This is a genomic window from Pseudofrankia coriaricola (genome assembly GCF_001854805.1).
GTDB lineage: Bacteria > Actinomycetota > Actinomycetes > Frankiales > Frankiaceae > Pseudofrankia.
Map to the genome: position 1 here is coordinate 229,638 of NZ_MBLO01000036.1, position 108,756 is coordinate 338,393.

Genomic DNA, 108,756 nt, shown 5'->3' on the forward strand with positions numbered 1-108,756 from the left:
GCTGCTGCACCTCCTCGCTGGCGTGCCGGCCGAGGCCGTGCGCCAGGTAGCCAAGGCTCGGCCGCGGCGGGGCGCCGGCGATGGCCAGCTCCTCGTCGAGGATGACGTCGTAGACCGGCGCCAGGTCGTGCCCGCCGAACCGCTTCGGCCAGGACAGGCCGAAGAAGCCGCCCTCGTAGAGGGCGGTGTGCCACCGCCCGGCCTGGTGCCAGTAGTCGTCGCCGGACGCCTTGAACTCACCGGCGTGCTCGGCCAGCCATGCCCGCAGCCGCGCGCGGAACGCGGCCTCTTCCGGGGAGTCACGAAAGTCCAAGGTCGATCTCCTCAAGACTGGCCGGGAACAGCTCCGCGGACGTCAGCACGCGCCGCAGGAAGACGTGCGCGAGGCACTCCCAGGTGTTGCCGATGCCGCCGTGCACCTGGATCGAGGTCTCGCAGATGGTGCGGGCGGCGCGCTCGGTGTAGACCTTCGCGACCAGCGCGGCCTGGACCGCCTCGACAGCCGACAGCTCGTCGACCGCCCACGCGGCGTGCCGCAGCACACTCACCGACCCCTCGACGAGGGCGAGCGCCTCGGCGAGCAGGTGGGCGATCGCCTGGTACGAGCCGATGGCGTGGCCGTACTGCTGGCGCACCTTGGCGTACTCGACGGCGAGGGCCTGCCCGCCGCGGGCGGCGCCCAGCATGTCGGCCGCGGTCGCGACGAGCGCGAGCGCGTGCCACCGCAGCGCTGCCTCGGCGTCGAGCTCGCCGACCGCCGTGAGCGGGCCGGCGACCTCGCCGGTGAGCCTGGTCAGGTCGACGCCCTCGACGGTCACCCCGACGCCGCCGGCGAGCACCTGGGTGCCCTCGAGCGCGAGCAGGCCGCGCAGGCCCTTGGCGTCGACGGCGATGCCGTCGACCGCGACCGTGGCCGCGCCGGCCGCCGCCGTCTCGAGGCCCTCGGGCGCGGGCTCACCCGCCGCGGTGAGCCGCGCGTACAGGTCGTCGGCCAGCACCGGGCCGACGAACGGCACGTCGATCAGGCCGCGGGCGAACTCCTCGGCGACCAGGGCGACCTCGACACCGGAGGCGCCGTCGGACCGCAGGGTCCGCCAGCCGGTCGCGGCGATCGCCTTCTCCAGCCGCGCCGCCCGGTCGTCGTCGGCCAGGTCGAGCACGGACCCGGGGCCGAGATCATCCGCGAGCCGGGCGGCCGCGTCCCGCAGCTCGCGCTGCTCAGTCGTCAGACGAACGTCCATACTGCTCCTTGTTTCTGGTTCGCTCCGTCCGGGCGCCGCGCTCCGGCCCCCTCCTCGCTTCGCTCGGAGGGGACCTCCGCGCGGCGTCCTCCTCCGCTCACGTGCCCTCCGGCGACCTCCGCTGCGGCCCAACCACGTCGCTTCGCTCGTGGCTGGGCCTCCGCGGAGGCACGCCTCCGGGCCAGGACGGTCGCCTGCCGCTGCACCTCACCAATCCGAGCTGGCCCACATGTCGAGACACGTCGCTTCGCTCGTGGACGGGCCTCCGCGGAGGCACGCCTCCAGGCCAGCCCGGTTGCGGAGCGCTTCAACGTTGCGAGCGGTGTAAGCGTTTGCGGGGGGCCACTTCGCTTCGCTCGTGGCCGGCGCCTCCGGGCCAGGACAGTTGCGCAGCGCTTGAACGTCATGGACGGAGCCGGGCCTGCGGTCATCCGGCACCCCGAAGCGACTCCGGCGCGAGCGCCGTGTCGCGCAGGACGCGGCGCAGCACCTTGCCGGAGGGCAGCCGCGGGATCTCGGCGACGAACACCACCTGGCGCGGCCACTTGTAGGACGCGAGCCGCGTACCGACCAGAGTGAGCAGCTCCGCGGCCAACGCGTCGTCGGACGTGACGGCCCACACGTCCGCCGCCTGCCCGGGCGGGGCGGTAACGGGGGCCGAGGCGGGGGCCGTACGGGTGACGGCGGCGACGATCACCTCGCCGGACGCCGCGTCCGGCACGCCGAACACGGCGCAGTCGGCGACCGCCGGGTGGCCGTGCAGCACCGCCTCGACCTCGGCGGGCGCGACCTGGAAGCCGCGCACTTTGATCATTTCCTTGCGCCGGTCGGTGAGCCGCACCCAGCCGTCGTCGTCGATGGTGCCGACGTCGCCGGTGCGGTACCAGCCGTCGTCGAAGGCCTCCGCGTTGGCGTCTTCTGGGAGGTAGCCGGCCATCAGCGACGGCGAGCGGGCCTGGATCTCGCCGGTCTCCCCCGGGCCGAGCGGCTTGCCGGTCTCCAGGTCGACGACCCGGAGGTCCACGCCCGGTGCGGCCTTCCCGACGCTGTCCAGCCGCGCGCCCTCGAGCGGGTTGCAGGCGAGGACAGGCAGCTCGCTCGCGCCGTAGGCAGGGAGCCACCGCACCCCGGCCCGGCGGGTGACGGTCTCTGCGACGCTTGCCGTGACGGGTGTCGCGCCCCACATGATGAAGCGCAGCGACGAGAGGTCGAACGACTCCAGGTCCGGGTGTGAGGCCATCGCGAGCGCGATCGGGGCGACCGCCATCTCGATGGTGATCCGGTCGTCCTGGATCGAGCGCAGCAGCGCGTCCAGGCTGAAGCGGCGGTGCAGCCGCATCCAGGCCCCAGTCTCGAGCGCGGTGACGATGTTGAGGATGCCGAGGATGTGCGACGGCGGGGTCGCGACCTGGATACGGTCCGCCGCCGTCATCCCGAGCACGTCGCGCCAGTGGCCGACGGCGGCGGCGAACGAGCCGTGGGTGTGCCGCACGGCCTTCGGGAGCCCGGTCGTGCCGGAGCTGAACACGAACAGCGCGTCCGCGGCGGGGTCGGGAGCCGCCGCCTCGCCGGGAGCGGATGCCTCGGCGGGGGCCGGTCGCTCGCCGGGAGCGGCGACCGGGGTGGGCTCGGTAAGCTCGACGAGCTCGTCCAGGTGGAGCATCGGCATCAGTTCGGCGAGCACCGGGTGGTCACCGATGGCGTGTGCCGGCTGGCTGACAGCCAGGGCGTGCTCGACGTCGCCGCGTTTCCACGCGGGGCTGAGCAGCACGACGGAAGCACCTAGCCGCCAGATGGCCCGTACAGCGATGATGAATTCTGGACGGGTCGACGACATCAGCGCCACGCGGTCACCGGCACGGACCCTACCGCCAGCGAGCCGATCGGCTAACCCGCTGGTCAGGGCGTCCAGCCGGGCTTGGCTGTACTCCTGCTCCTCGAAGACGAGGACCACCATGGAGAGGCTCCCGTCTCGTCGGTGGAAACTGTATTCTCGTCTAGTTAGAACCTTAATACCAGAGGATGTCGTCACATGCCGAGACCTCCGCTGTTCCAGCGTGCGACCGTCACCCGGGTGATCGAGGAGACGGCCGACGCGCGGACGTTCGCGCTCGCCCCGGTCGCGGGGCCGTGGGAGTACCGCGCCGGCCAGTTCTGCACCTTCAAGGTCACGATCGACGGCCAGGAAGTGCTGCGCAGCTACTCCATGTCGAGCGCGCCGGAGACAGACGGCGAGCTCGCGGTGACCGTCAAGCGAGTCCCCGCCGGCCGGGTGTCGAACTGGATGATCGACAACCTGGCCAAGGGCGACGAGGTCGAGCTGACGAGGCCGCACGGCGTCTTCTGCCTTCGCGAGACCGACGCGCCGCTGATCGGTTTCTGCGGCGGCAGCGGGATCACCCCGGTCATCTCCCTGGCCAAGAGCGCGCTCGCCACGACGAACCGCCGGGTCCGGCTCCTGTGCGCCGACCGTGACCAGCCTGCGGCGATCTTCTGGCAGGCGCTGGCCGACCTGGCCGAGCGGTACCCGGGCCGGCTGTCGGTCACCCGTCACCTGGACGTCGAGAAGGGCTTCCTGGACGCGGACGCGGTCCGCGTCTTCCTCGGCGAGGACACCGGCGCCGACGTCTACATCTGCGGCCCGACGCCGTTCATGGACCTGGTCGAGGCCGCCATCCCCGTGGCAGGGAAGATCTTCATCGAACGGTTCGGCGTGACGGCCCCGCTGCCTCCGGAGGAGGACGAGGCCATCGGCACCGGGGCCGAGGGCTCCGGCTCGGCGGCCAGCCAGGTCCTCGAGGGCACGGTGACGATCATCCTGGGCCGCAAGAAGGTGACGGTTCCCCGCCGGCCCGGCGAGACGTTCCTGGAGAGCGCGCGCCGCGGCGGGCTCACCCCGCCGTTCTCCTGCGAGTCCGGCACCTGCGCGACCTGCATGGCCCACGTCGAGGAGGGCGAGGTCTCGATGCGGGTGAACGACGCGCTGACCGACGACGAGGTCGCCGACGGCTACGTGCTCACCTGCCAGGGCCTCCCCGAGTCGGACAAGGTCGTCGTCAAGTACGAGTAACGCGGTCGGTTCAGGCGCGGCCGTGCTCGCCGAGAGCTGGGGGCGGGCCGTAGGCCGGTTCGTAGCCGTCGACACGGATAGGGCTGCCGATCAGACGGAAGCCGCCGCCCGCGTCGACGACGGCCTCGGGGGCCTCGGCCAGGGCGTCGGGCAGGGAGCGGACCGCGGCGATCGGGATGCCCTGGGGACGCAGCCGCGCCTCCCAGCCGCGCGCTGTGTCCGCCGCCAGTGCCTTGATGACGATCGCCACCACCTCCTCGCGGCTCGCGGCCCGGTCGGCCATCGTCGGGAAGGCCGCGACCTCCTCCGGGGGGATCCCGGCCTCCGTCACGAACGTCCGCCAGGAGCGGTCGTGCGTCAGGAACATGGCGATGAAACCGTCCGCGGTCGGGAACAGCTGCGCCGGCACGTAGTACGAGTGCGCTCCGAACGGGTGGCGCACCGGCTCGGTGCCGTCGTTTAGGTACGCCGACGCCTTGTAGTTGAGCTGGGAGAGCATGACGTCGCGCAGCGACACCTCGACCTGCCCGCCCCGGCCGGAGACGATCTGGGCGAGCAGGCCCAGCGCGGCGGTCAGGCCCGCGGAGTTGTCCGCCGCCGTGTAGCCGGGCAGCGTCGGCGGGCCGTCCGGTTCACCGGTGAGCGCCGCGACGCCGGTGGCCGCCTGGATGATGTAGTCGAACGCCGGGTCGTCGCCGGCGCGCAGGCCGTAGCCGGTGATCGCGACGCAGACGAGCTTCTCGTTGTACTGCCTGAGCGCCTCGTAGGTCAGCCCGAGCTTGCGGATCGCGGACGGCCGCTGGTTGACGATCAGCGCGTGCGCGCCCGCGGTCAGCTCGTGCAGCCGGTCCTGGCCTTCCCGCGTGGTCAGGTCGGCGACGACGCTGCGCTTGCCGCGGTTGAGGCTGGCGAAGTAGGCCTCGCCGACCTGCCGCGACATGTCGCCCGTCGGCGGCTCGATCTTGATGACCTCGGCACCGAGGTCCGACAGCAGCATCGAGGCGTACGGGCCGGCCAGGATGTGGCCGGCCTCGAGAATCCTGATTCCCGCCAGCGGCCCCTGACCCGCGGCGGAACCGGTCAGGGCATCCCGAACTCGCTCCGTCACAGCGCTCCCTCCGTGCGCGGCGCGTGGCACCGTCAAGTGACGGCGCCTGGGCGCAGCGCCCACCCAGCCACCTCGCCGACCCGCGACACCGGGCCAGACCACCCATCATCATGGGCCTCGAGAACTGGGACCACGTGCGAGGGAGCTCAGCGCCCCGTCCTGATTCCCGAACAACGGCCGCCGGGCGCGCGAAGGAAGATCATTGTCGCGCACCCTTTGGCCCTCTACTAAGCCCGAAGGTCGGCGGCGATCTGGGCGTAGACCTCGCGGGTTCGGCGCTTGGAGGCCACCAGCTCGTCGCGGTTGTCGCCGATCGGCAGCAGCCGCGCGGAGAGGTCGGTGACGCCGGCGTCGACGAACTGCTTGATCCGGGCGACGATCATCTCCTCGTCGCCGACAGCGGCGAGGTCGCCGACGTCCTTGGCGTCGCCCTGGTCGAGCAGCCGCTGGTAGTTCGGGGAGACCTCTGCCTCGCCGAGGATCCGGTTGGCGCGCGCCTTGGCCTCCTCGACCTGGTCCCGCAGGCACAGGCACACCGGAATGCCCGCGACGATCCGCGGCGCCGGCCGCCCGGCCTCCTCGGCCGCCTTGATGATCCTCGGCGCGATGTGCCCGCCGATGGCGCGCTCGTCGGCCAGCCACAGCACGGTGCCGTCCGCCTTCTCGCCGGCGATGCGCAGCATCACCGGGCCGAGGGCGGCGACCAGCACCGGCAGCGGCGCGACCGGGGTGAGGCCGAGCGGGTTGTGGACCGTGAAGGTGTCGTTCTCGACGTCGGCGCCGCCGGTGCCCGCCAGGGCGGCGTTCAGCACCTCGAGGTAGTCGCGGGTGAACGCGGCCGGCCTGTCGTAGGGCAGGCCGAGCATGTCCTTGACGATCCAGTGGTGCGACGGCCCGACGCCGAGCGCGAGCCGGCCGTTCGTGGCGGCGTGCGCCGACATCGCGGCCCGCGCCAGCGCGATCGGGTGCTGCGGCTGCAGCGGGACCACCGCGGTCCCCAGCTCGATGCGCTCGGTCACCGTGCCCATCAGCGCGACGGTGATCAGCGCGTCGAAGTCCGTCGGGACCTGAGGGATCCAGGCGGTGTCCATCCCCGCGCCCTCGGCCCAGCGCACGTCGTCGAGCATCCGGGCGGCCTTACGCGCGGAGTCCCCGCGCTCGGGCCCGATCATCACGCCGAACCGCGCCATCTTCTCCACCTAACTCTTCGGTCAACTCTTACGCGCCGCCGCCAGCGTCAGCGCAGGCACAGTCACAGGCACCTCGCCGGCGCGGACAAGGACCGGCCCGGGTGTGCGCACCGGCCCTGTGACCGCACGGTCGGCGCGAAGCGCCCCACTCAGGCGGCGCTGGCGACGCCGGTCACCTCGGCGCCTGACCGGCCCGTGCCACTCTGGCCGAGCGGGTTCCCGGCCGTCACCGCAGCTGGTCCTTCATTACCTTGCCCGTCGCGTTCAACGGGAGGGCGTCGAGGAACTCGACATATCGCGGCGCCTTGAACCCGGCCATCCGCACCTTGGACCAGGACATGACCTCCTCGGCGGATACCTGAGCACCCGCGCGGAGTACCAGGAACGCCTTGCACACCTCGCCCAGCCGCTCGTCGGGCACGCCGATGACGGCGGCCTGGGCGACGGCCGGGTGCTCCAGGAGGTATCCCTCGATCTCGGCGGGATAGGCGTTGAACCCGCCGACGATGAACATGTCCTTCTTGCGGCCGACGATCTTCAGGTAACCACGCTCGTCGAGGGAGCCGAGGTCGCCGGTGTGCAGCCAGCCGTCGGCGTCGATCGTCTCGGCGGTGGCCTTCGGGTCGTCGAAGTAGCCCTGCATGACGCTGTAGCCGCGGATGAGCACCTCGCCGTCACCGGCGACCGCGACCTCGATGCCGTCGCAGGGCGCGCCGACGGTCGTCGCGATCGACTCGAACGAGTCGCCGGGACGGGAGGCCGTGGCGGTGCCGGCCTCGGTGAGCCCGTAGCCGGTCATGATGTGCTGGAACGGCAGCTCGGCCTTCATCCGGCGGATGAGCTCCACCGGGATGTCGGCCGAGCCGGTGACCGCGCAGCGCAGAGATGAAAGGTCGTGCCAGGCTCTGCCACCTTCGGCCAAGTGCGGGCCGCTGGCCTCCAGCAGCGAGTGGTAGATGGTCGGCGCGCCCGGGAGCATGGTGACCTTCTCCCGCTCGACCAGCTCGCCGACCTTGTCCACATCAAAGACGGCCAGCGGCAGAATGGTCGCGCCACGAATGAGTGACGCGACAAGCCCTGCCTTGTAGCCGAACGTGTGGAAGAACGGGTTGACGATCAGGTACCGGTCGCCCTCGCGCAGATCGGCCTGGTAACACCACTCGGAATACAGCCGCAGGGTCTGCCGGTGGTTCATCATCACGCCCTTGGGGCGCCCGGTGGTGCCGGAGGTGAAGATGATGTCGGCGATGTCGCCGCCGTCGACCTCCCGCTCGAACGGCGAGCCGCTCGTGAGGAAGTCCGACTTCAGGTCGATGTTCGTGACCCCGTCCGGCACCTCGTAGTCGATACCGAGGAAGCCGGGCTGGGTGAGCACGGCCTTGGCACCGCTGCGCACGATGATGTCGGCGGCCTCGGCCGCCTTGTAACGGGTATTGACGGGAACCAGGACACCGCCGGCGGTCAGCAGTCCAAAGGCCGCAATCGCCCACTCGGCGGAGTTGGGCGCCCAGATAGCCACCCGGTCGCCCTTGCCAACGCCAAGCGCGGCGAACGCGCCGGCCGCCCGGCGGACCCGCTCGACCAGTTGGACATAGGTCAGGCGCAGGTCACCGTCGACGAGCGCCTCGGCGTCACCGAACCGCTCCGCGGTGCTGGCCACCATCCGCGGGATGGTGTCCCACGGCAGCCCCGTGAACGTCGCGCTCTCGGTGCTCCCGGCAATCCTGAGGTCCCCGGCCACTCTGAGTGCCTCTGGGGACGCGGGCCGCCGGGCATGCGAAGGAAGATCATTCTCGCATGCCCTTTGGCCCTCTCGGTTCTCTGTCACCTGGACGTCCTCGTCACTCGGCTTCCTGGTTCCGTACTCGGCTTCCTGGTTCCATCGCGGCGGCGCTCAGCGGTCGATCAGCCGTCGATCGGCCCGATGTGGTCGCTCGTGTCGACGACCGGGTCCGGCGAGCGCGTCGACATGAGATCCATCCTTGCTCAAGGCGAGAATCCTATTCTCTGGCCTGTCCGGCCGCAATGTCCCGCCGCAGGAGCACCTTCTGGACCTTGCCGCTGGCCGTGCGCGGGAAGTCGCCGACCGTGTGGACCTCCTCGGGCCACTTCTGCCTGGCCAGCCCTACCCGTTCCAGGTGCGCCCGCATCTCCGCGAGCGTCGGCACCTCGTGCCCCGGGGCGAGCCGCAGCACCGCGGCGGCGTGCTCGCCGAGGCGCGGGTCGGGGGCGGCCACGACCGCCGCCTCGGCGACGGCCGGCATCGTGAGCAGCGCCTCCTCCACCTCCAAGGCACTGATGTTCTCCCCGCCGCGGATGATGAAGTCCGCCTTGCGGTCGACGATCGTGAGGTAGCCGTCCGCGTCGAGCACGCCGACGTCGCCGGTGTGGTACCAGCCCTCGTCGTCGAACGCCTTCGCCGTCAGCTCGTCGTCGAGGTAGCCCAGGCACAGGTCCGGGCCGCGGCTGAGGATCTCGCCGTCCTCGGCTAGCTGGATCTCGACGCCCGTCATCGGGTCGCCGTCGGTGAAGATCCTCTTCTCGAGGGCCGCGGAGTAGCGCGAGCCGGTGATCGACGGGTGCTCGGTGCTGCCGTACGACCGGAAGACGGTGACGCCCAGGTCGGTGAGCCTGGTGGTGACCGCGGCCGGCACCGAGGAGCCGCCCAGGCCCGCGTAGCGGATCCCCTCGTAGTGCTTGGCGAGCTCGAAGTCGGGGTGGTCGACGATGCTGGTCATGAAGAAGGTCGCGCCGCCGCCGACGGTGAGGCCGTCGGCGAGCAGCGCCAGCACCTTCGCCGGGTCCCAGACGTCCAGCAGGTTGATCGGCATGCCGTCCAGCACCGGGATCAGCAGCGCGTTGAGCATCCCGATGAAGTGGCCGACCGGCGCGCCGGTGAGCTGGGCGCCCCGGTCCTCGGGCATCAGCCCGGCGAGCTGGCGGGTCTCGAAGACCAGCGTCTGGTGACTGTGCACCACGCCCTTCGGGTCGCGGGTGGTGCCCGAGGTGAACGCGATCACCGCCGTCGAGGCCGGGTCAACCAGGAGCACGCCCTCGAGCGGCTCGTCGGCCAGCAGGTCGTCGAAATCCACCGTTCCGCCGCGTCGCTCAGAGCCTTCTGCTTCGCCGCGTCGGTCACGCGCTCCGGCTCCGTCCTCGCTCCGCTCGGACGAAACGACCTCCCAGATCGACTTCGTCGATCCGGCAGGAACCCCGTCCGCGCGTGCCCTCCGTCGCTCAGGGTCACGGTCGACCACGCCGACGATCGGTACCTCGGCGCACAGGTCCTCGTGCAGTTCCATCCGGCCGAACCGCTCCGCCGTGACGAACACCTTCGGCTTCGCGGTGCGCAGGATGTAGCCGAGCTCCTTGCGGCCGTAGAAATGCACGATCGGCACGACGACCGCGCCGAGGAACGTCGACGCCCAGAAGGTCGCCGCCGCCTCCACCCAGTTGGGAAGCTGGACGGCGACGACGTCGCCGGGGCCCACCCCGCGCGCCCGCAGCCCCGCGGCGAGCCGGCGGGCGAGCCGCTCGACGTCGCGAAGCGTCCCCTCATACGGCCGCACGTCCGAGTGGACCCGGAACTGGGCGTCGGGCGCGGCCGCGAGCCCGGCCGCTAACAGGTCACCGAGCGTCTCCCGGGTCCACCACCCCTCGGCCTCGTAGCGCTTGACCAGCTCGGCGGGGATGGTTCGCATGCTGGTGCACACTCCGTTTCGTGCGGCGACGGTACTCTCACCAGACGAGAACGTTAGTACCAAAGACGGAGAAGGCATAGTGATCGATCTCGACATCGACGGAGGCCTCGCGGTCGTCACGGTCGACCGGCCCGAGGCACGCAACGCCATCTCGCGGGACACGATGGACGAGCTGGAGAAGGTGCTCGACGCTGTCGACACGTCGGGAGCGCACGCGCTGGCCATCACCGGCGGCGGCGACCGTGCGTTCATCTCGGGCGGCGACCTTAAGGAGCTCGCCACGATCCGGACCAAGGAAGGCGCCGTCGACATGGCGCTGCGGATGCGCGGGCTGTGCGACCGGATCGCCGCGTTCCGCGGGCCCGTCATCGCCGCGATCAACGGCCACGCCCTCGGCGGAGGCGCCGAGGTGGCCATCGCCGCCGACATCCGCGTCGCCGCCGAGGACATCCGGATCGGCTTCACTCAGGCCATGTTGGCGATCATGCCGGGATGGGGCGGCGCGGAGCGGCTGGCGGCCGTCGTCGGCCGCGGCCGGGCCCTCATGCTCGCCGGCTCCGGCGCCGTCGTCGACACCGCCGAGGCCGCCCGCCTGGGCCTGGTCGACAAGGTCCTCCCACGCGCCGAGTTCGACGCCGGCTGGCGCGCGCTGGCGAAGTCCCTGGCCCACCACCCGGCCGCCGAGACCAAGCGCGTCATGTCCGGCACGGTCGGCCCGCGGGAGGCCGCCGAGGCCTTCGGCGACCTGTGGGTCTCCGACGCGCACTGGGCCGAGGTCGACAAGGTCCTGAACCGGATCCGCGACAAGTAACAAGTAAGGACGACAACAGCGCCCTGGGTATAAGGAGGGGAGGACGCCGAGACGGCGTCCTCCCCTCCTGCCTGTGGCCGTTGTCCCCGGCACCGGACCGTCGACGAGCCTCGGCCCGGCGGTCAGGTAACCGCGCCGGCTTCCTTCAGGGCGATGATGCGGTCCCAGCCGTAGCCGAGTTCGAGGAGGACCTCCTCGGTCTGGGCGGCGAAGTCCGGCGCCGGGGCCGCGACGGGCGCGGTGACGTCGAACTGGACCGGGTTCGCGACGAGCTCCATCTCCCCGGCGTCGATGATGTACTCGTTGGCCCTGACCTGCGGGTCGGCGCTGACCTGCAGCGAGTCCTGCACCGGGGCCCACGGCCCGGACAGGGTGGCCAGCCGTTCGGTCCACTCCGCCAGGGTCCTGGTGGCGAACGCCTCCCGTAGCAGCTTGACGCCCTCGGGGGTGTTCTGGCCGATCAGCTCCGCGGTGGCGAACCGGGGGTCGTCGGCCAGCTCCGGCCGGTCGACGTGGCGGCACACGTCCGCCCAGAACCGGGCCGGCTGCAGCATGACCAGGGAGATGTACCGGCCGTCCCTGGTCTTGTACAGCCCGGAGAGCGGGTTGGTCGGCGCGCCGTGCTCGCCGGGCACGATCCCCTCGAAGGCCATGTTGACGAACTTCGACAGCGCGACCCCGTGGCCCATCGACCAGACCCCGCTGCCCAGCAGCGAGACGTCGACGATGGAGGGCTCGCCGGTCCGCTCGCGGCGGAACAGCGCCGCGGCGATGCCGCCAGCGAGGTTCGTGCCGGAGATCGTGTCCCCGTACGCCGGCCCGGGCGGGTTGACGACGCCCTCGGTGCCCGGCGGCGTCAGGCTCGCGGCGGACGAGCCGCGCGCCCAGAAGGCGGTCATGTCGAACCCGCCCTTCGTGGACTCCGCGCCGCGCGGGCCGAGCGCGCTGCCGCGCGCATAGATGATCTTCGGGTTGACGGCGCGGATGTCGTCGACGTCGACGCGCAGCTTCTCGCGCACCTTCGGCAGATGGTTCGTCAGGTACACGTCGGCCTGCTTCGCCAGCTCCAGCAGGACCTCCCTGCCGAGCGGGTTGGCGATGTCCAGGCCAACGCTGCGCTTGCCCCGGTTGCTGTGCCAGATGTTCGGGTTCGGCCCGGCGGGGTCGACCTTCATCTTGCCGATCTGCGTAAGCCCGCGCTGCGGGTCGCCAGTCACGGCATGCTCAATCTTGATGACCTGAGCGCCCCACTCCCCGAGGACCGCGCCACCCGACGGCACGAAGCCGTACATGGCGACCTCGAGGACGCGGATGCCTTCCAGGGGCCGGGCGCTCACCGGCCCAGCCCCTGGGTCAGCTTGACCACGCTCACTTGACCGGCACCGCCAGGGTCTTGCGCTCCAAGAACTCCTCCAGCCCGGGCACGCCCATCTCGCGGCCGATGCCCGACTGCTTGTACCCGCCGAACGGCGAGTCCGGAGCGAACCAGTTGCCACCGTTGACGCTGATCGTCCCGCTCCGGATCCGCCGGGCGATCGCGATCGCTCGCTCGTCGTCCGCGCCGAACACCGAGCCGGACAGACCGAAGATCGAGTTGTTGGCGATCGCGACGGCGTCGTCGTCGTCCTCGTAGGCGATGATCGCCAGAACCGGGCCGAAGACCTCGTCCTGAGCGATCTCGCTGTCCTGGTCGACGTCGGCCAGCACCGTCGGGGCGTAGAAGTAGCCGGGCCCGTCGAGGCTCTTGCCTCCGGCGACGAGCGTGGCGCCGGCCGCGACGGCCCGCTGGACGATCCCGTCGACCTTCTCGCGCTGCTCGGCACTGATCAGCGGGCCGACGTAGGTCTCCTCCAGCGCCGGGTCACCGACCTTGATGTTCTCGATCGTGGCCTTGACCTTCTCGACGAACTCGTCCTTGCGCGAGCTGGGCACGAGCAGGCGCGAGGTGACGGCGCAGCCCTGCCCCGCGTGCGAGCAGATCGTCATGGTCGCGATGAGGGCGAGAAAGTCCGCGTCCGCGTCATCGACGGCTATGAGCGCCGACTTGCCGCCGAGCTCCAGGAAAACCTTCTTGACGGTCTTGGCGGCGACTTCCATGATCCGTCGACCGACCGGCGTCGAGCCGGTGAAACTGATCATGTCGACGTCGGGGTGGCCGGTGAGCACCTCGGCGACCTCGACCGACGGCGAGGTGATCACGTTGACCACGCCGGCCGGGATGTCGGTCTCGTTGGCGATGATCTCGCCGAGTGCCAGGGTGATCAGCGGAGTCTGCGGCGCGCCCTTGAGGATCACGGTGCAGCCGGCCGCGAGCGCGGGAGCGACCTTCGCGATCGCGATCTGGGTCGGGTAGTTGTAGGGAATGATCGCGGAGACGACGCCCGCGGCTTCCTTCTCCACCCAGCGTCGATTCTTGATCCCGTGGGACTCGACCTCCGGAAGCTCCTCCGTGAACGAGTAGCCCGCGGCCAGGTCCGCGTAGTACTTCACGATGTCGATCGGGACATCGAGCGCCGCGCCGTACGTCATCACGCGCGGGTGCCCGACCTCGGCGATCGTCAGCTCGCGCAGCTCCTCGCGGTGCTTGACCAACGCCTCATGCAACTGGTTCAGGCAACGCACCCGGAACTCGACGTTCGTCGACCAGTCCGTCGTGTCGAACGCCCGGCGCGCCGCCTTCACCGCGGCCACCGCCTGCTCGACCGTCGCGTCCGGTGCCTCGCCGAGAACCTCGCCCGTCGTCGGGTTGAGCGAGACCGTCGCACTCGGCGCCTCGACCAGCTGCCCGTCGATGAGTAAGCCCTTCACGGCAGCTCCCTCGCCCTCTTCTGGTTGGTTCTCGTGGTGCGTCCTCGCCGATCATCCCCGAGGACGCACGCCGGATGTGCGCGGAGGCCCGTTACCAGCGCTTCCCTGTGCTGGAAGCTACATTCTCACCTGACGGGAATCAAGATTTCATGGACTGCCCGGTACAGCGGGCCGCCGCCGGGTGCCTCGACGGCCCGGGCACATACCCGGGCCGTCGACCCTACCGGGCACAGCGCACCCGCGGCGCCCGGCCGACGGGGCGCCGCGCGCCCCGCCGGTGCCCTCTCAGACCGTGGCGGGCAGCGCCACCGGGACGTTCATCAGCTTGGCCAGGTTCTCGCCCATGACCTTGCGGATGAACGGCTCGGGCTGGTCCTTGAGGTCGTCGATGTAGCTGACCGGGTTGGCCAGGCCCTCCGGGTGCGGGTAGTCGGAGCCGAAGAGGATGTGCTCCTCACCGAGCAGCTGGGCCAGCTCGGCGAAGTTCTCCTCCCAGAACGGGCTGATGTAGATGTTGCGCTTCAGGGCCTCGACCGGGTTCTCGATGAAGTCCTGCGGCATCTTCTTGTAGAGGTCCTTGAGGGTCTTGAGCAGCGGCCCGACCCAGGAGGCGCCGTTCTCGACGACCGCGACCTTCAGCCGCGGGAAGCGCGACACGGCGCCATGGATGACCAGCGACGCCACCGCGTCCTCGATCGGCCGCCAGGAGTGCAGCATCCGGAAGGCGTTCGGCTGGAAGGGCAGGTGCTCGGTCGCGGCCCCGGTCCACTCGCCGGTGAAGCGGGAGTAGCCCGAGTCGGACGAGTGCAGGGCGACCAGGATGTCGGCCTCCTGGACCCGCGCCCAGAACGGGTCGAACTCCGGCAGCGCGAACGAGCGCGGCCCCCGGTAGCCGGGCACCGGCGCCGGCCGGACCAGGATCACCTTCGCGCCCCGCTCCAGGACCCACTCCAGCTCCTCGACCGCCTTGTCGACGATTGGCAGGGTGATCACCGGGGTGGTGAAGATACGGTCGAGGCCGTTGTAGTTGAACTGCCAGGTCTCGTAGAGCCACTCGTTGAGCGCGTGGATCGCCGCGTGGGTCAGCTCCGGGTCGTCCTTCATCCGCTCCTCGAGCAGGCTCGCGAGCGTCGGGAACAACAGGGTCCTCGCGAGGCCCTGCTCCTCGTCCATCAGCTTCAGGCGCGCCGCGGGCTCGCGCCAGGCCGGGATGCTCTTCACCGGCTTGCCGAAGATCTCGCGGCGGGACTTGCCGTCCGGGTTGCCCTTGCGGTAGTACTCCTCCTGCGCACCCGGCCGGGCGACGACCTCGAAGGTCGGGTTGGGGATGTACTCGCTGACCGTCCCCTGGACCATGATCTTCGTGCGGCCGTGCACGTCGACGTAGTCGATCGCCTTCTTGTAGCGCGGCGGCAGGTACTTGGTGAACGCGTCGATCGTCTCGTACAGGTGGTTGTCGGCGTCGAACACCGGGATCTCGGGGCCGGACATCGGGCCTCCCGCTTGGGCTCTGGCTGGTTCCGTCGAAGTTAATTAATAATGCACCTATCGGCCGGGTGCACGGGCGCGAGCCGGGTGGCAGTGGTCACGGCGCCCCCGTCCGACCTACCGGTGGCGAACCGAATCACGTTCTGACACGATCGTCGAAACCTGCTCCTCGGGCAACCGCCCCGACACCCGGCCCACCGGCCGATGCGGGGTACGGGCCCTCGGCACGTACGCACAAGCAGGCCGACGATCGGACTGAGCATGATCGGGATCAGCGACCGCCACAGGGGGTTACCCTCGGCGGGGCGCGGCACCCGCAGCGCACGAAGCGCTCGGGCCTCGCAGCGAGACCGGCCGCGCGGGCGAGCACACTGTCCACGGGCAGCAACGAACTCGCCGGCCGACTCGCACCGCGAGGCCCGAGATGAGCGAACCTACTATGTGAACGCTCACTCAAATGCCCGCGGCCAGGCGGCCCGCGACTGCCCCCGAAGCTCGCCTGAAGCCCGGCTGAAATGCGAGGAAGGCGTTCACTCTGGGCGAACCGTTGACGAAACGGTGTCGAGCATGTATTCACTTAGCGACCGACAGCCGCTGTGATGCCCGACACACGACGTTACCGCGAGCTCGCGCTCGCCGGCGAGCTGTACGCCACACCTCCGCTGACCAAGATCGCCAACTGGGGACGACATGCCGCATACCAGGGTCGCTCGCCGCACCGTCGCCTCCAGGCGGTCATGGCGACGTCCCTCGCTGCCCCTGTTGACGATGCCCTCGGCGCCGTGGAGGCCTCGGCGATCGTGATCGACATCCCGGCCGCTGTGGGCATCCGCCGAAAGCCGGCCCCCGCGGTCTTCGACGCGGCCGGCGCCGACCTCGATCCGGTGACCGTCCCGCCGGACCAGGCCGACCTGACGCCGCGTGCACGACGCATCGCGACCGACGGCACTGGCGACCCATCATTCCCACTGTTCAAGACGGGCGCGGAGTCCTACGGTCACGACACTGACATTGACATCGACACCAGTCGCAGCGTCGCGATCGGCATGTTTCCATCGATGGCCGGCCTCCGTGCGGCCGTCGAGGGGATCTCGCGTGTGCGTGGCGGTCTGACCACCACGCTGGGCGACGAGGGCCGCGTGACCATCCACAAGCCGCCTGGCCAGTCGCCGATCGACGAGAACTGAACATAGCCGATCAAGAACTTCGCAGGGCCGATGCAAAACTGAACAGGCTGTAGACCAAACTCCACCACCACCGCCGCTTCCGCGGCCCTGTCCCGGGACGCCCCACGACAAGGGGCCGTCCCGGGTCAGGGCCATGGAAGCGGTCCTGACCCGAGAACCGCCGCTCAACGTGGTCCTGACCTGGGACGCCGATCGCGGAAGCGGTCCTCCTGGGACGACGTCGGGAGACTCCTCCATGTCACACATCGCCTCGCTCCTGCTCGGGCTCGGCAACGGCGCGGTGTTCGCCGCGCTCGCGCTCGCGCTGGTGCTGACCTACCGAAGCTCGGGGGTCATCAACTTCGCGACAGGAGCGATCGCTCTCTACGTCGCCTACACCTACGCGGACCTGCGAGAAGGCGAGTTACTGGTTCCGATTCCGGGCCTGCCAACGACCGTCAACCTCGGAACGGACAGCATGCCGTTCCTTCCGGCGGCGTTGCTCGCTCTGGCGATCGGCGCGCTGCTAGGCGCGCTGCTCTACGCGGTCGTCTTCCGCAAGCTGCTGGACGCGCCGCCGCTAGCCAAGGCGGTGGCCTCACTGGGCGTGCTGGTCATTATCCAGCAGGTGATGGTGATCCGGGTTGGTGTGGCGCCGGTCAGCGTCGAGCAGATCTTCCCGGCGGAGCGCTGGAAGTTCGGCTCGCTGACCGTGCTGTCCGACCGGTTCTACCTGGCCGTGGCCGTGGTCGTGCTGACCCTGGTGCTCACGGCGGTGTTCCGGTTCACCCGGTTCGGCCTGCTGACCAGGGCCACGGCCTCCTCGCAGACCGGCGCCTACGTCAGCGGCGTGTCCGCCTCCCGGGTGGCCCTGACCAACTGGATGATCAGCTGCGCGGTCGCGGGTGCCGCCGGCATCCTCATCGCGCCGGTCAGCCCGCTCGCGCCAACGACCTACACGCTGTTCGTGGTGCCGGCGCTGGCCGCGGCCGTGGTCGGCGGGTTCCAGAACCTGGTGCCGAGCGTGATCGCCGGCCTCGTGATCGGCATGGTCCAGGCCGAGGCGCTGTCGCTGGCCGCGCAGCACTCGTGGCTACCCAGGACCGGCTCGGCCGAGCTGGTGCCCCTCATCGTCATCGTGATCGCGCTGCTGGCGACGGGCCGGGCGATGCCCGTGCGCGGTGGCCTGGTGCGCCAGTCGCTGGGGCTGGCCCCCCGGCCGCGCTCCCTCACCCTGCCGACGGTCGCCGGCACCGTCGTCGGTGTCCTGTTCCTGGTCCTCCTCCACGGCACCTGGCGCGCCGCCGTCATCGGCACCATCATCGCCGCGGTCATCGGCCTGTCGCTGATCGTCGTCACCGGTTACGCCGGCCAGGTGTCGCTCGCCCAGCTCGCGCTCGCCGGCGCGGGCGCGTTCCTGCTGTCGAACCTCACCCAGAGCTGGCACATCCCGTTCCCGTTCGCGCCGCTGCTCGCGGCGCTCGGTGCCACCGTCCTGGGCGTCGTCATCGGCCTGCCGGCGCTGCGACTACGCGGTCTGACCCTCGGCGTGGTCACGCTCGCGCTCGCCTACGCCATCGAGGCGGTCTGGTTCCGCAACACCCAGATCGTCAGCACCTCGGGCGCGAAGGTCAGCGACCCGAAGATCTTCGGCCTCAACCTTGGGATCGGCAGCGGGCATGCTTTCCCCCGCCTGGAGTTCGGCCTGCTCTGTCTGTTCGTGCTGGTGGTGGTGGCGTTCGGTGTCGCGAAGCTGCGGATGAGCGCGCTGGGCTCGGCGATGCTCGCCGTGCGGGCCAACGAGCGCTCCGCCGCCGGTATCGGCATCAACGTGGTGCGGATCAAGGTCATCAGCTTCGCGATCGGGTCGTTCATCGCCGGCCTCGGCGGCGCGCTGCTCGCCTACCGGCGCGGCGTGGTCACCTTCGACTCGTTCTCCGCGGTCGGCGGTCTGTCGCTGCTGACGGTCGCCTACCTAGCCGGCATCACGTCAGTGTGGGGCGGTGTCAACGCCGGCCTCATCGCCAGCACCGGCATCTTCTTCATCGCGATGGACCGCTGGATCCACCTCGGCGACTGGTTCCAGGTCCTCACCGGCATCGGTCTGCTCGCCGCCCTCGTCGGCCACCCGGAGGGCCTCGCCAGCGACGCGCACAAGCTCGTGCACAAGGCCCGAGGTCTCCTGGAAAGCAGACGCCCAGCGACGCCGGTCGCCGCCCCGGTGCCGGCACTGGCGGGCATCCCTACCAACGGTCTGGCGGCCGGAGGCTCCGGGGCGCTGGATGCCCCGGCCACGCGCGCGACCACCGTGTCCGCTCCCCTGGCCTCGGTCGCCGTGGCGGGCGCCCAGGCGACGGCGCCGACCGGCGGTCACGGCGAGGTCCTGGAGGTGTCCGGCCTCACCGTCCGCTACGGCGGTGTGACCGCGGTCGACGACATCGCGCTGCGTGTCGAGCCGGGCAAGATCGTCGGTCTCATCGGCCCGAACGGCGCCGGCAAGACCAGCGCCATGGACGCCATCACCGGCTTCGCCCGGGCCAGCGGCAGCGTCACGCTCGGCGGCCAGCGCATCGACGGGCTCGCCTCGCACGTCCGGGTACACAAGGGCCTCGCGCGCACGTTCCAGTCGCTCGAGCTCTATGAGGAGCTCACCGTCGAGGAGAACGTGTCCGCCGCCCTCAGCGGCGTGCGCGGCCACGAGCGCCACCAGCGTCTCGCCGCCGCCCTCGCCGTGACGGGCATCGCCGACCGGGCCGACCGGCAGGCCGGCGAGCTCTCCCAGGGCGAGCGCCAGCTGGTGTCCATCGCCAGGGCCTGCGCCTCACGCCCGAATGTGCTGCTGCTAGACGAGCCGGCCGCCGGCCTGGACAGCACCGAGTCGGCCTGGCTCGGCGAGCGCATCCGCGGCATCGCCGCGGGCGGCGCGGGCGTCCTGCTCGTCGACCACGACGTCGCGCTGGTGCTCGGCGTCTGCGACTACATCTACGTGCTCGAGTTCGGCAAGCTCATCGCCGAGGGCACGCCGGCCGAGATCCGCGCCAACCGGCTCGTGGCCGACGCCTACCTCGGCAACGCCCACAGCACACCCGACCCGGCGCCCGCGGACGAGCAGGCCGCCGCGAGCGACGCCCAGCAGACGGCCAACGAGTCCCCGGCGGTGACGGCATGACCGCGACGGTCGAAACCTCCTCCCCCACCCCCGCCGAGGTCAGCACCGCCCGGCTCCAGACCGTCAGCCTCACCGGCGGCCGCGGCACCACGACGGCGTTCCGCGACGTCGACCTCGCCCTGGCGCCCGGCAAGGTACTCGCCCTGCTCGGGCCGAACGGCGCCGGCAAGTCGACGATGCTGCTCACGCTCGCCGGTCTCCTGGCGCCGCAGAGCGGCAACATCCTGGTCGACGGCACGAAGCTGCGCGGCGGCCGGCCGGCGGCGGCGAACCGGGCCGGGATCGTCCTCGTCCCCGACAACCGGTCGCTGTTCGTCACGCTGTCCGTCGAGGAGAACCTGAAGGTGGCGGCCCGCCGCGGCGGGCCGAAGCCACGGGACATGCTGGAGACCTTCCCCGCGCTCGAGAAGCGGTGGAAGCTGCCGGCGGGCGCGCTGTCCGGCGGCGAGCAGCAGATGCTCGCGATGGCACGCGCGCTCATCCAGCAGCCCCGGGTGCTGCTCGTCGACGAGCTGAGCCTCGGCCTCGCCCCGCTCATCGTCGAGACTCTCTTCGAGACGGTGCGCACGATCGCGGCCGACCACGGCTGCTCGGTCGTACTGGTCGAGCAGTACGCGAAACTCGCCATGGCCGCGGCCGACGATGTCGTCGTCCTGGCCCGCGGCCGGATCGCACTCTCGGGCTCCTCCGACGAGCTCGCCGACCAGGTGGACCGGCTGGAGAACCTCTACTTCGACTCCGCCGACTCCACGAACAACTGACCGAGCCCTCCCTCCGGGGAGGGCCGAGGATCCAGGCGGGTCGCGCCGAGCAACACGCGGCCCGCCTGATCTTTTTGTTCGCGTCAACGAGAGCGGGACGGGTGAGGTTTCGTGAAACTGGGATTTGCCATGCCGCATCTGCTGCGGCTGAAGGCCACCTGCCAGCAATGGGAGGCCGAGGTAACAGGCGCGGACCAGACGCGCCTCGCGAAATGGGCCGAGAAACTCGGCTACGCGATGATCGCTGTCCCCGAGCACCACATCATTCCCAGGGCACACGTGGACCTGTCCGGGCCACACTATTTCAGCGCCTACCCGGCGATGGCTTACTGGGCGGGGGCCACCGAGCAGATCCGCGTCAACTCGTGTATCGCGATCCTGCCGTTACAGCACCCGATCGTGACGGCGAAGGCGCTGTCGACCATCGACTGGCTGTCCAGCGGGCGGGTGACCGTGACGTTCGCCGTCGGCTGGCTGGAGGAGGAGTTCAGAATCCTGGGCGTTCCCTTCCAGGAACGCGGCGCGCGCGCCGAGGAGTACATCCAGGCGATCCTCGAGCTCTGGACGAAGGAGGAGCCCGAGTTCGACGGGAAATACGTCTCGTTCAAGGACGTCGCGTTCGAGCCGAAGCCGGTCCAGAAGCCGTACCCACCGGTGTGGTTCGGCGGTGACGCCGAACCGGTGCTGCGACGCGTCGCCCGCTACGCGACGGGCTGGTGGCCATTCCTCACCAAGCCCGCGGACATTCCCGCCAGGCTCGACCTCATCAGGTCCCAGCCCGACTACAACGGCAAGCTGACCGAGGTGTTCTACGGCCTGGGCACCGCGCGCGTCGGCGAGGGCCACGCGGTGAACGAGGACCCGAACGCCCGGCCCGGCATGCCCAAACAGGAGATCATCGACCGCCTCGGCTGGTTAGAGGAACTCGGAGTCACCATGAGCTCCGTTCCCATCCCCGCCCTCACCCACATTGACGAGTACTACGACTACACCCAGTGGATAGCCGAAGAAATCATGCCCGCCGTCGGGGGCTGAACGCCTTCCCCTCCCCCTGACCGCCTGGGCGTCCCGCCGTCGTCACGGAATCGGCGCCGGGACGTACCTGGTCGGGGCGCGGCCGGGACTGACGACCAGTTCGGTTCCGGGTTTGCCGGTGCGGAGGGTCTCGACGGCGGCGGTCGCGACCTCGTCGGCGGAGAGCATCGGGATGCCGGCGGCCCGGAAGCGGTCGCGTGCCGGCGAGGTCAGGGGTGTGTCGACGAGGCCGGGGCAGATGGCGCTCAGCCGGATGCCCTCGCGGGACAGCTTTCCGGACAGGGCTCGGACCAGACCGATGACGGCGTGCTTGGTCATGGTGTAGATCGGGTCCTGCTCGACGCCCATCAGCGCGGCGTGCGAGGCGGTGACCACGATCGAGCCGGTCCCGTGCCGGCGCATCACCGGGAGCGCGGCCCGCAGCCCGTACACGACGGAATGCTGGTTGACGCCGACGACCGCCTGGTACCGGTCGAGGTCGAGCGTCGCCGGGTCCTTGTCGACCGAGTTGATCCCCGCGTTCAGGACGAGCAGGTCCAGCCGCTCGCCTGCGGCCGCCACCATCCGGACGGACAGCTCGGGGTCGGTCAGGTCGCCGACCACCGCGGCACCGCCGAGAGACGCGGCGACGTCCTCGACCGCCGGGTTTCGGTCCACCAGCACGCAGCGCGCGCCCTCGGCCGCCAGCCGCCGCGCGACCGCCTCCCCGATCCCACCCGCCGCCCCTGTGATGACCGCTACCTCGCCCATTCGCCCACCTCGTCCCGTCTGCCCAGGTATTCCTGCAGGTTACGTGCGGGCCGTCAGCCCGGTCGCGACCTGGACGCACGGCAGGGACAACCCCCACCGCCTAGAGAGTCGGACGCACGAGTAGAAGCGCGGGAACGCGGCTAAAGGTCCCGATCCAACTCGCAAGATCCTGATCGACGTATCCAGCCACCCGCAGCAGATCACCGTGCAGTGTCAGCAGCGGCCGGTTGTAGATCGGCTCGTGGTGGGCGACCCGGTTCCGAAGACGCACAAGCTCATTGACAGGCAGGTAGACGGTGTCGCGACGGGCCGGACGTAGCCCTGGGAAGGCGTGCCGCAGGGCGGGCGTCCACAGCGACGACTCATAACGACCGGCGAGGAGAAACCGCCAGAAGCCGAAGCTCAGCTCGGTGACCAGGCCGCCAGGCGTCTCGGCCTTGTTCTGTCGCTGGAGTCTCCACCTGGCGTCGGCGATGTCTTGCGTTCGGCGAGCCTCTAGGACCCCGGAAGGGTCGTCGTACCAGCGGCCTGTCTGGGACCGCGCCGTATGCCATCTCGCTAGCTGATCGTGCAGCGCGTTGCGAAGCGCAACCTCCAGCAGCCCGAGCGCCTCGAAGAAGGCTCCACTGACAGTGCAGTTCCACTCGTAGAGGGCGAACGCCTTGTCAAGGTCCCCGGAGCAGGCCTGCTCGTAGGGTCCCATGCGCTCGAAACTCATCCGCTGGCGCAGCGCGAGCACCGACGGGGACGGGGTCGGGGCGTTGGACATGGCGACACTGATCCCTTAAAGTGTTCGGTGGACACCCCGGATGGCCTCTACCGCCTAGCGCGGTATGTCACCGGGGTTATTTTCTAGGTATATTTTTCTATGAAGGCCATGGCGGCTCACTCCATGACTCGCTCTTCGCCGAGGGTTGCAGCCGCTGGATCAGTTGCTCAACCAGGTCGGAGTCGGCCTTGCTGAGCGCGTTGATCCGAGCCGCGAGCCCGCGGACCCTTCGCGACTGGTCGGCGGCTTTCACCCCATACCACTCTTCCGCCACCGCAACAGCTACGTCACGTTGAGTGACGTTTAGCAGCTTCGCAAAACCGGCAAACGTGTCTTGAGCAGGCGGCCCCACGGCATCCGGGCCAAAATTGATCAACTTGTTGAACCATGCGGTCGACCGGGCTCGGTCACTGCCAGCCTCAAGATCGGCATAGCGGTACCCCCGCCGACGGAGATCCTCAATCCGCTCCGTGAACGGGCGCCCCTCCAGCTCATCTCCCACACCATGAGACTACATGAATCTCACAGTTCGTGCGATGAACGAAATAGAGGATCATGCCGAGTCTGCACCGGGTCAGATCATGCCGCCGACGCCGCAGAGGGATGCGAGAAGGCCGGCATAGGCCACCATGCCGGCGTCGGGCCCGGGCCCGACGCCGGCGGCGCCAATTTCAGGCCCGTCTCAGGACCGGGCGCGACCGCCGCGGGGGACGTTGCGGAACGCGATGCCGTGGTCCGGGGCCGCCTCGCGCGGCATGCCGAGCACGCGCTCGCTGATGACGTTGCGGGCGATCTCGGTGGTCCCGCCGGCCACGGTAGCGATCGTGCGGATCAGGTAGCCCACGCCGCAGGCGGCGGCCGGGTCGTCGTCGGCCCAGGCCGCGCCGATGGCGCCGGCGATCTCGTAGGTGATCGTGTCGCGGCGCGTGCCGAAGTGGCCGGCGAACAGCCGGCCGATCGCCGACGACTGCGGGTGCAGCCGGCCCGTGGTCATGCCGGCGGCGAGCCGACGGTTCAGCTGCTCGCGCACCACGGAGAGCAGCCGCGCCTCGCCGATCAGCTCCCGCGTCCTCGGGTCGTCGAGCCGGCCCAGCCGGCTGGCGATCGGGACAAGCGGCGCGTCGATGCCGGCGCTGCCGCGGCGGGTGTGGCTGGGGCTGGTCACGAACGGTGAGTTGCTCGCCTGCCGCTCGTGCATCATCCAGCGGGTGCCGACGGTCCAGCCGCCGTCGACGTCGCCGAGACGCTCGCTGTCGGGCACCCGGACATCGGTGAGGTACTCCTGGCAGAACTCCTTCGAGCCGTTGAGCATCTCGATGCGGCTGATCTCGATGCCCGGCTGGTGGATCGGCAGCATGAACACGCTCAGCCCGCGGTGCTTGGGCACGTCCCAGTTCGTGCGGGCCAGGCACAGCGCCCAGTCGGACCACCAGGCGCCGGTGCTCCAGATCTTCGAGCCGTTGAGCACCCACTCGTCGCCCTCGGCGACGGCCGACATGAGCGCCCCGGCGACGTCGGACCCGCCGCTCGGCTCGGAGAGGAACTGGATCCAGATCTCCTCGCCGCGCAGGATCGCCGGCAGGTGGCGGTGCTTCTGCTCCTCGCTGCCGAACTCGAGGATGACCGCGGCGCATGGCGAGAGCGTCGGCACCTGCAGGTGGCGCGGGAACTCGTAGCCGGCGAGTTCCTCGTTCAGGACCTGCTGGTGCGCGGCGGTGAGCCCCTGGCCGCCGTACTCGCGCGGGAAGGTGATGCCCGCGAGGCCCGCGTCGAACAGCATCCGCTGCAGCTTGCGGGCGTGCGCGACCTCGGCGAGCTCCTGCTCGTCGGTCAGCGTCCGCCGCAGCGTGCGGACCGTCTCGTCCTGCTTGAGATTGCCCCGGATGAATCGGCGCGCCCGCTCCCGGAAGCTGTCGAGGTCCTCGACGTCGCCCGCCGCGCCCGCCCGCGGCGCCGACGGGACGGCGGCGCGCGGGGCCGCGGGCGTCTCCTCCGGCTGAGTGTCGTCGCCCGGGGCGGTGGCCTGCGCGACGGCGATGGCGGCCAGCCGCTCCAGGTGCTCGGCCGGGGCGCCGAACAGCGAGCGGTTGACGGCACCCCGGCGCAGGAACAGGTGCAGGTCGTGCTCGAAGGTCACCCCGATGCCGCCGTGCAGCTGGACGCAGTCCTGCAGCAGCTCGACCCCGGGCTCGCCGAGGGCCTTGGCGACGCTGACCAGCTCGTCGGCCCGTGGCGAGCCCGCGTCGACGGCGGCGGCCGCGGCGTCGACGGCGGCGTGCGTCGCCTCGAGCCACATCTTCATGTCGGCGAACCGGTGCTTGAGCGCCTGGTAGGAGGCGAGCGGGCGGCCGAACGAGTAACGGTCGAAGGCCCACTCGACGGTCATGTCGAACGCGCGCTGCAGCGCGCCGACGGTCTCGGCGGTGAGCATGACCAGGGCGAGCTGAAGCTGGCGGCGCACGTCCTCGTCGGCCCCGCCGAGCTCGCCGACGACCGCCGCGCGCGGCAGCCGGACGCCGTCGAAGGTGACCGTGGCGAACCGGCGGGTCAGGTCGAGGGAACGCATCGGCGTGACGGTGACGCCGGCCGCGTCGGCGGGCACGAGCACCTGGGTGAGCCCGTCGCCGGTACGGCCGGTCACCAGCAGGTGGCTCGCGGACCCGGCGGCCTCGACCGGGCGCTTGACCCCGTCGAGCACGACCTCGTCGCCGTCGGCCCGGACGGTGAGGGTGATGGTGCCGAGGCGGTCGTGCGGGGCCGGCTCGGCCAGGCACCACGCACCGACCGTCTCGCCGGCCAGCAGCGCGTCGAGAACGTCGGCCTGCTGGGCGGCGGCCTCGGGCCCCAGGGTGGCGGCGGTGCCCGCCGTCAGCGCGCGGGACAGCGCGGCGGCGACGACGTTCGTCCCGACCAGCGGCCCCGGCGCCGCGTGGGTGCCGAACTCGTAGGCGATCAGGCTCAGGTCGACGACGGGCGCGCCGCTGACGCTGCCACCGCCAAGCTCGTCGTCGACCACCAGCGCGGTCCAGCCGAGCTCGGCGCCGGACCGCCAGTAGTCGCGGCCGAATCCCTCCGGGTCGTCGCGCAGCCGGCGCAGCGCGTCCGGGGCGGCCTCCCGCTCCAGGTAGCGCGCCGTGGTGTCACGCAGGATCTCCTGCTCCGAGCTCAGCTCGATCAGCATGGACTCGACACCCCCGTGGCGGCTCGTGGGCGGTCGCCCTTGCAGATTGATTCATAATTCACTAGAGCAATCTACGATCGGCGGGGCGGAACGCGCCACGATCTGTGGGACCGCCACGACCTGTGGGACGGAGGACACGCTCACGCCCATCCGCCCGCCGGCGGCCGTATACAGGGGAGAACCCTGGCCGGAGTGCCCGGCCGCCCGCCGTCCAGCCGCCCCACAGCCGAAGATCGCATACTGTCGAGGACCCCGACACCATCCCGTCACCACCGCGAGGACCAGCACCGTGCCGCCCAGCCGAACCGTCAAGCTCACGAAGGCGAGCAACGCCGTCGTCGACTACCTCCTCGAGGAGATCTTCGAGGGGCGGCTGCGCTCCGGGCAGCGCATCGACCTCGTCGAGGTGGGCGACGCGCTCGGCCTGTCCCGCAGCCCGGTCCGGGAAGGTCTCGTCATGCTGGAGCGGGACGGGATCGTCTCGATCCGGCCGCACCGCGGGGTGTTCGTCGAGCCGTTCGACGCCGAGTCCGTGCTCGACGACTTCGAGGTGATGGGCCTGCTCTCCGGGGTCGCCGTCTCGCGGCTGGCGCACCAGCGCGACCCGGCGGTCATCGCCGAGCTGGAGCAGCTGATCGCCGACCTGAAGGCCACCGAGTCGATCGAGAGCGTCGGCGAGATCGTCCAGCAGATCCTGCGCGCCCAGCACCGCGCCGGCGGCTCGCGGCGGCTGCGCGCCGAGCTGCGTGCCTTCGCGGGCTTCCTGCCCTGGGTGTTCCGCGTCGAGAGCGGCCTGACACACGCCGATGTCGTCGCCGAGATGGAGCGGGTCATGAACGCCATCGTCGCGGGCGACGGCGAGGCCGCGTCCCGCCAGCGCGTAGCGGACTTCCGCGCCGCCGGCGAACGCGTCATCTCGGCCCTCACCACCCGCGGCATCCTCTGAACCTGGCCTGAACCGGCGGGTGCCGGCGCTGGTCAGGTCTCCTGGAGGCCGCCCATGTGGTGGCCGCCGTCGACGGAGAGGACCTGGCCGGTGATGTACGAGGCGGCGTCGCTCGCGAAGAAGGCGATCGCCTGGGCCACCTCGTCGGGCCGGCCGACCCGGCCGAGCGGGGTGCCCGCGGCGATGTCGCCCGGGTCGATGCCGGCGACGTCCCAGGCCGCGGCCGCCCGCTCGGAGGCGATCCCGCCCACGGCGACGCAGTTGGCGCGGATGCCGTAGTGCCCCCACTCGGCGGCGGTGACCTTGGTGAACATCTGCAGCGCCGCCTTCGCCGCGGCGTAGTGCGCTCCGCCCCTGACGCCGTACACGCCCGCGTCCGAGGAGATGTTGACGATCGTGCCGGAGCGCTGCGCGACGAAGTGCCTGCCGGCCTCACGGGTGCAGAAGTAGGCCGCGCGGACGTTGAGGTCGAAGCTCGCGTCCCAGCCCTTGGTCGGCAGGGTCCGCAGCGGGCCCATCCGGGTGCCGCCGGCGTTGTTCACCAGGATGTCGACGTGTCCGAGCTCCTCGACGGTGCGCTCGACGAGGGCGACGACCTGCTCCTCGTCCTTGATGTTCGTCGGCACCGGCAGGCAGCGCCGGCCGGTGGCGTCCCGCACCGCCGCCGACGTGCGCTCCAGGTCGGCGACGGTGCGGGCGGCGATGGCGACGTCGGCGCCGTAGGCGGCCAGCAGGCTGGCGGTGGCGGCGCCGATGCCGGTGCCGCCACCCGTCACGATCGCCACGCGGCCCGTGAGGTCGTAGGGAGCATCCATAGAGCGAGAACCTCTTCCTTCTTCGAAGGTCCGGGCTTGCCAGTCGGGTACCGGCCGGTCAGCGCCAGAAGCGGGCGGTGGACTCGTAGGCCCGCCGGCAGAACTCGGGGACCGGCAGCTGGCGCAGCTCGGCGGACAGCACCTCGACGCTCACCAGACCGTCGAAGCCGCGCTCGAGCAGGGCCGAGGCGAACCTCTCCAGGTCCAGCTCGCCGTCGCCGGGCATGACGCGGCGGTGCATCGTCTCGGATATCCCGCTGCCGACGGGTGGCGGCGCGTCGTCGAACTGCAGATAGGCGATCTCCGCCAGCGGGATCGCCGCCAGCTCCTCCCAGGTGCTCTTCCCACGGAAGAAGTGCCAGGTGTCGATCAGCACTCCCGCCTGCCCGGCGCCGGCGGCGGCCACCACGTCCCTGGCCTCGGAGATCGTCCCGACGAAGCCCATCGGGCTGAACTCGACGGCGAGCCCCGCCCCGGCCTCGGCGAGTGTCTGGGCGCAGCGCCGGATCAGCGGCGCGGTCTGGGCGGTCAGCTTCGCCCGGAACCCGGCGAGCACCCAGCGGGCACCGAGCACGGCCGCCGCCTCGGCGAGCCTGGCCGCCTGCGCCAGCGTCTCCTCGGCGTCCTCGCTGACCAGCAGCGCGAGCACCTCGTGGCAGCGCAGCCCGGCGGCGTCCAGCGTCTTCGCGGCGGCCGCGGTCGCGTTGCCGGCGGCCATGCCGACGGAGGTGAAGCCCGCCCCCGCGGCGGCCGCGGCCAGCCCCGGAACGTCAATGTCCCACCGTGAGTCGGGAGTCAACGCGATCTCGACCGCCATGGGTTCTCCTCATCACATATTCTCCTCATCACATACTCGCGTCGGCCCGCACGCCGCCACGACCCCCCTTCCCCACCGATTGGCTGTGGGACGGCTCGGCGCCCGTCGGCGCGTTCGGCGCCGATGCCGCTCGGTAGCCAATCCGGACCTCCCAGATCGGCTCCGCCGATCCGGCAGGGACCCCGGGGGACCCCGCGGACAAATCGGCGCAGAAAAAGAAGGAGAGCGCACGGAAGCCAGGCCGGGGGTCAGGCCGGCTGGCGGGGCATGACGGTGACGGAGGGGATGCTGCCCCGGCAGCGCAGGACGCCGTCGAGGACACGCAGCAGCTCGTCGACGTCGAGCAGGGCGCCGGTCTGGTAGCCGCGGCTGACCCACAGCGGCCGGACCTTCGCGGCGTAGTCCCAGTCCCAGTCGGCAGGGAACTCGCTCTGGCCGGGGCCCTCGCCGCCGGCGCAGTCGCCGACGACGACGCGGGTGAAGCCGACGTCGGGGTGCTCCGTGCGGAAGGCCTCGACGAGCTTGTCGAGGGCCGCCTTGCTGACCGCGTAGGCGGCGAACCCGGGCCAGACGGGCGTCAGCGACGCACTGATCGAGGACAGGTACGCCGCGACCCCGCCGGAGGCCTTCAGGTGGGGCAGCGCGGCCGCGGTGACGAGGGCGGCCCCGGTCACGTTGGTGTCGAAGGTGCGCCGCCAGGTCGCCGCGCCCACGCGCTCGACCGGCGACAGCGGCCCGATGCCGGCGCTGTAGACGACGGCGTCGATGCCCCCCAACCCGGTCGCGGCCTCTTCGATCGCTGCCTGGCAGCTCGCCTCGTCGGTGACGTCGCACTCGATGGCGAGCGTGCCGGGCCCCGCCTCCTTCGCCGCGTCCACCAGCCGCTCGCGACGACGCGCCAACAGCGCGACCTGGTCGCCGCGGCGGCCCAGGTCGACGCCAATGCACCTCCCGAGCCCGCTCGACGCCCCGACCACCACAGCCTTCACCAGGACTCCCTTCTCGGCCGCCGGCCGCGCGCGGCGGCCGGTCGGACCTGACTGGGTCCCGAGATGGCACGAGCACGGCCGCCACGGCCCGGGACCCGGCGGCCGCGCTGCCATCGGTGGTCAGAGGACGAACGGCAGGCTCTCGTAGCCGCGGACGGTGCTGGTGTGCAGCCGGACGGCGCGGTCCCGGTCGACGTCCCACGCTGGGAAGCGACGCAGCGTCTCCTCGATCGCGACGCGCGCCTCCAGGCGGGCGAGGCCGGCGCCGAGGCAGAAGTGGATGCCGTGGCCGAAGGAGACGTGGCTGTCGAACGTCCGGTGGATGTCGAAGCGGTCGGGGTCCGGGTACCTGCGGTCGTCGCGGCCGGCGGAGCCGGTGAGCAGCAGCACCTTCGACATCGCCGGGATCGTCACCCCGTGCAGCTCGACCTCGCGGGTGGTCATGCGGCCCTGGACCGGCGACGGCGCCTCGTAGCGCATCAGCTCCTCGACCGTGTTCGGGGCGAGCGCCGGGTTGGCGGCCAGTTCGGCCCGCTGGTCGGGATGGTCGGCGAGCACCGAGCCGAACCAGCCGAGGAGGCGGGCGACGGTCTCCGTGCCGGCGCTGACGATCTCCTGGGCGACGGTCGCGGCCTGGTCGGTGGTCAGGCGGCGCGGGCCGTCCTCGGAGGCGATCTCGGCCTCGGCGAGGCCGGTGATCATGTCGTCGCGGGGTGCCTCGCGGCGCACCTCGATCTGCTTGTGCCAGTACGCCTTGAGCTTCACGGTGGCCGCGCGTGAGATCTCGTTGCTCATCCCGGCGGTCTCGTCGTGGTGGAACGTCAGGTCGATCGTCCTGCGGATCTCCTCGCGGTCCGCCGGGTCGACGCCGATGAGCTCGGAGATCACCTTCGACGGGAGCTGCGCGGCGAAGTCCTGGACGTAGTCGAAGCCGCTCCCGCCGACGTGCGGGTCGAGCATCTGGGCGCACAGGCCGCGGATGTGGCCCTCCAACCGGGCGACCCGGCGCGGGGTGAACGCCCGGGAGACGAGCGCGCGCAGCATGTTGTGGACCGGGGGGTCGGAGAAGATCAGGAACACGGGCGGCATCGGCTCCGGGCTCATGATCTCCAGGACGGTGCCGTGCGCGGAGCTGAACGTCGCCGCGTCGCGGTGGGCCTCGTCGACGTCGGCGTGGCGGGCGAGCGCGTAGAAGCCGAACCGCTCGTTGCGGTAGAGGGGTGACTCGGCGCGCATCCGCTCCCACACCGGGTACGGATCGGTGTCGATCGTCTTGTCGAACGGGTCCCAGTACAGGTCAGCAACGGCCGCCGGCGTCATCATCAGTCCTTGGGTTCATCGCATCCACCGCGGTTGTCCGCGGTCCGTCCGCCGCTCGGGCGGCCGGCACGTCGACGGCGACGGCCCTGGCGGGCATGCCCGCCGTCGCGCATTTGAACACTGTTACAACGAGTGAACGCACACTCCCCCGCGTCGCGGGAGATGTCAAGACCCGTCCGGATTGCCAGGTCGCGGGAGCGCGCCCCCGGGCCCGTCCGGCCGGCCGCGCGGGGTGCGCGGCCGGCCGGACGGGCCCGGTCAGGCAGCCGGGCGCGGTCAGGCGGCCGGTCAGCGCGCGGCCGGTCAGCGCAGCGCGGTGCCGATGATCTGGGGCAGGTCCAGGGTCGTGCGGATACCGGGGAGCGCCGCGACGACGGCGGGGATCGCATTGACCGGGCGATGGGCGGTGTAACCGGGTGACGTCGCGGCCATCTCATCGAGCGTGACGGGGAAGCGCAGGGTGATGTCGAGCGGGGCGTCGCCCTCGACGGACACGCGCCAGCCGGTGTCCAGCAGTTCCCAGGCGGGATCGAGGTCGGTACTGCAGTACCAGTTCGCCCGGAACTCCAGGAACGGTGTGCCGCCGCGCAGGCCCGTGACGGTGACGCGCTGCGCGGCCACCGTCCCCGCGGCGATGCGGCCGGCGGCTATGTCGACGTCGTGGGTCGCGACGGCGACCTCGCCGGAGGCGGTGATCTCCTCGATCGGCGCGCCGAACGCGTCGGCGGTCAGCGACAGCGAGGGGCCGAAGGCCTCGCCCAGGTACGCCGCGCGACGGTCGTCGAACGCCGCCGGCGGCTGCCCGTAACCCATGAGGTTGAAAATCATGTCGGGCGAGTCGCGCCGCGACATGTCGGCGTACTCGTTGATGACGATCCGGTCGAGCCGGCGCTGAAGGGAGGAGACCACGAGCGGGAGCGCCTCGGAGATGAACCCGGGGCTGGAGCCGGTGCTGTGGATCGAGGTGCCGCCGGCCGCGCAGGCCTTCTCCACCTGGGCGCGCAGGGTGGGATCCATGCTGGCCGGGCGGTGGAACTCGCCGCGGGTGGTGACGATGTTCGCCCCGGACTCGAGCAGCCGGCACGCCTCGTCGACGTCCAGCCGTGCCGGCATGTAGAGCACGCAGTCGGCGCCGAGAGCCACGATGTCGTCGATGCTGGTGGTCGCCAGGACGCCGGTGGTGGTGCCCAGTCCTGCCAGCTCGCCGGCGTCCTTGCCCGCTTTGTCGTCGCTGTAGACGTAGAGCCCGACCAGCTCCAGGTCCGGGTGTTCGATGACCGACCGCAGCGAGCGGGTGCCGATGTTGCCGGTCGCCCACTGGACGACCCGTAGTGGAGCCTGTCCTAACGCGGCGTCGCCGGACGTCGTGGTCATGAGTCTGCCCTCCTGAGCAGGAACGCGCCGCCAGGTGCGCCGCCGCCGGTGGAGACGACCGCGGTGCGGGCGTCGGCGACCTGGCGGGGGCCGGCCTCGTGGCGCAGTTGGGTGATCGCCTCGTACAGGAATCCGAAGCCGTGCAGCCGGCCCTCGGAGAGCTGGCCGCCGTGCGGGTTGAGCGGCAGGTCGCCGTCCAGGGCGATCCGCCGTCCCTTGTCCAGCCAGTCCTGCGCCTCGCCGAAGCCGCAGAAGCCCAGCCCCTCGAGCCAGGAGATCGCGTTGAAGGTGAAGCCGTCGTACAGGCAGGCGAAGTCGACGTCGGCGGGAGTCAGGTCGGTGCGGGTCCACAGGTGCGCGGCCGGGCCGAGCACCACTGGTTCATGCGTCATCATGCCCTGGTCCCAGGAGACGCGTTCGTTGATCTGTGTGCCGACGGCCTCGACCTTCACGGCCGGCTTCGGCAGGTCCGCCGCGGCGTCGGCGGCCGAGACGATGACGGCGACGGAACCGTCGCAGGGGACGTCACAGTCGTAGAGGCCGAACGGCGTCGAGACGAGGCGGGCCGACATGTAGTCGTCCAGGGTCATCGGGGCCCGGTAGATCGCGTCCGGGTTGCGGGCGGCGTTCGCCCGGCCGTTGAGCGCGATCGCGGCGAGCATCTCCCGGGAGGCGCCGTAGCGGTACATGTACTGGCTGGCCTGCATGGCGATCCAGCTCGCCGCCGAGATGGCGCCGAACGGGTGGCGCCACTCGGTGTTCAGGCCGGTGGCCCGGCCGGGCATCCCCCCGAGGCGCAGCTCGCGGTAGGTGGACTCCCACACGGTCCGGAAGCACAGCACGTGCCGACAGAGGCCCGCCGACACCGCCAGCATCGCCTGCACGACCGCGCCAGTCTGGCCGGGCAGGTCACCGCCGCCGTTGAACCAGGTCGGGCGCAGGCGCAGCGCCTCCTCCACGGAGGTGACACCGCCCTCGCTCATGCCCATGCCGCCGGTGCCGGGATAGGTCGACAGGCCGTCGATGTCCTCGGGGGTGAGCCCCGCGTCGGCGATCGCCTTCAGGCATGCGTCGGTCGTGAGCGACAGCGGGTCGACCATGAGCCGGCGCCCGATCCTCGATCGGCCGATGCCGGAGAGGACCACGTCGTGCTCGAAGCGACGGGCGGACAGCGGCGCGCGGGGCGCGGGGAGGTTCGGCTCGCCGACGCGGTCCCGGGTCTCGTCGGGCTCGCCGGTCGGCTCGAACAGCGGCAGCCAGACGTCCTCACGCTGCTCGAAGGTGACCTGGACCCGCTGGCCGATGTGCACCTCGACCGGCTCGCAGCCGACGATGTTGGTGGTCAGGCGGACGTCGTCGCTCTCCTCGATCGCAACCACGGCGACCACGTACGGCGGCTTCAGGTCGGGCAGCCACTGCTGGACGTTGACGGTGTAGCCGACGACGCTGGCACGGCCCGACACCGCCTTCGGCGAGACGGCGCTGCTGCGGCACGTGGGACAGACCGGGACCGGGGGGTGCACGAGCGTGCCGCAGTCGTCGCAGCCCTGGATGCGCAGGATGCCGTCGGCGCCGGACTTCCAGAACCACTCGGTCGCCGGGGTCAGCGCGGGGAGAGGCGGCATCGCGGCTCCTTGTCGACTGAGGCCCGCCGGCCGTGGACGCCGGGCGGGCCAGTCGCGTCGTGGCATGCGGGATGGCGTGCGAGGTTACGGGCTTGCATCGTGAGTGGTACCACGTTTTCAACATCGACGTCGAAACAAGCCTGGCGGGCTGGACGCCCCGACACGGGGAGATCACACGGCGCGACAACATCACCCAACCGGCAGCCGCACGTATACTAGAACCGGTTATCTCTACCCGCCGGTACGGTGACCTGACGGGGAGGCGCCACCATCATCGGCCTTCCGGCCGGCCCTTCGGCCGGCGGGGTGGGAGCAGAACGGGAGCGGGCATTGGTGACGGCAGTGCCGGCTGACCGCGACAAACCGACCGGTCCGCGCTCACGCAAGGGCGTCGCCACCAGAGCCAGGCTGCTCGGGGCGGCCAAGGCGGTGTTCGAGGAGGACGGTTTCCTCGAGGCGAGGATCTCCGATATCGCCGAGCGCGCCGGCCTGTCGCACGGCTCGTTCTACCACTATTTCGACTCCAAGGAGCAGATCTTCCGCGAGGTCGCCATGGCCCTCTCGGACCTGCTGCATTCCCCGCTGAGCACGGTGATCTTCGACCCGTCCTCCACCGCGTCCCCACAGGAGCGCATCCGCGCCGGCAACCGTCGGTTCCTGGAGGACTATCGGCGCGAGGCAAAGATCATCGGTGTCATCGAGCAGGTCTGCCGCCACGACACGCACCTCAACATGGTGCGTTTCGAGCACCAGCAGCGCGACCGGGAACGCATCTCGAACTCGATTGCGCAACTGCAGCGAAAGGGCTGGGTCGACCCCACCATCAATCCGACGATCGCAGCATCGGCGCTCGGCGCGATGGTGACCCGCTTCGCGGAGATGTGGCTCGTCCAGGGTCTTTTCAAGCCGGATTTCGACGAAGGCGTCGAGCAGCTGACGCACCTTTTCCTGAACGCGCTGAACCTGCGCGAGATGCCGACGGACGCGGACGCCGCCGAATAACGCCGACGACCGGCGCCGCCAGGCAGGCGCACCGGGCAAGATCGTGGGACAAGGCCGCCACGTAACGTCACCGGGCACTCCCCCCGGCGCTCTCGGCCCTCCGCGACCCCACCCGACGATCCCGCTGGCGGGACGGCGCGCACCTCTTTGGACGGGCTCCGCCGGCACGGAGCGCTCACGCTCGAGCTCCCATGCCTGAGCTGGCGTGATAATTCCGACTCTGACGTCAACGTCGTACAATTACGCTGCTCCGCCGACCTCCACCAATCAGGCCTTGGGCGACGAGGCGGGGCGACGCTGGCGACCGGTCCCTCGCGGGCTACCCGGCCGCGGAGCTAGCTCCGGAAGCCCGCGGACCGGGCGTCACAGCATGGCCCGGCCGACGCCCAAGGTCCCCGCGGGCCCGGGAACTGCTGTCGCCACCCGGCATCAACCTGGACGACATCACCATCGAAGGTGGGTACACGATGCGAACAGTTGTGGTCGGCGCCTCCAGCGGGTTAGGGCGTGCCATCGGGATCGCCCTCGCCCAGCGCGGCCAGCAGGTCGCGCTGCTCGCCCGGCGCAAGGACCGGCTGGACGACGCGGTCGCGGAGGCGGGTTCCGGCGCGGTCGCGATCTCCTGCGACGTCACGGACGAGACGTCTGTCAAGGCGGCGATCGAGGAGGCCGCGGCCGCGCTGGGCGGCATCGACTCCGTCGTCTACGCCACCGGCATCGGCATCCTCAAGCGGCTGGTCGACCTCGACACCGCCGCCTGGCACCACGTGTTCGACACCAACGTCATCGGCGCGTCCCACGTCACCGCGGCGGCGATCCCGTACCTGACGGAGGCGAAGGGCGTCGTCGCCTACCTGTCGTCCATCACCGGCTCGGTCACCGAGCCGTGGCCGGGGCTCGGCTCCTACGCGGTCAGCAAGGCCGCGCTGGACAAGCTGATCGAGGCCTACCGGGTCGAGCACCCGACCGTCGGCTTCACCCGAGTGACGGTCGGGAACTGCTTCGGTGGCGAAGGCGGCTCCGGGACCGAGTTCCCGTATAGCTGGGACCCCGCGCTGGCGGGCGTGGTGCACCCGATCTGGGCCGCGCGCGACTACGTCAACTCGGACTTCGTCAACATCGACGACCTGATCAACGTGGTGCACACCGTCATTACCAACGGCGCGGCACTGAAGCACGTGGTCGTCGACGCGCGCCGGTCAGCCCCGCTCCCGCTCGACGTCCCCAGCGGCCAGCCGGGCAGCATCCAGGACGTGCTCGACGCGCTTCCGGGCCAGGCCGCCGCTGCCGACTGACGAGCATTGAGAACAGGCCGCCAAGTGCCACCTGGCGGCCTGTTCTCGGCTCTTCTGGCCGCTTCCGCGGCGGGCGCGGGCCCGGCACGCGCGACACCAGCGACGTCGCTCGCCCCGGCCCGCGCCGTCGGGGTCAGGGAGCGGGGACCTCGATGACGACGGCGCTGGCCATGCCGCCACCCGCGCACATCGCGGACACGGCCTTGCCGCCACCGCGCCGGCGCAGCTCGTGGGTCAGCGTGATGATCTGACGGGCACCCGTCATCGCGATCGGGTGGCCGAGGCTGCAGCCGCTACCGAGGTAGTTGACGATCTCGTCGTCGATCCCCAGCAGCTGGCAGGCGGCGGCCGGCACCGACGCGAACGCCTCGTTGATCTCCCAGAGGGCGATGTCCTGGATGGACAGGCCGGCGCGATCGAGCGCCTTCGGGATCGCCTTCACCGGCGCGAGACCCGTCTCGGCCGGCGGGACCCCGACGGAGGCCCAGGCGCGGACGATCGCGAGCGGCTCGAGCCCGTTCGCCTCGGCGAACTCACGCGAGGTGAGCACCACCGCGCCGGCGCCGTCGTTCGAGCCGGACGCGTTGCCGGCCGTGATGCTGAAGCCCTCGATCTCCGGGTGCAGCACCCTGAGCTTGGCGAGCTTCTCCATGCTCGTGTCCCGGCGCGGGTGCTCGTCGGTGTCGAAGGAGAACGTCGTGCCGTCGCGGCGGGTCACCTCGACCGGGACGATCTCCTCCTTGAACGCGCCCGCGTCGATGCCCGCGACCGCGCGCTGGTGTGACCGCAGCGCCCAGGCGTCCAGGTCCTCGCGGGACAGGCCCGTCTTCACGGCGGCATTCCAGCCAACCGTGACCGACATGTCGTAGTTCGGGGCCTCGGGCGTGTTGCGGTGGGTGGGCGAGTACCAGTCCTCGACGTCGTCGGTGCCCGGCTTGCGGCGCTTGGCGCGGGGCGACGTGGACGAGGAGTTCGTGCCGCCGGCGACGACCACCCGGTCCATGCCGGTCATGATCGAGGCGGCGGCGGTCTGGATCGCGGCCATCCCGGACGCGCAGTGCCGGTTGTGGGCGACGCCCGGCGCGTTCGTGAGGCCGGCCTCGATCGCCGCGTACCGGGCGATGTCGCCGCCGCCGTACAGGGCCTCGCCGAGGACGACGTCGTCGACGACGTCCGGGTCGATGCCGGCGCGGCGGACGGCCTCGCCGACCACGAGCGTGGCCAGCTCGAACGCGTCGACGTCGAGCAGGGAACCCTTGATCGCGGTGCCCACCGGCGTCCGGGCTGTCGAAACAATCACCGCTTCGTGCACGTCAACAGCGCTCCTTCTCAGGCATGGCGGAACGGGGGCCCACAGCGTCCGGTCAGGTTGGCGTGCGGCGGTGCGGGCCCATGCTTAGAATTTTGACGTCGATGTCAAGACTAGGCCCGCGCGGCCGCCTCCCGCCCGGTCGACGCCGGCCGGCTCCGGACGGCGTCACCGTTCGTGGGCCGCCCAGGACATCCGCTCACGGGCCAGGCGGCTCATGAGCGGAGGCCTTGGATCACCTGGATTAGCCTTGGATCACCTGGATTAGAGGCGGTGGCCGCCGGCCGGCGACGGCGCCATCGGGCGGATCATGCTGTCCTGCACGAACGAGGCCACCAGGCCGCCGTCGGCCCGGAAGACATCGCCACGGCCGTAGCCACGGCCCCGCCCGGCGTAGGGGCTGCGCTGCGCGAGCAGCAGCCAGTCGTCGGCGGGCACCGGCTCGTGGAACGTGATCGTGTGCGACAACACGCTGGTCGAGATCGTGCGGTGCGACTGCGACTGCCCCACGCCGGGGTGCGGCCGCATGGCCGTCCCGATGAGGAAGCCGTCCGTGACGAACGCGAGCAGCGCCTGGCTGGACAGCGCGTCGCCGGGGGCGCCCGGCCAGCGCGTCCAGACGTCCAGCTCCGCCGGGCCGACGGCGTCCGGGTCGCTGATGTCGACGTCGCCGACGACCCGTACCTGCCAAGCACCCGGCTCGTCGGACGAGCCGTCCCCGTGGCCGGCGCCCACGGCGTCCCCCGGCTTCGGCGGCTCGTGCGCCGGCGCGGCGTCCGCGTGCCGGATGAAGTCGGGGTCGTCCGCCGACAGCAGGACGGTGGACTGGGAGACGACCTTGCCGCCCTGGCTGATGGTCACCGAGCTGCTGGCCATGCTGCGCCCGGAGTGCAGGCGCGTCACGGCGACGTCGAGCGGGGTGTCCGGCCGGCCAGCGCGGGCGAAGACCGTGTGCAGGGTCTTCACCGTCTTTCCGTCCTGGCCGGCGAGCGCGGCCGCGATCGACTGGGCGAGCAGCTGCCCGCCGAAGACGACCGGGTTGGGCGAGGCGACGCTGCCCGCGGTGTAGCGGTCCTCGCCCGCCGGCTCTAACGCCAGCGAACCGAGGACCGCGTCGACGGTGAACACGGCCCGCCTACTTGGGCGGGAAGCGCAGCGCGCCGTCGAGCCGGATGTTCTCGCCGTTCAGGTACGGGTTGCGGGCGATCGACTCGACCAGCAGCGCGAACTCCTCCGGCCGGCCCAGCCGCTTCGGGAACTGGATGTCCTTGGTCAGCGTCTCCAGCATCTCCGGCCGGATGCCCATCATCTTGGGCGTGCCCATGGTGCCGGGGGCGATCGCGCACACCCGGACACCGATCGGCGCGAAGTCACGCGCCATCGGCAGCGTCATGCCCAGGATGGCCGCCTTGGCCGAGCCGTAGGCGATCTGGCCGGCCTGGCCCTCCAGGCCGGCGAGCGAGCCGACGTTGACGACGACGCCGCGCTGGCCCCACTCGTCCGGCTCGTTGTCGGCGAAGGCGCCCGCGGTGACCAGGCGGCTCATGTTGAAGGTGCCGGTCGCGTTCATCGCCAGCGTGACGATGAACGACTCCTTGTCGTGAGGCTTGTTGCCCCGGCCGACGGTGCGCCCGCCGCCGACGCCGCCGCCGGCGACGTTCACGAGCAGCGACACGGTGCCCAGCGTCTTGGCGGCCTCGATCGCGGCCTGCACGTCCTCGTCGACCGTCGTGTCGCCGCCGACGGCGGTGGCCTGTCCCTCGTCGAACTCCTTGGCCACCGCTTCCGCCGCGTCACCGAACTTGTCGAAGATCACGACCTTCATGCCAAGACCGACGAGGTGGCGCACCGTCGCCGCGCCGAGACCGCCGCCACCGCCGGTCACGATCGCCACGCGTCCGTTCAGGTCCACGTTTCCAACCCTTCTAGAGGGCCAAAGGGTGTGCGAAGATGATCTTCCTTCGCACACCCGGCGGCCACTGTCCCCGGAATTCTGTTCTTTGCTCGACCCACAGACATTACTGACGCCGACGTCAATGTTGGTACACTCACGCCCCGTGACGGCCGGTGGATGTGACGGCCGTCACAGATGGGAGCAGCCACGTGGCGATCTTCACAATGCGGTTCGACTTCCGCAACCCGGCCATAGCCGGGACATCCATGGCCGAACGCTACGAAGCCGCCTTAGCGATGGCGGAGTGGGCAGATCGGCTGGGCTTCCACAGCGTAGGCCTCTCCGAGCACCACGGCGCCGATGACGGGTATCTGCCCAGCCCGCTGACCATGGCGGCCGCCGTCGCCGCCAGGACCAGCAAGATAAAGATCATGATCGCAGCACTGATCGCGCCGTTCCACGACCCGCTGCGCCTCGCGGAGGACACCGCCGTCATCGACCACCTCTCCAAGGGACGGCTCGAACTGGTGCTCGGCGGCGGCTACGTGCCCGCCGAGTTCGAGATGTTCGGCGTCTCGCCCAAGGAGCGCGCCAGGCGGGTCACCGAGCTCATCCAGACCCTGCGCCAGGCCTGGACCGGTGAGCCGTTCGAGTACCGCGGCCGCACCGTGCGGGTCACGCCCGCCGCCTTCTCCCCCGGTGGCCCGGCGATCACCATGGGCGGGAGCTCCGAGGGCGCGGCCCGGCGCGCGGCCCGGCTCGACATCGGCTTCACCCCGACCGACGGCACCACCTGGGACCACTACCGCGACGAGTTGGTCAGGCTCGGCCGTCCCGACCCCGGCCCTCGCTTCGGCGGGCGCACCGGCGCCTTCTTCCACCTGGCGCGGGACGTCGACGCCGGCTGGGAGCGGATCGCGCCGCACGCGCTGCACGAGTCGAACGCGTACGGAGCCTGGCTCACGTCCGGCGGCAGCGGCACCGCGACCGGCGTCTACGCCTCGGCCGAGTCCACCGAGGCGCTGCGCGCGACCGGCCAGTACCGGGTGCTCACCCCGGCCGAACTCGTCGAGGAGCTGCGCGCGCAGGGCCCGTTCGCACTGTGCGTCGTCAATCCGCTGATGGGCGGCATCCCGCCGGAGGTCGCCTGGGGGAGCCTGCGGCTGCTGGAGAACGAGGTCATCCCTAAGCTCTGAGGATGCGGCACTCTGTGCCATAGTGGTGTGGAGGGCGCCCCTCAGGGCAGATCCGGCACCCCGGGGTCCCTCACCGCTCTCCACCAGTGATTGCTTGATTTGCCTAGGACGAGAATGTAATTTCCGTCCCGGCGTCGGGGGTGGCGCGGCCTCAGCAGCGGGGGCCGCGCCACCCCCGGTCCGCCGGGTCCATGACTGTCTCCGCCCGCCGGCCCACTCGGGCCGGCCTCGTCAGGGACGGCGACGCCGCATCGGGGCCTCCCGGGCCCCGGGAGGAGCCGCGTCCACGACGTCAGCACGTTGGCGCGCACCGGCCGGCCCAGGCCGACGGCCGCTCGCCGACACCTGCCGGACGGCGGCCGCGTCGCCATGGGGGCGCGCCCGCCGTCAGCCGAATCCGGTTTGTCTCCCGAATGAAGGTCGCGGACGTGACGGAACTGTACTGGGACCCGTACGACAAGGTGATCGACGTCAACCCGTATCCGGTCTGGCACCGGATGCGCGACGAGGTGCCGGTCTACCTCAACGAGAAGTTCGGTTTCTACGCGCTGTCCCGGTTCAAGGACGTCGACGACGCGAGCCTCGACCCGGCGACCTTCAGCTCCGCCTACGGCACGGTGCTCGAGATCATGGGCGACCAGCCCTTCGACAACGGCATGATCATCTTCACGGACCCGCCGTCGCACACGATGATGCGCGTGCTGGTGTCCCGCGGCTTCACCCCGCGCCGGATCGCCGCGCTGGAGAGCCACATCCGCGGGCTGTGCGCCGAGCTGCTCGACGACCGGGTCGGCAGCGGCGGCTTCGACTTCGTCCAGGACTTCTCCGCGATCCTCCCGTCGATGGTCATCTCCGAGCTGATCGGCGTCGACAAGGCGGACCGCGAGGAGGTCCGGAAGCTGATCGACACCACCTTCTACCTGGACCCGGAGAAGGGGATGTTCAACGACATCTCCTTCGGGGCCCAGATCAAGCTGCACGAGATTTTCGCCGAGCAGATCGAGGCCCGCCGCAAGGCGCCGCGCGATGACGTCATGACGGCGCTGACCGAGGCCGAGATCAAGACGGCCGACGGCACCCGCCGGCTCACCACCAAGGAGGCGTGCGACTTCACCAACCTGCTCGTCTCCGCCGGCACCGAGACCGTCGCCCGCCTGCTCGGCTGGGCCTGCGCGCTGCTCGCCGAGCACCCAGACCAGCGCGCCGCGCTCGCCGCGGACCCGGCGCTGCTCCCGGGCGCCGTCGAGGAGACGCTGCGGTTCGAGGCCCCCTCCCCCGTGCAGGGCCGCACGACCACCCGCGAGCTGGAGATGCACGGGGTCACGATCCCGGAGCACTCCAAGGTGCTGCTGCTGACCGCCGCGGCCAACCGGGACGAGCGCAAGTACCCCGACCCGGACACCTTCGACATCCGGCGCAAGTTCGACAGCCACGTCAGCTTCGGCCACGGCCCGCACTTCTGCCTCGGCGCCTCGCTCGCGCGGATGGAGGGCCGGGTCGCCCTCGAGGAAGTCCTGAAGCGGTTCCCGACCTGGGAGATCGACCACGACAACGTGCACCGGCTGCACACCAGCACCGTGCGCGGCTACGAGAAGCTGCCGATCCTGCTCTGAGTCCCACCGCGCGGCTGGTGGGTGATCCGTCCCGGCTCGCCCACCAGCACCGCCGCCCCCCGACCCCGCCGCTCGTCAGCGTTGCCGAGCGGCGGCCTGGGGAGTCAGTCGGTTCGCATGGGCTCCGCGCCCCGCGGCAGTGACTCCGCGCCCCGCGGCGGTGACGGCGTGCCGGCCGCGCGGTCAGCACGTGTGCTGGGCGCGCTGATCACGAGAAACCGGACGTCGCCCGGCCCGCGGTTGAAGAACTGGTGCGGCAGTCCGGGAGATATCTCGACACCTCTGCCCGGGGCCAGCGCCACGTCGCCGTCGGCCGTTCGCAGGACCGCCTCGCCTTCGAGCACGTAGAAGAACTGGCGCGCCTCGGCGTGGACATGCCATTCCTCACCCGCGCCCGCCGGGACGCGCTCCTCCACGACGGAGAGGCCGGGCCGGTCGACGAGGCGCCACCCGTCCGACACCTCGCCCCAGACGTAGTGCGGGGCGCTGAGACGATCGACTGGCTCGGGCATGGCGACATGGTCCCAGCGGGCGATCGGGCCGGGCCGCCCAGCTGAAGATGATCTCCACAACGGTGGTGGGTACCCAGGGGCCTCCTTATACTGACGCCGATATCAAATTTGGAGAAAGGGGGCGGTCTTGGCTCAGCGCGTCGTCGCGGAAGGCCTGTTCGACTGGCCATCGGACGAGCCCCGGCTCATCGGATCGAAGTGCCAGGTCTGTGGCCTGGTCGCGTTCCCCGCCTACCCGAACTGCCCGAAGTGCGGCTCCCTGGACGTCGCCGAGACCCGGCTGTCCACGCGGGGCACGCTGTGGACGTGGACCCGGCAGCGGTTCCAGCCGAAGAACCCGCCCTACCTCGGCATCGAGCCGGCGGCGGACTTCGTGGGCTACGGGGTCGGGTACATCGAGCTCCCGGAGGCACGCGTCGAGGCCCGGCTCACCGTCGGTGTCGACGAGCCGCTGGAGATCGGTCAGGAGATGGAGCTGACTGTCGTCCCCTTCGCCACGGACGCCGACGGCACCGAGGTGCTGACGTACGCGTTCCGCCCCGTCTCCCAGTCCGTCGAGAGGAGCTGAGGCGGCCGCCATGGACGATGTCGCGATCATCGGGGTCGGCAGGACTCCCTTCGGCCGGTTCCCCGGCCAGACCGCCATCCAGCTGGGTGCGACGGCGGTGCGCGCGGCGCTCGCCGACGCGGGCCTGGAGTGGAAGCAGATCCAGTTCGGCTTCGCCGGCAGTTACGAGGTCGACAACCCGGACGCGGTCATCAATTTCCTGGGCCTGACCGGGATTCCGATCACCGACGTCTACAACGGCTGCGCGACCGCGGCCAGCGCGCTCACCCAGACAGCGAACACGATTCGTCTCGGCGAGTACGAGATCGGTATCGCGATCGGCATGGACAAGCACCCGACCGGTGCCTTCGCCGGTTACTCGGAGGAGTACGGCCTGCCGGCCTGGTACGGCGAGACCGGGCTGTTCCTCACGCCCAAGTTCTTCGCCATGAAGATCCAGCGGTACATGTACGACCACGGAATCTCCCCGGCGACGCTGGCGAAGGCCGCGGCGAAGAACTACCGCAACGGCTCGATCAGCCCGGAGGCGTTCCGGCGCACCCCGATGAGCGAGGAGAAGATCCTCGGCTCGCGGATGGTGAACGACCCGCTCACGCAGTACATGTTCTGCTCGCCGGACGAGGGCGCGGCGGCCGTGATCCTGTGCAAGGCGAGCGTCGCGCACAAGTACACCAGCCGGCCGATCTACCTGAAGGCCTCGGTCGTGCGGACCCGCAAGCTAGGCGCGTTCGAGGTCCACAGCCCGTGGCTGCCGCTGGAGCGGGAGGAGGCGCCCACCGTCTTCGCCTCCCGGGCCGCCTATGAGATGGCCGGCATCGCGCCCGACGACGTCGACGTCGCGCAGCTGCAGGACACCGACGCCGGCGCCGAGGTGATCCACCTGGCCGAGAACGGCCTGTGCAAGGACGGCGAGCAGGAGCGCCTGTACGCCGAGGGCGCCACCGAGATCGGCGGCAGCATCCCGGTCAACACCGACGGCGGCCTCATCGCCAACGGCGAGCCGATCGGCGCCTCCGGGCTCCGCCAGGTCTATGAGCTGACCAGGCAGCTGCGCGGCACCGCCGGCGACCGCCAGGTCCCCGGCACCCCGCGCGTCGGCTACGGCCAGCTCTACGGCGCCCCCGGCACCGCCGGCGTCGCGATCCTCTCTCTCTGACTCTCTGACCTCGCTCTCCGCACCGTCCCGGCCCGGCTCCTCTTGGGCGCCGGGCACCGCGGCGGGTGGCCTGAACACCAGCTACGAATCCGTTCGTACACACACCATTCGTACACACACCAGTGGAGAGGCCGTGGCGCCCGCCTTACGTGACGTCGACGAGGTCGTCGGTGACTACACCGGCCTGTCGCGCGTCGTCCTGGACTACACGCGGCTCATGAAGAGGCTGGTCGACGCCGGTAAGCGGCCGGGGTTCGACGTGGACAGCTGGACGCCGGTGGCCGAACTGGTCGACGTCGAGGGCTTCGAGCGGGTCGGCCCGTTCAAGGAGGTCATGAACTGGCCGGACTACGCGGCCTTCCTGACGACCTGGGCCCGCACCTCCGACTGGGAGTGCTCGTTCCGCCGGATCACCGAGGTCGGCAACGTCGTGCTTCTCGAACTGGAGGAGCGCAGCCGGATCGGTGAGCACAGCAGCATCGTCAACTCGGCCACGGTCTACGACTTCGACGACGACGGCAAGATCGCGTATCTCCGCGTCTACCTGCAGATGGCGTTGCCCGACCCCGAGATGCTGAAGAGCTACGAGGGCATCAAGATCTCGGAGTAGGCCGGCCCGGCCGAAGGCACCCAGCCGCACGGGACGGGCGGGACGGGCCGCCCGGGGTCAGCCGCCGCGGGCGGCGACGAGGGCGCCCCGGTTGATCTTCGTTGCCTCGCTGCGGGGGATGGCGTCGAGGAACTCGATGGTCTTGGGAACCTTGTACGCGGCCAGGCGGCTCTTCGCGTAGGCGATGATCTCGGCTTCCGCCGGTGGCGCCGTCCGGTCGGTCGGCTCGACGAGGGCGTGCACCCGCCGGCCCCACTCCTCGTCGCGCAGTCCGATGACGACGACGTCGGCGATGGCCGGGTGGTCGATGAGCGCCGCCTCGACCTCCGCGGGGAACACGTTCGCACCCCCGGTTATGATCATGTCGACGCGACGGTCGGCCAGGTAGAGGTAGCCGTCCTCGTCGACGTGGCCCATGTCGCCGGCGGTGACGAAGCCGTCGTCGGTGGTGCGCAGCCGAGGAGCGGTGCCGAGGTACTGGTAGCCGCCGAAGTGGCCGCAGCGCAGGTAGACGTCGCCGATCTGGCCGGTCCGCAGCTCGTCGCCCTCCGGGTCGAGGATGCGGATCTCGGTACCGCGGATGCCGCGGCCGACGCTGCCCTGGTGGCCCATCCACTCGTCGCCGAACAGGGCCGTCCAGCCCAGGCCCTCGGTCATCCCGTAGATCATGAAGAGCTTCTCGGGGCCGATCAGCTTCGCCCAGCGGTGCACCAGCGACGGCGGCATCGGCGCCGCGCCCTGCATGACCCACTCGACGCTGGAGAAGTCGCGGCCGTCGACGCCGGGGAGGTCCGCCATCCGCTGCAGCATGGTGGGGGCGGCGGTGAAGTGGGAGATCCGGTGGCGCTCGATGGCGTCGACGGCCTTGGCGGCGTCGAACTTGGACAGCACGACCAGCCGATCACCGGCGAGCAGGTTGTACAGCGTGGTGAACCCGTTGGCGTGGTACATCGGGGCCAGCACGAGGATCGTCTGCGGCTGGGCCACCGGCCGCCAGGCGGCGATCATCGGAATGGCCATGCGGACGTCGTAGACCGCCGGCCGCTCCGCGACGATCACCTTCGGCAGGCCCGTCGAGCCGCTGCTGCAGATGCCCTGCAGGTGCGGCGCGGTGACCTCGGGCAGGTCGGGCACCGGGTCACCCTCGGTGGCGTCGATCCAGTCGAGGTCGGCCGCGCCCAGGTGGGCCTTGGGCGCGATGACCTCGAGGACACGCGCCAGCTCCCAGTCGGGCACGTCCCAGCGCACCGGCACCGGCACGGCGCCGACCTTCCAGGCCGCGAACGCCGCCAGCACGAACTGCGGCGAGTTGCGTAACCCGAGGCCGAGCCGGTCCCCGACGCCGACGCCGCGGGCCGCGAGCGCCGCGGCGAGCTGGCTGGACCGCCGGTCCAGCCACGCCCAGGTGTACGACGACTCGGTGCCGTCGAGCTCGACGCACCACAGCGCGGAGACATCCGGCAGCTCGACGCCGAGCTGGCGAATCCGGCTGCCAATGCCGACCGGGATGACCTCAGGGACGTCCATGGCGATCCTTCCACCGGCGGGGCGCGGCGACCGAACGCGCCGGCGTCCCTCCTCCGGGAGCACGGAGTTAGGCCGAACGACAGATGATCATGGTGAACTTCGCGCGCCCGGAGGCAATCCAGGAATCAGGGCCCGCGTGCTCAATGCCCTCTCGGGGGTGCGGCAGGCCGCACCCCCGAGGCTCGTGACGTCGACATCGAGGTCCTTCGGGGACGCCGACGTGGCCAGGCGACGTGGCTAGGCGACGTGGCTAGGCGACGATGCCGCGCAGCTTGAGATCCAGCACGGCGTCGAAGTCCAGGCCCAACTCGGCGAGGACCTCGTCGGCGTGCTCGTTGAAGTCCGGCGCGCGGTGCGCCGGCGCCGGCTCGTCGCCGAACTGCACCGGGACGGCGCTGAGGTGGAACGGGGTGCCGGCGGCGTTCTCGAGGTCCTGGACATAGCCGTTGGCGACGCTCTGCGGGTCGGCCGCGGCCTCCAGCGTGTGCTGCACGACCGTCCACTGGCCGGGGAAGTCCGCCAGGCGCTCCCGCCACTCCGCCAGCGGGCGGGAGGCGAACTCGGCGGCCAGCAGGTCGCTCGCCTCCGCCTTGTTCGCCATCAGGGACGCGTGGTCGGCGAAGCGCGGGTCGGTCGCGAGCTCGGGGCGGCCGACCGCGGCGCACGCCGCCGGCCAGTAGTGCCCGGCCTGCAGGCACGAGAAGCCGAGCCAGCGCCCGTCCTCCGTCCGGTAGCTGCCGACCAGCGGGTTGCTGCGGTGCCCCGACGGCGGGCCCTGCCACGGCGTCTTCATGAGCAGCGAAAGAGCGAGCGCCTGGCCCATGGCCCACATGCCAGTGCTCAGCAGCGAGACGTCCACCGTCGTCGTCTCGCCGGTGCGCTCACGGTGGAAGAGGGCGCCCATGATGCCGCCGGCGATCGTCATCGCCCCGATCGAGTCCCCGAAGCCGGGCGCGGGCGGGCCCACCAGATCCCCGGAGTCGGCCGGCGTGCTGCCCAGGGCGACGCCGGCCCGCTGCCAGAAGGCGAGGAAGTCGTACGCGCCGCGGTCGGCCTCGGGGCCGCGCTCACCCTGACCCGTGCCGCGGACGTAGATGATGTTCGGGTTGTGGGCGCGGATGTCGTCCAGCTCCACCTTCAGCTTCTTGCGCACCCGCGGCAGCTTGTTGGTGAGGAAGACGTCCGCGGTGGCGGCCAGCTTGTAGACGATGTCGAGGCCCTCGGGCGACGTGAGATCGAGCGCGAGGCTGCGCTTCCCGCGGTTGGAGTGCTCGAACAGCACGTGGACGCCCATGGGGATGCTGACGGTCCCCGAGCTGGCGAGGCCGCGCATCGCGTCGCCGCGCTCGACGTGCTCGATCTTGATGACGTCGGCACCCAGGTCCGCCAACAGTGCGGACGCGGCGGGCACGAACGTATGCTCCGCAACCTCAAGGATCCGCACGCCCTGCATCACCGCGGTCATCCAGTGCCTCCAGTCGCGCGCCGGCTGGCATCCGCCGGCCATGTTTCAACATCGACGTCGACTCATACTCCAGGTCGCGCCCCATGCGGCGCAAGAACAGCGCTGGTCGTCCGTTCGTCACGCTGCCGGCGGCGGGAATGTCTGGCCGGACAGAGCGGCGAGCGCGTGGACGAGCGACTGGGTCCCGTCGCGGCCGCGGCCCTGGCCCTGCAGGGCGACGTAGAGCTGGCCCGCGAGGGCGAGCCCGGGCAGGGCGAGACGGGCGCGCCGGGCCTCGGCGAGCGCGATGCCGAGGTCCTTGACGAAGTGATCGACGAAGAACCCCGGGGCGAAGTTGCCGGCGACGATCCTGGGCGCGAGGTTCGACAGCGACCAGCTGCCCGCCGCCCCGCCCGAGACGGACTCGAGCGCCCGCTCGACGTCCAGGCCCGAGCGGTAGGCGTAGAGCAGCGCCTCGGTCACGCCGACCATCGTGGACGCGATCAGGATCTGGTTGACCATCTTGGTGTGCTGCCCGGCGCCGGCCCCGCCCTGCCGAATGATCGACTTCCCCATCGCGTCGAGGCACGAGCGAACCGCCTCCACGACCTCCGCCGGGCCGCCAACCATGATCGACAGGGTGGCGTCGCGGGCGCCGACATCGCCGCCGGAGACCGGCGCGTCCAGCGCGTGCACGCCGCGCGCCGCGGCCGCCCCGGCGACCTCGATGGCGAGCGCGGGCTCACTTGTCGTCATGTCCACCAGGACCGCGCCCGGCCGGGCGCCGGCGAGCGCGCCATCCGGCCCGAGCAGCACCTCGCGCACATCCTCGGGGAATCCGACCATCGAGAACACCACGTCGCTGGCCGCGGCGACCCCGGCCGGGGTATCGGCCCAGGTCGCACCCTCGTCGAGCAGCGCCTTGGCGCGCTCCGGAGTCCTGGTGGTCACGGTGAGCGGGTAGCCGGCGCGCAGCAGGTGCCCGGCCATGGCGGCGCCCATGACGCCGGTGCCGATCCACCCGACCCGGGTCGACGACGGCGAGGCCGGAGCGGGCGGCGCGGAGGCCGCCGCCTCAGAAGAAGACGAGGCGGAAGAGGACGAGGTGGAGTCAGACACGTCTCACCACCCTAATAGTCCATCCGAATAGTCCGTGGCCACGGGACCGACGGACCGGAACCAGCCCGCGAGCCGCCGGCCTCGTCGCCAGCCGGCCGCCGGGCTGCCCGCGGGGACCGCTCGGCCGCCGCTGGGGCCGCCAGCGGCCCGCGACCGCGCGTGGGTCAGCCATCCGGAGCGGCATGCCGGCGACAGCAAATGAGTGTACGTTTACTTATCGGCTGCCCCGCGCGGACGGCCAGGAGGGTCCGCCCGGCCGACACCGCGCCGGTATGCGCCCAATGAGGGTGATCTGACCAGCCCCGGCAGCCGATCAGGCGACCGCGGTGGCGGCTGTCACTACGGTGTTACCAGAGACAACTCCCAGTACTGCAACAGGAGCGGCTGGCATGCGTGACGCAGTGATCGTGGAGGCCGTCCGGACACCGGTCGGCAAGCGCAACGGCGGGCTCTCGAGCGTGCACCCGACCGACCTGTCGGCGCTCGTGCTCGCCGCCCTGGTGGAGCGGGCGGGCGTGGACTCGGCGCTGGTCGAGGACGTCGTATGGGGCTGCGTCGGCCAGGTCGGCGAGCAGACCTTCGACATCGGCCGCAACGCGGCGCTGGCCGCCGGCTTCCCGGAGACCGTCACCGGCGTCACCGTCGACCGGCAGTGCGGCTCTTCCCAGCAGGCCGTGCACTTCGCGGCCGCCGGGGTCGTCGCCGGCCACTACGACGTCGTCATCGCGGGCGGCGTCGAGTCGATGTCCCGGGTGCCGATGGGCGCCTCGCTACTCGACAAGTCGCCGTTCGGTGAGCGCTACCTGGCTCGGTACAACGGAGTTTTCCCGAACCAGGGCGTCGGCGCGGAGATGATCGCCGAGCGCTGGGGCCTCTCGCGCACCCAGTGCGACGAGTTCTCGATCGCCTCGCACGAGAAGGCGGCCGCGGCGCAGGACGACGGCCGCTTCGACGCGCAGATCGTGCCGGTGACGCTGGCCGACGGCACCGTCATCAGCAGGGACGAGGGCATCCGCCGCGGCGGCACCGTCGAGGGCCTGGCCAAGCTGAAGTCGGTGTTCAAGCCGGCCGAGGAGGGCGGCGTGATCACCGCCGGCAACTCCTCGCAGATCTCCGACGGCTCGGCCGCACTGCTGATCATGACCGGCGAGAAGGCCGCCGAGCTGGGGCTCACCCCCATCGCCCGGATCCACAGCGTCGCGCTCGCCGGCTCGGACCCGGTCATCATGCTGACCGCGCCGATCCCGGCGACGCAGAAGATCCTGGCACGCTCAGGCCTGAGCCTCGGCGACATCGGCGCGTTCGAGGTGAACGAGGCGTTCGCCCCGGTCCCGCTCGCCTGGCTCGCCGACATCGGCGCCGACGCGAAGGCGCTGAACCCGAACGGCGGCGCGATCGCGCTCGGCCACCCGCTGGGCGGCTCCGGCGCCCGGATCATGACGACGCTGGTCAGCCACATGCGGGACAACGGGATCCGCTACGGCCTGCAGACCATGTGCGAGGGCGGCGGCCAGGCCAACGCCACCATCCTCGAACTGCTGTGACATTGGTTCGCTCCGTCCGGGCGGCGCGCTCCGGCCCCTTCCCTTGCTTCGCGGCGGGAAGGGACCTCCGCGCGCCGTCCTCCTCCGCTCACGTGCGCTACGGCGACCTCCGCTGCGGCACCCCTACATCGCTTCGCTCGTAGGGATGCCTCCGCGGAGGCGCGCCTCCGCGCCAGCACGGTGACGACCCGCTTGAACGTCGCGAGACCACGACGAGCCACGGGCGGGGCACATCGCTTCGCTCGTGGCCGGGCCTCCGCGGAGGCGCGCCTCCGCGCCAGCACGGTCACCACCCGCTGAACGTCACGAACTGACCTGGTCGCTGGGCCGCCGGTCGCCGGACCGCCGGCCGAGGTCGCCTCGCGCAGTCGCCCGCGCGACTCCGGGTGAAGCCGGTTGAGCCAAGGCTTGACGAGGAAGTGATTGGGCACTAACTTCGAGCCATGGCTACAGGGACGAGGCAGACCGCGGAGGAGCGCCGCACGTCGGTGCTCGCGGCGGCCGTGGCGGAGTTCGCCCGGGGCGGGCTGGAGGGCACGTCGACTGAGACGATCGCCGCGGCGGTCGGGATCTCCCAGCCGTACCTGTTCCGGTTGTTCGGCTCGAAGAAGGGCCTGTTCCTGGCGGCGGTGCGGGAGACGTTCGCCCGGACGGTCGCCGCGTTCGAGAGCGCGGCGGGTGAGCGGTCCGGGCAGGAGGCGCTGACCGCCATGGCCGAGGCCTACAACGGCCTGCTGGCCGAGCCCAGCTACCTGCTCATGCAGATGCAGGCCTACGCGGCCTGCGGCGACCCGGACATCCGGGCCGCGACCCGGCGAGGGTTCCGCGACCTGTGGTACGCCGTCGAGCGCCTCGCCGGCCTGGACGTCGACGTGCTGCGCGCGTTCTTCGCCATGGGGATGCTCTGCAACGTCTCCGCGGCCATGGACCTGCCGGCCGTCGACGAGCGCTGGGCCCAGATCATCTGCCCTCCCGACGAGCCCGACTCGGGCAACTCGGGCATGAAGGCCAGCAAGGAGGCCCTCGTCAAAGGCTTCATGGGCACCACCACCGAGCCGGACGCCGACGCCGACGCCGACGCCGACTGAAGTATTGGGCTCTTTGGCCCCGGTAGGGAAGCGTCCTTCCCCTATCTGAGTGGAGATCGACGGCCACCGCCCAGGAGCCACTCCCGCCGACAGCTCCATCGGCCTGCGCACCTTCGCTGAACGGCAAGACATTGCTGTGCCCGCACAAGCTAGTGGTCAGTCACTACCTCGAAGGGAAACCGATGACCACCGACCGGAGCCGTCTCACCTGGACCTTCGTGATCACGTGCATCGCCGCGTTCATGACCTCCCTGGACAACCTGGTGGTCACGATGGCGCTGCCGTCGATCCGCGAGGGTCTGCACGCCAGCCTGGCCGAACTGGAATGGACGGTGAACGCCTATACCCTGACGTTCGCCGTCCTGCTGCTGCCCGCCGCGGCACTGGGCGACCGCCTCGGCCGCCGCCGCCTCTTCGCCATCGGCCTGTCGATCTTCACCGTGGCCAGCGCCGCCGCCGCGCTGGCGCCGAGCGTCGGCGCTCTCATCGCCGCCAGGGCCGTGCAGGGCGTGGGCGGGGCGATCGTGTTGCCCTTGTCGATGACCCTGCTGTCGGCCGCTGTCCCCCCGGCGCGCCGGGGGGCCGCCCTCGGCGTCTGGGGTGCCGTGTCCGGCCTGGCCATCGCGTTGGGACCGCTCGTCGGCGGGGCCATCACGCAGGGCGCCGCCTGGCAGTGGATCTTCTGGCTGAACGTCCCGCTGGGCCTCGCCGCGATCCCGCTGGCGTTCGCCCGCCTCACCGAGAGCCGCGGGGCCGAAAGCCGGCTGGACATCGCCGGTACCGTCCTGGTCAGCCTGGGGCTGTTCGGGATCGTCCTCGGCCTGGTCCGCGGCCAGGACCATGGCTGGACCAGCGCCGGCGTCCTCGGCGCCATCGTCGCCGGCGTGGCGGGGCTCGCCGCCTTCGTCGCCTGGGAGCTGCGGTCCGAGCGAGCCGGACGCGCCCCGATGCTGCCGCTGAGCCTGTTCCGCGGGCGGGGGTTCGCGGCGGTCAACGCCGTCTCGGTCTTCTTCTCCTTCGGGATGTTCGGCTCGATCTTCCTGCTCTCCCAGTACCTGCAGAACGTCATGGGCTACTCGCCGCTGGGCGCCGGGCTGCGCACCCTGCCCTGGACCGCGATGCCGCTGATCGTGGCGCCGATCGCCGGCCCGCTGTCCGACCGCATCGGCGGGCGCCCGCTGATGATCGCCGGACTGACCATGATGACCGGCGGGCTGCTGTGGATGCGCGCCGAACTGGCCCCCGACACGACGTTCCTGGCCCTGGTGCCCGCCTTCATCATCGCCGGCATCGGCATGGCCCTGTTCTTCGTCCCCGTCGCCAACGTGGTCATGGGGTCCGTGCCGCCCGAGTACGAGGGGGTCGCGTCCGGGACCAACAACGCGGTCCGCGAGGTCGGCGGGGTGTTCGGAATCGCGGTCCTGGCCTCGGTGTTCGCCGCGGCCGGCGGCTACGCCAGCGCCATCGACTTCACCCACGGGCTGCACGTCGCCCTTCTCGTCGGCGCGGCCGTCACCGGGGCCGGAGCGCTTGGCTCCCTGCTCGTGCCCCGGCGACAGACGGCCGCCGTCACCGAGCTCGCCGACGGCGACGCCGTTGAACCCGCGCCGGCCCTCCGCCTCGACCTCGAGCCCGCCAAGTCCTGACCGTCCCGCTGCGGAGGTTCTTCGGCCCCTTCGAAGGGCGGCCGGGCGACGGACGGCACCCCGATCCACCCGCGCAAGCCAACCGATAGCACTGAAGGTGCCGAGCGAGGGTCCGGCCCAGGCCAGCGAGAGCCGACCGTTCCCACCTCCGGTACAGATCTCGAGAAGGTCAGAGCCCCGTACCCGGCAGATCCGGGACGGGGCTCTGACCTGTCTCACCAGGCGCGCCCCGGGGCACGCGACAACTAGTCGGGGATGGCGCGCAGGTGGCGGGCCATGGTGAGCAGGCCGTTCGCGTTCATGTCCATCACCCGGCTGTGGATGTCATAACAGCCGGGCCGGATCTCCTCGATGCACGTCGCTCGAACCCGAACTCCTCGGGCGGACGGCCGGCCACGGCGTTCAGCCCGACATTGGTGATGACCTGGTCGCCGTAGAGCCAGGACATCGTCCCGTCGTCGCGACGGACGAACCGCGGCGCTTTCTCCCGGTACCGCGCCGGCAGCCTGCCCTCGAAGAGGTGGGCCGGCTCGACGACGTGGTCGTCCACGCTCACCATGACTAAGTCAGCGACGTCCACGGGACACCTTCCTTCTCACCGATGAGGTCGATCACAAGCCGCCGGCCGAGCTCGGAGGACTCGATGTCCGGCGAGTTGGCGTCGAGGGACTGCGCCCAGATGCGCGCGGCGCGGACGCCGTCCTCGGCCTCGAACGCGGCGACCAGTTCCGGGAAGAGCGCGACAAGGCGATGTGTCTCCGCGAGCCACGCCGGGTCGGTGATGGCCGAGCCCGCGGGGTTCGCCTGGGCGTCCGTGCGGACCCACTGCAGGACTTCGGCGATGACGGCGAGCGCCGGATTTCTCGTGGCGCCGAAGATGACCTTGCGTGCCGTCGTCCAGACCTCCGACAGGTCGGAGGCGTCCCGCGGCCGTGCCGCCAGGTCCGCGGCGAACGACCGTAGCGTAGCCAGCGAGGCCGGATCCATCCTGGCCACCGCCAGCTCGATCATGGAAGGCTCGATCATCGCGACGGCGCGGAAGAAGTCTCCCATCGTGGCGTGCCGGGCCTGCATGACCGTGCTGGCCAGCTGCACCGCCACCCGCGGCGACGGATGCCGGATCTGGGGCCCGTTGCGGTCGCCGGCACGCAGGTCGACGAGGAACTCCATCTCCAGGGTCCGGAGCGCCTCCCGCAACGTCGGCCGCGAGACCCCGAACTGCGCGGCCAGGTCCGGCAGACCCGGCAGCCTGTCCCCGTCGCCCAGCCGCCCCTCGGCGATACGGGCCCTGATCTCGTCGGCGACCGTCGCGGCCAACCGGTTCGGCTGCCCTGGCTTCGAGGACTGCCCCGCCGCGGCGGAGTCGTTCCGCGGCCGCCACAGCGGGACGACGTCGATCGACTGGCGGCTGCGACCCCGGTCGACGAGGAGCGGGCTGGTGACGGCCAGGTAGTCGGCCCACGCCCTTCTCGCCATCGCCCCGTCGCGCCGCCGGGCGGCGTCCAGGAACGCGCTGTGGCAGGCGGTGACCGTCCGCGCGATCTCCTCCGCTGACGCCGGGCCCGAGGGGGCGACGGCCGCGTACACCTGTCCCGCGTAGACATCGCGGAAGATTCCGGCGACGAGCCCGACCGAGCGGTTGCCAGACCGTTCGGTGACCGCCGTGTCGAACCCCGCCGCGGCCATGACGAACGCCAGCGGATCATCCTCGGCCGCGCGTTCCTGGTCGTGAAGCCGCCCGAGAGCGTGCAGGTCCGCGGCGGAGCAGCGAACCGCGAACCGCTCGGCGAGTGGCGGCTCGAGCACCGCCCGGGCCTCCTCCAGATCCGCCAGCGTCGTTCCCCGCAACTGCAGGAGAAGCGCGAGGTAGCGGCCGATCGAGGCAAGCCCGGGGCGGCGGACGACGGCGCCGCCACCGCGGCCGCGCCGGACCTCGACCAGCGACTGCGACTCGAGGACCCGCAGCGCCTCGCGCACGGTCTCCCGCGACACGTCGAAGGTGGCCGTGAGCTCCGCCTCGGTCGCCAGCTGCTGGTCGGCGACGAGCTCACCGGACAGGATCTGCCGCCGCAGCTCCATCGCGACGAGGTGCGAGACCTTCGCCTCGCGCGGCGCCCGTGCCGGCCTGTCGGCGCCTGCCGAACCGACGTCGGCGGGTTGGGCGATCATGCGGTCAGTACCATCGCGCCGCACTGCGGGTAGAGCCCGCTGGTGACGACCGCGACCTCGGCGCCCGGTACCTGCCGCTGGCCGCACCGGCCCCTCAAGCGCTGCAGCATGAGCCGCCCCGCGGCGGCGCCGTCCCTGTAGAAGCGCGAGATGTCGTCCGGCCACGGCCGCGGCCGCTGGTTCGTCACTGCCAGGTCTCCACGTCTGCCCCGCCCGTCTTTCCCGTCGACACCAGCAGACAACCGCAGACGAGGCACCTCGTCAACTGTTTGCCGCTCGCAGAGCGGCCCAGGTCGTCGCCATGTGCGGGAAACCAAGGCTTGACGGCCAGCCTCGTCAGATGTTTATGTGTGCCATCCGAGATCGACACCGAGATCACACGGTGGTCGAGGTGACGTTCGGCAAGATCCGCAACGTCCGCATGACCGGCACGAGCATCCCGATCGACGGGGGATCCATGGCCAAGTGGCCGAACGGGCCCGGCCAGTAACGCCTCTGGGGACGGAGGCCGCCCGAACCAGCTGTTCCACCTGCCTGGCCAGACACAGAAGTTGCCACCTTCGATCAAACGTGGAAGGTCGACATGTCGTACAGCGAACGGGCACCCGTCGACGAGGAACGTCGTCGCCTCTTACACGAGCGAGCGGCATGCCCTCGGGAGCACTTCGCCGCGCTTCGGGCCCAGGGGCCGACGACGCCGCTGCTCGAGAACGACACCATCACCTGTCTGCTGGGCCGCCGCGACGTCGAAGACGCGCTGAAGAACTGGCAGGACTTCACGTCCGACTTCGGTGGGGTCATGGGGAGCGAGGAGCCGCTCATCCCCCTTAATGTCGACCCGCCGCTGCACGCGAAGTACCGCCGGCTGCTCGACCCCTACTTCGGGCCGCGCAGGATGAAGGCGCTGCAGCCCGCGGTGGAGAAGCACACGAACGACCTGATCGACGCCTTCATCGACCGCGGCGGCTGCGACTTCTCCCAGGAGGTCGCGGTGCCGCTGCCGTGCTCGACGTTCCTGAGCCTTTTCGGCCTGCCGTTGGAACAGCGCGACGCGCTGGTGCGCTGGAAAGACATCATGATCCGCCCAGACGTCGTCGCCGAAGATCCGAGCCAGGCGCAGCAGCTCCAGCTCGAAACGGCCATGGAGATCTACGGCCGGTTCACCGAGGAGATGGCCGACCGCCGTGCGAACCCGCGTGACGACCTGATCACCTATCTCACGCAGGCGGAGGTCGAGGGGCAGAAACTCACCGACAGCGAGATAGTGCGCATCTGCTTCCTGCAGCTGTCCGCCGGGCTGGACACCGTGACCATCTCCCTGGAGTGCATCTTCGCCTTCCTCGCCGGCCACGACGACGCGCGCGGGATGCTGGTCGAGGAGCCGGGCTCGGAGGTCGACCTCATCGAGGAGCTCCTGCGCTGGGAGACGCCGGTGCAGGCGGTCGGGCGCCAGGCCACCCGGGACATCACGCTCCGGGACGGCACCGTGATCCCCAAGGGGACGGACGTCAACCTCATGCTCGCCTCCGCCAACGTCGACCCGGACGGGCTGGCGGGCGCCGACGAGGTGGACGTGCGGCGCGGCGAGATGCGCAACTTCGCGTTCGGAGGCGGACCGCACCGCTGCCTCGGATCAAATCTGGCGCGCATGGAGCTGCGCACGGTGGTGCGGGTCTGGCACGAGCGAATCCCCGAGTACTCGCTACAGCCGGGCACGGACGTGGAATGGAACAGCTCGCTGTTGCGTGGCGTCGACCACCTGCGGCTCGCCTGGCCGGCAGGAGCGACGTCATGAAGATCTGTATCGACTCCGACCTGTGTGCCGGGCACGCCCGCTGCTGGGAGACGGCGCCCGACCTCCTCGTCGACGACGAGGACGGGCGCGGCGTCGTGCGCGCCCCCGGCGCCGACATTCCCCCTGAGCTCGAGGCGCAGGCCCGCAAGGCCGCCAGCGTGTGCCCGGAAGGCGCGGTCGTCCTCTCGAACTGAGGACTGGGACATCAATTAGCCGGCTACCTCGCGCGGGCGCGGGAGATGCCCTTTTGGGGCGATTGATGCCGAAGAACGAGAAGGAGACGACCGAAGCAATGCCTGACTACGGCACGACCGATTTCTTCCTGGGCCCGGATCTCGTCGAGAACCCGTATCCGTACTTCGAGTACCTGCGTGGCCAGTGCCCCGTGCACCGGGAGAGCCAGCACGGCGTCGTGATGGTCACCGGTTTCGAGGAGGCCGTCGAGATCCAGAACGACGCGGAGCGGTATTCCTCGTGCAACTCGGTGGCCGGCCCGTTGTTCCCGTTCCCGGTGCCGCTCGAGGGCCACGACGTCAGCGCGCTGATCGAGGCGCATCGCTACGAGCTGCCGTTCAGTGACATGTTGCTGTGCCTCGACCCGCCGGAGCACACGGCCCATCGTGGGCTGCTGATGCGGCTGATCACGCCGAAGCGCCTGCGGGAGAACGAGGCGTACATGCGTCAGGTCGCCGAGCGCCAGATCGACACGTTCATCGACAAGGGCGGGTGTGATTTCATCCGTGACTTCGCCACTCCGTTCACACTGCTCATCATCGCGGATCTGATCGGCGTTCCCCCGGAGGACCGGGACGGGTTCCTGGAGGGTATGTCCCAGCCCACGGGCGGTGGCGTCGGCAGCACGACGGGCGAAGCGATGGGCGCCAACCCGCTCGCCTGGCTCTACGAGAAGTTCGCCACGTATGTCGAGGACCGCCGTCGCAACCCGCAGGACGACGTGCTCACCGGTCTGGCGACCGCCACGTTCAAGGACGGCTCCCTGCCCGAGGTCATGGACGTCGTGCGCATCGCCGCGATCATCTTCGCGGCCGGCCACGAGTCCAGCACGCGCTTCCTCTCCAGCGCGTTCAGGATTCTCGCCGAGGAGCCGGAGGTCCAGGCCAGGCTGCGCGCCGAGCCAGGGCTCATCCCGAACTTCATAGAGGAGACCCTGCGCATGGAGAGCGTGGTCAAGGGCGACTTCAGGCTCGCCAGGGTCCCGACGGAGGTCGGCGGGACGGAGATCCCCGCCGGCAGCCACGTGTTCCTGCTGCACGGAGCGGCCAACCGGGACCCCAGGAAGTTCGAGGACCCGTCGGAGTTCCAGCTGGAACGCCCCAACGCGCGCCAGCACCTCGCCTTCGGGCGGGGCGTGCACACCTGCCCGGGTGCCCCGCTCGTGCGCAGCGAGGCGGCCGTCGCCATCGAGCAGCTCCTCGCCCGTACCAGCGACATCCGCTTCTCGGAGGAAATCCACGGCCCCGCCGGGGCGCGCCGGTTCAACTACGTTCCCTCGTTCGTGCTGCGCGGCCTCACCGGCCTCACGCTTGAGTTCGACCCGCGGGGCGCCGCCGCATGACGGACCCTGTCCGTCAGCCGCGGGTCGGACTTCTCTACCGGCAGACCGACACCTCGATGCCGCTGGTCGAGCTCGCCCGCGCCGCCGAGGAACGCGGCTTCGACTGCATCGTCGTCGGCGAGCACACCCACATCCCGGTAAGCCGTATGTCCCCGTTCCCCGGCACCATCGACGGCGAGCTGCCGGACGCGTACCCCCATTTCCCCGACCCGTACGTCGCGCTCGCGTTCATCGCCGCGCGGACCTCGCTGCGGATCGCCGCGGGGATCGCCCTCGTCGCCCAGCACGACCCGATCGCGCTCGCGAAGACCATCGCGACGCTCGACCATCTGTCCGGCGGGCGGTTCACCCTCGGCGTGGGGTTCGGCTGGAACCAGGAGGAGCTCGCCAACCACGGGAAGGACTTCACCGACCGCCGGGAGATCGTCCGCGAGCACATCGAGCTGATGAGGGCGCTGTGGACGCGGGAGGAGGCCGAGTACCACGGCCGGCACGCCAACCTCGAGCGCAGCTGGTCCTGGCCGAAGCCCGCGCAGGGCTCGGTACCCGTGCTTCTCGGCGTCCAGGGCGGCGACCGCGGCTTCGAGGCGATCATCGGTTGGGCCGACGGCTGGCTGCCCGGCGGGAGCCACGGGAGGTGGCTGGCCGCCAAGCTGGGCGAGCTGCGCAGCAGGTGGGTCGACGCCGGCCGTCCCGCGTCCGGCCCCATCGTGTGGCCGATGCAGGACGTGGTCGACGACGACCGGCTGCGCGTCCAGCTCGAGCGCTTCCACGAGCTCGCGGTCGACCAGGTCGTTCTCGACATCCCGACCACCACCCGCGAGGAGATCCTGCCGCTGCTCGACCGCTACGCGAAGGTCGTCACGACCGAATGGGGCCACCGATGAGGGCGGAGGTCGACGCGAGCGCCTGCGCCGGCCACGGCGTGTGCGTGGGCCACGCTCCCGACGTGTTCGAGCTGACCGACGAGGGCTACTCCGTCGTGCGGGTGGACGAGGTCCCGGCCCAGTACGAGGCAGCTGTCCGCCTGGCGGTCAAACAGTGCCCGACGTACTCCATCACGATCACAGGAGGCATGGGTAACGATGTCTGAGCAGCCAGCGGGCACGTTGAGCGGCAAGGTCGTCATCATCACGGGCGCGGCTTCGGGGATGGGACGGGCGGCCGCGGTCCGGTGCGCCGAACTGGGCGCGGCGGTGGTCGCCGCCGACCTGAACGCGGACGGCGCGGCCGCCGTCGCCGGCGAGATCGAGTCGTCCGGCGGTACGGCGCTCGGCTTCGGCGTCGACCTGACCGTCGAGGACGAGGTGACCGCGCTCGTCGACGCCGCGGTCGCTCGGTTCGGCACGGTGCATGGCCTGCACAACAACGCCTACGCGGTTCATCCGGGAGCGGCGGTCGACCTGGTCAACACGACCCTGGAGGCGTGGGACTGGACGATCCGGACGTGCCTGACCAGCCAGTTCCTGTGCTGCCGCGCCGCGCTCCCCCACATGCTGCGGGGCGGCGAGGGATCCATCATCAACGTGTCCTCCGGCAACGGGCTGGCCGGCGCGGCGGGCGCCGCGGCCTACGGCGCGGCGAAGGCCGGCAGCATCATGCTGACCAAGTACATCGCCACCCAGTACGGCAAGTCCGGCGTCCGGTGCAACACGCTGGTGCCCGGCTGGACCATCGGGACCGGCTGGACGGGCGAGGACAACTACACCGACAGCCAGCAGAAGCTGTTCGACCGCGCGCTGGACGACGTGTGCATGCCCCGCCTCGCGCTGCCCGAGGACATCGCCCCCGTCGTCGCGTTCCTCTTCTCCGACGAGGCCAGGTACCTGCAGGCCGCCACCATCGACGTCAACGGCGGACTGCTGGCCCACATGCCCGGCGCGGCCGGCAGGCCTGCCCGGCCCACCCCGGCCGACACATGAGCTCGCCGCGGGCGATGGCGGCGGCGAGCGAGCAGGCCCGGGCGGTGCACCGGATGCTGCGTGACCAGCGCGGCGCCGCCCGTGCGTCGGCCCCTCCGTCACGCGCCGCGCAGCTCGCCATGGCCGAGGAGATCGGCAACAGCACGTCCGAGCCGGACGGGGTGACGTTCGAGGATGTCGACGCTGGCGGGGTGCCCGCGCAGTGGGCGCGGCCCGACGGCGCGCCGACGAACAGGGTGCTCCTCTACCTCCACGGCGGCGGCTACTGCTTCTGCTCGGTCCGCTCCCACCGCAGGCTCGTCGGGCACCTCGCCAGGGCGGCGGGCCGCCAGGCACTGAGCGTGGACTACCGGCTGGCGCCCGAGCACCCCCATCCCGCCGCCGTGACGGACGCCCTGACCGCCTACCGGTGGCTCCTCGAACAAGGCCTCGACCCCGCCCACCTGGCCGTCGCCGGTGACTCGGCCGGCGGCGGGCTCGCCGTCGCGCTCCTGCTGAGGGCGAGGAACGAGGGCCTGCCGCCTCCGTCGGGCGCGGTGCTCCTGTCGCCCTGGGTCGACCTCGCCATGACGGCCGACAGCCTGACCAGCCGAGCCGACGTCGACGTACGCCAGAGCCCCGCCGAGACGCGGTGGTGCGCGGGCCAGTACCTCGCCGGTCAGGACCCGCGTGACCCCTACGCGTCGCCGCTCTACGCCGACCTCACCGGCCTGCCGCCCCTGTACATCCAGGCCAGCGACTGGGACACGCTCGTCGACGACGCGCATCGCCTGGCCGAGAAGGCCCGGCGCCTCGGGGTCGACGTCCGCCTCGATCTCTTCCCAGAGATGCCGCACGCGCATCAGCTGTGGGCGGGCACCATCCCCGAGGCCGACGACGCCGTCGCCCGCGTCGGCGAGTACCTGCGAGAAAGGGAAACCTCATGACAGGCGCGGCCACGTTCCCGGGCGTCGGCGTGCTCTATCGCGCGACGGACCAGATGCCGTTCCTCGAGCTCGCCTACGCCGCCGCCGATCGGGGCTTCGCCTCACTCGTCCTCGGTGAGCACACCCACATTCCCCTCAGCTCCGACCCCGCCTGCTTTCCGGGCGCCGGGGACACCATCCCTCCGACTTACCCGCGGCTGCTCGACCCGTACATGGCGCTCTCGTTCGTCGCCGCGCGGACTCCCATGAAGATTGCGACCTGTACGTCCCTTCCCGCCCAGCACGACCCGATTGCCCTGGCCAAGGCCCTCGCGACGCTCGACCACCTGTCCGGGGGGCGCCTCACGCTCGGCGTGGGATACGGCTGGAACGCCGACGAGCTGGTCAGCCACGGGCACGAGTGGAAGAACCGGCGGGCGATCGTGCGGGAACACGTCGAGCTCATGCGGGCGCTGTGGACCGAGACCGAAGCCGAATACCACGGCCAGTACGCCAACCTCGAGCGCAGCTGGTCCTGGCCGAAGCCGGCGCAGTCCTCGATCCCGGTGCTCCTGGGCGCCGCCGGGCGCGGCCTCGCGATGGAGGCGATCGTCCAGTGGGCCGACGGCTGGATGCCGGGCGGAAGCATCAGCTGGATCGCGAACCGGCTCGTGGAGCTTCGACGCCGGTGGTCCGAGGCCGGACGCCCAGAGTCCGGCCCAGTCATCTGGGTGGTCCAGGACCCCATTGACGACGACAGGTTCCAATCCCGGCTGGAACGCCTTGCATCACTGGGTGTCGCCGAAGTTGTGGTCGCCTTCGACACGGTGGACAAGGACGAGATTCTACCGGTTCTCGATCGCTACGCGAAGCTGATCGCGACGAACGCCGGCTGATCCTGACCCCGCGACGAGTCAGGGCACGGGACCTGGCGGCACACAGGGCTGGAATCAAACAGGGCTGGAATGACACAGGACTGGGATCAAACAGGAAGGGACCACTCATGGTCGAGGACATCATCCTCTCAGCGGACGGGCATTTCGTCGAGCCCACGGATCTGTTCACCAGCCGTCTTCCGAAACACCTGCGGGAACTCGCGGTCTGGGAGGAGGACTTCGAGATCGAGCCGCTCGGGGAAGATGGAAACCACCATTTCCGGAAGCTGCACACGCCGGGCTTCGAAGGCTGGGCATACGCCCGTTACCGTCACCACGACGGAACGCCGCAGTACGGCGACCCCGCCCGGATCATCGAGGACCTCGACCACGAGGGCGTCCGGGCGACGCTGATGCATCCCAACCACGCGCTGTTCGGGTTGTTCACCCACGACCATCACGAGCTGTCGATGGCGCACGCCCGGGTCTACAACGACTACGCGGCGGAGGTCTTCGGGCCGTACCGCGATCGGGTGATCACCACCATGCCCATCCCGATGAGCGATCTCGACGACGCCGTCGCCGAGATCGAGCGGGTGGCCGCCCTGGGGGCACGAGCGCTCATCCTTCCGGCGACGTCGCCGATCCCGTACACCTCACGAGCGCTCGACCGGGTGTGGGCGGCGGCGCAGGCCCACGGGATGGTCATCGCCTTCCACGTGGCGACCGGCGGCGTGAAGGTGCGCAAGGACGCGGCGCCGACACTCCAGGCGATGATTGCCACTGCTCAGGCCCAGAACCGCGAGGTGCTGGACGACCAGCTAATCGTCGACCGCTTGATGGGTGCGGCCGTGCTGGGCCCCGTGGCCGCACAGCGGATCGTCGTGTCGCTGGTCGGTGCCGGGGTGCTCGAGCGGTTCCCAGATCTTCACTTCCTGCTGGTGGAGTTCAACGCCAACTGGCTCGTCTCGACGATGGCCGCGATGGACAAGGCCTGGACGCTCGGAGTCGGGCAGAACCGCGACTTCTGGGCCGGCACGTGGGACGACGCCCGCGCCGCCGACGACCAGCCGGGCATGGCCCAGCTGTTCCGGCTCAACGAGCGCTGGCCGTACCCGCTCATGCCGAGCGAGTACGTCCAGCGCCAGATCCACGTCTCCTTCCAGGAGGACCCCATGGCGATCGCCTGCCGGCACGTCACCGGCATCTCCACGCTGCTGTGGGGCATGGACTACCCGCATGCCGAAGGGACCTTCGGGCGCAGCCGCCAGGTCATCGACTACCTGTTCAAGGACGTCGAGCCCGAGGAGCGCCAGGCGATCCTCGGCGGCACGCTGGGCGGGCTGCTCGGCCTGCACGCCCCAAGCCCGGCCTGAGTCCTGGATCGGGCCTCCGGACGCGCCAGCGGCTTGGCCACTTCCCCTGTCGGCCTCCCGGCACTTTTCCCGGCGCCCCCTCAGACCGAAGCCGCGCACCCGCTTCGCGCACCGAGACAACCCGCGAGATAGGACGACCATGCAGCGTCTCGACACCTCCCGTATCGGCACGCCCCATAGACGACTCCGACACCGCCCGGAGGTGGTGCTCTTAACCCTGCCCTTGGCCGCGGTCACCTTCCTGGCCGCCGGCTGCGGAGGCGACGGAAAGGCCGACACCGCCGGCCGTGTGCGTGCGCGGCGGACTGATCACAGTCCTGGACGACAAGGGTGTACCCACCGTTACAAGCCCATCGGCCAGTCCCCGATCGAGGGCTGACAGGATCCGGAAGGCCCCCGACAGTCCGCCGACGCGGACTGTCGGGGGCCGCCGCCCGCCGCCTGCCGACCGCGGGCCCGACCTGAACCTCAGTCGGGGATCGCGCGCAGGTGGCGGGCCATGGCAAGCGGGGTGACGGTCAGGACGCCGGAGTCGACGGGCAGGGTGACGCCGGTGACCCAGCGGGCGTCGTCGCTGGCGAGGAAGCCGACCGCCGCGGCGACGTCCCAGCCGGTGCCCTCCGTGCCGAGCAGGCCGGCCTCCTTGCGCAGCGTGTCGACGTAGTCCGAGGACTGGCCGGGGATCGACAGCACCATCGGCGTGACGATGTGGCCGGGGGCGATGGCGTTGACCCGGATGCCCTGGCGGCCGTGGGCGTAGGCCATCTCGACGGTCATCGCGAGCATGGCGCCCTTGGCGGCCGAGTAGGCGATCGTGCCGTCCCCGCGCAGCCCGGAGATCGACGCGATGTTGACAACCGAGCCGGAGCCCTGCGCCGCCATCACCGGGAGCGTGTACTTGCAGGCCAGGAACATCGTGCGCAGGTTGATGTCCAGCGCCTTGTCCCAGGCCTCCTCGGTGATGTCGATGACCGTGCCGACCGAGGCCATGCCGATGTTGTTGACCAGGATGTCGATGGTTCCGAACGCGTCGACGGCGGCCTTCGCCATCGCCTCGCAGGCGGCGGCCTTGGTGCAGTCGCCGGCGAAGACCTCCGCCTTCCCGCCCTCGGACTCGATCAGCTTCTTCGTCTCCTCGGCCCGGTCCGCGAACAGGTCGACGAGCAGCACGCTCGCACCCTCGCGCGCGAGCACCACCGCGCTGGCCTTGCCCGTGCCGACGCCCGGGCCGGGCGTCGAGCCGGCCCCCGTCACGATCGCGACCTTGCCCTCGACCCGACCGGCCATCTGTCGCACCCCTTCCTCGATATCTCGAACGGACGGCGGCTGAGCACCGCCCGTCGTCTCCGTTGCCGACCCGTACGCGGCGCGCGCCCTACGGCATCCGGGTGAGCAGCGCCGCGCCGGCCTCGTAGCCGCCGACGCTGGTGACGGCGGCGACCCGCGCGCCCGCGACCTGCCGCTCGCCGCACTCACCACGCAGCTGGCGGACCGCCTCGGCGGTGTGGCCGAACGCGGCGTGCAGCCGGCCACCGGAGAGCTGGCCGCCCCAGGTGTTCATCGGCAGCTCCCCGCCGAGCCCGATCCGCTTACCGCCCTCGACGAACGAGCCGGCCTCCCCCGGCCCGCAGAAGCCCATCGCCTCCAGCCACCACACGGCCTCGATGGCGAAGCCGTCATAGATCTCGGCCACGTCGACGTCGGCCGGCCGCAGGTCGGTGCGCGCCCACATCGCGGCCGCGGTGGCGTAGCCGACCCGGCCCATGTCCTCCCACTGCTCCCAGCTCGGCCGCCCGTCGACGACGCCGGCCATCGCCTCGATGGCCACCGGCGCCCGCAGGTCCGCGGCCGTCTCGGCGGCGGACACGACGATCGCGGTGGCGCCGTCGGCGGGCACGTCGCAGTCGTACAGGCAGATCGGCGTCGAGATCATCCTGGACGCCAGGTAGTCCTCGACGGTGAGCGGCGAGCGGTAAACCGCGTCCGGGTTGAGCGCGGCGTGCGCACGCTGGGTCACCGGGATCCAGGCCAGCTGCTCGCGAGTGACGCCGTACTCGTGCATGTACCGGGTGGCGTACGGGGCGATCTGGCAGACGGGCGAGAGCGCGCCGACCGGCAGCAGCCAGGCCAGCGGCCCCGCGGCCGTCGGGTTCGTCGAGCCGTACGCCGGGCGGCCGCCGGCGTTGCGGGCCGCGCTGCCTTCCTTGACCGTGCGCCAGATGACGACGTGGCGGGCCTGGCCGGTCGCGACCGCCATGGCCGGCCCATAGAACGGCAGGCACATCCCCTCGACGATCCCCTGCCGCCAGGACGTCGTGATCCGCAGTGCGTCCTGGATCTCGTAGAGGTCGCCGTTGGCGTAGCCGGGGACGTTGGCCTTGCCGCCGCCGGGGAACATCGCCAGCCCGTCGACGTCGTCGAGAGTCAGCCCAGCGTCCGCGACCGCCGCGAGAATCGCGTCGAGGGTCAGCTGGAACCCCGAGCGGTCGACCTGGCGCCCGATCGCCGACTGGCCGACGCCGGAGATGACCGCCCGCCGCTCGAACAGTTCGCCGCCCATCCCGCTCACTCCCCACCGTCGCCGGTGCCGCCGATGCCATCGCCGACGTCGGCCACCGCGACGAAGCTGGGGACGGCGTAGCCGCCGGGCCCCGGCTCGAAACCGACCTCGACGGTCATCCCGACCGCCGCGTCCTCGGGCGGGCAGCCGCGCAGCCGGCCGAACACCCGCACGCCCGGGTGGTCGGCCCACTCGACCAGCACCAACGCGTACGGCACCTCGAGCCCCGGCATCCAGCGCTGGTAGTTGACGGTGAAGCTGTAGACGTGGCCCCGCCCGGTGATCTCGACGTGCTCCACGGCGCGGCTCCGGCAGGCGCGGCACATCCCGTACGGCGGGAACGACTCGGCCCCGCAGCCGGCGCAGCGCTCCACGAGCAGGCGGCCCTCGGCCGCCGCCTCCCAGAAGGCGGCGGTCTCCTCGGTGACGGCGGGCGGTATGCCTACGGTCGCGGTCACGGGTCCCCTCTGGTCGGTGCTGGGTCTGCAAGGGCCTACCAGTACTGCCGGCCAGTGCTGCCGGTGCCGGTGCACGTGCTGGGCCGCGAGGTGGTGGCCCGCGCGGCCACGGCGCCGCTCGGAGGTACACACGGCCGGGCGCGGTCCAGGCGCCCACGGCACCGACCAGTCGCGCCGGCCCTCCGCCCTGGTCATCCCGCCGGCCGGAGCAGTAGCGGGGACGACTTGCGGAGTGTACGCTCACTTCGCAATCTAGCGCCACGCCGCCGGTCCACGCGCGGGATTCCCGCCAGGCCGGCGCCCCGGGCACGGCCTTGCCCTGGCGTGCCCGCCCGGCGGCGCTTCACCATTGAGCCGCTTCACCACAGAGCACCGCTGGGCCGGCGGCCCGCGAGCCGCCGCGCCGGCATGTCGCGAAGGAGCCCCGGTTGCCTGACCGCATCGTCTTCGGCGCAGCTGCCCTACCGGAGCCCGAGCGAGGCTGGCTCGAGGCCGTGGAGCGCCTGCCGATCGAGTCCGTCTGGCAGGGCGGCCACATCCTTCCGCCCACCGGGACCGGCGAGGCCATCACCCGGCTGGCCCTGATGACGGCCTGGACCGAGCGGGTCCGAGTGGGCACCGCGATCCTGGTGCTGCCGCTCTACCAGCCGGTGGTGCTGGCCAAGCAGCTCGCCGACCTGGACGCCCGCTCCGGCGGGCGGGTCTCGGTCGGCGTGGGGGTCGGCGGCGAGTTCCCGCACGAGTTCGAGTCGGTCGGGGTGCCACCCGGCGAACGGGGCCCGCGCACCGACGAGGCGATGACGCTGCTGCGCACGCTCTGGGGCGGCGGCCAGGTCAGCCACCACGGACGGTTCTTCGACGTCGACAACGTGACGCTGCGCCCGGTCGCCCCGCCGCCCGGGGACAGGATGGCGACCACCGGCCAGCTCGGCGGCCCGCCGTTTCTGGTCTCGGGCCGCAAGGCCCCGGCGATGCGCCGCGCGGCCAGGCTCGGCGACGGCTGGATGCCGTACCTCATGTCACCGAGCGCGTACGTCCGCTCGGTCGAGACGATCCGCGCCGAGGCGGCGGCCATAGGCCGCGACCTGGGCGGCTTCGAGTGGATGATGTACGTCTACTGCTCGGTCCGCCGCGACGGCGACCGGGCACGGGCCGACGTCGCCTCGTTCCTCGGCGGCGCCTACGGCGACAAGCCGTCGGCGATGCTCGACCGGATCGCCCCCGCCGGCACGCCGGCCGAGGTGGCCGCCCGGCTGCAGCAGTACGTCGACGCCGGCGTGCGCCACTTCATCATCTCGCCGGCGGCGCACGAGAACACCCTCGAGGTCGTCCAGCTGGCCACCGAGGACGTCCTCCCTCGCCTGACCCTGCCCACCGCGCCGCCGGCGCCAGCCGGTTCGGGCAGCCCGGTCGCGGCGCCCTCCGGGCTGGTGTCGCCATGACGGCGGCGGCTACCCGGCCCTCAGTGACCCCACAGATAAAGGCCGCCGGGCACGCGAAGGAAGAGCATTTTCGCGCGCCCTTTGGCCAGACGACCCCACAGATAAAGGCCGCCGGGCACGCGAAGGAAGAGCATTTTCGCGCACCCTTTGGCCAGACGACCCCGGAGACAAAGGCCGCCGGCCCTCTGACCGGGCTGCGGGTCGTCGAGGTTGCCGTCGGGACCAGCGAACTCGGCCTCGGCCTCGCCGGCGGCGTGCCGGGCAGGCTGCTCGCGGATCTCGGCGCGGACGTCGTCCGCGTCGTCGGCCAGACGAGCCCGGGGATCGACGCGGACGTGCCCTGGGGCGAGGCCTGGCACCGTGACAAGCGGATCGTCGGGACCGACGACGCCGAGCCGGTGCGGGCGCTGCTCGCCGAGGCCGACGCCGCGCTCGTCTACGGCCCCGAGGCGCTGGTGGAGGGCCGCGGGCTCGGCCACCTCGACCTGCGCGCCGCCAACCCCGGCCTCGTCTACGCCCGCTGCCGCCCCAGCCGGACCTCGACCGGAGCCGTCGAGGACTACGGCCTGCTCGTCGAGGCCCGTTCCGGCTTCTGCACCCAGCTCGCCGGCCACCGGCCAGGGCCGATCTTCGTCGACGTCCGCGCGCCCGGAATCGGGACCGCCGCCCTGCTCACCGCCTCCGTGCTCGCGCTGCTGCGCCGCCGGGCCACGACGGGCGGCGGCGGCTGGGTGGAGACGTCGCTCTACGACGGCATGCTCGCGACGCTGGGCTGCATGATCGGGCGCTCCGAGCGGGCGCGGCCCGAGATCGAGGGCTACTGGGAGCTCGGCTCGACCTTCCCGAACTTCCTCTACCGCTGCGCGGACGGCGAGTTGATCCAGGTCTGGTTCGGCGGTAAGGGCATGTACGCCAAGCTCATCGAGGTCCTCGGCGACGAGCCGAGCGTCGAGGGCTACTACACCGACCAGGCCACCGGGAAGCTGCAGGACCGCGCGAAGCGCTGGCGCGCCCCGTTCGCGCTGCGGCCCAGGGACGTCTGGATCGAGCGGCTGCGCGAAGCCGGCGTCGCCTGCGAACCGGTCCTCGGCCCTGGCGAGGCGTTACGCGACCCGCACCTGGCCGAGATCGGCCTGGCCGTCGCGCGCGATCACGACGGCCATCCCGAGGTCATGCTGGGCTCCCCGATCGCGGTCGGCCCGCTGCCCCATCCCGAGACCCCGGCCGGCCCGTGGACGCAGGAGCGGCCGGTGGCCCGGGCAGCGGCCGGGACGCCGCCCGGAGACGGTTCCGCCGACGCCAACCTCAACGCCGCCAACCTCAACGCCGCCGGCGACACCGCGGCCAACGACGCGGACGACGGCGTTGCCAACGATGCGGCCGCCGGCAACGCGGCGCCGCTGCGCGGCGTGCGGGTCGTCGACTTCTCCGCGTTCGTCGCCGGGCCCCTCGCCGCCCAGGTGCTCGCCGACCTCGGTGCCGAGGTCATCAAGGTCGAGCCGCCCGAGGGCGAGGCGATGCGCGCCGCCGCCTACGCGGTCGCGGCCTGCCAGCGAGGCAAGCGCAGCATCGCGATCGACATCACCGCCCCCGAGGCCCGGCCCGTGGTCGAGCGGCTGATCCGCTGGGCCGACGTCGTCCTGCACAACTTCCGCGTCGGCGTCGCCGAGCGGCTCGGCATCGGCGCCGCCGACGTCGGCCGGCTCAACCCGCGCGCGGTCTACAGCCACGCCAGCGCCTTCGGGCCCACCGGCCCACGGGCGAAGCAGCCCGGCAACGACGCGCTCATGCAGGCGGTCACCGGCCTGGAGCGGGCCATCGGCGGCGACGGCAACGAGCCGATCGCGGCGACCTGGATCCCCATCGACGTGACCGGTGGCTGGGTGGCGGCGGCCGGGATCCTCGCCGGTCTGTACGCCCAGGCCGTGAGAAGCGAGGGGCAGCAGGTCGCGACCAGCCTGCTCGGCGCCGGGATGCTGCTGCAGAGCGGGTCCTTCCTGCGCGACGGCTCCCTCGTCGCCGGCCCCGCCCTGGACCAGGAGCAGACCGGCTACGGCCCCGGCTACCGCCTCTACCAGGCCGGTGACGGGGAGTGGTTCGCGCTGGTGCTGCCGGACGAGCGCTCCTGGACGCGCCTGCGCGCGGTGCTGGCGGGGGGCGAGCCCCCGCCGGCCGGAGGCCGGCTCGCGACCTACGCTCCGTTGCGCGGCGGCGCCCACGACACGGCGGCCCGCGAGGCCGAGACGCTCCTGGAGAAGGCGTTCGCGGGCGGCACGGCCGCGGCCTGGGTGGCCCGCCTGCGCGCCGAGGGCCTGCTGGCGGAGCTGGTACGGCCGACGAGTCGCGACGACTTCCGCCGTGGCATCCTCGACGACCCGCTCAACCGGCAGCTGGGCCGCGTCGCCGCCTACGAGGTCGCCGACTGGGGCCATTTCGAACAGATCGGCCCGCTCCCCCGCCTCGGTCAGCCGCCGTCGGGTGGTCCCACCCTGGCGCTTCCCGGCATCGGCGAGCACAGCATCGCCATTCTGTCCGATCTCGGCCTTCCCGCGCAGGACGTCGATGCCCTGCTGGCCGCCAAGATCGTCCGCCAGCTCTAGCCCCGCGGCAGCGAACGTCCACCCCACGGATGGCGGCCGGAGACAGCCGCCGGCCCGTGACGAGCACGCATCGGTCGATAAGTGAGCGAGTGTTTGCTAATTTGTGTGTGCTCGGTTCGCCGGATGACCGATGGAGCCTCGATGGACCTGTTGCTGCGCAACGCCACGCTGATCGACGGAAGCGGAGCGCCGGCCCGGCCGGCGGACGTCGCCGTCACCGGTGACCGGATCGCCGCCGTCGCCGAGCCGGGCGAGCTCGTGCCCGAGGCAGGCACCGAGATCGTCGACCTGCGCGGCCTGGTGCTCGCGCCCGGCTTCATCGACGTGCACACCCACTACGACGCCCAGATCCTCTGGGACGGCGACCTCACCCCGTCGAGCTGGCACGGGGTCACCAGCGTCGTCATGGGCAACTGCGGTTTCGGCGTCGCCCCGACCCGTCCGGAGCACCGCGACCTGATCGTCCGGCTCCTGGAGAACGTCGAAGGCATGTCGATGGAGGCGCTGAACGCCGGCATCGACTGGTGCTTCGAGACGTTCCCCGAATATCTTGCCGCGCTCGACGCCCGCGCCAAGCGCCTCAACGTCGGCGTCTTCATCGGCCACTCCCCGCTGCGGCTGTTCGTCACCGGCGGCGAGGAGCGCCCGGCCACGGACGACGAGCTGGCGACGATGCGCCGGCTCGTGCGGGAGGCGCTCGACGCCGGCGCGATCGGGTTCTCCACGTCCCGCCAGCCCGCGCACTCCGGCGCCTACGGCCGGCCCGTGCCGAGCCGGTTCGCCGAGGTCGACGAGGTCTACCAGCTGGCTGAGGTCCTGGGCGAGGCCGGCAAGGGCGTGCTCGCCGTCTCGATCGGGCCCGGCCTGTTCGTCGACCAGTTCTCCGAGATCGCCACCCGCTACGGCATCCCGGTCACGTGGACGGCGCTGGTCACCCGGCCGGAGAAGCCGGGCGCCGCGCTGCGCACCGTCGAGCGCGGCGCCGCGCTGCCCGGCGAGGTCTACCCACAGATCGCCTGCCGGCCGATCGTCATGCAGACCACCATGGACGACCCGACCCCGCTCGCCGCCGTGGACGAGTGGAAAGAGGTGCTCGCCCTGCCGCGGGAGCGGCGGGCGGACCTGTACCGGGACGCCTCCTGGCGGGACCGGGCGCGCCCGGCGACGCTGGCGGCCTGGGGCCACCGCTGGCACAAGATCGACGTCGAGGAGACCGAGACCCACCACGGCCTCGTCGGCATCCCGCTGGACCGGCTGGCCAGCGAGCGCGGCACCACACCGTTCGACCTGATGATCGACCTGGCGCTCGCCGACACCGGCACGACCCGCTTCCGCGTCGTCCTGGAGAACGACGGTGACGCCGAGCTCGCCGACCTGCTTGCCGACAAGCGGACCCTGCTGGGCCTGTCGGACGCCGGCGCGCACGCGAGCCAGCTCTGCGACGCCTGCTACTCGACCCACCTGCTCGGCCACTGGGTGCGCGAGCGCAAGGCGCTGAGCCTGGAGGAGGCCGTCTGGCGGCTCACCGGGCACCCGCACCAGGTCTTCCGTGTCGCCGACCGCGGGCTCGTCCAGCCTGGCTTCTACGCGGACCTCGTCGCCTTCGACCCGGACACCGTCGGTACGACTCCCATCGTGCGGGCCCACGACCAGCCGGGCGGCGCCGACCGCCTGCTGGTCCGCAGCACCGGCGTCGAGCACCTCTGGGTCAACGGCGTCGCCACCCGCACCGCCGGCGAGGAGATCCCCGACACCGCTCCCGGCCGCCTCCTACGTGCTTAGGACGGGTGGTCAGGTTCCCTTGGTGGCCGCGGCGCGGAGGGCGAGGGCGCGGCGGAGGTCGTCGGCGCCGTCGGAGGCGGTTCGGCGCAGGCCGGACGGGACGTCGGTGCGCGTCGCGAACCGCTCGGCCCAGGCGAGGGTCTCCGGGGCGACGGCTAGCGCCGGGAAGCACAGCTCGGCGAGTCTCGCCAGCGACATCGTGCCCCGGAACTGGGCGGTTGCCGGCAGGTCGTCGAACCACCGCCGCGCGTAGGGCGCCGCCAGGTCCTCCTGCCCGGCCACCCAGATCCCGCCGGCCAGCGCGGACAGCTGATAGTGGGACATCGTGCTGGCCGGGTCGATGAGCTCCGCCCACGCCGCCGCCTTCGCGTCCGGGTCGGGGCGCAGCGCCCGGCAGCGGGTCGCGTGTACCAGGCCGGACGCCGTGCGGTCCGCAGCGTAGGCCGCCTCGATCTGGTCGAGGGTGAGGTCGCCGAGGGCGGCTCGTCGTTCCAGGACCAGCCAGCTCAGTTCGTCGTCGACGGTCAGGCCCGCGAACGGCTCGCCACCTGGACGCCAGGCGCGCAGGGCGTCGAGGTCGTCGGTGAGCCCGACCCAGCCGCGGGCAGCGGTCAGCTGACCGCTGCCGCCAGGTTTCGCGTCCGCGAGCAACCCCTCGGTCGCGTCGGTGAGGACGGTGATCGCCGCCGCGCGCTCCGGGCCCGGCGCGAGGTACAGGGACACCGCGGCGGTGATCCACGGCAGCAGCCGCGCGGTGACGACATCGAGCTCGTTCGGCATGCCGGCCGCGACCGTCCGCACCGCGAGCTCGGGCGACACGAGCCCGTCGGCCAGGCCGGTACGCAGCGCGTTCCACGCCACCGAGCGGGCCACGGCGTCACCGGCCACGGCCATGACGGCGGGCAGACGTTCCCACTGGCCGGCGGCCAGCCGGATCGTCGCCCAGGTCTCGTCGCCGGCGCTAGGAAGCACGATCTCGCCGGGACCGGCCGCCGGGACCAGGACCGGCGCGCGGCCGAGGACGACCTCGGTCGGCGTGCCGCCGCCCGGAAGCACGGCGACGGTCATGGCATGGGGACGGTCGGCCGCCGGCCCGAACACCGGCGGCTGGCGGCGCAGGACGGCCCCGGACGGCCCGGTCTCGACGGCGACGATGTCGACGCCGGCGAGACGCAGCCACTCGTGGGCCCACCGCGAGAGGTCGGTGCCGGTGGGCGTGCCGGGGCCCGCCTGGGCGGACCAGGACGCGAGCAGGTCGGCGAACGTGGCGTTGCCGTAGGCGTGCGAACGGACGTGCTCGCGCAACCCGCCCAGGAACATGTCCTCGCCCAGGTAGGCAGCCAGCTGCCGCAGCACGCTGGCGCCCTTGGCGTAGGAGATGCCGTCGAAGTCGTCCAGCGCGGAGCGGGCGTCCGTGGCGCCGTTGCCGGCGACCGGATGGGTGGTGGCGCGGCGGTCGGCGGCGTAGCCCCAGCTCTTGCGCGCCGCGGCGAAGTCGGGTCCCGCCGGCATGCCCGACACCAGCGGGGTGACGCGGCGGGCCAGGTACTCGGCGAAGGACTCGTTGAGCCACAGGTCGTCCCACCAGCGCATGGTCACCAGGTCGCCGAACCACATGTGCGCCATCTCGTGGACGATCGTGTTCGCCCGGCCGAGCAGCTCCGCCTCGCTCGGCCGCGACCGAAAGATCAACTGGTCGCGGAAGGTGACGCAGCCGGGATTCTCCATCGCGCCCCAGTTGAACTCCGGGACGAAGGCCTGGTGGTATTCGCCGAACGGGTAGTGCACCTCGAACAGCTCGTGGAAGGCGTCTAGGGAATCGGCGGTCAGCCGCAGGAGCTCGGCCGCGTCACGGTCGAGCTCAGCCGACAGGGAGCGCCGGACGTGCAGGCCGAGCGGAATGCCGTCGTGCTCCCCGCGCACCGAATGCCACGGCCCGGCCACCAGGGTGACGAGGTAGGTCGAGATGGGCCTGGTCTCGGCCAGCTCCCAGGCGCCCGGCCCGGTCCGCGTCGCCGCGCCGTTGCCGACGACCGTCCAGTCCGGCGGGCACTGGACCCGCATGCTGACGCGGGCCTTCAGGTCCGGCTGGTCGAAGCAGGCGAACCACCGCTTCGCGTTGTCGACCGACGACGTCGCGCACAGGTAGACGCCTCCGTCGGCCGGGTCGACGAACCGGTGCAGGCCCTCACCGTCATGCGAGTAGCGCATGCGCGCCCTGACAAGCAGTTCATGCCGCCCGCCCAGGCCATGTACCGGCAGTCGGCCGCCTTCGAACGATTCGACCGGCTGGACCGCGCCGTCGAGAACGACCTCGAACAGTTCCTCGCAGAACAGCTCGACGAACGTCTCCGGTTCACGGGCGGTGAAGGTGATCGTCGTGGTGGAGGCGAAGAAGTCGCCCGGCTCGGTGAGATCCAGCTCGATCGCGTAGCGGTCGACGTCGACCGAATCCGCTCGCCGTACCGCCTCCGGCCTGGTCAATGCCACCATTGGTCCACCCTAGGCCAAAGGCCATGCGATGATGGCGAAGCCTCGCGTGGCCGGAGGCCGTCAGACAGGACCTAGTCGCGCCGGATTGCCGCCTCGGTCATCGCGGACCGGGGAAATCACCGGCGGTCGGGATGGTGTGGCCTCGGGCCGATCACGTTGACCGGTCCTCCACCGCCGAGACGGTGGAGGTGCCGTTCTGGTCGGGACGGGCCGGCAGGCCGTAGCCGCCGCGGAAGTACAGCAGCGGTCCGTGGTCTCGCAGGATGTGCATCTGGCGGACCGCGCCGACGACGATCTGGTGGTCGCCACCGTCGTACGTGGCATCGATGTCGCAGTGGACCCAGGCGAGCACGTTGTCCAGGACGACCGCGCCGCGGTCGGTGGCATGCCAGGGGACGGCGTCGAACTTGGCGGCGGTCTTGGAGCCGAAGGCCGTCGACACATCCTGCTGGTCCTCGGCCAGGACGTTGACGGTGAACCGTCCGGTCTGCTCGATGCGCGGCCAGCTCGTCGAGCTCCGGCCCGGGCAGATGAGCACCAGCGGCGGGTCGAGGGAGAGCGAGGTGAAGGACTGGCAGGCGAGTCCGAACGGAGACCCGGAGCCATCCAGGCCGGTGACGATCGTTATTCCGGTGCAGAAGTGGCCCAGCACCTTGCGGAAGGTGGTCGGATCGACGTTGTCGGCCTCGGCACCGTAGGCGACGAGTCCGGGGGCGGTCATCGCTCTTCCAGTCCGGTGCCGCCTCCGGCGAACCGCTCGGCCGGGTCACCAGATCGGGCACGGACGGCGGCGTGCTTCAGGAGAGTGCGCTCGTCGACCATCGTGGGATGTCTCCTTGGACGTCGGCGTTGGGGGCGGCGGCGGCCAGCAGCGGCCGGATGACGGCGTCCACGGCGGCGGGGTCGTCGACCGGCGTCCCCGTGGGCCCGCGGTGCCAGCCTTCGGCGATCGCGATGCGCACACCCGAGGCGACGATCACCCGGCCGGTGACGTCGGCCGCCAGCGGCGAGGCGAGCCACACCAGCGCCGCGGCCACCCACCGTGGATCGAGCCGGCCTTCGCGGGCGGCCTCGCTGTCGCCCAGGCCCACGGCCTCGGTCATCGGCGTCAGCGCCGTCGGGCAGACGGCGTTGACGGTCGCCCCGTAGCGGCCGAGCTCCATGGCGGCGACGAGGGTGAACGAGGCGATCGCGCCCTTGGCCGCGGCGTAGTTGGCCTGGCCGACGTGGCCGTACAGGCCCACCGACGAGACCGTGTTGATGACGCGGGCGTCGACGGCGTCGCCCGCCTTCGACCGCTCCCGCCAGTGGCGGGCGGCCCGCTGGGTGACCAGGAACGTGCCCTTGAGGTGCACGCGCAGCACGTCGTCCCAGTCGGCCTCGGCCATGTTCACCAGCATCTTGTCGCGGGCGATGCCGGCGTTGTTCACGACGGCGTCGAGGCCGCCCCAGGTGTCGGTGGCGGTGGCGATCAGACCGTCGGCGCCGGCCGCGGTCGACACGTCACCGACGTGTCCGACGGCTCCCCCGCCGCCCGCCCGCACCGCGGCGACGACGTCGGCGACCGCGTCGGCGGCGACGTCGTTGACCACCACCAGCGCACCTTCGGCGGCGAGTGCCTCGACGTAGGCCCGGCCGATCCCCTGGCCGGCACCGGTGACGAGGCACACCCGTCCATCACACAGGCCCATAGCGGCGCGCTCTCAGGAGACGGCCGTCGGCGCGGCGTCGTAGGTCACGCCGATGTCACCGCCGACGTCGTGGCGTCGCAGCTCGGGGAGCACCTCGGAGGCGAACAGCTCGAAGCTGTCCTGAGCCTCCTCGGCCGGCATGCCGCCGAAGCACATGGGCACGACAATGCCGCCCGCGTCGGTCATGGTCGCGTACTCGAGCAGCTTCTCCGTGACCTCCGCCGGTTTGCCCCAGACCTGGAGGTCGGCGAGGAAGCCGTTGAACTTCTCGAGCCCGTGCCTCTGGATGTTGGCGGCCAGGCCGGCGTAGTACTCGTAGCCCTCGATCTGGGCGAAGCCGACGTTGTCGAACTCGTAGTGCTCGACCGTCGACCGGGCCCAGCGCTGGAGGTACACGTCGCGGATCCTGTCGACCTGCGCCTGCTTGTCGCTCACGCCAGCCACGATCACGAGGACCGGCTTCGGCGCCTCGGTGCCGTTCAGCTCGAAGTAGCGCTCGCGGTACTTCTTGAGCTCCTCGATGGCCGTGGGCCAGGGCTTCTGGGCGATGACCATCAGCCCGACACCCATGCCGGCCATGATCTCCATCGACTCCGGCGACACCGCGGAGGCGAACGTGCGGCCCTTGAAGCTCGCCAGGGGCCGGGGCCGGATCTCGACCCGCGGCTGCTGGTAGAGCTCGCCGTCGCACTCCATCACGCCGGTCTCCAAGGCGGTGAGGAGCGCGGCGCTGTACTCCTTGAAGCGGCGGCGGGACTCGCCCATCGGCACCCGGAAGCCGACGAACTCCTTCTGCCCGAGGCCGCGCCCGAGGCCGAGGATGGCCCGTCCGCCGGAAAGGTGGTCGAGCACCGAGAACTTCTCCGCCACCCGCACCGGGTCGTTCCACGGCAGGACGGTGACCATCGTGCCGAGCTTCACCCGGCTGGTCTGACCGGCCAACCACGCCAGCACCATCGACTGCTGCGAGGTGAGCTGGTAGTCGGAGAAATGGTGCTCGGACAGCCAGACCGAGTCGAAACCGACCTCTTCGGCGCGGGACGCGAGGCCCAGCTCCGTCCGGTACACGTCCGCGTCAGCCACGTCGCGATCAAGAGCCGCGAACTGGAGGCCAAGTCCTATGTGCATGAGCGCTCACTTTATACGGTCGGCCGATCAGGCGCTAGCCCTCGCAGCGAGTTACCGGACGGCGACAGCCGTCCGCAGGTGGGACACCTCCTGCGCCGAGAACCCCCAGTCGGCCAAGGCCTCGTCGGTGTGCTGCCCAGGGGCGGGGGGCGGGCCGGCGACCGCCGGCGGGGTTCGGCTGAAACGTGGCGCCGGAGCCGGCTGCACCACTCCGCCGACCTCGGTGAAGGTCCCGCGGTGGCGGTTGTGCGGATGGGCCGGCGCCTCGTCCGGATCGAGGACCGGGGCGAAGCAGACGTCGGTGCCTTCGAGTGCGGCGCACCACTCGTCCCGGGTCCTGGCCCGGATCGCCGCCGCCAGCCGGGCCTTCGTGTCCGGCCACGACGAGCGGTCGTCGTCCGGGCCGGGATCGACCCCGGTCAGCTCGGCGAGCTGCCGGCGGGCCCGGGGGTCGATCGCCCCGACCGAGACGTACTTGCCGTCGGCCGTCTCATAGGCGTCGTAGAACCAGGCGCCGCCGTCGAGCAGGTTGGTCCCCCGCCCGCCCCAGTCGCCGGCCGCCCGCAGCCCATGGATCATCCCGGCCAGAAGGGCCGCGCCGTCGACCATCGCGGCGTCGACCACCTGGCCCCGGCCGGAGCCGCCGGCCTCGAGCAGCGCGCACACGATGCCGAAGGCGAGCAGCAGGCCACCCCCGCCGAAGTCGCCCACGACGTTGAGCGGCGGCACCGGCGGCGCACCCGCGGGGCCGATCATGCCCAGGGTGCCGGAGAGCGCGACATAGTTGATGTCGCGGCCGGGCGCCTGCGCGTAGGGGCCGTCCTGTCCCCATCCCGTCATGCGCCCGTAGACGAGCCGCGGCTGGCGGGCCAGGCAGTCGTCCGGCCCGAGCCCGAGCCGCTCGGTCACCCCGGGACGGAACCCCTCGATGAGCACGTCGGCCCGCTCGACCAGCCGGAGCACGGCTTCCCGCCCGTCGGGGTGTTTCAGGTCGATACCCACCGAGCGGCGACCGCGGGCGTTCACGTCCCACAGCGGCGCATCGAGGCCGACGGCGTCGGCCCGGTCGACGCGGAGCACCTCCGCGCCCATGTCGGACAGCATCATGGCGGCGAACGGCCCGGGCCCGATGCCGGCCAGCTCGACGACCCGGTAACCCCTGAGCGCGCCAGTCATACCTCAGTATCCCTGATAAGCGTGCGTTCACTCCACCAGGGCGGAAGCGTTCGTCACGGGGCCGCGACGTCGAACACGACGGCGGTGGCCATGCCGCCGCCCGCGCACATGGCGGCCACGCCGGTGCCGCCCCCTCGACGGCGCAGCTCGTGCACCATCGTGATGATCATTCGCGAGCCGCTCATGGCGACCGGGTGGCCGAGGCTGCAGCCGCTGCCGGCGACGTTCACCAGGGTCTCGTCGAGCCCGAGGATGCGGGTGGTGGCGACGGCGACCGAGGCGAACGCCTCGTTGATCTCCCAGAGCGCGACGTCGCCGATCGTGAGCCCGGCCCGCTCCAGCGCCTTCGGGATCGCGAGCGTCGGCGCGAGGCCCGTGTCGGCCGGCGGTACGCCCACCGATGCCCAGGCGCGGATGACAGCCAGCGGCTCGAGCCCGTGCCGCTCGGCGAACCCGCTGTCGGTGAGCACCATCGCCGCGGCACCGTCGTTGACACCGGACGCGTTGCCGGCCGTGATACTGAAGCCGTCGATCTCCGGATGGATCGGCTTCAGGGCGGCGAGCCGCTCCAGCGAGGTGTTCCGCCGCGGGTGCTCATCCACGGCGAACCTCACGGTGGTGCCGTCGCGCCGCGGCACGTCGATCGGGAAGATCTCCTCAGTGAAGCTGCCGGCGTCGATAGCGGCGATCGCGCGCTGATGCGACCGCAGCGCCCACGCGTCCATCTCCTCCCGGGTGAGGTTCGCCTGGACCGCGGCGTTCCAGCCCACCGTGATCGACATGTCCCGGCACGGCGCGTCCGGCGTCTCGGGGTGGCTGTACGCGAGCCAGTCCTCGTCCCAGTCGTCGGTGCCCGGGATCCGCCAACGCGCGCGCGGCTTCGTCGAGGCCGACTGCACGCCACCGGCGATGACCACTCGGTCCATCCCCGACCGGATCGACGCCGCCGCGCTCTGCACGGCGGCGAGCCCGGACGCGCAGTGCCGGTTGTGGGCGACGCCCGGCACGTTGGGGATGCCGGCGTTGACCGCCGCGTACCGGGCGAGGTCTCCCCCGCCGTACAGCGACTCGCCGAGCACGACGTCGTCGACGAGCGCCGGGTCGATCCCCGACCGCCCGAGCGCCTCGGCCACCGCCCGGGTGCCGAGCTCGAACGCGCTCATCTCGGTGAGCGTGCCCTTGAACGCCGTCCCGATCGCCGTCCGAGCCGTCGAGACAATGACCGCCTCATCCACTGGGCGCTCCTCCTGGTCCTGGACAGGCCATCTGGACCCGCCGGCCGGTCCGGCGGCCCGAAAGATCATAGATGACAAAGTATATGCTCACTTACCATAAGCAGCCAGACGAGGCCGCGCAACCAGACAGACGCGGCCCAGACGCGACCCATCGGAGCGATCCGTCCGCAGCGGCGGGGCGTAATCCACCCGCCGAACGGGCAGCTTGACCGGACGCCGCGGCAGCCTTAATAAACGAGCACTCGTTTACTTGCCCACTGGCCGGAAGTGGTGGGCGCCGTGAACCACGCGCTGATCGAACCGTGTTGGATGAGCCCGCCTATAGACAGGCTGAGCCGACACACTTCGCGACGCGGCCATTGAGGTGTGTTGGATGGGCAAGCCTATAGACAGGCCCATCCAACACGGTTCGAGATTCCGTTTAGGCAGACGAGAAGGGCAGGTGCGGTGGGGGGAGGCCGTCCCTCCACTCCGCCGGCCTCAGCGCCTCAGCGGCCCGCTCAGCCGCACACGCACAGACGCGTTCTGTGATCGGGGCGGCGCGGCGGCGGTCAGGCGGCCTCGTCGACGCCGCCGAGGTACAGGCGCTCGATCTCGGACTCACGGGCGACCAGCTCGGACGCCGGGATCTCCGCGCGCACCAGGCCCTCGTTCATGATCAATGCCCGGTCGACGAAGCTCGCGGCGAAGTGGATGTGCTGTTCGACGAGCACGACGCCCGCGGACAGCGCCGTCGCCACCAGGCGCAGCCGTTCGAGGATGCGCTCGCTGACGGCCGGCGCAAGGCCGAACGACAGCTCGTCGATGAGCAGGACGGACGGGCGGCGCCCGACGGTACGCGCGAGCGCCAGCATCTGCTGCTCGCCGCCGGAGAGCACCCCGGCCCGCAGCGGCAGCTTCGGGCGCAGCTCGGGGAAGAGCTCGACCGACTCGTCCACATCGACGCCGGCCATCTGCAGGTTCTGGCGGACCGTCAGCGTGCCGAACACGCTGCGACCCTCGACCATGATCCCGATCTTGCCGCGGCTGCGCCGGTAGGACGGGCCGGTCAGCGGGACGCCCCCCACGAGCACCTCGCCGGTGTACTTCCCGAGGAAGCCGGCGATCGCCATCAGTGTGGTCGTCTTCCCGGCGCCGTTGCGGCCGAGCAGGCCGACGATCTCACCCTTGCCGACCGTGAACGTGACGTCGTGGATCACCGCGAGCGCCCCGTAGCCCGCGGTCAGCCCACGCACCTCTAACGCCGCCGTCCCCGTCTCCTGCGCCATCAACGCCTCCGCCTTCTCGGTCGTCTTCTGGGTGGTCCGTGCCCGGCCCGCGGGGCGCCGGTCAGCCCGCGCGCGCCGCGTCGCCGCGCGCGAACCGGAGCAGCTTGTTCATGCGTCCCCGCCAGCGGTGGCCGACGCGCCAGGGGCGACCTGGGCGCGCCAGCGCTCGACAGCCGCCGCCTTGATCGACTCATAGCCCTTGATCATCTGTGCGGACTCCGCGAGGCTGACCAGATCCGCGTAGGGCCGCCCCGCGGCCAGGCTCCCGGTGACCAGCGCCTCGTACTCCCTGATGACGGCCCGCTCGAGGCGGCGGTCCCGGTCGAGGCCGAAGACGTCGAACGGGGTGCCGCGCAGCCGGCGCATCGTGCGCAGCCCGTGGAACATGACCGCCCACGGCCGCGCGGCGGGCAGCTTGTGCTTGAGCCCCATGCGCCGCAGCGACGGCGGGTGCAGGTGGTAGGTCACCTTGTACGGGCCCTCGATGCCGAGGTCGGCGGCGGTCTGGGCGTGGTCGGCGAGCAGGTGGAGGCGGGCGACCTCGTACTCGTCCTTGTAGGTGAGCAGCTTGAACCAGCTCTCGGCCACCGCGCGGGTGAGCGCCCATCCGTGGCCGGCGCCGTCCTGCCCGGCGGCGGTCGCCACCAGGCCGAGGAAGCGGGCCGCCCGTCCCGCGTCCTGGTAGTCGATGGCCTGGGCGGCGCGGCGGACGAGCAGGGCACGCAGGTCGTCGGGCAGACCGGCCGGCAGGTCGCTCTCCGCGACGAGCCGGCCGGCGGTCGCGAACGCGCCGGGCGACGGGTCGAAGATGCTCGGCTTCGCGACCGCGGTCGCGGCGGCGCCGGTATCGGCGCCGGCGGTGGCCGCGAGCGCGGCCTCGACGGCGGCCGGGTCATGCGCGGCCCACCGGCCCCAGGCGAAGGCCGCCCGGTTGTCGGCCACCGCCTTGCCGTTGCGGCCCATGGCCTTCTCGAGGTCGGCCAGTGGCAGCGGCAGCCCGCCGAGCTGGTAGGCGGCGCCGAGCAGCACGATGTTGCCCAGCAGCTGGTTGGCGAACACCTGCTCGGCGATCCGCTTGCTGTCCAGGAACAGGGCTCGGTCGTCGCCGACACGCTCGGAGACCGCCGCGCGCATGACCGCCTCGTCCGGCGCGGCGACGTCGCGCTGCAGCATCGCCGCGGTGGGCGTGACGGTCACGTCGACGACGGCGACCGTCCGGCCGGGGCGGACCGTCGCGAGGTGCTTGGCCGCGGCGGCCTGCAGGATGTCACCGGACAGGTACAGGTCGGCCCCGCCCTCGCCCACGGTGGACGCGCCCGCCGCCTCGGCACCCCCGGCCCGCTTCGGCGAGAGCCTCAGGTGGGAGACGACGGCGCCGGCCTTCTGCGACAGGCCGGTCTGGTCGAGGCCGGCGACCGCGAGCCCCGCGGCCTGCGCCGCCGCCGCGATCACCCGGTTGGCGGTCACGACGCCGGTGCCGCCGACGCCGGTGAAGTAGACGCCGAAACTCTCCGTGATGGGCTGGACGTCCGGCGCTGGGAGGTCGCCGGCTGGCAGGTGGGGACGGACGTGCGAAGCCGCGTTCTTGCCGGCCGGCTGTCCCGCCCGCCGACCGGCGCCGAGCCGCGCGAGCGGGCCTGGCTTACGGGGCGTGATCGTGACGAACGACGGGCAGTCGCCCTCGAGGCAGGTGTAGTCGCGGTTGCACGACAGGTCGTCGATGCGGCGCTTCTCGCCGAACTCGGTGTGGTGCGGCAGCACGGACAGGCAGTTGCTCTTGACCGAGCAGTCGCCACAGCCCTCGCACACCGCCTCGTTGATGACGACGCGCCGCGGCGGCTCGGGCAGCAGGCCGCGCTTGCGCAGCCGGCGCGACTCGGCCGCGCAGCGCTGGTCGTAGATGATCGTCGTAACCCCGGGGACGGAGCGCAGCTCCTCCTGGACCTCCTCCAGGTGGTCGCGCCCGAGCACCCGGACGCCGGGGGCGAACCGGGCGCGGCGGCCGTAGTGCTTCGGGTCCTCGGCGCAGACGACGACCCGGGTGACGCCCTCGGCCTCAAGTGCCCGGGTCATCGCCGGGACGTCCATGAGCCCGACGACGTCCTGGCCGCCGGTCATCGCGACCGCGGTGTTGTAGAGGATCTTGAAAGTGACGTTGACGCCGGCCGCGACGCTCGCGCGGATCGCGAGGATGCCCGAGTGCGACAGCGTCCCGTCGCCGAGGTTCTGGATGAGGTGCGGCTCGTCGACGAACGGCGACAGCCCCAGCCACGGCACGCCCTCGGCACCCATCGGTGTCGGCGGGAGGCTCTTCATGCCCAGGTGGCGGGCCTCGAAGTACATGATCCCGTGGCAGCCAACCCCGCCGCCGACCAGCGCGCCCTCCGGGAAGACCGTCGAGCGGTTGTGCGGGCAGCCACTGCAGAAACCCGGCGGGCGCGCGGGCAGGTCGACGAGCGGCAGGGTGATGACCGGCGCCGGCGCCGAGGCCGTGACGACCGGGAGCAGCCGCCGGGCCGGGGAACCGTTCGAGGCGCCGTTCGCCGTCGCCGCCGCCCTGGCGGCCACCAGGTCAGGCAGGACCCTCCGCAGGACCGCGGCGACCTTCGACGCGTCCAGCTCGCCAGGGGTGGTCACGAGCGGGCGGCCGTCGCGGTCGCGCTTTCCCGCGACGCGGGTCGTGAGCCCGGCCTCGTGCAGGATCGCGCGCAGCTGCGTCTCGACGAACGGCCGCTTCTCCTCGATGACGACGATCTCGTCGACGGAGCGGGCGAACTCGAGGACGGTCTCGCGCCCCAGCGGGTAGGTGACGGCGAGCCGGAGCACCCGGACTCCGACGTCGGCGAGCCGGTCCATCCCGACGCCGAGGTCCGCGAACGCCTGGACGACGTCGAAGTAGGTCTTGCCCGCGCAGACGACGCCGAGGCGCGCGCCAGCCGGGGCGCCGACGACGCGGTCGAGCCGGTTGTGCCGGGCGTAGGCCTCGGCGGCCCGCAGCCGCAGGTCGATGACCTGCTCCTCCTGGCCCGGGGCGGCGTGCGGGCCGACCGCGGTCGACGGGATGTGCCGCCACGGCCGGCCGTCGACCGCGTGGTCGGTCGGGTCGCTCGGGGTGTGCCGGTCCACGCCCGCGTCGACGGTGCCGATGCCGTCGGCGACGGAGGTGACGATCTTCAGGCCGGCCCAGGCACCGCTGTAGCGCGACATCCGGAAGGCGTGGACGCCGAGGTCGAGGATGTCCTGCTGGTCGCCGGGGACGAGCACCGGGACGCAGGCGTCCTCGAAGGTGTACTGGCTGTCGCAGGCGAGGGTCGACGACTTGGCCGACGGGTCGTCGCCGCAGAACATCACGACGCCGCCGTTCGGTCCGGTGCCCATCGCGCCGGCGTGCTTGAGGACGTCGCCGCAGCGGTCCAGGCCCGGGGTCTTGCCGTACCAGGCCCCCACCACGCCGTCAAGCGCGCCGCCTTCCGGGAGCGCGGCCCCTCGCGGGGCGGAGCCGTCATCCGCGGAAGCACGCGCGGCGGCGCCGGCGGGGGCGCTGGGCGCCGCCGTTTCGCCCGGGCCCGCTTCGGCGCTGCCCGGGGCCAGCAGCGACCGGCCGGCGCCCATCTGGCTGCCCCAGACGGTGGCGGCCGCGAGCTCCTCGTTCAGGCCGGGGCGGTGCAGCACCCGATGCTCGGTGAGCAGGGCGGCGGCACGCTCGATGGTGAGGTCGAAGGTGCCCAGCGGCGAGCCGGGGTAACCGGAGACCATGGTCGCCGTCGTGAGGCCGTCGCGCGCGTCCAGCTCGGCGCGCACGACCAGCAGCCGTGCGAGCGCCTCGACGCCGGAGAGCAGCGCCGGCTCGGCGGCGACCGGCGCCGGTGCCGCCTGGTCTGGCCCGGCCGCGCCGGCGCCGCCGGCGTGCTCGGTGACGGCCCCGCTCACAGGTAGACCGACGGGTTCACGTAGGCGACCTCGCCATCCTTGAAGACCAGCCGGCGGCGGGCCGGGTCGCGCAGGACGGAGATGTCCTCGGTCGGGTCGCCGTCGACGACGACCAGGTCGGCCAGGTAGCCCTCACGGATCTGGCCGGTCTCCAGGCCGACGAGCGGGCCCATGTCCCGGGTGGCGGTGTGCACGGCCTCGGCGGGCGTCATGCCGACCAGGTCGACGTAGCGCTCGAGCTCCGCCGCGTACGTGCCGTGCCTCGTCCACTGGTGGCCGAAGTCGCCACCGGCGACGATCCGGATCCCGGACTCCCGCAGCCGTTGTAACCCCTCGACCTGGGACTTCAGCTCGTCCCGGTAGCCGGACAGCTCGACCTTCTCCGGTGAGAGTCCCCACGGCTCGGCGTGGCCGTTGACCACCGCGTACAGGTAGTGCAGCCCCGGGCAGACCCAGACGTCGTCGCGGCGGGCCTCCAGGGCGCGCAGCGCCTCGTCGTCGAGGAAGCAGGCGTGGTGGATGAGCCGCACGCCGGTGCGCGCGGCCATGGCGACGCTCGCGGACCCACGGGCGTGCACCGTGATGAAGGCGCCGTACTTCGCCGCCTCGTCGACGGCGGCCTCGAGCATCTCGTCGTTCATGTACACGTCGTCGGACGGGAACTCGGGCACGATGCCGTCGCCGGAGATGAACAGCTTGATCGCCCGCGCGCCGGCGTCGCACTGCCGGGCGACGATCGCGCGCAGCTCGCGGGCGTCGGCCGCGACCACCGACATCGGGGTGCCGTCGCTGATCGCCCCCGGCGAGGTCACCAGCAGGTTGCCCGGCACGATCCGCGGGCCGGGGATCAGGCCGCGCTCGATCGCGTCCCGCGCGACCACGTCGTCCTGCGGCTGCAGGACGCTCGCGCTGACGATGAGCGTGTAGCCGCTCTCCAGGAAGGTGCGCACGACGGCGGCGACGTCCAGGGCGTGCTGGGCCGGTGGTGAGGCGGCGACGCCGGCATGGTCGAAGACGAAGTCCAGCGGCCAGCTGATGTGGGTGTGCGCGTCGCCGAGGCCGGGCAGGACGGTGGCCCCGCGCACGTCGACGACCCTGGCCGACACCGCGTCCAGGTCGAGGCGGCCGGGCGTCACCAGCTCGACGCGGTTGCCCTCGACGAGGATGTCGCCGTCGAACGGCCGCTCGCTCGCATCGCCGGTGCAGGCGAGCACTCGAGCGTTCCTGATCAGTGTCCGCGCGGTCATGCGCTCCTCCTTGTCAGGCCGCTTACCGGGCCGGCGGGCCAGCCGGGCCGCCGCGAGCTCTTCGTCGGCCCGCTCCCTGGCCACGGCTCGCCCCGCCAGTACTTCGAGGATGGGCCGCTGGAGGCACGAAGAAAGATCATTTTCACACCTCCCTTGGCCCCTTCAGACGATGACGGTGCGCGTGCCCTCGGCGCCAGCCGTCAGCCGGATGCCCTCGTTGATCTCCGCCAGCTTGATCCGCTGGGAGACCATCTGCCCGAGATCGAGCCGGCCGCTCTCGGCGAGCCGGATGAAGCGCGGGAAGTCGCGGAGGATCTGCGAGCCGCCGACGGGCGAGCCGACCAGCTTCTTGCCGGAGAACACCGCCCCGATCGCGGGCAGGGTGATCGTGGCGCCCACCGCCGGCATGCCGACGAGCGTCACCGTCCCCTCCATCCGGGCCAGCGCGAACGCCTGCTCCATCAGCTTGGGGAAACCAACGACCTCAAAGCTGTAGTCCGCGCCGCGCCCACCGGTGAGCGCCCTGACCTGTTCGACCGGGTCGTCGGCGGTCGGGTCGACAGTGTGGGTCGCGCCGGCGCGCAGCGCGGCGTCGCGGCGCGACGACGCCGGGTCGATCGCGATGATCACGGCCGCGCCGGCGATCCGGGCACCCTGGATGACGGACTGCCCGACGCCTCCACAACCGATCACCGCGACGGTCGACCCCGGGGAGACCTGGGCGGTGTTCAGCGCGGCGCCGACGCCGGTGGTCACCCCGCAGCCGAGCAGGGCCAGCTGCTCGTCCGGCAGGTCCGTCTCGACCGCGACGACGCTCGCCTCGTCGACGACCATCGCCTCGGCGAACGAGCCGCAGCCGCAGACCGCGCGCGCCGTACGGCCGTCGGCGAGGGTGAACCGCGTCGCGGCCTGGACGAGCGGCCCGCGCTCGCAGTGGTTGGTCATGCCGTTCTGGCACCACCAGCAGGAGCCGCAGGCCGGCGAGACGGAGGCCAGCACGCGGTCGCCCGGCCGGACCCGGCGGACCTCGGCGCCGACCTCCTCGACGGTCCCGGTGGCCTCGTGGCCTGGGACGATCGGCAGCTGCAGCGCCGAGTGGCCCTCGATGACGTTGAGGTCGGTGTGGCAGATGCCGCTGGCGGTGATGCGCACGAGCACGTCGCGCGGGCCGACGGCGGGGACCGGCAGGTCCTCGAGGACGAGCGGCTTGCCAGGCTCATACGCGACGGCGACCCTCATCGAGGCCCATCTCCTGTCCGTGCTGGCGGCGCGGCGCGCCGCGGTGCCCTGCCCGGGTGTGTCCCGCCGTTGACGTGCCCCGCCGTTGATGTCACCCGCCGTCGACGTGCGACGCCGGGTGACGTGCGCTGTCGGTGACGCGGTGCCGCGCCGCCGGCTGCGGGCGAGCAGCACGCCAGGCGCGCTCGGCCGGTGGCTGGACACTAGCTCAGTAACCGCTCACTCCACAACCGGAAGCACACCCCCAGCGCGGCCCGGTGCGGGTCGCGTCCACCCGAAACCATCTTCACAAGAGGGCGACGGTGTCGCACGCAGCGGTCGCGGCCATGCCCAGCTCGGGTAAGTATGTGAGCGCTCTGTTAGCATGAGGCCCGCCGGCCGTGCCGGCGAGCCCCTGGCCGGATCGTCTACAGCATGGACCTGCTCGGCCGCCCCTTCCCGGACGGCCCGTGGGCCGTTTCCGCTACGTTCTGACCTTGCGTCCCTGACCGGGCCGGCCGGGGTATGCCACCGGCGAAGAACGCGACGAAGCGAAGGAGAGGCTCCCATGAAGGCCGAGGTCGACCCTCACCTGTGCCAGGGGCACGCCCGCTGCTGGGACATCTGCCCGGAGGTCTTCTCGCTTGACGAGGAAGGCCACGGCTTCGTCCCGATCCCCGACGTCCCGCCGCAGTTCGAGGCGAAGGCCCGCGAGGCCGCCGACAACTGCCCCGAGCGCGCCATCACGGTTTCCTCCTGAGGGAGGCCGTCCCACCGGGACGCCCCGGACGGTCTGACCGGGAATGTCACGGGCGGGTAGGACCGGGGACGTCCCGGGCGACGCGGGCTACTCGTCCTGTTCGGCGGCGGGCACGGCCGCTTCCCGCGCGCCCGGTCGGGTGAGGTCGACCAGGATGCGCAGGAACCGCTCCTGGCCGACGCCGTTGAACGGGTGCCCCTGCATCGTCGAGAACAGGTGGTAGCCACCGAGCGCGGCGACCGCGATCGCGTCGACCACGTCCTCCTCCCGCGGCTCGGCGAGCACTGGCCGCTGCAGCGCGGTCCAGATCGCCTCGCGCAGTTCGGGGACGCGGTCACCCTCATTGAGCATGAGCCGGAACAACCGGTCGAAACGGCGGATGTCCGCGAGCAGCTGTTCGCACACGTGCAGGCGGTGCTCCACCGCGTCCGCCGACGGGGGAATCGCCGCGCGCCTCTCGGCCATCTCGGCACGCAGGCGGCTGACCTCGCGGTCCACGGCCGCCGTCAGTAGCGCCTCCTTGGACGGGAAATGCCGGTACAGGCTGCCCGTGCCCACCGCCAGGCCGACGCGCCGCTCCACCTCGCTGATCGTGGCGCCGGTGAACCCGGCCTCGGCGAACACATCCATCGCCGCTTCGAGAATCCGGTCGCGGGTCGTCCGCCGCGATCCAGCGGGCCGGGTGGCCCTGGTTGTGGCCTTTGGGCGCGAGGTCTCCTGATTCGCGGTCCCCCGGCTCGCCGTCACGGCGCCAGCCTACGCAGCCGGGACGCGGGCACCGGCCCTGTGCGCGCCGTCCGTGCACAAATGGTCGCGCGTCACGCGGGCTCGAACACGAGCGGGATGGATGCCGGCCCCCGGGCCTGCAGGCTGAAGTAGGTGATCTCGGCGCCGCCGGGGACGCGGAACGGGCCGAGCCTTTCCAGCAGCCGGCGGATCGCCACCCGGACCTGCAGCCGGGCGAGGTTCGAGCCGACGCAGCGGTGCGGCCCGGCGCCGAACGTCAGATGCCGGTTGCGCGGCCGGTGGAGAACGACCTCGTCCGGTCGTTCGAAGACCTCGGGGTCACGGTTTGCCGCGCCGAAGAACAGGCCGACCTTGTCGCCCTTCCTGATGGGCCGGCCGAGGATCTCGACGTCTCTGGTCGCCGTGCGGAACATCAGCGGGAGCGGGGTCTCCAGCCGCAGGCATTCCTCCACCAGCGCCGGCACCAGCGAGAGGTCGGCGCGGACCGCCGCCTGCAGACGCGGGTTCTCGGCGAGGATCCGCATGGTCGCGCCGATGGCGCTCGCCGACGTGCCGATCCCGCCCTGGATGAGCAGCTGCAGGCCCGACAGGAACTCGTGGTCGACGAACGTCTCACCCGAGTCGTTCAGGCATTGGACGGCGCTGACCACGTCGTCGCGCTTCGCCTGGCCGTTCTTCCGGCTCTCGAAGACGCCGGCGGCCCAGGCCCGCAACGTCGCCGCGCCCGCGGCCGTCTTCTGGGGGTCGGACTCGAAGCTGATGGCGCGCGCGGCGGGTTCGACGGCGCGGAAGTCCTCGTCGGTCGCGTGGAACAGCAACCGGAACAGGATGGTGCCCGGCAGCTTGCGGGCGAAGTCCACCGCGAGGTCGCATTCCCCCGCGTCCACGAAGGTGTCGATCAGCTCGTCGGCCACGCTCCTGATCGGGTCTTCCAGATGGGCGAGGGACGTCACCGTCAGGTGCGGGTTCACCTGGCGGCGATAGGCGCGCTGGCGTGGCGGGTCCAGCTCGATAGGGACCAGCCGCGGCATCAGGTCGAACCCCGGACGGGTGATCGACACACCCTCGGTAGAGGTGAACGTCTCCCAGTCCTGCGCGATGCGCAGCACCAGGTCGCATGAGGTCGCCGCCCAGTAGCCGTGACCGCTTTCGACCCAGGTCAGAGGGCCAAGCCCGGCAAGCTCCCGGACCGCGTCCCAGTACGCCGGGCCGGCGACCGCCGGTGACAGGTGGTCGAACGTCGAGGTCGGGTACGGCGCCATCCAGGCCTCCCAAACAGAGATGCAAGGGTACTCTTGCATTCAATGGGAGGAAAAATAACGTCGACGTTTCGGCGCGGTCAACGCCCACCGTGACGGCAGCCGACGGCGGCCTGCGGCCGCCCATACCCGGGACGGCGGCGCGCCGTGGCTGGCGCAGGTCTCAGTTGGGAGCGGTCATGGACGCGGTGCCCTTCCACATCGGCATCACCACCAACGATCTCGGCGCCTCGATGCGGGATCTCACGCGGGCCCTCGGCGTCACCTGGACCGCGCCCACCGCCGGCGAGGGCCTGTTCCACACCGTCGACGACGTCCCGCAGCCCCGGCCGACGTCCTGTATCTCCCGACAGGGCCCCATCCACGTGGACCTCATCAAGGGAGAACCCGGCACCATCTGGGAGACCGCCGGGCCGCGGCTGCACCATTTCGCCTACTGGACCGACGACCTGGCGGCCGACGTCATTCGCCTTACAAGCGAAGGCTGGCGCCTCGAAATGACGAAGCCGGACGAGAACGGCCGCCCCACCCTCTTCGCCTACCTGGTCCGCGCCGACGGCTTCCGCCTGGAACTCATCGACGCCGCCGGCCGCGACGACTACGCCGCCCGCCTCCGCGAGTAAGACTCAGTCCAGGTCGTACGGCTTGGGGGTGCCGTCGTGGATCTCGATCCATTCGGCGCCTTCCGGGCCGGCGACCCAGGTGTACTTCTGGTTCGGCGTGAAAACACCCTGGCCCGCCCGGGTGACCCGCCTTCCGTAACGGAGCTCGCCGGACAGCACATAGGTGATCTGGTGCGTGCCGTGCCGGTGCGGCCGAACCTGGGCACCGGGACCGACCCGTGACCGGACGACCGTCATGGTCGGCGACAGCAGGATCGTCGTCGAGAGCATGTCGCGCCCGACGGCGTCGAGGAAGACCTCCCGCTGCTCTTCCGGCAACCATTCGGAGAGTTCCTGGTTGCTCCGGTACGGCAATGTGTTCGAGTCGTAGAAGAACATCCGCGCGCCATCCCCCGGCACGCCCTCGTTCGGGTGCCCGGCACGCTCCTCGGACGCTTCACTCACGCCGCATCCACCTCCCACGGCCCCAGCCGCGACCACACGGTGGCCGAACCTGGGTCACAGTGCTCTCGCCCAGCGGGCGCAAGGGAAGTCTTGCCCCGCCCTCCGCCGCGGGCAACTGATCGCTCACCGCGCCGCCGGGCGGCCGGGCGGCCCGGCGGCCCGGCGCCCGACGGAGCCGACCGGAGCCCTGCCTACTCGGGCTCCGCGGGCGACAGCCGGGCACCCGGCGTGAAGGTGATGGGCACGGTGAGGGGGGCACGGTTGTAGGTCGAGTGGAACTCGACCTCGGCGCCGGGCGCCAGCCGAATGTCGTGCAGGCGGTTGACGAGCTCCTCGACGGCGATGCGCAGGTTCATCCGGGCGAGGTTCGAGCCGGCGCAACGGTGCGGGCCGGCGCCGAAGGCGATGTGCCGGTTGCGGGGCCGCTCGGCGTCGAACGTCTCCGGGTCCTCGAACTCGTTCTCGTCATGGTTGGCCGCGGCCCAGTACAGCAGGATCTGCTCGCCCGCCTTGATCTGCTGGCCGTTCACCTCGGTGTCGTGCCGGGCGGTGCGCGCGACCGAGATGAACGAGCTGTCGAGGCGCAGCAGCTCCTCCACCCCGTTCGGGATCAGCTCCGGCCGGGCACGCAGCAGCTCCGGAATCTCGGGGTGCTCGCAGAAACGCAGCATCGACATGCCGAGTGCGCCGGCCGTCGTGTCGAGACCACCGAGAATGAGCAGGTGGATGGTGCCGATCGCCTCCGCGTCGGTGATCGGCCGGCCCTCGATCTCGGCGGCGAGCACCGCGTCGATCACGTCGCCGCGCGGTCCTGTCTGGCGCCGCTCGGCGATGCGTTCGGCGATCCAGCCGGCGAGCTTGAAGATGCACTCGCGTGCCTCGGGGACGGGCTGCGCGGTCGTGATCGCCCATTCGTTGACCTGGGCGAGGTCCTCCTTCGGCGCGTGCAGGGCGAAGTCGAAGAAGGCCAGCCCCGGCAGCGGCCGGGCGAACTCGGCGATGAAGTCGCACTCGCCGCGTTCGATGAAACCGTCGATCAGCCGGTTCACCAGGTCGCGGGTCTGCTTCTCCCATTCGGCGACGACGACGGGCCGGAAGGAGGGGTTGATGACGCGGCGGAACTCGCGCTGCAGCGGCGGGTCGATCGTGACCGGAAGGATCGTGTGCCTTTCCGTCGCCGCGATCGTGATGCCGTCGGCGGAGCTGAAGGTCTCCCAATCCTGGGCGACGCCGAGCACCTGCTCGTAGCCGGTGGCCACCCAGAAGCCGCCGTGCTGGTCGCTATGCGCGACGGGGCAGCGCGACCGGGCGCGCGCCAGCGTCGGGTGGAAGTCCTGGGCCAACGCGGCCGACTGGTGGTCGAAGTGGTGCTCGACCCACTCGTCGTCGATCGCGGCCTCGGCCGGGCCAGGCGGCGTCGCCGTCACGTCCATCTCCCACCTCACGAACGTCAGTGGCCTGGACGACCAACGGGTCCTCGGCCATTCCGCGAGAAGAATAGCAATAAGTGAGCGCTCGTTTAGCGTTCGCCCAGCACATGAGGCGCCGGGGATGGCCACGGGGCGTGGCGGCGGCGCTATCCCAGCGTGCCTAGCAGGGCCTTCGTGTCGTGGACGAAGGCCTCGACCTCGACGATCTGGCCGCCGCGGATCCGGATCAGGTCGATCATCGGGAGGACGACCGATCGGCCGGTGGCCCGCGCCGTCCACCGGATGACGATCCGCAGCGCGTAAAGGTCCTCCGCGCACCGCCAGTACTCGGTTCCCTCGATGCGCTGCTCCCAGTGCTCGCGCATGCCCGTCTGGACGGCGCGGAACGCGTCGAGCCCTTCGTGGACGCCGCCGTGCGGCAGCGACGCCGGCTCCACCAGCACGATGTCGTCCGCGAACAGCGTCGCCCAGCGCTCGGCCGTCGCGGGGTCGCTCATCGCGTCCGGTTTCCAGGACGCCGCGAGCGTCTCCATCACCTGCGCCGCCGTCAGCCCCACAGAAGTACCCCCTCCGTCCTCGGCGCCGGCTTGGCGGCCTCCCGTCCTAACCGAGGAAGAACTTGCCGCCGTCGTAGGAGATGGTCTGGCCGGTCATGTATCGGGAGGCGTCGCTGGCGAGGAACACCACCGGGCCGGCCACGTCGTCCTCCGTGGCGACCCGCCCGATGAGCTGCATGCGGAACTCCGGGGTACCCGTCATCTGCTCCTCGCGTTCCAGCACACCAAGCGCGATCGCCTCGGCCGCCATCGAGCCGACCGACAGGGCGTTGACCCGGATTCCCAGCGAGGCCAGCTCCTTGGCCAGCGACTTCGTCATCGCGATGACCGCGCCGCGGGCCGTCCCGTAGTCGAGCCAGTTGCGCACGCCGTAGGCGGCCGACGAGGTGTGGTTGACGATCGCCGGGCACGGCGACCTGGCGAGCTCCGGGACGGCGGCCTTGCAGAGGAGAAACGTCCCGCGCACCATCACCGCCATCGTCGTGTCCCAGTGCTCGGTCGTCATCTGGGCGAGCGGCGTGTACGTCGTGTCCCGGTAACGGTTCGGGTTGTTCACCAGCACGTCGAGCCGGCCGAACTCCGCCATGGCGAACGCGACCGCGCCCTGGGCGCTGGCCTCGTCCGTGACGTCGAGATGGCAGAACCGGGCGGTCCCACCGTCCTTCTCGATGAGGCCGACCGTCTCCTCCCCCGCATCGGCGAACCGGTCGGCGACGACGACGCAGGCGCCCGCGGACGCCAGGGCGCGGGCATACCCACGCCCGGCCCCCTGCGCCGCTCCCGTCACCAGGGCTACCCGTCCGGCGAGCGGGCCGGTCGAACCGCCGACGGCGTGGGCCGCACCGGTCGGTTCCTCGGTCCCGGTCATACCGGCTGCTCCCCGGCCGATCCCAGGACCTGACGCAGCGTGCGCGCCATGTGCTGCATCACTGGCTCGTTGCGGCCGAACACCAGCGTCTTCGGGACGAACGGCGAGCGCAGCCCGAGGCCGGCCCGCGTCGCCATCTCGTAGTCCTCCTTGTCGACGACCGTCTGGCACGCCCAGCGGACCGCCTCCTCCAGCTCCTTCGCCTCCTGGGGCGAGTCGGGAAGCTCGCGGCGGTAGGCGTAGTGCAGCGCCACCGTCTCGTGCAGGCCCTGGCCCGGGTAGATCGTGAAGATCTCCAGCCGGTCGCCGACGACCGAGAAGCTCAGGTTCGGGAAGAGCCGGTAGTTGAGGTTGATCTGGCCGTCGTCGACCGGCCGCCAGTCCTCCTCCGGCACCTCGCGCAGCCTGTCGACGGTGCGCATCGTCGAGGTCATCAGTGCGTGCTCGCCGTAGAAGTCGGCGATCGAGGTGTTGCTGTAGACGAGCGGCCGAGCGGTCTCGCGGTGCAGGTGGGCGAAGTGGTAGGTCTCGCAGTGGGTGCCCCAGACGACCTTCCAGTTCGTCGCCACCGGGTGCGGATGGGTCGCGGCTATCGCGTGCCAGGTCCCGAAGCCGAACGAGGCGAACTGCTCGCCGAGGCCGGCGAGGTACTCGTCCACCGAGAACGGCGCGTCGGGGTTGGCCGACGCGAAGATCATGCCGTGGCGTTCCTCGGCGGGCAGCTCGATCAGCCCCCGGTCCTCGCGGCGCATGTCGGAGAACCCCTCGGCGCCCGGCAGGCCGACGAGCCGGCCCTCCAGGTCGTACACCCACGCGTGGAACGGGCAGGTGAACCGGCGGGCGCCCGTCCCGCACCCCGGCTCGACGACCCGCACGCCACGGTGCTGGCACATGTTGAGAAACGCCCGCACCCGGCCCGACGCGTCGCGGGTGAGCAGCATCGGCGTGCCGGTCGCGTCGAACGTCATCCACGACCCCGGCTCGGGCAGGTCGCGGGTGAGGCCGACGAACATCGGGTAGCGGTTGAAGACGATCCGGCGCTCCAGCTCGAACTGCTCGGACGACCGGTAGCCGTCCAGCGGCTCCTCCATGGTGTGCTCGGCCAGGTCGGTCGTCCGCCGGTCGATCAGATCCAGGGTCCGCCGGCCTAACTCGCGCTGCATCTGTGCGTTCATGCGGTCCGCTCCAGTTCCCTCGCTCCTGGCTCGCCGGCGGCCCGGTCAGCCACCTGGATCCGTTCGGCGTCCGCCGCGACGGTGGTGCCGGCGAAGAACTCGGGGGAGGTGCCGCCGTAGAACCGCACCGCGTTCACGCAGGTGAACTCCTCGAACTGCGCGGGCGTGAGAATGCCGTCCTCGACCAGCTCATAGGCCTCGAGGAGCGGGTGGGTGAACGACGGGACGTCCCAGTGCCCGAGGTCGGAGCCCATCATCGGGCGCAGCTGGGCACCGAGCGGGTTGACCCGCCTGTCGTAGGCGAGGCCCACCAGCGGGTCGTCGCCCTCGCATCCCCAGTAGAAGCCGCGGACGAACGCGTCCCGGATCTCCTCGACCGACGTGACCCCGCTGGCGGCGAAGTCGTCGACCTGGCCGTCCGCCGCCGACACGCCGGGCACGAGCTGCTCCGGCCGGTAGTGGGCGAGCTCGGGGGCGTGCCTCGTCGCCAGCCGGGCAAGCTCCGCCGGGTCGAGCCGGGCCGGGTCGAGCCGGCCCAGCCCCGCCTTGCCGCGCTTCTCGAACCGCGACACCAGGTCGCCGTAGACCCGCACGCCGCCCGCCACGCCGCCCTCGAGCAGCGCGACCCGCAGGTCGGGAAACCTCGTCGTGACCCCGCCGAGGAACAGCGACTTGGCGGTCGCCTCCCCCACCGCGGCGAAATGCCCGGCGGCGTAGGAGTAGTTGGACGGCGAGAAATGGCCGGTGAACCTGAAGCCGTTCGAATGGCACGACAGCGGGACGCCGAGCTCGACCGCCTTGGCCCAGAACGGGTCGTAGTCGTGGTCGCTGTCCAGCCCGAAGTTGTCGATCCGCTGCAGCCGCGACCGGTACTCGGGCGGCGCGTCGGCGAACGCCGGGATCGGCCGCCAGACGAACGACGGCATCAGCGCCGCCCGCAGCCCGAGCGACACCGCGTGCTCCAGCGCCTCGATCCCCTCGTCGGGGGTGTGCGCGGGGATGACCGCGACCGGGGCGAGCCGGTCCCGGTAGGGCGCGTAGGCCTGCGCGACGTAGGCGTTGTAGAGCCGGGCGAGCCCGACCCGGGTCTCGGGGTTCTCCAGCGACAGCAGCACCATGCCGCGCGACGGGTAGACGACGGCGAAGTCGATCCCGGCCTCGCCGAGCCGCTCGTGGTACAGCGACGGCATGGCGACGGTCGCGTAGTCGAGGGTGTCGCTCGGCGTCCACCACACCGGGCGGGCCGACAGGTGCAGCCGGCGGCGCTCGGCGAGCGACGGCACGCGCTCGCCGGACCCGTCGGCGAGGCCGAGGGCCTTCACCGCCGGGTCGTCGAGCAGGTGCCCGCCGCCGTTGTCCCGCACGAAGTCGGCGAACGCGACGCTGATCTCGACGTGGTGCGCGTCGGCGTCGATGATGACGTGGCCGAGGTCCGCCCGGACGCGCCGGGCGCTGGTCGACTGACCGGTCATCGCGGAGCCCCCTCGGCGAAGACGAGCATGGTGGCGATCCTTCCGTTCTCGACGCGGATGATGTCGAGGCCGACCGCGACGGCGGTCGGGAAGATCCAGCGGACGTAGGCCCGGCTCCAGCTGTGATGGCTCTCGGGCGGCGCCGCGAGCGCCACTGTCACCCCGTCCGGCCAGGCGGCGGTGTACTCGGTGACGTGGTCGGCGAGGGCGCGGCGCCCGCGCACGACCGGCCGTTCGTCCGGCGGGACGAACTCCACCTCGTCGGCGCAGCAGGCCTCGAAGTGGCGCAGCCGCTCGGCCGGGTCGCGGGTGACCCAGGCCGCCGTCCACTCGGTGAACAGCTCCTCGGGGGTCACTGCCCGCTCCCGCGGCGCAGGCCGGCGAGGGCGACGGCGGGCAGGGTGACGCTGGCGCCGCCGTCGGTGGCGAGCACCTGGCCGGAGATCCAGCTGGACTCGTCGCTGGCGAAGAACAGCGCCGCGTACGCGACGTCCCAGCCGGTGCCGTGGGTGACCGCGCCGAGCGGCAGGACGGAGGCCGCGGTCTTCTGGATCTCGCCGAGGTCCTGGCCGAGCTTCTCGGCGGCGCCCTGGGTGCGCGGCGTCTGCACCGAGCCGGGAACGACGACGTTCACCCGGATGCCCAGCGGTCCGTGCGCCGCGGCCATCTCCTGGGACAGCGAGATCATCCCGCCCTTCGCCGCGGAGTAGGCGGCGAACCCGATCGCGCGCAGCGCGCCAATCGAGGAGATGTTGACGATCGACCCGCCGCCGGTGGCGGCCATCGCCGGGATGGCGAACCGGGACACCTGGTAGACGGACTTCAGATTGATCCGCAGCAGGTCGTCCCAGGTGTCCTCGGCCGTGTCGAGGACACTGCCGGGACGGGAGACGCCGACGTTGTTCACCAGGATGTCCAGCCGGCCGAACGTGTCGAGCGCCGCCTGGGTGAAGCGCTCGCCGTCCGCCGCGACGGTGACGTCGCCTGCGACGACGACGGCACGGCCGCCGACCTGTTCGATCTCCTTGCGGGTCACCTCGGCGCGGTCGGGGGTGATGTCGACGAGCACGACGGCGGCGCCGTGCCGGGCGAGCAGCAGCGCGGTCGCCTTGCCGGTGCCGACGCCCGGCCCCGGCACCTGGCCTGCGCCCGTCACGATCGCCACCTTGCCGGCGACCCGCCCGCGGCCGGGCTCCGCCGCGTTCCCCGACTCCTCCAGAACAGTCACGGTCAGTCACCTTCGATCAGCGCGAGCGGGGTGAAGACGGGAACGGTCTCCTCGGGCTGGACGAGGATCCGGGACAGGACGCCGGTCGCCGGCGCGACCACGACGACGGTGGTCTTCTCGGCCTCGATCTCGGCGATCTCCTCGTCCTCCTCGACCGGGTCGCCCTCGTTCTTGAACCACTGCAGGACGGTGCCCTCGGTCATCCCCATCCCGAACTGGGGCAGGTTCACCTCGGTGGTCATGGGACGGCGAGCTCCTTCGGCGAGCCGACGAGCGCGGTCGCGGCGGCGGCGATCCGCTCCGGCGTCGGGTACATGAGCCGTTCGAGCGCGGGGCTGAACGGCGGGTGGACGTCCGGGGCGACGACCCTGGCGATCGGGGCGCGCAGCGAGGAGAAACCATCCTCGGCGACGATGGCCGCGATCTCGGCCGCCGCCCCGCAGGTCTTGTGCGCCGGGTCGGCGATGACGAGCCGGCCGGTCTTGTCGACCGAGGCCAGGATCGCCCCCTTGTCCAGCGGCACCAGCGTGCGCGGGTCGATCACTTCCAGCTCGACGCCCTGTCTCGCGAGCTCGGCCGCGGCCTTCAGCGCCGCGGGCACGGCGTCGCCGATCGCGACGACAGTGACGTCCCGCCCCTCGCGGGCGATGGCCGCCTTCCCGAGCGGGACGAGATGGTCGCCGTCCGGCACCTCGCCCTTCACGCCCCACAGCCGCAGGGGCTCGAAGAAGACGACCGGGTCGTCGTCGCGGATGGCCGACTTCAGCAGCCCGAGCGCGTCCGCCGGCGTCGTCGGCACCACGATCTTCAGCCCGGGGACGTTCATGAGCTGCGGGTAGGGCCGGTCGGAATGCTGGGCCGCGGTCGCGTTCGCGTACTTCATCGCGGCGCGGAACACGATCGGCACGCTCGCCTGGCCGCCGAACAGGTACCGGTTCTTCGCGGCGTGGTTCACGATCTGGTCCCACGCGACGTACATCAGGTTGGCGATCGTGTAGTCGACGATCGGGCGCAGACCCGTCATCGCGGCGCCGATCGCGGCGCCGGTGAAGCCCTCCTCGGAGATCGGCATGACCGGCACCCGGTCCGGGCCGAACTCGTCGACGAACCCGTTCGTCGGCATCGTCCAGAACCGGCCGTCCTCGCAGAACACGACGACGGCCGGGTCGCGCCGCATCTCCTCGAGCATCGCCTCGCGCAATGCCTCGCGGTAGCTCATCGTCCTCATCGCGAAGCCTCCGCCGGCGCGGCGTCGAGCGGCGTCGCCCAGAGGTCCTCGAACAGTTCCTCCGGCGCCGGCTGGGGGCTTCTCTTCGCGAAGGCGACCGCGGCGCGCACCTCGCCCGCGGCGGATTCCGCGACCGCCGCGAGCTGGTCCTCGGCGACGCCGTCCGCGAGCAGCCGGGCGCGGAACAGCTCGACCGGGTCGCGCGACCGCCAGTGCTCGACCTCGTCGGGCGGGCGGTGGGAGAGGTCCATGTTTCCGTACTCGGCGTGGTCACGGTAGCGGTAGGTCCGCGCCTCGACGAGGGTCGGGCCACCGCCGGAACGCCCGCGCTCGACGGCTGCGTCCACCGCGTCGAACACGGCGGCGACATCCTGCCCGTCGACGACGACACCCGGCATCCGGTAGGCGGCGGCGCGGGCGGCGATGCTCTCGCTCGCCATCGTGTCGGCCAGCGCCGTCGACATCGCGTACAGGTTGTTCTCGCAGACGAAAACGACGCCCAGGCCCCACACCGAGGCGAGGTTCAGCCCCTCGTGGAACGACCCGATGTTGGCGGCGCCGTCGCCGAAGAACGCGAGCGCCACCTGGTCCGTGCCGCGCACGCGGGCGCTGTACGCGGCGCCGACGGCCTGTGGGATGCCCGCGCCGATGATCGCCGTCTCGCCGAGGCTGCCGACGCCGAAGTCGGCGAGGTGCATCGAGCCGCCCTTGCCGTGGCAGACGCCGGTACGCCGGCCCATCAGTTCCGCCATGAGCGGGCCGAGCGGCGCGCCCTTGGCGATCGGGTGGCCGTGGGAGCGGTGGTAGCCGACGATGTAGTCGTCGTCGCGCAGCGCCAGGCACGATCCGACGATCGCCGCCTCCTGGCCGATACAGATGTGCACCGAGCCGGCTATGCCCTGGCCCTTGCGCACGATGTCCATAGCCGCCTCCTCGAAACGGCGGATTCGCAGCATCCGGCGTAACGCCTCGAGGTCCTGCTCTCTGTTCATCAACCCTGCTTCTTTCCCCGTGTGCACGGCTCAGGGTTCCGCCCGGTCCATGAGCGACGGCACTCGCGAGCCGCCAGCCGCGAGGCAGGCTCCCGGCGATGCCGTCTCCGGGCCATCCGTCGCGGGCGGGGCTGGGCCGGCGCGGCCGGTGACCGCGCCGCGTCAGTGGTTCGCGTCGCCCGCCGGGACGCATCATCCCTTGCAGGCGGTTTCTATGCAAGGGTACCCTTGCATTCTGTCTGGCCGGCAGCGAGAGAGGTTCCCATGACTGACTTCACGGGGCGCGTGGCCGTCATCACCGGCGCCGCGCACGGCATCGGGTCGGAGTACGCGCGGCACTTCGCCGGCCGCGGCGCCCACGTCGTCGTCGCCGACATCGACGGTCCGGCGGCCGAAACCATGACCAAGGAGCTCTTATCGGCCGGGTTGTCGGCCAGCACCCTCGTCCTGGACATCTCCGACGCGGACGCCTGCCGCGCCGCCGTCGACGGGGTCGTCGCCGAGCACTCGTCGATCGACTTCCTCGTCAACAACGCCGCGCTCTACGCGAACCGCGACTTCGCGATCGCCGAGGAGATCGACCTCGGCATGTGGCAGCGGATGATCGACATCAACGTCAGCGGCACGTTCTTCATGTGCCGGGCGGCGATCCCGCACATGAAGGGGCAGAGCTTCGGCCGCATCGTCAACCAGAGCTCCGCCTCGGTCTACGCGACCGTTCCCCGCTCGCTGCACTACTCGATGTCGAAGGCCGCCGTCATCACGATGACGAAGACGCTCGCCCGCGAGCTGGGCCCGTTCGGCATCACGGTGAACGCCATCGCTCCGGGCGTCATCGACACCGAGGCGACGCTGAAGGTGGTACCTCGCGAGGTCCTGGAGAAGGGCCTCGGCAACGCGGCGCTGCGCCGCATCGGCCACCCGGCCGACCTGGCCCCGGTCGTCGGCTTCCTGTGCTCGGAGGGCGCCAGCTACATCACCGGGCAGACGATCATCGTCGACGGCGGCATCAACATGCTCGGCTGACCGCGCCACCCGGCGCGGCGCCGGGCGGCGGGCAGGGCGTTCGGCAGACAGCGTTTCAGCGGGCGACGTGCTCAGCGGGCCCGGTGTTCGGCGGGCGGACGACGAAGGGAAGCGATCAGGCGTGGACCAGCGACTGATGTACCGGGACGCGTTCTTCATCGACGGCGGCTGGGCCGCGCCGAGCGGGCCGGACCGGTTCGGCGTCATCTCGCCGTCGAGCGAGGACGTCGTCGGCGAGGTTCCGCTCGCGACGGGCGGCGACATCGACCGGGCGGTCGCCGCCGCCCGGGCCGCGTTCGACGACGGCCCGTGGCCGCGGATGACGCCCGCGGAACGCGGCGAGGTCCTCGCCCGCGCCGCGAAGCTGCTGGCCGAGCGCGCGGGCCAGATCGCCGCCGTCACGGTCGACGAGATCGGCTGCCCGGTGAGCAACCCGGCATCGCAGACCGGGCTGGTGGGGCCGGTGTTCGACTACTACGCGGGCTTGGCGGCGACGTTCCCCTTCGAGCGGACCGTCACGGCCGGCCCTCGTGCCGGCCTCGTCACCCAGGAGCCGGTCGGCGTCGTCGGCGCGATCGTGCCGTGGAACGCGCCCGTCACCCTGGCCGCCTGGAAGTCGGCGCCCGCGCTGGCCGCCGGCTGCACGGTGGTGATCAAGCCTCCGCCGGAGGCGCCGCTGTCCACGTTCGTGCTCGCCGAGGCGCTGCGCGACGCCGGCATCCCGCCCGGCGTCGTCAACGTGGTGCCCGGCGGCCGGCAGGTCGGCGAACGCCTCGTCACCCACCCCGGCACCGACAAGATCGCCTTCACCGGCTCGACCGCCGCAGGCAAGCGGATCATGAGCCTGTGCGGTGAACAGATCAAACGAGTGTCGCTGGAGCTCGGCGGCAAGTCCGCCTGCATCCTGCTCGACGACACCGACGTGGCGGCGATCGTGCCGACGGTCGTCGGCATCGGGATGAACCGTTCCGGCCAGGTCTGCGCCGCCCAGACCCGCATCCTCGTGCACCGGTCCCGCTACGCCGAGGCGCTGGAGGCCGCGGGCGTCACCGCGGCGGCGATCCCGCTCGGCGACCCGCACGACCCGGCGACGGTGATCGGCCCGCTGGTCGCCGAGCGGCAGCGCGCCCGCGTCGAGGGCTACATCGGCGACGCCGTGGAGCACGGCGCGCGGGTCGTCACCGGCGGCGGACGGCCCGCCGACCCGCCGAAGGGCTGGTACGTCGAGCCCACGATCCTCGGCGACGTCGACAACGGGATGCGGATCGCCCGGGAGGAGATCTTCGGCCCGGTGCTGTGCGTCATCCCGTTCGACGACGCCGACGAGGCCGTCCGGATCGCCAATGACTCGCCGTACGGGCTCGCGGGCGGCGTCTGGAGCGCGGACCCGGCGCGGGCGCTCGCGGTCGCGCGCCGCCTGCGCACCGGCGCGGTGAACATCAACGCCGACTTCCCCCCGTTCCCGCTGGTGCCCTTCGGCGGATTCAAGCAGTCCGGGCTCGGCCGTGAGCTCGGACCGGAGGGGCTCGCGAGCTTCCTGGAGCCCCGCAGCATCGGCCTGCCGGTATCGCTGGCCGAGTCACTGGCCGCGTCGCCGACGTCGACCGCGCCGGGCGGCGACGCGTGAGCGCCGCCCAGTTCTCGATCCGTTACCTGGCCCTGGCGCCGGCGGACCCCGGCTCGTGGCGACCGCTGCTCAACCGGGTCGTCGCCGCCGACCGGGCCGGCGTCGACCGGGTGGTGCTCTCCGGCGAGCACGTCGTCTTCGGCGAGCACATGGACGACTACGCGCGGCCCGAGATCGGCGGCCGGGCCGGCGGCGGGCAGCCGACCGGGCCGGACGGCCACTTCCTCGAGCCGATGACGACGATGTCGTTCCTGGCCGGCATGACGTCGCGGGTGCGTCTCACCAACAGCATCCTGCTCGCCGCGCTGCGCCGGCCGATCGTGCTGGCAAAGAGCGCCGCCACGCTGGACGTGCTCTCCGGCGGCCGGCTCGACCTCGGCGTCGGCATCGGCTGGCAGCGCGAGGAGTACGAGGCCGCCGGGCTGGAGTTCTCCCGGCGCGGACGGCTACTCGACCACACCCTCGAGGTCTGCCAGCTGCTGTGGCGGGAACCCCGGGCCAGCTACCACTCCCCCGAGCTGTCCTTCGAGAACATCCACCTCAACCCGAAGCCGGTCCAGCCGGGTGGCGTGCCGATCTGGGTCAGCGGGACGGTCAACCCCGGCGCGATGCGCCGTCTCGCCCGGTTCGGCGCCGGCTGGATCCCCTGGGGGCCGGCGTCCGACCGCGCCGCCGACCTGGTCGAGACGATCCCCCGGATGCGCGACGCCGTCGCCGCGCTCGGCCGCGACCCGCTGGAGCTCGGGATCGCCGGCAAGCTCGCGAACGTGCCCGGCCGGGACGGGACGCCGGACCCGGGCGCGACGCTGGACGGCCTTCCGGCGCTGCTCGCGGCCGGGGTCACCGACGTGCGCCTCCAGCTGCCAGTGCCGGATGACACATCCGCGGCGGAGGCCTACCTCACCCTGTGGGTAAGTAGGTTTCAGGAAATGACCGGCGACGGCGGGGCCGAAGACCGCGGCGGCCTCGCCGCCACGGCCCTCGCGGGCACCAGAGCCCAGGGCGCCGTCGTTCGAGACACCACCGTCCGAGACACCACCGCCCGAGACACCGCCGTCCGGGCCGGGCTCGGCTGAACGGAAGGTGACCGCCGTGACCGTCGGCCCCTCGTCGCCAATGACGTCCCCAGGGCTCGCCCCGTCCTTCCGGTGCGCCCCCTGGACCCGGGCACAGGGAGCGGACCCGATCGGCTCGGCGCTCAGCTGCGACCTGTTCATCCTGGTCGAGACTCCGCCGCCCTGGCCGCGCGACGTAGGCGAGCTGCCGGTCTTCGCCGAGCTCGCCCGGCGCGGGCTGCCACCGGCCCGGCTGCTCGCCGTGCGCCCGCCGATCGACGGGCCGCCGCCGGCGTCAGCCTCGCCCGCCCAGCTCACGGCGGGCGTACGCACCGGGGTGGGCGTGACGATCTGGCGGCGTTCTCCCACGGGCAGCTTCACCGGCACCGACCATGTCGTCGACCAGGTGAACGTCGTCGACGAGATCGCCCGGCTCGTCGAGGCACCGGACGGGCGGGGCTGGCCCGCGCCGCCGGAGGTGCTGATCTGCGGGCACGGCGCACGGGACGCCTGCTGCGGGCGGCTGGGCACCCGGCTCGCCCTGGACGAGGCCGGCGCGTGGCCGGACGTGCGCATCCGCCGCTGCAGTCACACCGGCGGCCACCGCTTCGCCCCCACCGGCTTCACGCTGCCGGACGGGCTGGCCTGGGGTTATCTCGACACCGACGTGCTCGACACGATCGTCCGCCGAGCCGGGAGACCGCCGCTGCGCGGTCACTACCGCGGCACCACCGCCCTGGGGATGTGGGGCCAGGTCGCCGAACGTGAGCTTTTCGAACGCTTCGGCTGGGTCTGGCTGGACCACCGGCTCACCTCGGCGACGACCGACGTGGCGCCCGATGGCCGTTCCGCGGCCGTCGAGCTTGCCTGGGACGGCCCATCCGGTCCGGGGCGCGCGACCGCGACGGTCGCGATCGCCCGCGACCTTCCGGTCCTTATCTGCGGCGAGCCCCCCGAGAACGCCACGAAGAGCGCCCCGGACCTCGCCCTGCGCACCTTCGTCATCGGCGGTGGCGGCTGAACCCGCCGCGGTCGCCCTGAGTGCCGACCCGCTGCGAGCACAGCGGAACTCGTCTACCAGCCGGTCCAGGCTCGCGAAAACCCTGGGTTAGGTGCGAGCACCGCCCCGCAGATGGTCCTTCCGTTTCAGCGAAGCGTGTCAGGCAGCTATGAACTCGAAGGGCACCTGCGGCGAGTTCCTTGGCTTGGCCTTCGCGTCGCTACCGACTTTAGCGCCGCACGCTGTCGAGCCAGGTGAGGAGGAGTTCGTTGAATGCCTCCGGACGTTCCTGGTGCAACCAGTGCCCGGCGCCCGGATAGGCGACCGCGCGGCTGTTCGCCGTGGTGAAGGTCTTTTCCTCCCAGACGACCCGGGTCGGGTCGGCGTAGACCGCCAGCACAGGAACGGCCCGACGGGTGAGCCAGGTCTTCGCCTCGTCGCTCAGGACGGTCGCGGGGTGCCGCAGGCCCCACTGCCGCATCGAGTCGGCAAGCATGTGCGGGGGGGCGGTCAGCACCTTGCGTGCGTGCCAGCAGCGCAGGGCCAACGGAGTCTCTGCGGTCCAGAACGCTGCCAGGCCGGGCACGGCGGCCGCCGAGCCCTGCTCATCGATGGCGTCCGCGACCTGTTGGAATCCCGCGGGCCAGGACGGGTCGTAGCCGTAGGCCGGGTCCACCTCGACCACGCCCAGGACCCGGTCGGGATGCTCGACGGCCAGGTGCGCCACGATCATGCCGCCGAGCGAATGACCGACGGCAACCACCCGGTCGATGTCGAGATGATCGATCAGGCGGACGAGATCCGTGACATAGTCGCCGACGGCATAGCCGGAGGTTGGAACCGTAGAGTGCCCGTGCCCTCGGAGATCGACAGCGATGACCCGGTGGGACGCCGCCAGCGCAGGGATGTTGAAGATCCAGTCGTGGGAATCCGCGCCCAGACCATGCACCAGTAACAAGGACATCTCCCCGGCACCGTCGTCCGAGTAAAACAGCTTGACTCCGTCAACGTCGGCGAATGGCATGTCGGACGCCTCCAAAGGGACGCGAGAAATGGTTGTCTCGGATGGTTCTGACTAGCGGCGGCCGGCCGTCGTGCTTGGCTGGACGAGGTCGCCGACCGGTTGCCACTGCGGCACGACCACGCCCACGGCGTCGTCGAACCAGACCCGCATGCGCTGCCCCGCGACGAGGGCGGGAGCACCGGGAAGGTGGCCGACGAACCGGACGGACGGGACGTCCAGGAGCTCGACGAGGACCACCGTGTAGGGCACCGGGTACAACGGGTGGACCTGGTGCTCGACGACCGTCCACGAGTAGAGGGTTCCGAAACCCGCCACCGGCTGCCAACGGCCGTCCCAGCTTCCACAGGTGTGGCAGTAGGCGCGCGGCAGGTGAAGAACGGCACCGCAGCCCGCGCACACCCGGATGACCAGTTCCTCGCGCCGGGCCGCTTCGAAGAATCCCCCGGTGTCGGGATCGTCGTCGACCGGGACGAGGTGGGTGCGTCGGATCCGGTCCATCAGGCCGCTCGCAGCATCAGCGCGCTGCCCGGCGGCAGCGGGGTCGAGGTCACCAGGCACACCTCGGCGCCCGGGACCTGGGAGGTCGACTCCCCACGGATCTGGCGGACCCCCTCGAGGATGTGGTTCATGCCGTGGATGTAGCCCTCGGACAGGTGACCGCCGCCGGTGTTGATCGGAATGCTGCCCCCGAGATCGATCTCGCCTCCGGCCACGAACGGCCCGCCCTCGCCCTTCTTGCAGAAGCCCCAGTCCTCGATCTGAAGCAGGACGGTGATCGTGAAGCAGTCGTAGATCTGGGCGACGTCCACGTCCTGCGGGCCGAGGCCCGCCCGTCGGTACAACGTGCGAGCGACCGAACTCGCCGGCAGCTCGGTGATCGACTTCCGCATCAGGGTCGGGAACTGGATTCCGGGCTGCGGATCGGGCACGCTGCCCTGAGCGACCGCCCGGATCAGGACCGGAGGCTTTCGACAGTCCCGGGCGCGGGCGGCGCTGGTCACCACCACGGCGCAGGCCCCGTCGGTCTCGAGACAGAAGTCGAACAGCCCGAGTGGCCGGGCGATCGGGCGGGCCGACAGGTACTGCTCCATGGTGAGGGTGCGAGCGTGCATCTGGGCCGCCGGGTTCGCGTTCGCCCTGGCCCGACAGGTGAGCGCGATGTGGCCCATCTCCTCCTTCTTCGTGCCGTACTCGATCATGTGACGCTGGGCCATGAGGGCGAARATCTGCCCGGGAGTGAGCAGCCCGTACGGAGCGAAGAACTCGTCGTAGCTGCCCCATCCACCCACCCTGGCGTCGGCCGCCGCGGACAGCCCGAACCGGCGCCCYGAYCGKCCCCTGAGTTCCCGGAAGACGAGGACCGTCGTCGCCTGGCCCGAGAGGATGGCGCCCACCGCCTGCCCGACCATGGCGCACGGCGCCACTCCCCCCGGCCCCACCTGGGCCCAGTAGGTGAGTTCGCGTATCCCGAGCGAGTCGGCCAGGTCGTTGTGCAGGACGCTGTCCATGTCGCAACGGACGATGCCGTCGATGTCCCCCGGCGTCAGACCGGCATCCTCGATGGCGGCCAGCGCGGCCTGGGTCGCCAGGGTCAGGTCGCTGCGACCGGCGTCACGCGAGTAGTCGGTGGCGCCGATCCCGACGATCGCGCAACGGTCTCGGTGCTGGAACTCCTCGTTCGTCGCCGTCATCGGACGCGGTAGAGGCGCGCGGCGTTGTCGTGCAGGATCTTGCGCAG

General features: G+C 71.5%; 94 protein-coding genes and 1 pseudogene (1 of these 95 cut by a window edge). 35 read left to right on the forward strand and 60 right to left on the reverse strand.

Going from position 1 to position 108,756, the window contains the following annotated elements:
• The 3 genes from BCD48_RS07300 to BCD48_RS07310 form a co-directional block, all read right to left on the reverse strand.
• A protein-coding gene (locus BCD48_RS07300; RefSeq protein WP_071047512.1) for an acyl-CoA dehydrogenase family protein crosses the window boundary here: on the reverse strand, window positions 1-313 show its 5' portion. It extends 788 nt beyond the left edge of the window; the window shows 313 of its 1,101 coding nt (coding positions 1-313); its start codon is at window positions 311-313; the stop codon falls past the left edge of the window.
• Window positions 300-1,241: an acyl-CoA dehydrogenase family protein gene (locus BCD48_RS07305; protein ID WP_071047513.1), complete on the reverse strand. Its 942-nt coding sequence runs from the start codon at window positions 1,239-1,241 to the stop codon at window positions 300-302. Before BCD48_RS07305 ends, BCD48_RS07300 begins: the two co-directional genes overlap by 14 nt.
• A 427-nt stretch (window positions 1,242-1,668) precedes the next feature.
• The gene (locus tag BCD48_RS07310) at window positions 1,669-3,198 is read right to left on the reverse strand and encodes a class I adenylate-forming enzyme family protein (RefSeq protein ID WP_071047514.1); all 1,530 of its coding nucleotides are present in this window, start codon (window positions 3,196-3,198) and stop codon (window positions 1,669-1,671) included.
• A gap of 75 nt (window positions 3,199-3,273) precedes the next feature.
• Here BCD48_RS07310 and BCD48_RS07315 point away from each other — a divergent pair, with 75 nt between their 5' ends.
• Window positions 3,274-4,311, forward strand: a complete 1,038-nt coding sequence (locus BCD48_RS07315; RefSeq protein ID WP_071047515.1) for a ferredoxin--NADP reductase — start codon at window positions 3,274-3,276, stop codon at window positions 4,309-4,311.
• Window positions 4,312-4,321: 10 nt separating this feature from the next.
• On the opposite strand, the gene BCD48_RS07320 is transcribed toward BCD48_RS07315, so the two are convergent.
• From BCD48_RS07320 to BCD48_RS48785, 4 genes are all read right to left on the reverse strand, one after another.
• The gene (locus tag BCD48_RS07320; protein ID WP_241841569.1) at window positions 4,322-5,419 is read right to left on the reverse strand and encodes a CaiB/BaiF CoA transferase family protein; all 1,098 of its coding nucleotides are present in this window, start codon (window positions 5,417-5,419) and stop codon (window positions 4,322-4,324) included.
• 227 nt (window positions 5,420-5,646) lie between these two features.
• Entirely contained in the window at window positions 5,647-6,609 is a 963-nt protein-coding gene (locus BCD48_RS07325) for a TIGR03564 family F420-dependent LLM class oxidoreductase (RefSeq protein ID WP_071047516.1), read from the reverse strand.
• 226 nt (window positions 6,610-6,835) lie between these two features.
• Complete coding sequence (locus tag BCD48_RS07330) at window positions 6,836-8,296, reverse strand: FadD3 family acyl-CoA ligase (protein WP_071047623.1); 1,461 nt, start codon at window positions 8,294-8,296, stop codon at window positions 6,836-6,838.
• Window positions 8,297-8,609: 313 nt separating this feature from the next.
• Window positions 8,610-10,310 (reverse strand): AMP-binding protein, encoded by a 1,701-nt coding sequence (locus BCD48_RS48785; protein ID WP_116271447.1) that lies wholly within the window; start codon window positions 10,308-10,310, stop codon window positions 8,610-8,612.
• A gap of 79 nt (window positions 10,311-10,389) precedes the next feature.
• Here BCD48_RS48785 and BCD48_RS07340 point away from each other — a divergent pair, with 79 nt between their 5' ends.
• Entirely contained in the window at window positions 10,390-11,121 is a 732-nt protein-coding gene (locus BCD48_RS07340) for an enoyl-CoA hydratase/isomerase family protein (RefSeq protein WP_071047517.1), read from the forward strand.
• 122 nt (window positions 11,122-11,243) lie between these two features.
• Here BCD48_RS07340 and BCD48_RS07345 read toward each other — a convergent pair whose 3' ends face one another.
• The 3 genes from BCD48_RS07345 to BCD48_RS07355 all read right to left on the reverse strand — a co-directional run bounded on the left by BCD48_RS07345 (window position 11,244) and on the right by BCD48_RS07355 (window position 15,420).
• A complete protein-coding gene (locus tag BCD48_RS07345) occupies window positions 11,244-12,458 on the reverse strand; it encodes a CaiB/BaiF CoA transferase family protein (RefSeq protein WP_083418287.1) in 1,215 nt (404 codons plus the stop codon).
• 31 nt (window positions 12,459-12,489) lie between these two features.
• Window positions 12,490-13,929, reverse strand: a complete 1,440-nt coding sequence (locus tag BCD48_RS07350) for an aldehyde dehydrogenase family protein (RefSeq protein WP_071047518.1) — start codon at window positions 13,927-13,929, stop codon at window positions 12,490-12,492.
• Between the two features lie 285 nt (window positions 13,930-14,214).
• Complete coding sequence (locus BCD48_RS07355; protein ID WP_071047519.1) at window positions 14,215-15,420, reverse strand: amidohydrolase family protein; 1,206 nt, start codon at window positions 15,418-15,420, stop codon at window positions 14,215-14,217.
• A gap of 596 nt (window positions 15,421-16,016) precedes the next feature.
• Here BCD48_RS07355 and BCD48_RS07360 point away from each other — a divergent pair.
• From BCD48_RS07360 to BCD48_RS07375, 4 genes are all read left to right on the forward strand, one after another.
• The gene (locus BCD48_RS07360) at window positions 16,017-16,604 is read left to right on the forward strand and encodes a hypothetical protein (protein ID WP_071047520.1); all 588 of its coding nucleotides are present in this window, start codon (window positions 16,017-16,019) and stop codon (window positions 16,602-16,604) included.
• A gap of 235 nt (window positions 16,605-16,839) precedes the next feature.
• Window positions 16,840-19,752: a branched-chain amino acid ABC transporter permease/ATP-binding protein gene (locus BCD48_RS07365; protein WP_071047625.1), complete on the forward strand. Its 2,913-nt coding sequence runs from the start codon at window positions 16,840-16,842 to the stop codon at window positions 19,750-19,752.
• Window positions 19,749-20,513 (forward strand): ABC transporter ATP-binding protein, encoded by a 765-nt coding sequence (locus BCD48_RS07370; protein ID WP_071047521.1) that lies wholly within the window; start codon window positions 19,749-19,751, stop codon window positions 20,511-20,513. Before BCD48_RS07365 ends, BCD48_RS07370 begins: the two co-directional genes overlap by 4 nt.
• 111 nt (window positions 20,514-20,624) lie before the next feature.
• On the forward strand, window positions 20,625-21,548 hold the full coding sequence (locus BCD48_RS07375) for a TIGR03619 family F420-dependent LLM class oxidoreductase (protein WP_071047522.1): 924 nt from the start codon (window positions 20,625-20,627) through the stop codon (window positions 21,546-21,548).
• 42 nt (window positions 21,549-21,590) lie between these two features.
• Here BCD48_RS07375 and BCD48_RS07380 read toward each other — a convergent pair whose 3' ends face one another.
• The 5 genes and pseudogenes from BCD48_RS07380 to BCD48_RS53280 form a co-directional block, all read right to left on the reverse strand.
• Window positions 21,591-22,298, reverse strand: a complete 708-nt coding sequence (locus BCD48_RS07380) for an SDR family oxidoreductase (RefSeq protein ID WP_071047523.1) — start codon at window positions 22,296-22,298, stop codon at window positions 21,591-21,593.
• 100 nt (window positions 22,299-22,398) lie between these two features.
• On the reverse strand, window positions 22,399-23,067 hold the full coding sequence (locus BCD48_RS07385; RefSeq protein ID WP_071047524.1) for an Abi family protein: 669 nt from the start codon (window positions 23,065-23,067) through the stop codon (window positions 22,399-22,401).
• A 97-nt stretch (window positions 23,068-23,164) separates the two neighbouring features.
• A complete protein-coding gene (locus tag BCD48_RS50525; RefSeq protein WP_131803826.1) occupies window positions 23,165-23,569 on the reverse strand; it encodes a hypothetical protein in 405 nt (134 codons plus the stop codon).
• A gap of 180 nt (window positions 23,570-23,749) precedes the next feature.
• Complete coding sequence (locus tag BCD48_RS53275; protein WP_491677121.1) at window positions 23,750-25,123, reverse strand: acyl-CoA dehydrogenase family protein; 1,374 nt, start codon at window positions 25,121-25,123, stop codon at window positions 23,750-23,752.
• A pseudogene (locus BCD48_RS53280) lies at window positions 25,103-26,248 on the reverse strand (acyl-CoA dehydrogenase family protein); the annotation flags it as partial. The gene BCD48_RS53275 and the pseudogene BCD48_RS53280, both read right to left, overlap by 21 nt.
• A gap of 289 nt (window positions 26,249-26,537) precedes the next feature.
• Between BCD48_RS53280 and BCD48_RS07395 the strand changes: the two are divergent.
• Entirely contained in the window at window positions 26,538-27,194 is a 657-nt protein-coding gene (locus tag BCD48_RS07395; protein WP_071047525.1) for a GntR family transcriptional regulator, read from the forward strand.
• 32 nt (window positions 27,195-27,226) lie between these two features.
• Here the strand turns inward: BCD48_RS07395 and BCD48_RS07400 are convergent, their stop codons facing one another.
• The 6 genes from BCD48_RS07400 to BCD48_RS07425 all read right to left on the reverse strand — a co-directional run bounded on the left by BCD48_RS07400 (window position 27,227) and on the right by BCD48_RS07425 (window position 34,134).
• Window positions 27,227-28,009, reverse strand: coding sequence for an SDR family NAD(P)-dependent oxidoreductase (locus BCD48_RS07400; protein WP_071047526.1), 783 nt, complete (start codon window positions 28,007-28,009; stop codon window positions 27,227-27,229).
• A gap of 58 nt (window positions 28,010-28,067) precedes the next feature.
• The gene (locus BCD48_RS07405; RefSeq protein ID WP_071047527.1) at window positions 28,068-28,826 is read right to left on the reverse strand and encodes a sugar phosphate isomerase/epimerase family protein; all 759 of its coding nucleotides are present in this window, start codon (window positions 28,824-28,826) and stop codon (window positions 28,068-28,070) included.
• 248 nt (window positions 28,827-29,074) lie between these two features.
• Complete coding sequence (locus tag BCD48_RS07410; protein ID WP_071047528.1) at window positions 29,075-29,815, reverse strand: SDR family oxidoreductase; 741 nt, start codon at window positions 29,813-29,815, stop codon at window positions 29,075-29,077.
• Between the two features lie 120 nt (window positions 29,816-29,935).
• A complete protein-coding gene (locus BCD48_RS07415) occupies window positions 29,936-31,135 on the reverse strand; it encodes a cytochrome P450 (RefSeq protein WP_071047627.1) in 1,200 nt (399 codons plus the stop codon).
• A 303-nt stretch (window positions 31,136-31,438) separates the two neighbouring features.
• Complete coding sequence (locus BCD48_RS07420; RefSeq protein ID WP_071047529.1) at window positions 31,439-32,509, reverse strand: NAD(P)H-dependent amine dehydrogenase family protein; 1,071 nt, start codon at window positions 32,507-32,509, stop codon at window positions 31,439-31,441.
• Window positions 32,506-34,134 carry a thiolase C-terminal domain-containing protein gene (locus tag BCD48_RS07425; RefSeq protein ID WP_071047530.1) on the reverse strand — a complete coding sequence of 543 codons (1,629 nt, stop codon included), beginning with the start codon at window positions 34,132-34,134 and terminating at the stop codon, window positions 32,506-32,508. Before BCD48_RS07425 ends, BCD48_RS07420 begins: the two co-directional genes overlap by 4 nt.
• Before the next feature lie 330 nt (window positions 34,135-34,464).
• Here BCD48_RS07425 and BCD48_RS07430 point away from each other — a divergent pair, with 330 nt between their 5' ends.
• Together BCD48_RS07430 and BCD48_RS07435 are read left to right on the forward strand one after the other, a co-directional pair.
• Entirely contained in the window at window positions 34,465-35,136 is a 672-nt protein-coding gene (locus tag BCD48_RS07430; protein WP_071047531.1) for a TetR/AcrR family transcriptional regulator, read from the forward strand.
• Between the two features lie 467 nt (window positions 35,137-35,603).
• A complete protein-coding gene (locus BCD48_RS07435; RefSeq protein ID WP_083418289.1) occupies window positions 35,604-36,431 on the forward strand; it encodes an SDR family oxidoreductase in 828 nt (275 codons plus the stop codon).
• Between the two features lie 133 nt (window positions 36,432-36,564).
• On the opposite strand, the gene BCD48_RS07440 is transcribed toward BCD48_RS07435, so the two are convergent.
• From BCD48_RS07440 to BCD48_RS07450, 3 genes are all read right to left on the reverse strand, one after another.
• Entirely contained in the window at window positions 36,565-37,743 is a 1,179-nt protein-coding gene (locus tag BCD48_RS07440; RefSeq protein ID WP_071047532.1) for a thiolase family protein, read from the reverse strand.
• Window positions 37,744-38,004: 261 nt separating this feature from the next.
• On the reverse strand, window positions 38,005-38,868 hold the full coding sequence (locus BCD48_RS07445; protein ID WP_071047533.1) for an acyl-CoA thioesterase: 864 nt from the start codon (window positions 38,866-38,868) through the stop codon (window positions 38,005-38,007).
• Window positions 38,869-38,875: 7 nt separating this feature from the next.
• On the reverse strand, window positions 38,876-39,652 hold the full coding sequence (locus tag BCD48_RS07450; RefSeq protein WP_071047534.1) for an SDR family NAD(P)-dependent oxidoreductase: 777 nt from the start codon (window positions 39,650-39,652) through the stop codon (window positions 38,876-38,878).
• A 191-nt stretch (window positions 39,653-39,843) separates the two neighbouring features.
• Here BCD48_RS07450 and BCD48_RS07455 point away from each other — a divergent pair, with 191 nt between their 5' ends.
• Together BCD48_RS07455 and BCD48_RS07460 are read left to right on the forward strand one after the other, a co-directional pair.
• Window positions 39,844-40,830 carry an LLM class flavin-dependent oxidoreductase gene (locus BCD48_RS07455; RefSeq protein WP_198543130.1) on the forward strand — a complete coding sequence of 329 codons (987 nt, stop codon included), beginning with the start codon at window positions 39,844-39,846 and terminating at the stop codon, window positions 40,828-40,830.
• Between the two features lie 428 nt (window positions 40,831-41,258).
• On the forward strand, window positions 41,259-42,443 hold the full coding sequence (locus BCD48_RS07460) for a cytochrome P450 (RefSeq protein ID WP_198543131.1): 1,185 nt from the start codon (window positions 41,259-41,261) through the stop codon (window positions 42,441-42,443).
• A 104-nt stretch (window positions 42,444-42,547) separates the two neighbouring features.
• Here the strand turns inward: BCD48_RS07460 and BCD48_RS07465 are convergent, their stop codons facing one another.
• A complete protein-coding gene (locus tag BCD48_RS07465; protein ID WP_071047536.1) occupies window positions 42,548-42,955 on the reverse strand; it encodes a cupin domain-containing protein in 408 nt (135 codons plus the stop codon).
• A 127-nt stretch (window positions 42,956-43,082) separates the two neighbouring features.
• Between BCD48_RS07465 and BCD48_RS07470 the strand changes: the two genes are divergently transcribed.
• From BCD48_RS07470 to BCD48_RS07480, 3 genes are all read left to right on the forward strand, one after another.
• Window positions 43,083-43,523, forward strand: a complete 441-nt coding sequence (locus BCD48_RS07470; protein ID WP_083418290.1) for a Zn-ribbon domain-containing OB-fold protein — start codon at window positions 43,083-43,085, stop codon at window positions 43,521-43,523.
• 10 nt (window positions 43,524-43,533) lie between these two features.
• Window positions 43,534-44,679, forward strand: coding sequence for a thiolase family protein (locus BCD48_RS07475; RefSeq protein ID WP_071047538.1), 1,146 nt, complete (start codon window positions 43,534-43,536; stop codon window positions 44,677-44,679).
• Between the two features lie 133 nt (window positions 44,680-44,812).
• Window positions 44,813-45,289, forward strand: a complete 477-nt coding sequence (locus tag BCD48_RS07480; RefSeq protein ID WP_071047539.1) for a hypothetical protein — start codon at window positions 44,813-44,815, stop codon at window positions 45,287-45,289.
• Window positions 45,290-45,346: 57 nt separating this feature from the next.
• On the opposite strand, the gene BCD48_RS07485 is transcribed toward BCD48_RS07480, so the two are convergent.
• The 3 genes from BCD48_RS07485 to BCD48_RS07495 form a co-directional block, all read right to left on the reverse strand.
• Window positions 45,347-46,816: a class I adenylate-forming enzyme family protein gene (locus BCD48_RS07485; protein WP_071047540.1), complete on the reverse strand. Its 1,470-nt coding sequence runs from the start codon at window positions 46,814-46,816 to the stop codon at window positions 45,347-45,349.
• Window positions 46,817-47,066: 250 nt separating this feature from the next.
• Complete coding sequence (locus BCD48_RS07490) at window positions 47,067-48,281, reverse strand: CaiB/BaiF CoA transferase family protein (RefSeq protein ID WP_071047541.1); 1,215 nt, start codon at window positions 48,279-48,281, stop codon at window positions 47,067-47,069.
• A gap of 117 nt (window positions 48,282-48,398) precedes the next feature.
• Entirely contained in the window at window positions 48,399-49,379 is a 981-nt protein-coding gene (locus BCD48_RS07495) for an NAD(P)-dependent oxidoreductase (protein ID WP_083418291.1), read from the reverse strand.
• 389 nt (window positions 49,380-49,768) lie between these two features.
• Between BCD48_RS07495 and BCD48_RS07500 the strand changes: the two genes are divergently transcribed.
• The 3 genes from BCD48_RS07500 to BCD48_RS07510 all read left to right on the forward strand — a co-directional run bounded on the left by BCD48_RS07500 (window position 49,769) and on the right by BCD48_RS07510 (window position 53,657).
• Complete coding sequence (locus tag BCD48_RS07500) at window positions 49,769-50,923, forward strand: thiolase family protein (RefSeq protein WP_071047543.1); 1,155 nt, start codon at window positions 49,769-49,771, stop codon at window positions 50,921-50,923.
• 443 nt (window positions 50,924-51,366) lie between these two features.
• Window positions 51,367-52,011, forward strand: coding sequence for a TetR/AcrR family transcriptional regulator (locus BCD48_RS07505; protein WP_071047544.1), 645 nt, complete (start codon window positions 51,367-51,369; stop codon window positions 52,009-52,011).
• A gap of 182 nt (window positions 52,012-52,193) precedes the next feature.
• Complete coding sequence (locus BCD48_RS07510; RefSeq protein WP_071047545.1) at window positions 52,194-53,657, forward strand: DHA2 family efflux MFS transporter permease subunit; 1,464 nt, start codon at window positions 52,194-52,196, stop codon at window positions 53,655-53,657.
• A gap of 307 nt (window positions 53,658-53,964) precedes the next feature.
• Here the strand turns inward: BCD48_RS07510 and BCD48_RS07515 are convergent, their stop codons facing one another.
• From BCD48_RS07515 to BCD48_RS07525, 3 genes are read right to left on the reverse strand one after another with little or no spacing between them, the layout of a single operon-like run.
• A complete protein-coding gene (locus BCD48_RS07515; protein ID WP_198543132.1) occupies window positions 53,965-54,237 on the reverse strand; it encodes a hypothetical protein in 273 nt (90 codons plus the stop codon).
• Window positions 54,219-55,826 carry a FadR/GntR family transcriptional regulator gene (locus BCD48_RS07520; RefSeq protein ID WP_071047547.1) on the reverse strand — a complete coding sequence of 536 codons (1,608 nt, stop codon included), beginning with the start codon at window positions 55,824-55,826 and terminating at the stop codon, window positions 54,219-54,221. Before BCD48_RS07520 ends, BCD48_RS07515 begins: the two co-directional genes overlap by 19 nt.
• Window positions 55,823-56,014 (reverse strand): hypothetical protein, encoded by a 192-nt coding sequence (locus tag BCD48_RS07525; RefSeq protein WP_071047548.1) that lies wholly within the window; start codon window positions 56,012-56,014, stop codon window positions 55,823-55,825. Before BCD48_RS07525 ends, BCD48_RS07520 begins: the two co-directional genes overlap by 4 nt.
• A gap of 395 nt (window positions 56,015-56,409) precedes the next feature.
• Here BCD48_RS07525 and BCD48_RS07530 point away from each other — a divergent pair, with 395 nt between their 5' ends.
• The 9 genes from BCD48_RS07530 (at window position 56,410) to BCD48_RS07570 (ending at window position 64,275) form a co-directional block, all read left to right on the forward strand.
• Entirely contained in the window at window positions 56,410-57,621 is a 1,212-nt protein-coding gene (locus BCD48_RS07530) for a cytochrome P450 (protein WP_071047549.1), read from the forward strand.
• A complete protein-coding gene (locus BCD48_RS07535; protein WP_071047550.1) occupies window positions 57,618-57,815 on the forward strand; it encodes a ferredoxin in 198 nt (65 codons plus the stop codon). The genes BCD48_RS07530 and BCD48_RS07535 overlap by 4 nt, the downstream gene beginning before the upstream one ends.
• 65 nt (window positions 57,816-57,880) lie before the next feature.
• Window positions 57,881-59,197 carry a cytochrome P450 gene (locus BCD48_RS07540; RefSeq protein WP_083418292.1) on the forward strand — a complete coding sequence of 439 codons (1,317 nt, stop codon included), beginning with the start codon at window positions 57,881-57,883 and terminating at the stop codon, window positions 59,195-59,197.
• Window positions 59,194-60,084 carry an LLM class F420-dependent oxidoreductase gene (locus tag BCD48_RS07545; protein WP_071047551.1) on the forward strand — a complete coding sequence of 297 codons (891 nt, stop codon included), beginning with the start codon at window positions 59,194-59,196 and terminating at the stop codon, window positions 60,082-60,084. The genes BCD48_RS07540 and BCD48_RS07545 overlap by 4 nt, the downstream gene beginning before the upstream one ends.
• On the forward strand, window positions 60,081-60,290 hold the full coding sequence (locus tag BCD48_RS07550; protein ID WP_071047630.1) for a ferredoxin: 210 nt from the start codon (window positions 60,081-60,083) through the stop codon (window positions 60,288-60,290). The genes BCD48_RS07545 and BCD48_RS07550 overlap by 4 nt, the downstream gene beginning before the upstream one ends.
• Window positions 60,283-61,119 carry an SDR family NAD(P)-dependent oxidoreductase gene (locus tag BCD48_RS07555; RefSeq protein WP_071047552.1) on the forward strand — a complete coding sequence of 279 codons (837 nt, stop codon included), beginning with the start codon at window positions 60,283-60,285 and terminating at the stop codon, window positions 61,117-61,119. Before BCD48_RS07550 ends, BCD48_RS07555 begins: the two co-directional genes overlap by 8 nt.
• Window positions 61,116-62,045 carry an alpha/beta hydrolase gene (locus BCD48_RS07560; protein ID WP_083418293.1) on the forward strand — a complete coding sequence of 310 codons (930 nt, stop codon included), beginning with the start codon at window positions 61,116-61,118 and terminating at the stop codon, window positions 62,043-62,045. The genes BCD48_RS07555 and BCD48_RS07560 overlap by 4 nt, the downstream gene beginning before the upstream one ends.
• Complete coding sequence (locus tag BCD48_RS07565) at window positions 62,042-62,920, forward strand: TIGR03619 family F420-dependent LLM class oxidoreductase (protein ID WP_071047553.1); 879 nt, start codon at window positions 62,042-62,044, stop codon at window positions 62,918-62,920. Before BCD48_RS07560 ends, BCD48_RS07565 begins: the two co-directional genes overlap by 4 nt.
• 107 nt (window positions 62,921-63,027) lie before the next feature.
• The gene (locus BCD48_RS07570) at window positions 63,028-64,275 is read left to right on the forward strand and encodes an amidohydrolase family protein (protein WP_071047554.1); all 1,248 of its coding nucleotides are present in this window, start codon (window positions 63,028-63,030) and stop codon (window positions 64,273-64,275) included.
• Window positions 64,276-64,743: 468 nt separating this feature from the next.
• Here the strand turns inward: BCD48_RS07570 and BCD48_RS07575 are convergent, their stop codons facing one another.
• The 3 genes from BCD48_RS07575 to BCD48_RS07585 form a co-directional block, all read right to left on the reverse strand.
• Complete coding sequence (locus tag BCD48_RS07575; RefSeq protein ID WP_083418295.1) at window positions 64,744-65,562, reverse strand: SDR family NAD(P)-dependent oxidoreductase; 819 nt, start codon at window positions 65,560-65,562, stop codon at window positions 64,744-64,746.
• Between the two features lie 88 nt (window positions 65,563-65,650).
• The gene (locus BCD48_RS07580; RefSeq protein ID WP_071047556.1) at window positions 65,651-66,835 is read right to left on the reverse strand and encodes a thiolase family protein; all 1,185 of its coding nucleotides are present in this window, start codon (window positions 66,833-66,835) and stop codon (window positions 65,651-65,653) included.
• A gap of 5 nt (window positions 66,836-66,840) precedes the next feature.
• Window positions 66,841-67,293, reverse strand: a complete 453-nt coding sequence (locus tag BCD48_RS07585) for a Zn-ribbon domain-containing OB-fold protein (RefSeq protein WP_071047557.1) — start codon at window positions 67,291-67,293, stop codon at window positions 66,841-66,843.
• A gap of 428 nt (window positions 67,294-67,721) precedes the next feature.
• Between BCD48_RS07585 and BCD48_RS07590 the strand changes: the two genes are divergently transcribed.
• The 3 genes from BCD48_RS07590 to BCD48_RS07600 all read left to right on the forward strand — a co-directional run bounded on the left by BCD48_RS07590 (window position 67,722) and on the right by BCD48_RS07600 (window position 73,117).
• Window positions 67,722-68,735, forward strand: a complete 1,014-nt coding sequence (locus BCD48_RS07590; RefSeq protein ID WP_071047558.1) for an LLM class flavin-dependent oxidoreductase — start codon at window positions 67,722-67,724, stop codon at window positions 68,733-68,735.
• Window positions 68,732-71,335, forward strand: a complete 2,604-nt coding sequence (locus tag BCD48_RS07595; protein WP_241841571.1) for a CoA transferase — start codon at window positions 68,732-68,734, stop codon at window positions 71,333-71,335. The genes BCD48_RS07590 and BCD48_RS07595 overlap by 4 nt, the downstream gene beginning before the upstream one ends.
• A gap of 141 nt (window positions 71,336-71,476) precedes the next feature.
• On the forward strand, window positions 71,477-73,117 hold the full coding sequence (locus BCD48_RS07600; RefSeq protein ID WP_071047559.1) for an N-acyl-D-amino-acid deacylase family protein: 1,641 nt from the start codon (window positions 71,477-71,479) through the stop codon (window positions 73,115-73,117).
• A gap of 9 nt (window positions 73,118-73,126) precedes the next feature.
• Here the strand turns inward: BCD48_RS07600 and pepN are convergent, their stop codons facing one another.
• From pepN to BCD48_RS07650, 10 genes are all read right to left on the reverse strand, one after another.
• Complete coding sequence (gene pepN, locus BCD48_RS07605) at window positions 73,127-75,610, reverse strand: aminopeptidase N (protein ID WP_071047560.1); 2,484 nt, start codon at window positions 75,608-75,610, stop codon at window positions 73,127-73,129.
• A 151-nt stretch (window positions 75,611-75,761) separates the two neighbouring features.
• Window positions 75,762-76,331: a flavin reductase family protein gene (locus tag BCD48_RS07610; RefSeq protein WP_071047561.1), complete on the reverse strand. Its 570-nt coding sequence runs from the start codon at window positions 76,329-76,331 to the stop codon at window positions 75,762-75,764.
• Between the two features lie 76 nt (window positions 76,332-76,407).
• On the reverse strand, window positions 76,408-77,301 hold the full coding sequence (locus BCD48_RS07615; protein ID WP_071047562.1) for an SDR family NAD(P)-dependent oxidoreductase: 894 nt from the start codon (window positions 77,299-77,301) through the stop codon (window positions 76,408-76,410).
• Window positions 77,302-77,313: 12 nt separating this feature from the next.
• On the reverse strand, window positions 77,314-78,429 hold the full coding sequence (locus BCD48_RS07620) for an LLM class flavin-dependent oxidoreductase (protein ID WP_071047563.1): 1,116 nt from the start codon (window positions 78,427-78,429) through the stop codon (window positions 77,314-77,316).
• Window positions 78,430-78,480: 51 nt separating this feature from the next.
• Entirely contained in the window at window positions 78,481-79,605 is a 1,125-nt protein-coding gene (locus BCD48_RS07625) for a CaiB/BaiF CoA transferase family protein (protein WP_071047564.1), read from the reverse strand.
• A gap of 53 nt (window positions 79,606-79,658) precedes the next feature.
• On the reverse strand, window positions 79,659-80,840 hold the full coding sequence (locus BCD48_RS07630) for a thiolase family protein (RefSeq protein WP_071047565.1): 1,182 nt from the start codon (window positions 80,838-80,840) through the stop codon (window positions 79,659-79,661).
• Between the two features lie 551 nt (window positions 80,841-81,391).
• Window positions 81,392-82,108, reverse strand: a complete 717-nt coding sequence (locus tag BCD48_RS07635; RefSeq protein WP_071047566.1) for an ABC transporter ATP-binding protein — start codon at window positions 82,106-82,108, stop codon at window positions 81,392-81,394.
• A 108-nt stretch (window positions 82,109-82,216) separates the two neighbouring features.
• Complete coding sequence (locus BCD48_RS07640) at window positions 82,217-86,038, reverse strand: indolepyruvate ferredoxin oxidoreductase family protein (RefSeq protein ID WP_083418296.1); 3,822 nt, start codon at window positions 86,036-86,038, stop codon at window positions 82,217-82,219.
• A complete protein-coding gene (locus BCD48_RS07645) occupies window positions 86,035-87,285 on the reverse strand; it encodes a metal-dependent hydrolase family protein (protein WP_071047633.1) in 1,251 nt (416 codons plus the stop codon). Before BCD48_RS07645 ends, BCD48_RS07640 begins: the two co-directional genes overlap by 4 nt.
• A 162-nt stretch (window positions 87,286-87,447) precedes the next feature.
• The gene (locus BCD48_RS07650; protein ID WP_071047567.1) at window positions 87,448-88,524 is read right to left on the reverse strand and encodes a Zn-dependent alcohol dehydrogenase; all 1,077 of its coding nucleotides are present in this window, start codon (window positions 88,522-88,524) and stop codon (window positions 87,448-87,450) included.
• Between the two features lie 547 nt (window positions 88,525-89,071).
• On the opposite strand from BCD48_RS07650, the gene BCD48_RS07655 reads away from it, so the two are divergent.
• On the forward strand, window positions 89,072-89,263 hold the full coding sequence (locus tag BCD48_RS07655; protein ID WP_071047568.1) for a ferredoxin: 192 nt from the start codon (window positions 89,072-89,074) through the stop codon (window positions 89,261-89,263).
• 87 nt (window positions 89,264-89,350) lie between these two features.
• Here BCD48_RS07655 and BCD48_RS07660 read toward each other — a convergent pair whose 3' ends face one another.
• Window positions 89,351-90,010, reverse strand: coding sequence for a TetR/AcrR family transcriptional regulator (locus BCD48_RS07660; protein ID WP_397428850.1), 660 nt, complete (start codon window positions 90,008-90,010; stop codon window positions 89,351-89,353).
• 71 nt (window positions 90,011-90,081) lie between these two features.
• Window positions 90,082-91,272 (reverse strand): cytochrome P450, encoded by a 1,191-nt coding sequence (locus BCD48_RS07665; RefSeq protein ID WP_071047570.1) that lies wholly within the window; start codon window positions 91,270-91,272, stop codon window positions 90,082-90,084.
• 176 nt (window positions 91,273-91,448) lie between these two features.
• Between BCD48_RS07665 and BCD48_RS07670 the strand changes: the two genes are divergently transcribed.
• Window positions 91,449-91,892 (forward strand): VOC family protein, encoded by a 444-nt coding sequence (locus BCD48_RS07670; RefSeq protein WP_071047571.1) that lies wholly within the window; start codon window positions 91,449-91,451, stop codon window positions 91,890-91,892.
• Between the two features lie 3 nt (window positions 91,893-91,895).
• Here BCD48_RS07670 and BCD48_RS07675 read toward each other — a convergent pair whose 3' ends face one another.
• The 11 genes from BCD48_RS07675 to BCD48_RS07725 all read right to left on the reverse strand — a co-directional run bounded on the left by BCD48_RS07675 (window position 91,896) and on the right by BCD48_RS07725 (window position 101,286).
• Window positions 91,896-92,336: a cupin domain-containing protein gene (locus BCD48_RS07675; RefSeq protein ID WP_083418297.1), complete on the reverse strand. Its 441-nt coding sequence runs from the start codon at window positions 92,334-92,336 to the stop codon at window positions 91,896-91,898.
• A gap of 191 nt (window positions 92,337-92,527) precedes the next feature.
• The gene (locus tag BCD48_RS07680) at window positions 92,528-93,769 is read right to left on the reverse strand and encodes a cytochrome P450 (protein WP_071047572.1); all 1,242 of its coding nucleotides are present in this window, start codon (window positions 93,767-93,769) and stop codon (window positions 92,528-92,530) included.
• Between the two features lie 143 nt (window positions 93,770-93,912).
• Window positions 93,913-94,323, reverse strand: a complete 411-nt coding sequence (locus BCD48_RS07685; protein WP_241841573.1) for a nuclear transport factor 2 family protein — start codon at window positions 94,321-94,323, stop codon at window positions 93,913-93,915.
• Window positions 94,324-94,369: 46 nt separating this feature from the next.
• Window positions 94,370-95,191 carry an SDR family NAD(P)-dependent oxidoreductase gene (locus BCD48_RS07690; protein WP_071047573.1) on the reverse strand — a complete coding sequence of 274 codons (822 nt, stop codon included), beginning with the start codon at window positions 95,189-95,191 and terminating at the stop codon, window positions 94,370-94,372.
• Window positions 95,188-96,366, reverse strand: a complete 1,179-nt coding sequence (locus BCD48_RS07695) for an aromatic ring-hydroxylating oxygenase subunit alpha (protein ID WP_071047574.1) — start codon at window positions 96,364-96,366, stop codon at window positions 95,188-95,190. The genes BCD48_RS07690 and BCD48_RS07695 overlap by 4 nt, the downstream gene beginning before the upstream one ends.
• Window positions 96,363-97,838, reverse strand: a complete 1,476-nt coding sequence (locus BCD48_RS07700) for an amidohydrolase family protein (protein WP_071047575.1) — start codon at window positions 97,836-97,838, stop codon at window positions 96,363-96,365. The genes BCD48_RS07695 and BCD48_RS07700 overlap by 4 nt, the downstream gene beginning before the upstream one ends.
• Window positions 97,835-98,194 carry a nuclear transport factor 2 family protein gene (locus BCD48_RS07705; protein ID WP_071047576.1) on the reverse strand — a complete coding sequence of 120 codons (360 nt, stop codon included), beginning with the start codon at window positions 98,192-98,194 and terminating at the stop codon, window positions 97,835-97,837. The genes BCD48_RS07700 and BCD48_RS07705 overlap by 4 nt, the downstream gene beginning before the upstream one ends.
• Window positions 98,191-99,066 (reverse strand): SDR family NAD(P)-dependent oxidoreductase, encoded by an 876-nt coding sequence (locus tag BCD48_RS07710; protein ID WP_083418298.1) that lies wholly within the window; start codon window positions 99,064-99,066, stop codon window positions 98,191-98,193. Before BCD48_RS07710 ends, BCD48_RS07705 begins: the two co-directional genes overlap by 4 nt.
• Before the next feature lie 2 nt (window positions 99,067-99,068).
• On the reverse strand, window positions 99,069-99,308 hold the full coding sequence (locus tag BCD48_RS07715) for a lipoyl domain-containing protein (protein WP_071047578.1): 240 nt from the start codon (window positions 99,306-99,308) through the stop codon (window positions 99,069-99,071).
• Window positions 99,305-100,294, reverse strand: coding sequence for an alpha-ketoacid dehydrogenase subunit beta (locus tag BCD48_RS07720; RefSeq protein ID WP_071047579.1), 990 nt, complete (start codon window positions 100,292-100,294; stop codon window positions 99,305-99,307). Before BCD48_RS07720 ends, BCD48_RS07715 begins: the two co-directional genes overlap by 4 nt.
• Window positions 100,291-101,286, reverse strand: a complete 996-nt coding sequence (locus BCD48_RS07725; RefSeq protein ID WP_083418299.1) for a thiamine pyrophosphate-dependent dehydrogenase E1 component subunit alpha — start codon at window positions 101,284-101,286, stop codon at window positions 100,291-100,293. Before BCD48_RS07725 ends, BCD48_RS07720 begins: the two co-directional genes overlap by 4 nt.
• Window positions 101,287-101,550: 264 nt before the next feature.
• Between BCD48_RS07725 and BCD48_RS07730 the strand changes: the two genes are divergently transcribed.
• From BCD48_RS07730 to BCD48_RS07745, 4 genes are all read left to right on the forward strand, one after another.
• Window positions 101,551-102,312, forward strand: coding sequence for an SDR family NAD(P)-dependent oxidoreductase (locus tag BCD48_RS07730; protein ID WP_071047581.1), 762 nt, complete (start codon window positions 101,551-101,553; stop codon window positions 102,310-102,312).
• A gap of 121 nt (window positions 102,313-102,433) precedes the next feature.
• Entirely contained in the window at window positions 102,434-103,939 is a 1,506-nt protein-coding gene (locus tag BCD48_RS07735) for an aldehyde dehydrogenase (protein ID WP_071047582.1), read from the forward strand.
• Complete coding sequence (locus tag BCD48_RS07740; protein ID WP_241841574.1) at window positions 103,936-105,015, forward strand: TIGR03619 family F420-dependent LLM class oxidoreductase; 1,080 nt, start codon at window positions 103,936-103,938, stop codon at window positions 105,013-105,015. The genes BCD48_RS07735 and BCD48_RS07740 overlap by 4 nt, the downstream gene beginning before the upstream one ends.
• A gap of 16 nt (window positions 105,016-105,031) precedes the next feature.
• Entirely contained in the window at window positions 105,032-106,015 is a 984-nt protein-coding gene (locus BCD48_RS07745) for a ferredoxin family protein (protein WP_241841575.1), read from the forward strand.
• Window positions 106,016-106,223: 208 nt separating this feature from the next.
• Here BCD48_RS07745 and BCD48_RS07750 read toward each other — a convergent pair whose 3' ends face one another.
• The 3 genes from BCD48_RS07750 to BCD48_RS07760 all read right to left on the reverse strand — a co-directional run.
• Window positions 106,224-107,018 carry an alpha/beta fold hydrolase gene (locus BCD48_RS07750; RefSeq protein WP_071047584.1) on the reverse strand — a complete coding sequence of 265 codons (795 nt, stop codon included), beginning with the start codon at window positions 107,016-107,018 and terminating at the stop codon, window positions 106,224-106,226.
• A gap of 51 nt (window positions 107,019-107,069) precedes the next feature.
• On the reverse strand, window positions 107,070-107,516 hold the full coding sequence (locus BCD48_RS07755; protein ID WP_071047585.1) for a Zn-ribbon domain-containing OB-fold protein: 447 nt from the start codon (window positions 107,514-107,516) through the stop codon (window positions 107,070-107,072).
• On the reverse strand, window positions 107,516-108,756 hold a 1,241-nt coding region (locus BCD48_RS07760), incomplete at its 5' end, for a thiolase C-terminal domain-containing protein (protein WP_241841576.1). The genes BCD48_RS07755 and BCD48_RS07760, both read right to left, overlap by 1 nt.

What these genes read in the sequence shown, in the direction of transcription:
- BCD48_RS07500 (WP_071047543.1), top strand. Translation starts at nt 49,769, where the DNA reads ATGCGTGACGCAGTGATCGTGGAGGCCGTCCGGACACCGGTCGGCAAG.
- BCD48_RS07665 (WP_071047570.1), bottom strand. Translation starts at nt 91,272, where the DNA reads ATGGCGCCGTACCCGACCTCGACGTTCGACCACCTGTCACCGGCGGTC.
- BCD48_RS07385 (WP_071047524.1), bottom strand. Translation starts at nt 23,067, where the DNA reads ATGTCCAACGCCCCGACCCCGTCCCCGTCGGTGCTCGCGCTGCGCCAG.
- BCD48_RS07700 (WP_071047575.1), bottom strand. Translation starts at nt 97,838, where the DNA reads ATGACCGGTCAGTCGACCAGCGCCCGGCGCGTCCGGGCGGACCTCGGC.
- BCD48_RS07695 (WP_071047574.1), bottom strand. Translation starts at nt 96,366, where the DNA reads ATGAACGCACAGATGCAGCGCGAGTTAGGCCGGCGGACCCTGGATCTG.
- BCD48_RS07365 (WP_071047625.1), top strand. Translation starts at nt 16,840, where the DNA reads ATGTCACACATCGCCTCGCTCCTGCTCGGGCTCGGCAACGGCGCGGTG.
- BCD48_RS07485 (WP_071047540.1), bottom strand. Translation starts at nt 46,816, where the DNA reads ATGGACGTCCCTGAGGTCATCCCGGTCGGCATTGGCAGCCGGATTCGC.
- BCD48_RS48785 (WP_116271447.1), bottom strand. Translation starts at nt 10,310, where the DNA reads ATGCGAACCATCCCCGCCGAGCTGGTCAAGCGCTACGAGGCCGAGGGG.
- BCD48_RS07550 (WP_071047630.1), top strand. Translation starts at nt 60,081, where the DNA reads ATGAGGGCGGAGGTCGACGCGAGCGCCTGCGCCGGCCACGGCGTGTGC.
- BCD48_RS07545 (WP_071047551.1), top strand. Translation starts at nt 59,194, where the DNA reads ATGACGGACCCTGTCCGTCAGCCGCGGGTCGGACTTCTCTACCGGCAG.
- BCD48_RS07645 (WP_071047633.1), bottom strand. Translation starts at nt 87,285, where the DNA reads ATGACCGCGCGGACACTGATCAGGAACGCTCGAGTGCTCGCCTGCACC.
- BCD48_RS07580 (WP_071047556.1), bottom strand. Translation starts at nt 66,835, where the DNA reads ATGGGCGGCGAACTGTTCGAGCGGCGGGCGGTCATCTCCGGCGTCGGC.
- BCD48_RS07635 (WP_071047566.1), bottom strand. Translation starts at nt 82,108, where the DNA reads ATGGCGCAGGAGACGGGGACGGCGGCGTTAGAGGTGCGTGGGCTGACC.
- BCD48_RS07505 (WP_071047544.1), top strand. Translation starts at nt 51,367, where the DNA reads ATGGCTACAGGGACGAGGCAGACCGCGGAGGAGCGCCGCACGTCGGTG.
- BCD48_RS07520 (WP_071047547.1), bottom strand. Translation starts at nt 55,826, where the DNA reads ATGATCGCCCAACCCGCCGACGTCGGTTCGGCAGGCGCCGACAGGCCG.
- BCD48_RS07355 (WP_071047519.1), bottom strand. Translation starts at nt 15,420, where the DNA reads ATGTCCGGCCCCGAGATCCCGGTGTTCGACGCCGACAACCACCTGTAC.
- BCD48_RS07680 (WP_071047572.1), bottom strand. Translation starts at nt 93,769, where the DNA reads ATGGACGTGACGGCGACGCCGCCTGGCCCGGCCGAGGCCGCGATCGAC.
- BCD48_RS07325 (WP_071047516.1), bottom strand. Translation starts at nt 6,609, where the DNA reads ATGGCGCGGTTCGGCGTGATGATCGGGCCCGAGCGCGGGGACTCCGCG.
- BCD48_RS07750 (WP_071047584.1), bottom strand. Translation starts at nt 107,018, where the DNA reads ATGCCATTCGCCGACGTTGACGGAGTCAAGCTGTTTTACTCGGACGAC.
- BCD48_RS07540 (WP_083418292.1), top strand. Translation starts at nt 57,881, where the DNA reads ATGCCGAAGAACGAGAAGGAGACGACCGAAGCAATGCCTGACTACGGC.
- BCD48_RS07620 (WP_071047563.1), bottom strand. Translation starts at nt 78,429, where the DNA reads ATGCACATAGGACTTGGCCTCCAGTTCGCGGCTCTTGATCGCGACGTG.
- BCD48_RS07755 (WP_071047585.1), bottom strand. Translation starts at nt 107,516, where the DNA reads ATGGACCGGATCCGACGCACCCACCTCGTCCCGGTCGACGACGATCCC.
- BCD48_RS07575 (WP_083418295.1), bottom strand. Translation starts at nt 65,562, where the DNA reads ATGGCCGGTCGGGTCGAGGGCAAGGTCGCGATCGTGACGGGGGCCGGC.
- BCD48_RS07655 (WP_071047568.1), top strand. Translation starts at nt 89,072, where the DNA reads ATGAAGGCCGAGGTCGACCCTCACCTGTGCCAGGGGCACGCCCGCTGC.
- BCD48_RS07420 (WP_071047529.1), bottom strand. Translation starts at nt 32,509, where the DNA reads ATGACCACGACGTCCGGCGACGCCGCGTTAGGACAGGCTCCACTACGG.
- BCD48_RS07305 (WP_071047513.1), bottom strand. Translation starts at nt 1,241, where the DNA reads ATGGACGTTCGTCTGACGACTGAGCAGCGCGAGCTGCGGGACGCGGCC.
- BCD48_RS07315 (WP_071047515.1), top strand. Translation starts at nt 3,274, where the DNA reads ATGCCGAGACCTCCGCTGTTCCAGCGTGCGACCGTCACCCGGGTGATC.
- BCD48_RS07530 (WP_071047549.1), top strand. Translation starts at nt 56,410, where the DNA reads ATGTCGTACAGCGAACGGGCACCCGTCGACGAGGAACGTCGTCGCCTC.
- BCD48_RS07465 (WP_071047536.1), bottom strand. Translation starts at nt 42,955, where the DNA reads ATGCCCGAGCCAGTCGATCGTCTCAGCGCCCCGCACTACGTCTGGGGC.
- BCD48_RS07510 (WP_071047545.1), top strand. Translation starts at nt 52,194, where the DNA reads ATGACCACCGACCGGAGCCGTCTCACCTGGACCTTCGTGATCACGTGC.
- BCD48_RS07425 (WP_071047530.1), bottom strand. Translation starts at nt 34,134, where the DNA reads ATGCCGCCTCTCCCCGCGCTGACCCCGGCGACCGAGTGGTTCTGGAAG.
- BCD48_RS07725 (WP_083418299.1), bottom strand. Translation starts at nt 101,286, where the DNA reads ATGAACAGAGAGCAGGACCTCGAGGCGTTACGCCGGATGCTGCGAATC.
- BCD48_RS07595 (WP_241841571.1), top strand. Translation starts at nt 68,732, where the DNA reads ATGACGGCGGCGGCTACCCGGCCCTCAGTGACCCCACAGATAAAGGCC.
- pepN (WP_071047560.1), bottom strand. Translation starts at nt 75,610, where the DNA reads ATGGTGGCATTGACCAGGCCGGAGGCGGTACGGCGAGCGGATTCGGTC.
- BCD48_RS07650 (WP_071047567.1), bottom strand. Translation starts at nt 88,524, where the DNA reads ATGAGGGTCGCCGTCGCGTATGAGCCTGGCAAGCCGCTCGTCCTCGAG.
- BCD48_RS07370 (WP_071047521.1), top strand. Translation starts at nt 19,749, where the DNA reads ATGACCGCGACGGTCGAAACCTCCTCCCCCACCCCCGCCGAGGTCAGC.
- BCD48_RS07715 (WP_071047578.1), bottom strand. Translation starts at nt 99,308, where the DNA reads ATGACCACCGAGGTGAACCTGCCCCAGTTCGGGATGGGGATGACCGAG.
- BCD48_RS07720 (WP_071047579.1), bottom strand. Translation starts at nt 100,294, where the DNA reads ATGAGGACGATGAGCTACCGCGAGGCATTGCGCGAGGCGATGCTCGAG.
- BCD48_RS07555 (WP_071047552.1), top strand. Translation starts at nt 60,283, where the DNA reads ATGTCTGAGCAGCCAGCGGGCACGTTGAGCGGCAAGGTCGTCATCATC.
- BCD48_RS07670 (WP_071047571.1), top strand. Translation starts at nt 91,449, where the DNA reads ATGGACGCGGTGCCCTTCCACATCGGCATCACCACCAACGATCTCGGC.
- BCD48_RS07360 (WP_071047520.1), top strand. Translation starts at nt 16,017, where the DNA reads ATGCCCGACACACGACGTTACCGCGAGCTCGCGCTCGCCGGCGAGCTG.
- BCD48_RS07560 (WP_083418293.1), top strand. Translation starts at nt 61,116, where the DNA reads ATGAGCTCGCCGCGGGCGATGGCGGCGGCGAGCGAGCAGGCCCGGGCG.
- BCD48_RS07310 (WP_071047514.1), bottom strand. Translation starts at nt 3,198, where the DNA reads ATGGTGGTCCTCGTCTTCGAGGAGCAGGAGTACAGCCAAGCCCGGCTG.
- BCD48_RS07380 (WP_071047523.1), bottom strand. Translation starts at nt 22,298, where the DNA reads ATGGGCGAGGTAGCGGTCATCACAGGGGCGGCGGGTGGGATCGGGGAG.
- BCD48_RS07610 (WP_071047561.1), bottom strand. Translation starts at nt 76,331, where the DNA reads ATGACCGCCCCCGGACTCGTCGCCTACGGTGCCGAGGCCGACAACGTC.
- BCD48_RS07415 (WP_071047627.1), bottom strand. Translation starts at nt 31,135, where the DNA reads ATGACGCCGGCGGCCGTTGCTGACCTGTACTGGGACCCGTTCGACAAG.
- BCD48_RS07730 (WP_071047581.1), top strand. Translation starts at nt 101,551, where the DNA reads ATGACTGACTTCACGGGGCGCGTGGCCGTCATCACCGGCGCCGCGCAC.
- BCD48_RS07565 (WP_071047553.1), top strand. Translation starts at nt 62,042, where the DNA reads ATGACAGGCGCGGCCACGTTCCCGGGCGTCGGCGTGCTCTATCGCGCG.
- BCD48_RS07475 (WP_071047538.1), top strand. Translation starts at nt 43,534, where the DNA reads ATGGACGATGTCGCGATCATCGGGGTCGGCAGGACTCCCTTCGGCCGG.
- BCD48_RS07600 (WP_071047559.1), top strand. Translation starts at nt 71,477, where the DNA reads ATGGACCTGTTGCTGCGCAACGCCACGCTGATCGACGGAAGCGGAGCG.
- BCD48_RS07400 (WP_071047526.1), bottom strand. Translation starts at nt 28,009, where the DNA reads ATGGATGCTCCCTACGACCTCACGGGCCGCGTGGCGATCGTGACGGGT.
- BCD48_RS07535 (WP_071047550.1), top strand. Translation starts at nt 57,618, where the DNA reads ATGAAGATCTGTATCGACTCCGACCTGTGTGCCGGGCACGCCCGCTGC.
- BCD48_RS07570 (WP_071047554.1), top strand. Translation starts at nt 63,028, where the DNA reads ATGGTCGAGGACATCATCCTCTCAGCGGACGGGCATTTCGTCGAGCCC.
- BCD48_RS07490 (WP_071047541.1), bottom strand. Translation starts at nt 48,281, where the DNA reads ATGACCGCGGTGATGCAGGGCGTGCGGATCCTTGAGGTTGCGGAGCAT.
- BCD48_RS07405 (WP_071047527.1), bottom strand. Translation starts at nt 28,826, where the DNA reads ATGGCGGTCGAGATCGCGTTGACTCCCGACTCACGGTGGGACATTGAC.
- BCD48_RS07435 (WP_083418289.1), top strand. Translation starts at nt 35,604, where the DNA reads ATGCGAACAGTTGTGGTCGGCGCCTCCAGCGGGTTAGGGCGTGCCATC.
- BCD48_RS07625 (WP_071047564.1), bottom strand. Translation starts at nt 79,605, where the DNA reads ATGACTGGCGCGCTCAGGGGTTACCGGGTCGTCGAGCTGGCCGGCATC.
- BCD48_RS07615 (WP_071047562.1), bottom strand. Translation starts at nt 77,301, where the DNA reads ATGGGCCTGTGTGATGGACGGGTGTGCCTCGTCACCGGTGCCGGCCAG.
- BCD48_RS07690 (WP_071047573.1), bottom strand. Translation starts at nt 95,191, where the DNA reads ATGACCGGGACCGAGGAACCGACCGGTGCGGCCCACGCCGTCGGCGGT.